The following is a 111564-nucleotide window of genomic DNA, read 5'->3' on the forward strand; positions in this document are numbered from 1 at the left end:
ATAAGACCGGCTTTCAGGCGCAATTCCGGCAGAGCGCGGCGGTCGGAACCGCTTTCAGCCGCTCTTCCGAGATCGCATCACCGCATTTGGCGCAGATGCCATAGGACCCGTCGTCGATCCGACCGAGCGCCGCGTCGATCCGGCGGAGCTCTTCCAGATCCGCAATACCCCGTGCCTCCAGAACCTCGTCCCCCTGACGTTCGGACGCGCGATCCTCCCAGTCCTTGGGCATCGGATCGTCGAGCTTGTCCTCGATCTCGGACAACTCCCCCGTCAGTTCGGCCCGGCGTTTGAGAAGCATCTCTTTGATTGCGTTGAGGTCCATCTTGGGTCTCCCTTCATGTTGCGTGTGATTTTGGGCAAGAAGGCACCCGACCGCTTTGATGTCGCTCAAATGACGCTTTATTCCGTGTCGGGGTCTGCCACGTCGACCACCTGCAACCCGATATCGCCGATCACGGTGTTACGGCCCAGATCCCGGTGCATCAGGACGCCGTCAGCGATATAGAGGTTGCCCACGTCAAAGATGAACGGACCGACTCCGGCCGACGCGATGCGCACCTTGTCTGTGCCCGCGATGGCCGGTCGACCCTTGAGGGTGGTGTATTCCGACCCGTCGGGTATCAGCGCGAAGCGCGTGGGATCAGAGTTGGCGGCAAGGTTGCTGACGATATAGATAATTTCGTCGTAATCGGTGATCCGGTCCGCCCGGAAATAGCAGGCGCCTTCGTAGCCGCCCAAGGCCACCGCCGTCAGCCCGGCGACCGCGATGGTGACCGGTGCCGTGACGATGGCCGTTGCCGTGCTCATCGCCCCTCCGGCCCCCGCCGCGACGCTGCTGCCCGCCGCTGTGGCGCTGCTCACCGCACTGCCGATCATGCTGACCCCGGTGACAGGGTTGTTGAGCGTATAGACCCCGGCTGCGCGCACGCCTTCGGTGGCGACAGTGGCAACGGTTCCAGCGGTGGATTTGGCAGCCTGTCCGGCCTTGCCCGCCAGAATGCTGGGGCGGAAATCGCAGACATCGGCCTGTGCGTGGGACGCTGCCAGCATAAGGGCGGCGATGAGAATCGGGCGCATTTGTTGGTCCTGCTCGGGGTTTTTACACATTCTACCGCAGATAGGCCCTTCGCGCAGGGGGGTGTTCATCACGAAACGGGGATCGGCGGAGGCTTGCGTAGTCTAATTGCCTGCTCGCGCCGATGCAGTCGTTTGGAACCGGGCAGGGGATGGCCGTGGCCCGCCGCACCTTGTTCCGAGGTCGCCATTGTATGTCGGACAGATCCCGACGACCTAGATCCCCGCGCTGGCGTCACCAAAGCGGCTGGCCGGGGGGCGGTCCTCCGCTGCCCGAGGGCGCTCCGCGCTGTTCTTGGGCAGAACGTAGGGTGCGTGTTCACACGCACCGATGTGACGGTTGACGAGGGCATGGTGCGTGAGATCACGCACCCTACGCCGCGTCTCCAGTTGCTGCGCGGCCTTCCAGCAAGGCCGAAACTGAAACATCCTCGTCCAGCGCCTCCCAATGCAGGCCAAAGGCACTGATCTGAACCGCGCCCAATTGTTCGAGCGTTGCGTTGTCCAGTCTTGGAAACCACGCCAAAGGCACACCCAGAGTTCGGCCGTCGGATAGGGAGACCCACATCCTGCTTTCGTCAAATGTTACGTCAGTTGCCGAAATGGTCATACCACGTATCCTCGATCAGATGACGATGCTCGGAAATCATCGCAGCCAGGGCGCGTAAAGTACGGGGATCAAACCCGTCGCTTCGCTCGATGCTGACCGGGTGAAGCCAGAACTTCGCTTCGCCACCGCCTTTCATCACATGGATATGGACCGGTTCACGCGGATCGCCTTCGTTGGAATAGAAGAAGAACCGGAAACCGGAATGACGAAAGACCGTTGGCAAGGGGACGATACCATGAGTTCATTGCGAACTCACGCTAAAGGTAAATGTCCTAAGATTAGGTGAAGTCGAAAAAATGAAAGGCGTTCGATATCACTTAAGCTACCGCGGTCTCACCCATCCATCTTCAACGCCGAGATAAACGCTTCCTGCGGGATATCGACCTTGCCGAACTGGCGCATCTTCTTCTTGCCGGCCTTCTGCTTTTCCAGAAGCTTCTTCTTCCGGGTGGCGTCGCCGCCATAGCATTTGGCGGTCACGTCCTTACGCAACGCAGCTAAGGTCTCGCGCGCGATGACCTTGCCGCCGATGGCCGCTTGGATCGGGATCTTGAACATGTGGCGCGGGATCAGGTCCTTGAGTTTTTCGCACATCGCCCGGCCACGCGTCTCCGCGCGGTCGCGGTGGACCATTGTTGACAAAGCATCCACGGGTTCGTCGTTCACCAGGATCTGCATCTTGACGAGGTTGTCCTCGCGGTAGCCGATCATCTGGTAGTCGAAGCTGGCATAGCCCTTGGTGACGGATTTCAGACGGTCGTAGAAATCGAACACCACCTCGTTCAGCGGCAGGTCATAGACCACCATCGCCCGGTTGCCGACATAGGTCAGATCGAGCTGAAGCCCGCGCCGGTCCTGGCAGAGCTTGAGCACGTCGCCCAGGTATTCGTCCGGCACGAGGATCGACGCCTTGATGCGGGGCTCTTCGATATGGTCGATGGTGGACGGGTCGGGCATGTCGGCGGGGTTGTGCAATTCCAGCATCTCCCCGTCCTTGGTGTAGACGTGGTAGATCACCGACGGCGCCGTGGTGATCAGGTCGATGTCGTATTCGCGCTCCAAACGGTCGCGCACCACTTCGAGGTGCAACAGTCCAAGGAAGCCGCAGCGAAACCCGAAGCCAAGCGCGGCCGAGGTTTCCATCTCGGAAGTGAAGGACGCGTCATTCAGCGACAGCTTCTCAATCGCGCCGCGCATGTCTTCGAAATCGTTGGCATCCACCGGGAACAACCCGCAGAACACCACCGGGATCGACGGTTTGAAGCCGGGCAGGGCAACTTCGCAGCCCTTTTTCTCGGTCGTGATCGTGTCGCCGACACGGGTATCACTGACCTGCTTGATCTGCGCGGTGATATAGCCGATCTCGCCGGGGCCAAGCTCTTTGACCTCCTGCATCGCGGGGCGGTACACGCCGATCCGGTCGATGTCGTAGGTTCCGCCGGTCTTCATCATCTTGATGCGTTGGCCCTTTTTCAGAACCCCGTCGATGACGCGGACGATGACGACGACGCCCAGATACGGGTCGTATTTGCTGTCCACCAGCATCGCCTTGAGTGGCTTCGTCGGGTCGCCCTCGTGCGGCGGCGGCAGGCGCTTGACGATGGCTTCCAGCACCGCCGGAATACCGACGCCTGTCTTGGCCGAAATCTCCAGCGCATCGGACGCGTCAATGCCGATCACATCCTCGATCTGCTCTTTCACGCGCTCGGGTTCCGAGGCGGGCAGGTCGATCTTGTTGAGCACCGGCACGATCTCGTGATCCGCGTCGATGGCGGTATAGACGTTCGCCAGCGTCTGCGCCTCGACGCCTTGGGTGGCGTCGACGACCAGCAGCGACCCTTCAACGGCGCGCATGGAGCGGCTGACTTCGTAGGCGAAGTCCACGTGCCCGGGCGTGTCGATCAGGTTGAGGATATAAACCTCGCCATCCTCGGCCTTGTATTCGATCCGAACCGTGTTGGCCTTGATCGTGATGCCGCGCTCGCGCTCGATATCCATCGAGTCGAGCAGCTGCTCCTTCATCTCCCGTTCCGTCACGGTGTTCGTGGATTGGATCAGCCGGTCGGCCAGGGTGGATTTCCCGTGGTCGATATGGGCAACGATGGAGAAATTGCGGATGTGCGAAAGCTCTGTCATGGGCCGGATATGATGCGGTTTTGGGGTCTGGTCAAGGTGGCGCGAAAGGCGGGCGCGGATTGACAAAAGGTGATTTGAAAACAGCTTTGGTTTCGGGCATCCTGAGGTCAGGCGAAGAACTGCAAAGCCGGGCAGAAGACCCGGCGCGGTATGAGCGGAAGCGAGCAGGCAACATGAGATTTTTGGCGGCACTCCTGATGACGGCACTGGTTGCCGGATGTGGTGGAAACCGGATCGACCGGAGCGACGGTGTCGTCGTGACCCGATTATCGACCGGACCGATCAGCCGGGCGTGCCTGTCGTCGGATCGCCAGGCGCGCAATTCGCAGTTGTGTGGCTGCATCCAGACCGTTGCGAACCAATCGCTGTCTGGTGCGGATCAACGCAAGGCGTCGCGGTTTTTTAAGGACCCGCAGCGCGCCCATGACGTCTGGATGTCGCAAACCCCTTCGGACGATGCGTTCTGGGAACGGTACAAGGTGTTCGCGGCGCGGTCAGAACAATTCTGCCGCGGTTACTGATCCCGGTCCAGAAACGCCCGCACCGACGCTTCGAACTCACGCGGCGTTTCGGCGTGGAGCCAATGACCCGCCTCGGGGATTTTCGCGAAGCGCGCCTTGGGGAACAGGCTCTTGATGGTGGGCCGGTGATCGGCGCTGACATAGTCGGACAACGCACCGGACAGGAAAAGCGTCGGCTTGTCGAATGTTCCGCCGATCTCGGGAAAGCCGAGGATCTTGTCCATCTCAGCGGCAAGAGCGTCGAGATTCAGCTTCCACCGCTTTCCCTTCACATCCAGCGACTGCGTGAAGAACGCCTGCAAGGTCGGGTCTTCCACAATCCGCGCGAGTTGCGCTGCGGCGTCAGACCGTTTTTCGACCTGCGACAGATCAACCGCGCGCATCGCTTCGATGAACTGGATCTGCGAATGTGTGTACGTCACGGGCGCGATATCCGCCACGATCAGGCGGTTCACCAACTCCGGTCGGGTCAGCGCGAGAACCATCGCTGCCTTACCGCCCATCGAATGTCCGACCACATCCATCGGTCCGGCTTGCGCATCGATCACCTTCGCCAGATCTTCGGCCATATCGGGATAGCTGTGACTGTCCGACCAGAAGCTGTCGCCGTGATTGCGCAGGTCCACCGCCGTGACAGGGCCGCGATCCGAGAGCCGTTTGGCGATCACGCCCCAGTTGCGGCCAGAGCCGTAAAGACCGTGTACGATCAACAGGGGCATGGCGGGTCCGGTGGAGTCTGTAAACAGCGTGTTCAGCATTTGCCATGCATACTGCGCCTCATCGTTCTTGAGCAAGGGGGCGCGCGCGCTTAAGTGCAGGTCATGGAACATGTCGAGATGATCAAGAAAAACGCCGATACCCTGCGGTCACTCATGGCCGCGCGTCTGGGGCTGAAGCACGGATCGCTCTCCCGGCGTGTGGCCAAGGCGGGCCGTCGCTTGCCGCCTGGCGTCCGCAACGACATCGCCATCGTGGCCGAGGCGGAGAAAATGGCACGCAATCCCAAGCTGGCGATGCGTCTGGATCGCAACACCACCAAAAGCGCCTATGATCGCGCGTCGGTGCATCTCAAAGCGATCGACGTTGTGGAACGCCGCAAGGGCATTGCCCTGTCGATCCTCGGCAGCATGGCCTTCAACATCTTGGCGGTGGTGTTCCTGCTCATCGTGGTCCTGCGCTGGCGCGGCCTCGTCTGAAGCCGTTGACGCCCTGACGGCTCACCCTAGGTGCGGGGTCATGGAAAACGCACTCATCATCGGATCAAGCGGAGGGATTGGAACCGCTCTGACACAGGCGCTGACCGCGCGCGGCGTGGCCGTCACCGGGCTATCAAGGAGCGGCGATGGTCTCGATGTGACGGATGAGGCCAGTGTCGAAAACGCCCTTGGTGCGCTCAATGGGACGTTTGATCTGGTGTTCGTCGCGACCGGCGCGTTGGAGATCGACGGCGCCGAACCGGAAAAGACCCTGCGCCACGTGACCGCCGACGCGATGATCGACCAGTTCAAACTCAATACGGTGGGGCCGTCGCTCGTGCTCAAGCACGCGATGCGTCTGTTGCCGCGCAAGGGCCGCGCGGTTTTCGCCGCCCTATCGGCGCGCGTGGGCTCGATCGGGGATAATCGTTTGGGCGGCTGGTACAGTTACCGCACGTCCAAAGCCGCGCTGAACCAAATGATCCACGGCGGTGCGATCGAACTGGCCCGGACGCACAAGGATCTCATCTGCGTCTGCCTGCATCCAGGCACGGTGGAGACCCCGTTCACCGAGAAATACGTGGGACATAACCCGTCGGTCCCGGCGAGCGAAGCCGCAGAAAATCTGCTGTCGGTGCTGGACGGCCTGTCGCCCGACGATTCCGGCAAGTTTTTCGACTGGCAGGGAAAAGAGGTACCGTGGTGACGCGGCTTGTTCTGGTTCTGGGCGATCAGCTGACCGACACGCTGTCAGCGCTGGACGCCGCAGACAAGGCATCTGACGTGGTCGTCATGGCCGAGGTGTCGGAAGAGGCGACCTACGTTCAGCACCATCCCAAGAAGATCGCTTTCATTTTCGCCGCCATGCGCAAATTCGCGCAGCGCTTGCGGGATGATGGCTGGGATGTGCGCTATAGTCAGCTCGACGACAGCGACAACGCGGGCTCCATTCCCGGCGAATTGCTGCGCCGTGCCGAGGACACTGGCGCGTCCGAAGTGATCTCCACGCAGCCCGGGGAATGGCGGCTGATCCAGGCGCTGGAAGACATGCCGCTCAAGCTGACGATGAAACCCGACACGCGGTTCATCAGCACGCAGGACGAGTTCGACACTTGGGCGGAAGGGCGCAAGGCGCTGCGCATGGAATATTTTTACCGCGACATGCGGCGCAAGACCGGCCTTCTTATGAATGGCGATGACCCGGAGGGCGGCAAGTGGAACTACGATTCCGAAAACCGCAAACCGGCCCCCGATGATATCGCTTTCAGCGGCCCGATGCAGTTCACGCCGGACGACACCGTGAACGAGGTGCTCGATCTGGTCGAGGCTCGTTTCGGCAATTCCTTCGGGTCGTTGCGCCCGTTCTGGTTCGGTACCGATCAGGAGCAAGCCCGCCGCGCGCTGACGCATTTCATCACCTACGCCTTGCCGCGCTTCGGGGATTTTCAGGACGCGATGATGAACGACAATCGCTTCCTTTATCACGCGATGATCTCGCCCTACCTGAATGTCGGCCTGCTGGACCCGATGGAGGTCTGCAAGGCCGCCGAAGATGCTTACAAAGAAGGCCATGCCCCGCTCAATGCGGTTGAGGGCTTCATCCGCCAGATCATCGGCTGGCGGGAATACGTGCGGCGCATCTATTTCCGCGAAGGTCCGGACTATCCGCGCCGGAACGCGTTGAACCACCAGCGCAAGCTGCCGGATTTCTACTGGACCGGCGACACCGACATGAACTGCCTGTCCAAGGCGATCACTCAGACCGCCGACGAGGCTTACGCGCACCACATCCAGCGGCTGATGGTGACGGGCAATTTCGCGCTGCTGGCGGGCATCAATCCGCACGAGGTGCATGAGTGGTATCTGCGCGTTTATATCGACGCCTTCGAATGGGTTGAGGCGCCCAACGTGGTCGGGATGAGTCAGTTTGCGGATGACGGGATCATCGCGTCCAAGCCCTACGTTTCGTCCGGGGCCTACATCAACCGGATGTCGGATTACTGCAAATCCTGCCGCTACAAGGTGCAGGACAAAACAGGCGAAGACGCCTGTCCGTTCAACCTGCTCTATTGGCATTTTCTGGATCGCCACGCCGAAAAATTCAGCAGCAACAACCGAATGAACCAAATATACGCAAACTGGAAACGGATGGACGAGGATCGCAAGAAAACAATCCTGTCTGAAGCTGAGGCCTTTCTAGACGGCTTGAGTTGAAGTTTTGGGTCTACCCAAAACCGCGATGGGTCAACTCATCGCGCCGCCATGTCAACTCAACCCGAAACTACGATGCATCGTCACCCGTACTGCGCCACCGGCGTTCCCGCGATGGCAGCCATGTTCAGCAAACCGCGCGGCGTGATCCCCGGCGTCACCACATGCGCGCGGTTGCCCATGCCCATGAGGATCGGCCCCACCTCCAGACCGCCGGCGCGCATCTTGAGGATGTTGCGTACGGCAGACGCCGCATCGGCGTGCCCGAAGATCAACACGTTGGCGACGCCCTGCATCCGATTGCCGGGCAACAGACGTTCCCGCAACTCCGGATCAAGCGCCGCATCCACGTTCATCTCGCCCTCGTAGCAGAAGTCGCGTGGCTCTGAATCAAGCAGCGCAATCGCCTCGCGCAACCGTCGGCCCGATCCTTCCGCCTGGTTTCCGAATTGCGACTGCGAACAGAAGGCGATGTTCGGCGTCAGACCAAAGCGCCGCACATGCCGCGCCGCGCCAATCGCCGATTGCGCCAATTCCGCCGCAGTGGGCAACGACCGAACATGCGTATCCGCGATAAACAGTGGCCCGTCTTCGAGGATCATCATGCTTAGCGCGCCATGCGGCGTGTGCTTTTCCGATCCGAGGACCTGCGTGACGTAGTTCAGATGCCAACGGAATTCGCCAAAGGTGCCGCAGATCAGGCTGTCTGCCTCGTCGCGGTGCACCATGACGGCGCCGATGGCCGTGTTGTTCGTCCGCATGATCGCGCGGGCCAGATCCGGGGTCACACCGCGCCGTGCCATGATCTTGTGATAGGTCTCCCAGTAATCGCGGTAACGGGGGTCGTTTTCCGGGTTTACCAACGTGAAATCCCGCTCTGGCCTGATTTCGAGACCAAGCCGTTCACAGCGCAGGGCGATCACCTCCGGGCGACCGATCAGGATCGGCGTTTCCGTGGTTTCCTCCAGGATCGCCTGTGCCGCGCGCAATACGCGTTCATCCTCGCCCTCTGCGAAGACGATCCTCCGCGCGCCGGTTGCGGCGGCATCGAACACCGGACGCATGAGCAGGGCGGACTTGTAAACGCTGGCGTCCAGCTTCGCCTTGTAAGCCTTGAGATCTTCGACCGGCCGCAGCGCGACGCCCGATTCCATCGCGGCCTTGGCAACGGCGGTCGATACGACGCCGGACAGGCGTGGATCAAAAGGTTTGGGAATAAGGTATTCCGGCCCGAAGGTCAGTTGCTCGCCGCGATATGCAGCCGCCGCCTCGGCGCTCGTCGTGGCGCGGGCCAGCTTGGCAATGCCCTCGACGCAGGCGATCTGCATGTCGTCGTTGATCTCGGTCGCGCCGACATCCAGCGCGCCGCGGAAGATGAACGGAAAGCAGAGCACGTTGTTGACCTGGTTCGGAAAGTCGCTGCGCCCCGTCGCCATGATTGCGTTTGGCGCAACCTCACGCACCTCGTCGGGCAGGATTTCCGGTGTCGGATTGGCAAGCGCGAAGATAATCGGGCTGTCAGCCATCTTCGCCACCATAGCTGGGGTGAGCACCTTCGGCCCGCTCAATCCAAGGAACAAATCCGCTCCGTCGATGACGTCGTCCAGCTTGCGCAATTCGCTTTTCTGCGCAAAGGTTGCTTTCTGCGGGTTCATGTCCTCTTCCCGGCCTTCGTAGACCAGGCCGTGAATATCGCAGAGCCAGATGTTTTCGCGCTTCACGCCAAGTTTCACCAGCATGTTCAGACAGGCAATGCCCGCCGCACCCCCGCCGGTGGACACGATCTTTATGTCCTCGAACGACTTTCCCGCGACATGCAGCGCGTTGGTCGCCGCGGCCCCGACGACAATTGCGGTACCGTGCTGATCGTCGTGGAACACGGGAATGTTCATCCGCTCGCGACACAGTTTTTCGACGATGAAACAGTCGGGTGCCTTGATGTCCTCAAGATTGACCGCACCAAACGTCGGCTCCAGCGCGCAGACGATATCGGCAAGCTTTTCGGGATCGCTTTCGTTCACTTCAATGTCGAAGCAGTCGATATTGGCGAATTTCTTGAACAGGACCGCCTTGCCCTCCATCACCGGCTTGGAGGCCAGCGCGCCGATATTGCCCAAGCCCAAAACGGCGGTGCCATTCGTCACCACGGCCACGAGATTGCCTTTCGCCGTGTAGCGTGCGGCGTTCGTCGGATCGGCCTTTATCTCGAGACAGGCTTCGGCCACGCCGGGGCTGTAGGCGCGCGCCAGGTCGCGTCCGTTCGCCAAAGGCTTGGTCGCGCGGATCTCAAGTTTTCCGGGTTTGGGATGTTCGTGGTAGAAAAGCGCTGCCTGGCGCAGCGTCTCATTGGTGTTGTCCGACATGGAAGTCCCCCCGCACATTTTGGTTTAGAGGTAAACGACATAGGTGCGGAGGGAAAGAGCGCGCGGTATCGCGCGCTGCAAGAAGCTTAGTTCAGATATTCCTGAAGATGCGCGATCCGCCGTTCGGCCTGACGGCGTGTCAGGCTCCAATCAAACGGCTCACCCGCGCGCTGCGCGAGTTCCCGCAGTTTGATGGCCTGCTTTTCGGTCATTTCTTCTTCGGGGTCCGGTCCAAGCGTGACCGTCGGATCGAGCACGACGCTGTTGAGCAGTGGCATGATATCCTCCTTTGCTTTGATGGAAAACGCGGTGCTGTCGCGTCAGGTTCCCACGAGCCCTTGCATTCGGCCGCCCGGGCTCGCAATCATGCGGGTCACGGAACAAGGGGGCGGATGCAGATGGACCTGAAAATCGCGGCGCAGGCTGTCCGGGAAAAGGCCTATGCGCCCTATTCCAATTTCAAGGTGGGCGCAGCTCTGCGCGCATCGGACGGCGCGATCTATGTCGGCTGCAATGTCGAAAACGTGGCCTATCCCGAAGGCACCTGCGCCGAGGCTGGCGCCATTGCCGCGATGATCGCGGCAGGGGCGCGGGCCATCACCGAAGCTTACGTGATCGCCGACAGTCCCGACCCGGTGCCGCCTTGTGGCGGATGCCGCCAGAAGCTGGCCGAGTTCGCTGCGGCGGATGTCCCTGTCACGCTGGCCACGACGGACGGACAGGAACGGCAGACCACCGTCGGCAACCTGCTTCCCGGTGCGTTCGGCGCTGGCCATATGGATCGCAGCTGATGGATGCGCGCGCGATCAATGCAACGCTGCGCAAGGGGCAGACGCCGGATGCCGATGCGCTGAGCTGGTTTGCACGAGGCCTTGCCGATGGGACGGTGACAGACGCACAGGCGGGCGCGTTCGCGATGGGCGTGTGCCTTAACGGCCTGACCGATGCGGGCCGCGCCGCCTTCACTGCCGCGATGCGCGACAGTGGGAAGGTTTTGCAATGGAACATGGACGCGCCCGTGCTCGACAAGCATTCCACCGGTGGTGTGGGCGACTGCGTCAGCCTGATCCTTGCCCCCGCGCTGGCCGCGTGCGGCGTGTATGTCCCGATGATCTCGGGCCGCGGTCTAGGCCACACCGGCGGCACGCTCGACAAGCTCGAGGCCATTCCGGGCTTTCGAACCACCCTGTCCGAAGACCAGTTCCGCCATGTCGTCGGCGAAGTCGGCTGCGCCATCGTCAGCGCCAGCGCGGATATCGCGCCCGCTGACAAACGGCTCTACGCGATCCGCGACGTGACGGGGACGGTCGAAAGCCTCGATCTAATCACGGCGTCGATCCTGTCAAAGAAACTTGCGGCGGGGCTCGAAGGGCTTGTGCTGGACGTCAAATGCGGGTCGGGGGCCTTCATGAAATCCGCCGATGATGCCCGCGCACTTGCGCGCGCCCTCGTCGATACGGCAAACGCCACGGGCTGTCAGACCTCGGCGCTCATCACCGATATGTCGCAACCTCTGGCCCCGAGCCTTGGCAACGCACTCGAAGTGATCGACGTGATGCGCGTTCTGACCGGGGCCACGTCAGGCCGCCTGCTGGACCTCACGATTGCGCTGGGCGCAGCTCTATTGGAACAGGCCGGGATCGAAAACGGCACCGACAAGATGAACAAGGCGATCAGCAGCGGCGCGGCGGCGGAAAAATTCGGCGCGATGGTGTACGCGATGGGCGGCCCCGTCCGCTTTGTCGAGGATTGGGCCCGCTTCCTTCCCGAGGCGCCCGTGATCCGCGAAGTTCCCGCGCCGGAAGCGGGAACCGTCACCGCGATCGACGGTGAAGCGCTCGGCCTCACCGTCGTTGAACTTGGCGGAGGCCGCCAGGTCGAGACTGATATCGTCGACCCGGCGGTGGGCCTCAGCGATGTGGTCTCCATCGGCGACACGGTGCGCAAGGGACAACCGCTTGCCCGCATCCACGCGGCCCGTGAAGCACAGGCGGACGCCGCAGAAGAGGCCGTGCGCGCGGCGATCACGCTGGGCAAGGGACCGGCCTCTGTGCCAGATTTGATATTGGAGCATATCGCATGAGCCGCGCCTTTCTGATCGTGATGGACTCCGTCGGTATTGGCGGTGCGCCGGATGCTGACCAATTCTTCAATGCAGGCACTCCTGACACCGGGGCCAACACGGTCTTGCACATCGCCGAAGCCTGCGCCGAGGGCCGTGCCGAAGACGGTCGCAGCGGCCCGTTGCGCGTGCCGACGCTCGATGCGCTGGGCCTTGGCCGTGCGGTCGAACTGGCCTCTGGACACAAAGCCCCCGGCCTTGACGCCGATCCGAGCGGGCGCTGGGGCGCCGCGACGGAGGTCTCCAAGGGCAAGGACACGCCGTCAGGCCATTGGGAACTGGCCGGCCTGCCAGTGCCTTGGGAATGGACCTATCTGCCCGACACAGTGCCATCCTTCCCGGACGATATCACTGCCCGCATCTGCGAATTGGCGGGCACCGACGGGATCCTCGGCAACTGCCACAGCAACGGCATCAAGGTGATCGAGGATTTCGGCGCCGAACATCTGCGCACCGGCAAGCCTATCTGCTACACCTCCGCCGACAGCGTTCTGCAGATCGCGGCGCATGAAGAGGCGTTCGGCCTCGACCGGTTGCTGAAGCTGTGTCAGGACCTCGCGCCGATGTGTCACGACCGCCGCATCGGGCGTGTCATCGCGCGTCCTTTCGTCGGAGAAGAGGGCAATTTCGAACGCACCACCAACCGCCGCGACTATGCCATCGCGCCGCCGGAACCCGTCCTGACGAACTGGGTGCAGGACGCGGGGCAAGCCGTGATCGGCATTGGCAAAATCGGCGACATCTTCTCGATGTCCGGCATCGAGGCGGTCCACAAAGGCTCTGACGCGCAGCTCATGCAGCACTTGGAGCAGCAGGTGAACACCGCGCCCGACGGTGCCCTGATCTTTGCCAATTTCGTCGAATTCGACAGCAAATACGGCCATCGGCGGGACGTGTCGGGCTATGCCCGCGCCCTTGAATGGTTCGACGCGGAACTGGCCAAGCTCCTGCCGAAGCTGAAAGCGGATGACCTGTTGCTCATCACCGCGGATCATGGCAACGACCCGACATGGATCGGAACGGATCACACACGTGAACGCGTGCCGGTTCTGATGGCAGGCGCGGGCACGGGCAGCATTGGCCATGTGGGATTTGTCGATGTCGCGGCCAGCATCGCCACACATCTGGATGTGGCGCCAAGAGGATCGGGGCGGAGTTTCCTGTGATGGATGAAGAACAGCGCGACCGACTGAGCCGCGGCATGGACGAAGAGCAACTTGACCGCATCATGCGCCTGCCCAAGGTCGAACTGCACCTGCACCACGAAGGCGCGGCACCGCCCGCCTTCATCCGGGGCCTTGCCAAAGAAAAATCGGTCAATCTCGGCGGTGTGTTCAAACCCGATGGCAGCTACGCCTTCCGCGATTTCGTACATTTCCTGAGCGTCTACGAGGCGGCGACAAGCGTGCTCAAGACGCCCGAGGATTACGCCCGCCTGACCAAAGCGGTGCTCGAGGAAAGCGCCGCAAATGATGTGATCTACAGCGAAACCTTCCTGTCGCCGGATTTCTGCGGTGGCGGCGATGTCGGCGCGTGGCGCGAATACCTGCATGCGATCATGGACGCCGCCGCTGAGGCCGAGCGCGACCACGGCATCATCTTGCGAGGCATCGTCACCTGCATCCGCCATTTCGGTCCGGACAAGGCCAAGGCCGCTGCGCGCTGTGCGGCCGAAACGGCCGGTGACTGGATCACCGGCTTCGGCATCGCGGGCGACGAAATGAAGGGCAAACCCAAGGACTTCGCCTACGGTTTTGACATGGCGCGCGAAGCCGGACTGCGCCTGACCGCCCATGCGGGCGAATGGGGCGGCGCGCAATCGGTGCGCGATGCGATTGATGACCTCGGGGTCGAACGGATTGGCCACGGCGTCCACGCGATCAACGATCTCCCACTTGTGGACAAGCTTGTGGAGAACGAGATTATCCTCGAAGTTTGCCCCGGTTCCAACGTGAACCTCGATGTCTATCCGAGCCTCGCCGCGCATCCCATTGAAAAGCTGCGCGAACGCGGTGTGAAAGTTACGGTCTCCACCGACGATCCGCCGTTCTTCCACACGACGATGCGTGACGAATACCTCAACCTTGCCCGCACCTTTGGCTGGGATGAGACTGTTTTCTTCGAGATAAACGACACCGCCGCCCGCGCGGCCTTCTGCGACGAGGACACGCGCACGCGTGTCCTCAAACGACTGGAGCGCACATGACCGATCACCTGACCATCGTTGACCACCCGCTTGTGCAGCACAAGCTGAGCCTGATGCGCGAGAAAGACACCTCGACCAAATCGTTCCGTCAATTGCTTCGTGAAATCAGTCACTTGCTGGCCTACGAGGTAACGCGCAACCTGCCGCTCACCACCAAGCGGATCGAAACCCCGCTTTGTGAGATGGACGCGCCGGTGATCGACGGAAAGAAGCTCGCCCTGATCTCGATCCTGCGGGCGGGCAACGGTCTGCTCGACGGCATCCTCGAACTCATCCCGGCGGCGCGGGTGGGCTTTGTCGGCCTTTACCGCGACGAGGAAACTCTCAAGCCGGTGCAATACTATTTCAAGGTGCCCACGCAGCTCGAAGAGCGCGTCACCATCGTCGTCGATCCCATGCTCGCCACCGGCAACAGCTCCGCCGCCGCAATCGACCTCGTGAAAGATGCGGGCGCCAAGAACATCATCTTCCTCTGCCTCCTCGCCGCCCCCGAAGGCGTCGCCCGCATGAAAGAGGCGCATCCCGACGTTCCCATCGTCACAGCCTCGCTGGATTCGCACCTCAACGAGCTGGGCTACATCGTTCCGGGCTTGGGAGACGCGGGCGATCGGATGTTCGGGACGAAATAGGCGCCTTGTGTATCGAACGCACCAACAATCTAGCTGAATTTCGGCCCCGTGTGAATCATCATGCGGGGTATGATTAAGCAGTTGAAAATGCACAGGCACAGCGACGAGACGATCAACACGTCGCTGTATTTCCTACGCGCTCAGATCATCCGTGACGGTGCAGATGGGCTAAAGCATGTCGAAGCCCTGATGAAGCTACGCGGGCTTGCCCTTGACGCCTTACCAGTGCCTGAGAAACGCAACAGGCGGTTTCGCAAGGGTCAGCTACGTCAGGCGATACTTGATGAACTTCGCAAGGGGCCGCGCACGTCACGCCAGATCGCAGAGGCCATAGGGCATGACCGGAGCAACTTTGCTCACACGCTGCAAGCACTCAAAGCGCGTGGTGTGATTAGGCTGGATGGGTGGGTTTGGTCAGTTGGCTAGTAGCTTTTTTGACCCTCTGAAAACGGTAGCACTTGCCGCTTCAAACAGCGGAAGATTGCGCTCCCAACTAGAAGACACACCATCTACCGCTTCTTCCAAAGCCCTCTCTAACTCAATTATTCGCGTATCGGCTTTGTCTAGGATCGCCATCATCGCCTTGAGCGCAGCCATCATGGACTTACGTTCTTGTGCAGCGCGTTCTACCGAAACGCCGGGACGCGGCAGATCAAATCCCTGGGCAGTCTTCATCTCTATCCACTCAGCCATTGCCTGCTGTGTGTTTTCAAGCGCCTCTTCACGAGTATCACCGTCAGACATGCAGCCTTGAAGGTCTGGTACAAAACCCACAAATCCGCCGCCGTCTTCCTCAGAAAGAGGAAGGATTACAATAACATAGTCAGCCATCGCCTTTATCCTCCTCAGCATCTTGGTGCGCTGATACATAACCTACCAGCTTCTTTATGTATATCGGTTTAATTGGGCGATTTGATGGAATCGTCAAGATGCCCTCCAAGTGTTCGCTACTCACTTTCCAGTGCGATCCACCCCCGCTAGGGGGCGCGCATTCTAAATTGTAGTATTCGCAAACTTTTTGAACTTCTTTGATTGTCCAATCATCTCTGGGGTTTATCCCCATCTTTTCCAATATCTTTTTAGCTTTGGCCACACACCACTCCGACTCAATCTATAGTTTAGTGTGGCAAAATGACATTTATCGTCAAGCCGCCCGTTGCCAGTAGCCCTTCCAGTTGCGCGACACACTTGCGTCCATTGCATTACTAACCAGCGCGTGTGCCAGTGCACCGTTGTCGGTGCGGCGATTGTCTTCCAGCCATGCGGCGTGGTTCGCGTACTGGTAAAGGTACTGCGGGCCAACACAATGGTGCTGACACATGATCATGCCGAATAGACCTTTACACTCAATACCCTGACGGGCAGTCTTGGCTCACATCTGTGGGGACAGAGACATGATCAGACTATCGCTGGCCGCCTTGGCCGTTGCGGGCCTTGTGGCTTTTTCGACGAGTGGGGCGGTTGCCCAGGGGTTGCAGGTCACGCCACCGGCCGAACTTCCTCCGGCGGGTTTCGAGGAGCGGCAATATGTCGACAGCCGGGGCTGCGTTTACGTGCGCGCGGGGGTGGACGGGGCCGTAAACTGGGTGCCGCGGGTCGCACGGGATCGTCAGCCGATCTGTGGCCAGCAGCCGACGCTCGTCCGCCAGCAGCCCGTCACCGTGGCTGAGGCCGGGCCTGTCATCATCACACCGCAACGCGTGGTGCCGTCGGTTCCCAAGCGGACCGTGACCTTGCAGAAATACGTTCCCGCCCAGCCGCGTGTGCGCGAGGAACGGATCGTGCCGAAACACGTGTACGACGCGCAGGGAGATACCTTGCCCGCCGTGCCGAAGGGATATCAGCCCGCTTGGGAGGACGACCGCCTGAACCCGCACCGCGCCCACATGACCCGTCAGGGCTACCGTGCGACCCAGCAGGTCTGGAGCAACACGGTGCCGCGCACGCTTCTGCGCGAGGGTCAGAGGATCAAGGAGCCGGTAATCGTCGGACGCGGCAAGGGCCTCGGCCACTAGATCATTCGCCGCAAATTCCCTGCAAGCGCAGCCAGTCCGCATCGCTGAGCACCGGGCGCGGGTCCTTGCCCGCCATCGGGTCGGCTTCGATCAGGGGCAGGGTGCTTTCCCCGGTGATATCGACGGCATAGGCATAGGGCGTCGTACGCAGTTCCGCCATCTCGAACCCGGCGATGATGACATCGTTGGAAAGCGCGATCGGCTCTCGATTGAGCAGGTATTCACTGTAACGTTGCAGATCGTCATCGGCCATCTCGCCGGTGGTCAAAAGCCGCAGGCTCGACCAGAGCCCGGTCTCGATCAGCATTTCCTCCAGCGGATCCTGGCTCAGCGCACGCAGGCGTTCGGTCAAGACATAGCCTGCGGTGACATCCGGTTCCTCGGGGTCTTCGATCAAAGCACGGTTCAACAGGATGCGCCCGCCCGGCAAATGCGCCGTTTGCGCTACGCCTCCCGGGAGCACGACCAATGCCCCGCGCTGCGCCGGGCCAAGAACGCGCGACGCCAGTCGCCGCAGCGGTTCGCGCGCATCGCGTGTCATGCAGGCTTGACCCGAAATCCGCATGATCCGCGCCAACAGGGCATCGCCGATCTCGACCCGCTTTACCGCCGGAACCACCTGCACCGTGTGCCGCAAGAGCGCATCGGGCAACCAAAACACGATCCCGGCCACAACCGTCGCCGCGATGGCACCGGTGATCCAGAAGCGCAGCTTGCCGGGTTTCGGGCGGCTTTTGTCGATGGCCGCGCGGATCCGTTCGATCGCGTCGATCATCTGCGCGCTGTTTTCGCCGAACTCGAGCGTTTCGCCGGGATCGCCGTCGGGATGGTAAATGGCCGGGCGCTGCCCTTTGTTGGCGCGGGCGACGGCAGCGATGGACCAATGCGCTAGCACGTTTTCGCGAAGATCGAGGATCGTCAGAGAGGCATCACCCAAGGACACGATGACATCCTTGCGCTGGTCGGCGGGCGTTGCACGCCAGACACCTTCGGCCTCAAGCCGTTGAAATTCCTTCAGCGCGGTCATGCGGGCTGCTCTGCCTCGTTGATTGGGTTCAGACTACACCCGCAACAGCTTGTGCGCAATGCGGCACAGCCTACAAGGCCTTGGCGCGTTCGCGCAGCTGGAATTTCTGGATCTTGCCCGTTGATGTCTTGGGGAGTTCCTCGAACACCACTTTCTTGGGGGTCTTGAAGCCCGCAAGCCGTGACCGAGCGAAGGCGATCAGTTCTTCTTCGGTTGCGCTGTGGTTGCCCTTGAGTTCGACAAAAGCGCAGGGCACCTCGCCCCATGTTTCGTCGGGCTTGGCGACCACGGCACAGAGCAGCACCGCGTCATGCGCCATGAGACAGCCTTCAACCTCGACCGAGGAAATATTCTCACCACCCGAGATGATGATGTCCTTCGCACGGTCGGCGATCTGGCAGTAATTGTCCGGGTGCATCACGGCGATGTCGCCGGAATGGAAATGCCCGCCTTCGAACGCCTCTTCGGTGGCTTTCGGATTCTTCAGATAGCCCTTCATGACCGCGTTGCCCCGAATGACGATCTCGCCCTGGGTCTTGCCATCGCGCGGTACGGGTGTGCCGGTGTCGTCCAGAACGTCGATCTTTTCCATCATCGGGAAGGCCACACCCTGACGGGCCTTGATCGCGGATTTGGCATCTTGATCCAGACCGTCCCACGCGTCGCCATTCCAGACACATTCGGTGACGTGGCCATAGGTTTCGGTCAGCCCGTAAACTTGCATGACGTGGAAGCCCAAGTCTCCGATCTTGGCCAGCGTCGCCGGGGCAGGGGGCGCGCCTGCGGTGTAAACTTTTACCAGATGGTCAAATTCCCGACGCTCGCTTGGATCGGAGTTCACGATCATGTTCAGAACGATGGGGGCACCGCCGAAATGGGTCACACCTTCGTCGGCAATCGCGTCATAGATCGCGCGGGCCGAAATATCGCGACAGCACACCACGGTGCCGCCCAGAAGCGGCATCATCCATGTGTGGTTCCAGCCATTGCAGTGAAACAGCGGAACGATGGTCAGGTACTTGGGCCGCAGCGCCATCTCCCAGCTCACCGCGGTGCCCATCGTCATGAGATACGCCCCACGATGATGGTAGACCACGCCCTTGGGCCGTCCGGTCGTGCCCGAGGTATAATTGAGCGCGAGGCTCTCCCATTCGTCCTCGGGCATGATCCACTGGAAATTCGGGTCGGCGGCGGCAAGCACATCTTCGTATTCGGGATACGCGCTCGTTGCGTTCACGCCCTCGTGCGGGTCGGCCACTTCGATGACCTTGGGTGCAGGTCCCTCCATCTGTTCGATGGCTTCGGCCAAACCCGGCATGAATTGCGGATCGCACAGCACCACCTTCGCCTCGCCGTGGTCGAGGATGTAGGCGATGGTATCGACGTCGAGCCGCGTGTTGATCGTGTTGAGCACCGCACCACAGGCGGGCACGCCGAAATGCGCCTCGGCCTGTGCAGGGATGTTGGGCAGAATGGTTGCCACCACATCGCCGGGCCTGATCCCCATGTCGACCAGCGCCGACGCCAGCCGCGTAACGCGGTCATGGTACTCCCGATAGGTCTTGCGGTGTGGGCCATGCACGACAGCCACGACATCGGGAAACACCTCGGCGGCGCGGTGCAGATGCGACAGCGGCGTCAGCGGCACATGGTTCGCCGCCCGCTTTTCAAGCCCGGTTTCGTCCCGCATCCAACCCATGCCGCATCCTCCCCAACGTATCCGCGTCCTTCGACATAGCGCAGAGCCCGTGCGTTGGAAAAGCAAATCCTTGCCTTGGGGCAGGGGCGATGGCACCTCTGACGCATGATCATCTCGCCCGCCCGCAAATTCATCTTCGTGCACATTCCCAAAACCGGGGGCACGTCGCTTGCGCTGGCCCTCGAGGCGCGGGCGCATCGCGATGACATCCTGATCGGCGACACTCCGAAGGCGATCAAGCGCAGGGGGCGTGTAAAGAAACTGTCGGCCAAAAGCCGTCTGTGGAAACACAGCACGCTGGCGGACCTGGATGGCGTGCTAAGCCCATCAGATCTGGATGGGATGTTCATCTTCACGCTGGTGCGCAATCCGTGGGACCGCGTCGTCAGCTATTACCACTGGCTGCGCGCGCAGAATTTCGATCATGCCGCTGTCGAATTGGCCAAGACGCATGATTTTAGCGGCTTCGTGCTTCACCCCGACACGCAAGCAAGCCTGCGGGCTAACCCGTATGCTCGCTACGTCACAGACGCGGCTGGGGCCGAGCGGGCGTCGGCTTTCGTGAGGCTGGAAGATCTGGCAGAAGACCTCGCACCGGTCGAGGCGCATTTGGGGTTTCGACTGGACATGCCCCATGCCAACGCCTCGGATCGCCCCAAGGAATACCGCACAGCCTATGACGATCGCACGGCCGAGGCGGTTGCCGAGATGTGCGCCGAAGATATCGCGCGTTTCAGCTACCATTTTTCTGCCTGATTCTTGGGCTATTACAAAAGATGTGCCGCAGATGTCGGCGAATGACAGGCTTGTGCTGCAATGCAGCAATTCGTCGATGCACAACAAATCGTCTCGCGGCACGGTATCTTTGACCGTCCGCAAGAGACGGCGTCACGCAAGGGAGGACACTTGAAAAAGGAGTTATCCCATGTGTCTGACTGTCGAAGCTTTCGCCCTGTTCCTCAACATGATCGCGGTGCCCGAGATCACATCCGAACCCGGCAGGATCGTCGTGCATGCCACGACACGCGACGCCCATTGGGTCGCGGTCGAGGATGAATGGTGCACGATGGCGCCGCAGATCGACCGCATGGCCCGACTGGCCGTGCTGCGCGCCGAATAGGGGGTACGCCGGGCATTGGCCCGGCATACCTGCAAGATCAGGCGGCTTTCGCGTCCGGCGCGAACCGTCCGTAGAAGGTCTGTCCCTTCGCCGCCATCTCGCGCAGCAACTCGGGACAGGCAAAGCGGTCGCCGAAGGTCTCGGTCAGCTCGTCACAGCGCGCGGCCGCATATTCCGCGCCCAGCATGTCGAGCCAAGACAGAGGCCCACCGGACCACGGCGCAAAGCCCCAGCCGAGGATTGCGCCGACATCGCCCTCGCGGATGTCCATGAGAACACCGTCCTCAAGCGCCCGCACTGCCTCCAGTGATTGGGCGAAGAGCAGACGGTGCTGCACGTCGATCAATTCGGGCTGGTCATCCGATTGCGGATACTGCGCCTTCACGACCTCGGACAGGCCCTGACGCTTGCCCGCCTCGTCGTAGTCATAGAACCCCGCCTTGGTCTTGCGACCCAGACGCCCTTGCTCTTCCATCCAGAAGATCACCTCGTCGACTTCACCATCCGGGTAGGCATCGCCCATCGCAGCTTTGGTCGCGCGGGCGATCTTGGCTCCCAGGTCGATGGAGGTCTCATCGACCAGTTGCAGCGGACCCAGCGGCATCCCGACCATCTTGGCCGCGTTCTCGATCAGGGCAGGGGCCACGCCTTCCTTCACCATCCGGATACCTTCGTTGATGTAGGGGATGATGCAGCGGTTGGCGTAGAAGAACCGCGCGTCGTTGACCACGATGGGCGTCTTGCGGATCTGGCGCACGAAATCGAGCGCCTTGGCCACGGCGCGATCGCCCGTCTGTTTGCCCTTGATGATCTCGACCAGCATCATCTTTTCCACCGGGCTGAAAAAGTGGATGCCGATGAACTGCTCGGGCCGCTTGCTGGCCTTCGCCAATTCGCTGATCGGCAGGGTCGAGGTGTTGGTGGCAAAGATGCACTCCTCACCGATGACCTTCTCGACCTCGGCAGTGACATCCGCCTTGATCTTCGGATCCTCGAACACCGCTTCGACGATCAGGTCACAGCCTGCAAGATCGTTGTAATCCGTCGTCGCGGTAATCCGCGCCAGCATGGCGTCGGCCTTGTCCTGCGTGATCTTCTTGCGGGATACGCCCTTCGCCGCGTAATCGGCGCTGTAGGCCTTGCCCTTGTCCGCTGCCGCCTGATCGCGATCGAGCAGCACAACTTCGATCCCCGCCTGCGCCGAAACCAGAGCGATGCCCGCACCCATCATGCCGGCACCCAGAACGCCGACCTTCTTGACGGACTGGTCGTCGACACCTTCGGGACGAACGGCGCCCTTTTCGAGCGCCTGCTTGTTGATGAACAGCGACCGGATCATCGCCGAAGACGACGGGTTCATCAGTACATTCGTGAACCACCGCGCCTCGATCTGAAGCGCCGTGTCGAACGGCACCAACGCGCCTTCGTAGACCGCGCTCAGCAGCGCCTTGGCCGCAGGATAGACGCCCTTGGTCTTCCCGTTGACCATCGCGGAGGCGCCGACGAACGTCATGAAGCCCGCCGGGTGATAGGGTGCCCCACCGGGCATCTTGTAGCCCTTCTGGTCCCATGGCTTTACGATGTCGGCGTCTTTCGCGTTCAGCACCCACTCCCGTGCTGCGGCAACCGGATCGTCGACAACCTCGTCGATCAGACCGGCCGCCTTGGCTTTCTTCGGGTCAGACAGCTTGCCTTCCAGAAGGAACGGCGACGCCGCCATGGCCCCCATCTTGCGCACCAGCCGCGTTGTGCCGCCCGCACCGGGGAAGATCCCGACCAGAATTTCGGGCAGGCCGATCTTGGCCTTCGGGTTGTCGGCGCAGAAGATGCGGTGACAGGCCAGCGGAATCTCGAGCCCGATCCCCAGAGCCGTGCCCGGCAAGGCCGCGGCAATCGGCTTGCCGCCCTTGAGCGTCTTCGGGTCCATGCCCGCGCGCTCGATCTTGCGCAGCATCTTGTGGCCGTTCATCGTGAAATCGAACAGCGCCTGCGCCGGGGTGTCACCGGCCTCGGCCCGGATCGACGCCAGAACATTGAGATCCATGCCTGCGGCAAAATCGGGCTTGCCCGACGTGATCACGATGCCCTTGACGGCTTCATCGGTCAGTGCGTCTTCCACGAGGTCGTGCAGTTCGACCTGCGCCGCCTTGCTCATCACGTTCATGGATTTACCCGGAACGTCCCAGGTGATGATGGCAACGCCGTCGGCGTCTTTCTTCATTGTGAAATCGGTCATGTCTCGTCTCCCAGGGGCATCTCGCCCGGATAGTTATTTCGGTCGGTCGATGGGCCAGCTCGCGGCGGCCCTGAAACCACTCGTCACGCTGAAACAGCGCCAGAGCCCGTCGTCGCCGCACCGTAGTTGCATCGACGAGGCGAAGGGTTCGACAACCCGTGTGGCGCCGCGCAGAAGCTCGGTCTCGTAGCGCCCCACGATCAGGGCCGCGCCCAACTGCTCCACGTCGCGCGCGATGCGGATCATGCTGTCGATCTCGAGCCCCTTCATCATGTCCACCCAAGCGGTGAATCCCTGAAGAAGGCCCGCGTCGTCATCCACGATATGCGTCGCGTTCGGGGTCGCGACGGTCAAAGGCAACAGGATGGAGTCCCGGTAGGTGTCGAAATCCCCGTCGAACAGGGACGTGCCCACCCGGTCCAGCCACTGCTGAAAGTTGACCGCCGGCATCGGATCAGACCCGCTCGATGATGGTGGCGGCGCCCATGCCGGAGGCGATGCACAGCGTGGCAAGCCCCGTACCTTTCCCGGTGCGCTCCAGCTCGTCCAGAAGGGTGCCGATGATGATCGCGCCCGTCGCACCCAGCGGGTGGCCCATGGCGATGGAGCCACCGTTCACGTTCACCTTGTCCGCATCGACATCGAATGCCTGCATGAAGCGCAGCACGACCGAGGCGAAAGCTTCGTTGACCTCGAAAAGGTCGATGTCCGAGATGCTCATGCCATTGTCGGCAAGGATCTTCTCGGTGACCGGAACCGGCCCGGTGAGCATGATGGTCGGGTCGGTGCCGATCTTGGCGGTCGCCTTGATCCGCGCGCGGGGTTTGAGACCCCATTTCTCGCCGAATTCTTTGTTCCCGATCAGCACGCCTGCGGCCCCATCCACGATACCCGAGGAGTTGCCCGCGTGGTGAATGTGGTTGATCCGCTCCAGATGCGGGTACTTCATCAGCGCGATCGCGTCGAAGCCCGGCATCACCTCACCCATCTGCTGGAACGACGGATTGAGCGCGCCAAGGCTCTGCATGTCGGTGCCCGGGCGCATGTACTCGTCGTGATCGAGGATGCTGAGCCCGTTCTGGTCCTTCACCTCAATGATCGAGCGCGCGAAGCGCTTGTCGTCCCATGCCGCCTTGGCCCGGCGCTGGCTTTCGACGGCAAGGCTGTCGGCGTCATCGCGGGAAAATCCGTATTCCGTTGCGATGATATCGGCCGAGATGCCCTGCGGCACGAAATAGCTCTCCATCGCGACAGTAGGATCGACGGCGATGGCAGCACCGTCGCTGCCCATGGCAACGCGGCCCATCATCTCGACCCCGCCCGCGATATAGGCCTCGCCTGCGCCGCCGCGCACCTGGTTTGCAGCCAGGTTCACCGCTTCCATGCCGGATGCACAGAACCGGTTGATCGCAAGTCCCGGGATCGACTCGTCGAGTTCCGATGCCAACACGGCGGTCCGCGCAAGGCAACCGCCCTGTTCACCGACTTGGGTGACGTTGCCCCAGATCACGTCCTCAACGGCATGTCCGTCCAGCCCGTTGCGGTTCTTCACGGCGTCCAGCACCTGCGCGGACAGGCGCACCGAGGTCACCTCGTGCAGACTGCCATCCTTGCGGCCCTTGCCGCGGGGGGTCCGTACGGCGTCGTAGATATAAGCTTCGGTCATTGTCGTCTCCGTTTCAGGCCCGATCCGCAGGGGATCCGGGCATCAAATCGTAGGGGTGTTTCCAGCCGGGTGTCGCTTCGATCTTGGACAGCCAGCGGTCGATATTGGGCCACTCCGCCCGGTCGAAACCGAACGGCTCGGGATAGAAGAGGTATCCGCAGCAGGAAATGTCGGCGTTGGTGATCCCGCCACCGACGATCCACTCACGGCCTTCGAGGTGAGAGTTGAGCACCTGGTAGGCGGCTTTCAACCGCCCCTGCATGAAAGAGATCACCTCGGCGGGTCGCTTGTCCTCGGGCAGGAAGTTCATGAGGAACCGGGTCATGCCGGCCTGGCTCGACAGTTTGTGGTTGTCCCAAAACACCCATCGCATCACCTCGCGCGCCTCTTCGGGTGTGGCACCGCCGAACTGGCCGGATTTCTCGGAGACATACATCTGGATCACACCAGATTGCGTCAGCCGTATATCGCCATCCACCAGAACCGGCACCTCGCCCATCGGATTGATCTTCGTGCGATAATCTTCGCCGCGCGTTTCGCCATTGAAGAAATCGACCTTCACAGGCTCCCAGTCGAGCCCGCTGAGCTCCAGCGCCAATGCGGCCTTGTAGGAATTGCCGGATTCGCCGAAGCAATAAAGTTGGATGGTCATCTGATCTGTTCCTCGACTGTCGGAGTGTGCCGGATGGTTCGGGATGCCTCCGGCGGGAGTTTATTTGGCAAGATGAAGCTGAAAGCGGTTCTCTCTTCAGGCTTCATTAAGGTTAACCGACCCATACTGCACGTGCATGGCAGGCTGGAGAGCTGAGCCATGTGCAAGGTGAAGCCCCGCCGACAGTGCCTGACACCGCGTGGTAAAGAGGCCGACCGGCGGGGTGGAGCTTGCCTTGCTCCTTCATCTTGCGGGATAAACTCCCGCCGGAGGCTTCCCGCATGTGCCGTATGCGCAAACGCAGGGCGCATCAAAGCGCCCTCGCAATCAAATCTTTCATGATCTCGTTGGTGCCGCCGTAAATCCGCTGCACGCGCGCGTCTGCCCACATCTCGGCCACGGCGTATTCCTGCATGTAGCCATAGCCGCCATGCAACTGGACACATTCGTCCAGCACCTCGCCTTGCGTATCGGACAGCCAGTATTTCGCCATCGCGGCCTTTTTGACCGACAATTCGCCGCGCAGGTGTTCGACCATACACGCATCCAGAAACGCGCGCGCGACGGTGGTCTTGGTCTGGCATTCCGCCAGCTTGAAACGGGTGTTCTGGAACTGAGTGAGCGGGCCGCCGAAGGCTTCGCGCTCCTTGCAATAGGCGATGGTGCGCGCGACCGCGCCCTCCATCGCACCGACCGCGCCACAACCGATGATGAGCCGTTCCTGCGGCAGCTGTTTCATCATCTGGTAGAAGCCCTGGCCTTCCTCGCCGCCCAGCAGGTTCTCCGGCGCGATCTCGACATTGTCGAAGAACAGCTCCGACGTATCCGCCGCGTGGCAACCGACTTTCTCCAGATTGCGACCGCGCTGGAAGCCGTCCGCGCCGTCGGTTTCCACGACGACCAAAGACGTTCCTTTTGATCCGAGCGACGGGTCGGTCTTGGCCGCCACGATGATCAGGTTGGCGTGCTGTCCATTGGTGATGAACGTCTTTTGCCCCGACAGGCGATAGGCGTTGCCGTCCTTCACCGCGCGGGTCTTGATGCCCTGCACGTCCGACCCGCCCGAGGGTTCGGTCATCGCCAGCGCACCGACCAGTTCGCCCGTGACCATCTTGGGCAACCAGCGCTTTTTCTGCTCTTCGGTGCCGTAGGCTAGGATGTAATGCGCAACGATGCCGGAATGGATGCCGTGGCCCCAGCTTGCCAGGTTGGCGCGGCCCGCTTCCATCAGGATCACCGCTTCGTGGCCGAAATCCCCGCCGGCGCCGCCGTATTCCTCGGGCACTGACGGGCAGAGCAGACCCAATTCACCGGCCTGTTGCCACGTCTCGCGGTCCATCTGACCCTGCTTGCGCCATTTGTCATACAAAGGCTGCCATTCGGTCTCGATGAATTTTGCGGTCATCTCGGCGAGCATTTCGTGCTCGTCGGTCATCCAACTTGATCGCATGGCTCCCCCCAAGTCGCGGCTTATCGTTTTCTTGCGTCTAATTCGGCGTTGAACAGCCTAAGCCTATGGCCCAGCGCCTCGCTCTCGGTGACGCTGTCGAAATTCTCGAAGAGGAAGGACAGCGCCTCTCCTTCGTCCAGACCCGCCTCCGCGGCGAAGGACCGAAGGCGGCGGTAGCCATCCTCGGTCATCGCTGCCGGAAAGCGGCGGGTCAGGCGAAAGCGTTTCGGCATCTGTCCTCCCGGACGTTAGAAGTTGGCCGCCTCCAGCGCCATCACGGGCTCGGCACCGGTTTCGATGCGCGCGAGGTGCATCTTGGTGGCGGGCAATTGACGTGCCATGTAGTAGCGCCCGGTGGCCAGCTTTGTCTCGTAGAACGCCACGTCGGACGCACCGTCCTTCAAAGCCTTCGAGGCCGCAAGCCCCATGCGCGCCCACATGTAGCCAAGGCAGACATGACCAAACATGTGCATGAAGTCGTACGACCCGGCCAGCGCGTTGTTCGGGTTCTTGACGCCGTTCTGCATGAAGTACATGGCCGCTGCCTGCAAATCCTTCGACGCCGCTTTCAGAGGTTCGAGGAAATCGCGGTCGAATGCCTCGTCCTGGCCTTTGTTTTCCGACGCGAAGGTCTTGATCATGTCGAAGAACGCCATGACATGCTTGCCGCCATCCTGCGCCAGTTTGCGGCCCACGAGGTCGAGCGCCTGAATGCCGTTGGCACCTTCGTAGATCATGGCGATCCGGGCGTCGCGGGCAAACTGGGACATGCCCCATTCCTCAATATAGCCGTGCCCGCCATAGACCTGCTGGGCGTTGACGGCCATCTCGAAGCCCTTGTCGGTCTGGAAGCCCTTGATGATCGGGGTCAGCAGGGAAATCAGGCCGTCGGCATCCTTGTCGGAATTCTTGTGCGCCCGGTCGATGAGATACGCGCCCCAATAGGTAAAGGCCCGCGCGCCTTCGGTGAAGGATTTCTGATCCATCAGGTTGCGGCGGATATCGGGGTGCACGATGATCGGGTCGGCCGATTTCTCGGGTGCCTTGGCACCGGTCACGTCGCGGCCTTGAAGCCGGTCATTCGCATAGGCGACGGCGTTCTGATAGGCCACCTCGGCCTGTGCGTAGCCCTGAAGGCCCACGCCAAGTCGCGCTTCGTTCATCATCGTGAACATGGCGCGCATGCCCTTGTGTGCCTCGCCGACCAGATAGCCCGTCGCCTCGTCGTAGTTCATGACGCAGGTGGCGTTGCCGTGGATGCCCATCTTCTCTTCGAGCTTGCCGCAGGTCACGCCGTTGCGGTCGCCCAGAGAGCCATCTTCCTTGACGAGGAACTTCGGCACGATGAAGAGCGACACGCCTTTGATGCCCTCGGGACCGTCGGGGATCTTGGCCAGCACGAGGTGGATGATGTTCTCGGCCATGTCGTGGTCGCCGGCGGAGATGAAGATTTTCTGGCCGGTGATCTTGTAGCTGCCATCCTCCTGCGGCACCGCCTTGGTGCGCATCAGACCCAGATCCGTGCCGCAATGCGGTTCGGTCAGGTTCATCGTGCCGGTCCACTCGCAGGTCGTCATCTTCGGCAGATAGGTCTGCTTCTGCTCATCCGAGCCGTGGAAATAGATCGCCGAATAGGCCCCGTGCGTCAGGCCCTGATACATGTTGAAGGCCATATTGGCCGACACAAACGGTTCCTGGGCCGCGGTATGCATCAGGTAGGGCAGGCCCTGACCGCCATATTCCGGATCGCAGTCAAGCGCGGTCCAACCGCCTTCCTTCATCTGCTCGAAGGCTTCCTTGAAGCCGGTCGGCGTGCGCACGACACCGTTTTCCAGCACGCAGCCTTCGGTATCGCCAACGGAGTTCAACGGCATCAGCACTTCGGAGGCCAGCTTGCCGGCTTCCTCGATCACCGCGCCGGTGAAATCGCGGTCAAGCTCGTCGTAACCGGGGATGTCCTGCTCGGAGGCGTTCAGAACGTCGTGCAGGATGAACTGCATGTCTTTCAGAGGTGCGATATAGCTTGGCATGGCGGGTCTCCCTAACTGCGAAACGGCTTATTCAGCCGCCTTTTTCGATTGATCCATCGACGCGAGCATTTTCTCGCCCCAACGCATCTGTTCCTTGAGTTCGTCAATCGCCTGGGTAAGCTCGTCGCGCTGCGCTTCCATGTCGGACAGGCGCTGCTTGGCGATCTCGTAGGTCTTTGCGATCTGTGTCTGCTGCTGGTCGCCCATGTGATAGAGGTCCAGAAGCTGACGGATTTCTTCGAGGCTGAAGCCGAAGCGCTTGCCGCGCAGAATCAGCTTGAGGCGCGCGCGGTCGCGCTTCGTGAACAGCCGTTTCTGGCCTTCGCGGATCGGGAACAGCAGTTCCTTGGCTTCGTAGAACCGCAAGGTGCGCGGCGTCACGTCGAACGCGTCGCACATCTCCCTGATCGTCATGATACGGTCGTCGGTCATTTCATCATCCCTTTTCGATGCCGTCATGACACCGAAATGCGAAGGCTGGACCCTTCTTACAATGGGAATTTACGTTGACGTAACTCAGACGCCACGTCACTTTTTCGTTGACGTAAGATCAGGCAACGTCAGCCGCGCGGGAGGGAAACATTCTTTCGGAGCGATGTGAGGCGGTTGATCTTGAATGGCCGGAAAAAGTGGATCTCAAGGTGAGATCGTGTCCTCGACTCGGGCTCCGGCGTCCTTCACCGGCCTGTTCATCCGTCGAGGGTCGCCGCCGTCTTGTCGCGCAGCGTTTTCAGCTCGGTGATCGCTTCGTCCAGTTGCTTGCGCTGTTCATCGAGTTCGTCAAGCTGCCGGTCCGCCAACTCGATCCACGCCCGCATCTGCGCATCGGTGCCTTCCTGTTCGTAGATCAAAAGCCACTGGCGGATGTCTTCGAGCTGAAACCCGAACTTCCGACCGCGCAGGATGAGTGTCATCCGCGCGACTTCCTTTGGCCCGTACCAACGGGACCGACCGTCGCGCTCTGGTTGAAGAAGCTCGATATACTCGTAATACCGGAGTGTGCGCGGCGTCACCTCGAACTTTGCACACATCTCTTTGAAGCTGAGTTTTTTCTCGCCCATGAAATTGACTCCTCACCCTGAGGCAAACCATAGATTCAGAGGTCCGGATCGGCAATAGAGCCTCAGACCGCGTGCTTGACGCCGTCGAGCAGGTCGTCGGACAACGCCTTGCCGTGCAGGACGGAGATATCACCCGTGGTCTCAAGCACCACCGCGCGTACATCGTCGAAACGCAGCACATTCGCCTCGCGCAGTTTCGCCAGCAGATCGCCCCGGGTGACGCGCGTCGCAGTCAGCGCGTCCTCGTCGATCTGGCCGTCCCGCATCAGCAGAACCGGCTCGTTCTCGATGGCCTCGCTCCCGGCGCTCGCGCTTTGGCGGATTTTCTGGAACACCACTTGCGCGCCCATCAACCCGGAAATCGCGACACTCGCCTGAAGAAAGCCGGATGTCGATGCGGCCTGTCCGGCCCCGGCAAGCAGCGAGCCGATGGCGACGGTGACGACGAAATCGAACGATGTCATCTTGGAAAAGGACCGCAACCCGACCCAGCGCACCATCGCAATGACCCAGAACAAGCCGAGCGCCGAGAGCGTCGCACCCCGGATCACGGACAGTAAAAGATCATCGGGCATGGCTGGTTTCCTGTCGCTCGTGAAAAGGGGGTCGCACAGGGTCAACCCCACGCTCTGGCCATGGTTCCTTTTCCCGGGCGCGTCCTCTGGCCCTTGGCGCGTGACAGGCGTATGGCTAGGGCAACGACCAAGGAAGAGCCATGAGCGCTGACAAGTCCAATATCGCCCGCCAGTTCATCGAATTGATTCCTCATTCCAAGGCGCTGGGGATGCAGATTGTCTCGATCGGTGACGGATTGGCCGAGATCATGATGCCCTACGACGAACGGTTCATCGGGGATCCCAAGACCCGGGTCATTCACGGCGGAGCGGTTTCGGCGCTGATGGACACCTGCGGCGGCGCGGCGGTGATGTGCCACCCGGACGCGCCTGCGGGCACGGCGACCATTGACCTGCGGATCGACTACATGCGCGCTGCAACGCCCGGTCAGGCGATCACCGCGCGGGCCGAGGTCTACCACATCACACGCTCTGTCGCCTTTGTGCGGGCCACCGCCTGCGATGACGATACCGACCGTCCCGTCGCCACCGCGACCGGCGCCTTCACCGTGGAGGGCCGCTGAGATGCCGCGCAAAGCCCCCGAACCCGTCCAGATCGTCAAGCAACGCCGGGATGCCGCGCTCAATGCGCTGGTCAGTGGCGTGCCCTATATCACCTTCATGGGGATCAGCTTCGACCGCCGTGGCGACGAGGTGACAGGCGTTCTGTCCTTCGACGACAAACTGATCGGCAACCCGATGCTGCCCGCGATTCACGGCGGTGTGACCGCGGCCTTCCTCGAAGTGACCGCGGTGATCTCGCTGAGCTGGGCCTATATCTGGGAAGACTTTGAAAGCGGCGCTTTGGACGTCGAAAAAATGGCGGCCGGGGATTTGCCGCGCCTGCCGAAGACCATCGACTTCACCGTCGATTACCTGCGCTCGGGCCTGCCGCGCGACGCCTACGCGCGGGCGACCATCACGCGCGCCGGGCGGCGCTACGCCTCGGTTCAGGCCGAAGCCTGGCAGGACAACCGGGATCGTCCCTTCGCCCAAGCGACGGCGCATTTCCTGATGCCGAGGCCCGATTAAAGCGGTGACTGACGCAACGCTTGCGCCGCGCGAGGTGACGCACGCGCGCGTTCTGAAAATCGCATTTCCCATCGTGCTGTCCAATGTCACGATCCCGATCCTCGGAGCGGTCGATACCGGTGTCGTGGGGCAAATGGGCGAAGCCGCCCCGATCGGCGCGGTGGGGCTGGGCGCGATCGTGCTTTCGGCAGTTTACTGGATATTCGGTTTCCTGCGCATGGGCACAACCGGGCTTGCCGCGCAGGCGCAGGGACAGGGCAACCGTGCCGAGGTTGCAGCGATCCTGACGCGCGTCCTGATGATTGGCTTCGTCGCGGGCGGCGCGATCATCCTGGTGCAAACCCCGCTAATCTGGGCCGCGTTCCGGCTGGCACCGGCGAGTGACGAGGTGGAAACGCTCGCCAGTGGCTACATGGCGATCCGCATCTGGTCCGCGCCCGCAGCCATCGCGATCTTCGGCATCACCGGCTGGCTCATCGCCCAGGAACGCACCCGCGGGGTCCTCGTGCTCCAACTCTGGATGAACGGGGTCAATGTCGCGCTGAACTTTCTCTTCGTGCTCGGCTTTGGATGGGGCGTCAACGGCGTCGCCTTTGCCACCTTCCTCGCCGAATGGAGCGGGCTGGCGATGGGGCTCTACCTGTGCCGCGCCGCGTTCCGGGTGCCGGACTGGCGCAACTGGGCGCGGGTGTTCGAACGCGCCAGGCTGGTGCGCATGGCGCAGGTTAATTCGGACATTTTGATCCGGTCCTTGCTTCTGCAAATGATCTTCTTGTCCTTCATGTTCCTCGGCGCCGATTTCGGCGACGTGACGCTGGCGGCAAACCAGGTCCTGCTGCAATTCCTCTACATCACCGCCTACGCGCTCGACGGTTTTGCCTTTTCCGCCGAAGCGCTGGTGGGGCAGGCGGTCGGCGCGCGGGCGGTACCGACGCTCCGCCGCGCTGCAATTGTGTCAAGCGCTTGGGGGCTTGGGTCGGCGCTCGTTCTGGCGTTTGGTTTCTGGCTCTTCGGAAACGACATCGTTGCCGTCATGGCCAAGAACATCGAGGTGCAAGAGGCGGCAGCGGCCTACCTGCCGTGGATGGTCTGCGCGCCCGTTCTTGCGCTGGCGTCGTTCATGTTCGATGGCATCTTCATCGGTGCCACCCGCACCGCCGACATGCGCAACATGATGGCGCTGTCGGCGGTAATTTATGCTGCGGCCGTTCTGGTGCTGGTGCCGGTCTACGGCAATCACGGGCTTTGGATGGCGCTGCTGGTCTCGTTCGCGGCGCGGGGGGCGACACTGGCAGCGCGCTATCCGGCGCTGGAACGGGCGGTCTAGCGCGTTAATCGAGCATGAACCGTGTCGTGTCAGGACTCACGCCATAACACGGCTTCCCGATCACCTGACCCCCGAGATTTGGCTGACCCAGATGTTGTCCACGACCGAGGCGCGGTGTCCAAGCGCCTTCGAAGGCGCTTGCCCTTGCTCATCGCGCATCGCACCGCTACCTGTGTCCCGACCGACAAGAGAGGCGCGCAATGAACGATCTTTTCAACAGCTTCATGAAAGGCCCCGACGAAAAGGGCCGCTTTGGCATCTTTGGCGGACGCTTCGTGTCCGAGACGCTCATGCCGTTGATCCTCGAACTCGAGGAACAATACGAACGCGCCAAGACCGATGAAAGCTTCTGGTCCGAGATGGATTTCCTCTGGAAGCACTACGTTGGCCGCCCGTCGCCGCTGTACCACGCCGAACGCCTGACCGAGCGTCTGGGCGGCGCCAAGGTCTACATGAAGCGCGACGAGCTGAACCACACCGGCGCACACAAGATCAACAACGTGCTTGGCCAGATCATCCTGGCCCGCCGCATGGGAAAAACCCGCATCATCGCGGAAACCGGTGCCGGGCAGCACGGTGTCGCCACAGCCACCGTCTGCGCCAAGTTCGGCCTGAAATGCGTGGTCTACATGGGCGCGCATGATGTCGAGCGTCAGCAGCCCAACGTGTTCCGCATGAAACTGCTCGGGGCCGAGGTGATCCCGGTGACCTCGGGTCGCGGAACGCTGAAGGACGCGATGAATGACGCGCTGCGCGACTGGGTGACGAATGTGCGCGATACGTTCTACTGCATCGGCACTGTCGCGGGCCCGCACCCGTACCCGGCGATGGTGCGCGATTTTCAGGCGATCATCGGCAAGGAAGCGAAAGAGCAGATGCACGAGGCCGAGGGCCGTCTGCCGGACACGATCATCGCCGCCATCGGTGGCGGCTCGAACGCGATGGGCCTGTTCTACCCGTTCCTCGACGACAAGGAGGTCAACATCATCGGCGTCGAAGCAGGCGGCAAGGGCGTGAACGAGAAGATGGAGCATTGCGCCTCTCTCACCGGCGGACGCCCCGGCGTCCTGCATGGCAACCGCACCTACCTGTTGCAGGACGAGGACGGCCAGATCCTCGAAGGGTTCAGCATTTCCGCAGGCCTCGACTATCCCGGTATCGGACCCGAACACGCTTGGCTGCACGACATCGGCCGTGCGCAATACGTGTCGATCACCGACAAGGAGGCGCTCGAGGCGTTCCAGCTGTGTTGCGAGATGGAGGGCATCATCCCCGCACTGGAGCCATCACACGCGTTGGCGCATGTGATGAAGATCGCGCCCGATCTGCCGAAGGATCACATCATCTGCATGAACATGTGCGGACGGGGTGACAAGGACATCTTCACCGTCGCCAAACACCTTGGCTTCGACATGGGCTAAACCCCTGCACCATAAACTTCCGGTCTAAACAGGCCCTCAGACCCCTCGTGCCCCAGGCCCGAGGGGTTTTCTTTGACCGCAAACGATCAAGGGTCCCAATAAACCAAGGTTTAGGCGCATGTAGTCGTGGTTTATAGACCTAGGCTTAAACCGCTGGCAAATGTCCCTTTCACATTCTGGCGGTCAGTCTTCCGAGTGTCTGTAGACAGCAGGCGCATGGGACTCGAAAGGACATTTCAGTGAAAAAGACAGCGATAACGGCCGTATTCGCCACGCTCACCAGCAGCATGGTGTTCGCGCAATCTGCGACCGATCAGATCATCAACGATCTGACCGGACAGGGCTTCCAACGCATCGAGATAGACAATGGCATCGGCCAGATCAAGGTCGAGGCGATCCGTGGCACGCAAAAGCTCGAAGTCATTTACGACCGCGCCTCCGGCAACATCCTCAAGCAGGAAGTCGAACGGGTGCGCGCGGGGGAAGATACCAGTCCCGGTGTCGAGATCCGCAACCGCGACCGCGACTTTGTGGATGCCGACAGCGTGTCCGATGGCAGCCGCATAACATCATCGAACAGCCCCGCCAGCACCGGGAGCCTGTCCACGGACCAGATTGTGAGCGATCTTCAGGCGCAGGGGTTCACCCGGATCGAGATAAAGAACGGCCTTACCCAGACCAAGGTCGAGGCGATCCGTGGCACCGAAAAAGTCGAAACGGTCTTTGATCGCGCCACCGGTGACGTGATTGAGCGAGAGGTTGAACGGGTCGATAGCGACGACGACACCCGCCCCGGTGTCGAAGTGCAGACCCGTGACCGCGACTTTGCTGACGGCGATCGATCCGACGACGACGATGACGACCGCAGCGGCCGGGGCGAAGATGACGATGACGACAACCGCGATGGTCGTGATCGCAACGATGATCGTGATCAGGACGATGATTCCCGCGATGACGACGATCAGGATGACGACCGCGATGATGATCGTGATGACCGGGACGATGATCACGAAGACGACAGTGATGACGATGACGACGATGATGACGACGATTGAAGCGTCTGATAGCTGAAGATTCGAGGCTCCCGTTTTCCGGCGGGAGCCTCTTGGAGGTAGGGAATGAAACGAAGACAGCTCTTGGCAGGTCTCCTGGCCGGCGTCGCCTTGCCGGGCTCCGTTCTCGCACAGACGGCCGAGGACCAGGTGGTCGATCAGCTCAAGCGTCAGGGCTATCGCAGGATCAGCATTGCGCGGACGCTATTGGGTCGCTCGCGGATAGTCGCGACCGGGCCGCGCGGGCGTCGTGAGATCATTCTCAACCCATCCACCGGCGCGATCCTCAGGGATTACGTGGACCGTTCCGTCGATGACGACCGCGATGACAGCAGCGATGATGATGACGATCGCGACAATGATCGCGATGACGATGATGATCGTGACGATGATGATCGTAGCGACAACAGCGGACGCGGGAGCGCAAATAGCGGCCGCGACGACGATGATGATAATGACGACGACGATGACGACAGTGGCGGCGGTGACGATGACGACGACGACGATGATGACGACTGAGCAGGCAGCGACCGGAGCTTTGATGGACCGGTGAAGGTTTGGGCTGTTCTGTTTCCACTACTTGCGTTGCAGCTTTGCAGCGGCCTTTTCTTGTTGTGGGACATCTTGGGCAGCGTTCTTGGTATCAATTCGTCGCCAATAGCATGGGTCTATTACGAACTTGCGCAGATCGGCGCGGTGATCGGCCTGATCCTCGGCGTGGTGGTTAGCGCGACTTTATTGCTGCGTTCGATCCGCAAACAGCGCGCGGCAGAAGAAAGCCTGCGCCTGGCTTCGGGCGCGTTCATGGACGTGTTGCATGAACGCTTTGCCGAATGGGAACTGACACCTGCGGAAAAAGACGTGGCTCTGTTTTCAATCAAGGGGCTCAGCACGGCCGACATCGCGTCGTTGCGCAACACGTCCGAAGGCACGGTCAAGGCGCAGACCAACGCGATCTACCGAAAGGCGGGTGTATCGGGCAGACCGCAACTGCTCAGCCTGTTCATTGACGAATTGATGAGCGACCCCATCGGTGAGGTGGCGCCGAAAGCCGGGCCAGAGGTGATCGAAAAGGCCTCGTGACCCAATCAGGCGTCGACCTTATGTTCCTCCAGCACACGCATCGGCACGATATCCAAAGCCCGTTTGTGCGTTGCGGCCAGATTGACCTTGGGCGCGCAACCTTCGTCATGGGCTTGCAAAAACCGTGACGCGCAGAGGCACCAGTGATCGCCGGGCTTCAGCCCCGGAAACCGGAATTGCGGAACGGGCGTGCTCAGATCGTTGCCCACGTATTTCGAATAGGCAAGGAACTCTGCCGTCATCACGGCGCAGACGGTGTGGCTGCCCTGATCGGCGGCGCAGGTGTTGCAGTGGCCGTCGCGGAAAAAGCCGGTCATCGGGTCGGTCGAGCATCCCTCCAACGGGCCGCCCAATACGTTGATCGCGTCTTCTGGTTCCATCGAGGGCCTCCTGTTCATGGGGTGGTCATATCAAAACCTAGGCGCGTTCGTATTCCCAATCCACCCAGCGGCCATGAAAATCTGCACGCCCCAGTTGGATCAGGTGATCCCCGGGCCAAAGCCGTGCCGTGACCGACGCCCCGCGTGTTGCCGCATCGGCCTCCATGCGCAGCCATGCGAGCGGGCGGTCCGGCGTGGCGCGCGCGCCCGCAGCTGCGATCAGCGCCTCACCCTTGGCCCGTTGCGACGGTGGGAAATATTGCCAGGCAATGGTGTGGAAGATCAGGTGCATCCGGCCCTCGGGCTGCTCGGTCAAACGCTGTTCCAGCCAGTCCACGGCGTCGTTTCGATCAACGGTCGCGGTGTTCACCCTGATCGCGGCATCGGTCAACGCCCGACGATGCGCCTGATCCGGCCAGAGATAGGCGCGCAGGCGCAACGCGTGATCGGGGTCATGCGGGTCGAGCGGGTTGAGATCGACGCCCCGGCGGTCGGTCACGGTAAACGACGCGTTGAAGGGTTCGGGACCGGCCCAATCGGGCGTCAGCGTCAGCGCTGCGTCCTTCGGCCCGAGCCGTGTCGCGCCCGCAACCAATGCAAATTGGTCGAACATCAGGTTCAGTCCGGCGCTTGCGCCAAGTTCGGAAAGCTGCACGTTGGCGATCCCCGTCCGATCCACCAGCGCATGTGTTCCGGCGATCAGCACCGCCGCGCGTCGCACCTCGTTGGTTTGCGGGGGCGATGTGATCCAGTCGAGCAGGAACGCCTCATGCACGTTAAGCGCCTTGGCAAGCGCGGTTTTCAAGGCGGTGTCGGACACGCTGTGCGGCGGGTAGGCGGCGATCAGGTCCGCGTCGCGCCCCGTCAGCACCAGCGCGTGCAGGCCCGAAGCCAGACGCAGCGGCAGGGAATGACCCTTGGGACCGATGTCGCCCTCGAACCTCGCCACCGCCGCGTCGAGCTTTGAATTCGCGGGCCAGACCTCGGCCAAAAGCGGCAACATGCGCGCCATGAAGGGCGATCCCAGCGCCGCGCAATGTTCGGCCTGATCCTCCAGCGCCGAGGACAGGCTCATCGAAAGCGGTCCACCAGCTTTTGCAGCGGGTTGCGGGTGTCCGCTTCCGGCTTGGCGTCCGAGACGGGTTTCTGCGCTTCTGTTTTCTCGCTTTTGTCAGGCGTTTTCGACGACCGGGGCGGTGCCACGCGCAGGGCGACGGCATTCATGAATTTCCCCGTATCGCCATCCGCCAGATGCGGCGCGCCATCCGCGATGCCGCGCAGCAGATCATCGAGCCACGCCTCATCGGCCTTGGCGAAGTCATGCAGCACATAGCCCGAGACCTTATCCTTGTGGCCCGGATGTCCGATCCCAAGCCGCACACGCCCGTAGGCGTCGCCGATATGCCCGTGGATCGACCGCAACCCGTTATGCCCGGCATGGCCGCCCCCCTGTTTGACGCGGCATTTGCCCGGGGCGAGGTCCAACTCGTCGTGGAACACGGTCACGTCGCCGGGCTCCAGCTTGTAGAACTGCATCGCCGCCTGCACCGATTGGCCGGACCGGTTCATGAAGGTGCCCGGCTTGAGAAGCAGCACCTTCTCGGACCCAAGGCGGCCCTCGGTCACGTCTCCCTGGAACTTGGATTTCCAAGGGCCAAAGCCGTGATCCGCCGCGATCTGGTCGATCGCCATGAAGCCGATATTGTGGCGGTGTTTCGCATAGGTTCCGCCCGGATTTCCAAGACCCACAAAGAGTTTCATCGCTGCCTGTGCCTCCATGCGCAAAGCGGTTGTCCCTCTCTAGGCGAAAGTGGCGACAAGGGCAAAACCCGCATGATCAGATCTGCGCCAAAGCAAGCGCAGCCGAAGCAGAGATCGCCAGCACCCAACCGATGGCCAGATGCAACCGAAGCAGCAGAACCGCCGACAGGGCGATCAGCGTCAGCGCCGAAAGGTTGAGCGTTGCCACATCCGGCACCCAGAGGCGGAGCAGCCCGGTCCGCACATCCGTCACCGTTCCGAAGACGACGTGCAACGCGAACCAGAGCGACAGGTTCAGGATCACTCCGACCACCGCCGCCGTGATCGCGCGGAGCGCGCCGTTCAGACGCGGCTGAGCGGATATCCAGTCGATGTAGGGAGCGCCCACGAAGATCCAGAGAAAGCACGGCACGAATGTGACCCAGAGCGTCATCATCCCCCCAGCGACGGCAAGTGCGTATCCACCATCGCGAAAGGCCGCGAGCGTTCCGACAAATTGCGTGACCAGGATCAGTGGGCCTGGCGTGGTCTCGGCCAGTCCAAGCCCGTCCATCATCTCGGTCGGGGTCAGCCATCCGTACTGCACCACCACGTCCTGTGCCATGTAGGCCAGAACGGCATAGGCCCCGCCGAACGTGACCACGGCCAGCTTGGAAAAGAACAACCCGAGTTCCGTCAGGATCGTGCCGCCGAACAGCACGTCCACGGCAAGCACCGGAAGGCCCCAGAGAGCCAGACCGATGAGCAGCGTAATCATGCTGCGACCGATCGATACCGCGATGGGCGACGGTGCGGTGTCGTCCCCGGTCGTCGCGGCCACTGCGCCATATGCGCCTGCGGCAAGCACGATCACGGGAAATGGCACGGCGAAAAAGAAGATGGCGGCAAAGGCCAAGCCCGCCAGCGCCCAATGGGCCGCACCATGAAGCGCGCGTTTGGACATTTTCAATAGCGCCTCGACCACGATCACCACGGCAACCGCCTGCACGCCGAGAAAGAGCATGCTGACCACGGGCAGGTCGCCATAGGTCACATAAAGAAGCGCCAACGCAAAGATCACGGCAGCGCCCGGCAGAACGAAGAGAAGCCCCGCGATCAGGCCACCGATCACGCCATGGAGCCGCCAGCCCGAATAGGTGGCCAGCTGCATGGCTTCGGGTCCTGGAAGCAACATGCAGAAGCTCAGTGCATTGAGGAACTCGCGTTCGCTCAGCCACGCCCGTTCGTCCACCAGCATCCGGTGCATGAGCGCGATCTGCGCCGCCGGTCCGCCGAAGGACAAGAGACCGATTTTCAGAAAGACCTGAAAGAGGTCGCGTAACGAAACCGTCACGAAAGACCTCCGGGCACCGGCCAGTCGTGACTCTCTGTGGTCGCATCCCGCGCCCAGCGGTAGAACGCATCGTAAAGGACCAGGCCCGCCTCGAGCTGGTCAAGGTCGTCGCGATACATGCGCGACAAGCCCAGCGACGCCGCCAGCAAGCCCGCCGCCTCGGGGGCGAGGTCATGCCGGTTGGTGTCCGCACCTCGGACGATGCTGGCCAGACGGTCCAGCGCCTCTGTCCTGATGCCGAATTCGTCGAGCATCGTATCGAAGGTGCAGCTGTCGCCGCGATGGCTCCAGAAGACATCTTCGATATCGAACGGCGTCGCGTCGAAATTCTCGGCCACGTTCAGAACCTGTCTTGGGTCGACGAAGAGAAACCGCGCCCGCGGGTCGATGAACCTTCGGATGAGCCAGGGACAGGCGATCCTGTCGATCTTGGGCCGGTGCCGGGTCACCCAAAGGGTGCAACCGGACGCATCGGGATCGGGCAGCTTTTGCGCGGTGACAAGTGGCAGAGCAAGATCCCGCCAGGCGAAGTGCCCGCCTAGCAGGGTTTCCGCCGCGTTCCCCGAGGCCCGGAGCATCGCCGCCGCGCCCTGGCTGATCTTGAACCCCTTTTGGCAGTAGACCACCACGGCGTTGCCCGAGAGTTCCGGCACCAGCGTTTCGATGTCGCGAAACGCGTGCCGCCGCGCACCTGGGATCAGGCGTGGGTCATCGGTAAAATCCTCGTCGATCCGCACGTCGATCAGGATCGGCGCGTTCGGGGTTCCGATCAGGCGTGCGAGTTGTGCAGGGGTGATTTCCGTTGGTGAGGCCATGGCGACATCCTTCCCGTGATACAGGTTTTCAGGATGCGGGTCTTGGGCTGACGCCTCACGAGGCGTCCGCGGCCCCATGTAACATGGGTGCCAGACGACAGGTTCAGGTGTCAAGCGATACGGTCGCGCCATGCCGGACCATCAAACGAAAACGGCCCCGCCGTTGGGCGGGGCCGCTGAATCTCGCGTCGCGAAGATTTACTCTTCGGTCTGCTCTGTTGCCGGAACTTCATCCGCTTCCGGTTCATCGGCTTCGTCTTCATCGTCAGCGGCGCGCAGGCCGGACGGTGCCGAGATGTTGGCGATCACGAAGTCACGGTCGATGGTCGGCTTGGAGCCTTCCGGCAGCGTGATGTCCGAGATGGTCACGGTGTCGCCGATCTCCAGACCGGTCAGATCGACGGTCAGCTTCTCGGGAATGTCACCCGCCGTCACGACCAGTTCGACTTCCGGACGGATCGCCGTCAGAACGCCACCCTTCTTGAGACCAGGGGCCGCTTCCTCGTTGATGAACTCAACGGGGATGAAGAGGTTGATCTTGGTCGTGCGGCGCAGGCGCAGGAAATCGACATGTGTCGGCAGGTCCTTGACCACGTCGCGCTGCACGTCGCGGCAGATCACGCGGACGTCGTCGTGACCGTCAACCTTGAGGTTGAACAGCGTCGACTTGAAACGGCCCTTCTTCAGGCGCGCCAGCAGGACGTTGAAAGGAAGGTTGATCGGCAGCGGGTCTTTGTCGCCACCAAATACAATGCCCGGAACCATGCCGTCGCGGCGTGCCTGACGAGCGGCGCCCTTGCCTGTCCCCGTCCGTTCCAGAGCTTCGAGATCAGGAATCTCTCCAGCCATGATATATCTCCAAATTGTAAGGGCAGGGTGCCTCCAAGGCTGTCACCCCGCATGAAGCCCGCGCGATAGACCGGATTGTTCGGACTGACAAGAGACTTCGCAGCGAAAACCGTCGGAAATCTGTCGAATGTGGACTGGACCCTGTGCATGTGGCGTGGCAATCGCAGGCCATGAGCATGTTGCGCGATCTTTACGTCAGCCGGGGACCGGCTGCGGGCTTTGCGGCGGTGGGGGCCTTCTGGGGCAGTTTCGCGGCACTCGTGCCCGTGCTCAAGCCACAGGTCGGCCTGTCGGACGGCGCCTTCGGGCTTGCCCTGCTGATCACCTCGGTTGGTGCGGTGATGGCGATGTGGCTGGCCCCACTGGCCGAACGCGCCCTGGGCGCGCGGGCGCTGGGCGTGCTGACCGCGCTTGTCGCCTTGGCGACCCTGCTGCCCGGCCACACCATGACCGGCGTGACCTTCACGCTGGCGATGCTGGGCGTCACCATGACCTCCGGCACGCTCGACGTGGCGATGAACGCGCGGGTCAGCGCGCTCGAGGCGCGGGTGAAACGCAGCCTGATGAACCTCAATCACGCGGTCTTTTCCGTCTCTTATGCGGCCTGCGCCCTGTGCACCGGTCTGGCCCGCGAAGCCGGAATCGGCCCGGCGACCATCCTCACCGTGGCAGGTCTGTTCATCGCCCTACTGGCACTTCAGGCCTTTGCCGCGCCGGTGCCCGACGCCGACCACGAGGCCGAGGGTGTCGAAGGCGCGCCGTTGGCCTGGAGCCTCTTGTTGCCGGGCGGCGCGATCATTCTCATCGCGTTCATGTCGGAGCAGGCGACCGAGGGTTGGTCGGCGCTGCATCTGGAGCGCAATCTCGGTGCCGGGGCGGCGCAAGGTTCGCTGGGTCCGGCGCTTTTGGGGATCACCATGGCGGTCGGCAGGCTTGCCGGGCAGGTCGTCGCCAACCGCGTCTCCGAGCGCCGGGTCATCCGCTGGGCCGCGATCACCGCCGGCATCGGCGCCTGCATCGCGGCGCTGGCACCGACATTGGCCGTGGCCTATGCCGGGTTCTCGATCCTTGGTCTGGGCGTGTCGGTGGTGGCGCCCATGGCCTACGCCTGGATCGGGCGCATGGTGCCCAACCGCTACCGCAGCCACGCGATCTCGCGCATCTCTGTGGTGGGCTATGCCGGTTTCTTCATCGGCCCGCCGCTGATGGGCTTTTTGTCCGAAGGTTTTGGCCTCTGGGCGTCTTTTGTGATGATCGGAGGAATTCTGTTCATCGTACCGCTCGTGCTCGTTCCGATGCTCTCGCGCCGCTCGGCATTGGGCATCACCGGATGATCTGGCGAAACGTAGGTCCACAGCATGTAAGCGGCGCGCGAATGCGTCATTTCGTTTAACGGAACACGGTGTTCATGGTGAAGCGGCTGGTGTCAGCTCAAGTCACCAGCTTACTACATTGTAACAGCCAGGTGAAACTGACAAATGACGCAGCTATGAAGAAGATCGTTTTCGGAATGCTCCTGCTGGCAGCGTTGGTTTGCGTTTACCGTGTGTATGATGCGCATAACTTCACCTACCGTGAGAAGCTGACAGTGACCTTTGAGACACCTGAAGGGGTGGTGGAAGCCAGCAGTGTGATTGAACGTAGAGCTTGGGAAAGCTACGTGAATATCGCTCAGACAGGTGGGCGTTACTGGGACAAAACAGGGGAAGCAGTTGTCGTGAACCTTGCGCCAGAGCGTTACCTGTTTGTATTGCGCGGAAGGCCAAAGTTGATCGATGTGATGGCAACTCTGAAAATCGTCAGCGGCGGCGTAGAGCTTGAAAATCAATCTGAAATCCGAAACCAGCTGAGTCCAATTCGCGTGCCGCGGGATTGGATGCCCAAAATGGTGATGTTTGGTGACATTGATGATCCAACAAGCCTAGCTGTGGTAGAGCCTGAGGAGCTGACGACCACGTTCGGTGAGGGCTACGCCCTGAAAAGTGTTACGATGCAAGCGACTGACGAGCCTGTAACCGAAGGTCTTGTGATGGAGCTTCTTCCTTGGCTGGAAGCGCGCGGTCGGGAACATGCCAGTGTTAAAGGCCGGCCTCAAGGCGGTCAGATGTCTGAACATCCTGACGCTGAAGTCTACCAAATATCCCCATCCGATTTCACGACAGAGCTGTACAAGTGACGATGCGGACTGCTGCTGAATGCCGTTAAGCTGCAAAACGGTTTTTGATCGGGGCCGGAAACAGTTGAATTGGCTTGAAACTCGTGTTCACCGCTATGGGCCAGCCGGTTCTGAAATCGGCGCTCGAAAAAACCCTGTCCGGCACCTTGGACATACATGAGCGATCCGAGCCAATAGGTGTTCCCGCGATCCTTGGTGGCTGCGAACGCTCTTTTACCCACCCATTAACCACCCATCAGCGATACCGTCGCCTACGGTGCGCACCGAGCGGGAAGGGTCACTCCCACGCCGCGACACATGAACTGACACTTCTCTCACAGGCCGCAAGGCTGACCATGAGAGACCGGTCTGAACAGGCCCCGAAACCGGGCTACAGGTCACGGGGTGACGCCCGGACGTCGAGAGAACCGTCAGGCCCATAAGGGCGGCGCCGCTTCTTTCCGAAACAGCAGAACATCCTCGGGCGAGACCCAGGGACATCAGGATCAAGAGATCACTGGGTCAATCCCGGTGATGACGATCAACTGTGCCAGAAGAACAAACGGGTCTTTGCCCGGTGACGATCGACTGTGCGCAGCAGATCTTCGCATCTCCCGCGAGGGACGACACATCGTCGTGCCTATTCTACCCAATCGCCCGAAAACCCTTTCGGCACCATCAGGATATCGCGATCCAATTTGGTGATATCCGTCCGCCCGCAGAGCCCCATCGACATCTCGAGCTCCTTGTGAATCACGTTGAGCGCGTCGGTCACACCCTGCTGGCCCTTGGCGCCCAGACCGTACACATAGGCCCGTCCGATATAGGTGCCCTTGGCCCCCATGGCCAAAGCCTTGAGCACGTCCTGACCGGACCGGATGCCGCTGTCGAGATGCACCTCGATCTTGTCCCCCACCGCGTCGAGGATCGGCTCCAGCGCGCGAATGGAACTGAGCGCGCCGTCAAGCTGCCGTCCTCCGTGGTTCGACACGACGATGGCATCGGCGCCGACATTCAGCGCCTCGAGCGCATCGCGCGGATCCATGATCCCCTTGATGATCAGCGGCCCGTCCCACATCTTGCGAAACTCGCGGATGCGGTCCCAGTTGAGCGACTGGTCAAAGGCCTGCGCCGTCCATGACGCAAGCGAGGACGGATCGCCCACACCCTTGGCGTGGCCCACGATATTGCCGAAGAACCTGCGCTTGGTCGACAGCATCCCCATGCCCCACTGCACCTTCGTCATCATGTTGGCGATGGAGGCGGGCGTCAGTTTGGGCGGGGCGGAGAGGCCGTTCTTCACGTCCTTATGCCGCTGGCCCAGCAATTGCAGGTCGACCGTAATGATCGCGGCCGAACACTCGGCCTCCTTGGCGCGGTCGAACAGGCGCTGCATGAAGTCGTCGTCCTTGAGCGTGTAGACCTGCATCCAGAACGGCTTGGAGGTGTTGGCGGCCACATCTTCGATCGAACAGATCGACATGGTAGAGAGCGAATAGGGAACGCCGAATTTCTCGGCGGCCCGGGCCGCTTTGATCTCACCGTCGAAATGCTGCATCCCCGTCAGCCCGACCGGCGCCAGGGCCACCGGCATGGCCACGTCCTGTCCGATCATTTTGGTCGCGGTGGTGCGGCCCTCCATGTCGATCGCGACGCGCTGCTTGAGGTAAATCCTGTCGAAATCCGAGGAATTCTCGCGGAAGGTCTGTTCGCTCCAGCTGCCGGATTCCGTGTAGTCGAAGAACATCTTGGGCACGCGGCGTTTGTAGATGCGGCGGAGGTCTTCGATTTCGGTGATCACGGGCATGGTGCGGCCTTTCCGGGATTTTGGTTACTTTTTCTTACCGATGCCGGGAAAGCCACGCAACGCGTCATTAGGTGCACACTGCCGACGACCGCGCAGGCCACATCCGGTCATTCCGACGCGACGGTCACTTCCAGGCCAGTCAGCAACGGCGTGTCGAAGTCGCTGCGCCATGTCTGGCCTTCCGAGATGGGCCTTGCATCGGTCAGCGTCCCTGTGGTGACGGCCTCTCCGGGCTGGATCGGTCCCGCGCCGGGCATGCGGTCGATCTGGCGCACCAGGTAGTGCAACGCCATCAGCGGGCCGCCCAGCACATCGACCCCGTGACCGATCACCTGCTCGTCGGGACCGGTCAGGGTGATGCCGCAAGTGGTCAGCGCTTCCAGCCGTTCGGGCGTCGGATCAAGGCGCGGGCCGATCCAGAGCGCGCCGTGCATCGCCATCGCCGCCACCGCATCGGGCGCGGTGAATCTCCAGCCGGGATAGAGCGACATGACGATCTCGAACCCGTGCGCCACCCAGTCGACACAGTCCGCCAGCGCGGTCAGGTCCATGTCGCGATGCGGCGTGGCTTTGAACCCGAACACGATTTCCGGCTCGATCCGGGGCTCGGGCAGCGGTGGCAAAGATATCGCGCCGCCTTTCGGGAGTTCGCGGACACCGTCTTCGTACATCCAGCCCCAGACCGGGGCGTCGACGTTGTAAATCGGCCAGATGCTGCGATTGGTGAACCCGATCTTGCGGCCTGCGACCTGCTCTCCGCGTGCGATGCGCATGTCACCCACAGACCCGGCAACGGCGTAGCCGTCGTCCAGCGTGAGATCGGGCAGCGCGTTGGTCAGGGGCGCGATCTGCGTGTTCGTGTCGAACGCCCGCAGGATCTGCGCAGGCAGGTCAGGCACGATGCGCGCCGTCCGCCAGCGATTTGACGAAGGCCAACACGTCGCTCACTTTCTTGCCCTCGGCCAGTTCGGCCACGATGGCCGAGCCGACGACACAGCCATCCGCAACCCCGGCGATGGCCTGTGCCGCGTCGGGTGACTTGATGCCGAAGCCCACGATCACCGGCAGATCGGTCTGCGACTTGATCCGCGCCACTTCGGGACCGACATCCGCCGCCTGTGCCTCAGCCGCGCCGGTGATACCGGTGATGGAGACGTAGTAGACAAAACCGGACGTGTTCTGGAGCACCTTGGGAAGGCGCTTGTCGTCGGTTGTCGGTGTGGCCAGTCGGATGAAGTTCAGACCTGCCGCCTGCGCCGGGATGCAGAGTTCCTCGTCTTCCTCGGGGGGCAGATCGACGATGATCAGACCGTCGATGCCAGCCTCCTTGGCTTGTTCGAGAAACCGGTCCACGCCACGCGAATAGATCGGATTGTAATAACCCATCATGACGATGGGCGTCGTGTCGTCGGTTTCGCGAAAGCGTCGCGCCAGTTCCAGCGTCCGGTCCAGCGTCATACCGCCTTCAAGCGCGCGCTGTCCGGCAAGCTGGATCGTGGCACCATCGGCCATCGGATCGGTAAAGGGCAGGCCCAGTTCGATGATGTCCACCCCCGCACCCGGCAGTCCCTTGACCAGTTCGAGCGAGGTGTCGAAGTCGGGATCGCCCGCCATGACGTAGGACACGAAGGCCTTTTTGCCTGCGCTGCGCAGCTCTGCGAATTTGGCGTCGATACGGGTCATGGTGGTCTCCCTTGCGTGGTCGAACCCGATTGCCGGAGTTGGCGGAGAAAATCAATGGGGCAGCGGCCGGTGTTTTTGATGCGTGTCAAGGAGACCTTTTTGAAACCCCGCTAGAATTCCGGTCAACCGCCATTTACCCGGGAGCACCGCATGACCACGACAATCCTTGCCACATCCAAAACGACGCGCAAAGCCAACGGCGCTCTGGACGACCTACCGCCGCCCTCGGCTGCGGCCACCACCGCCGAAGACGTCCGCCGTGCCTTTGAGACGGGGGAATATCCCTACAAGGACAAGATGGGCCGGTCTGAATACGAGGCCGAAAAGGCCGCCCTTCAGGCAGAGTTGCTGAAAGTCCAGTTGTGGGCGCAGGACACCGGCCAGAAATTCGTCATGCTTTTCGAAGGCCGGGATGCGGCGGGCAAGGGCGGCACGATCAAGCGGTTCACCGAACACCTCAACCCGCGGACCGCGCGCGTTGTGGCGCTCAACAAACCCACGGATGTGGAACGCGGCCAGTGGTATTACCAGCGTTACATCGAACACCTGCCCACCTCGGGCGAGATCGTTCTCTATGACCGGTCGTGGTACAACCGCGCGGGCGTCGAACGGGTCATGGGATTCTGCGAGCCGGGGGAATACCTCGAATTCATGCGCCAGACGCCGGATTTGGAGCGGATGCTGACGCGGTCGGGGATCCGGCTTTACAAATACTGGTTCTCGGTCACGCAGGACGAACAGAAACGCCGCTTTGCCAGCCGCGAGACCGATCCGCTGAAGCAGTGGAAGCTGTCCCCCATCGACAAGGCCAGCCTCGACAAGTGGGGCGACTATACCGAGGCGAAGGAGGCGATGTTCTTCTATACCGACACCGCCGACGCCCCCTGGACCATCGTGAAATCGAACGACAAGAAGCGCGCGCGCCTCAATTGCATGAAGCATTTCCTGTCCACGCTGGATTATCCGGGCAAGGATCATGCCATCGCCACACCTCCCGATCCGCTGATCGTGGGCGGGGCAGGGCATGTCATCCATCGCTCCGATCACATCCTTGGCACCTCGCTGCACCCGGAGACCCGCAAGGCACACGGCTGAGGCTGCGCAAATCCTTGCCGCCGGGCAACGGTTGATCTTGCGTTACCTGTCGGAGGGCCGTACCTCCGGCAGATATGAAAAACGCCTTTTTCGCTCTCGCTCTCGCTTTGGTGGCCGCGCCTCTTGGCGCGCATCCCCATATCTTCGTGGAAACCGCCCTGCGGTTCGAGGTGAACGACCGGTCCGAAGTGACCGGCGTCACCGTGACCTGGACCTACGACGATTTCTTCACTCTGCTGATTTTCGAGGACATGGGCCTTGATCCCGATGGCGACGGAGAGCTGACACAGGCCGAGCTTGATCAGCTTTTGGGCTTCGACCTGGTCGAATGGCCCGAAGGCTTCGAAGGCGATCTTTACGTCTATTCCAACGGTGAGAAGATCGAGATGCCCCTCCCACGCCCCATCGGCATCGCGGTCGAAAACGGGTTCATCACGGCGACCCATTTCCGCGAGATCCCGGCGGTCCCGACCGACGGGATCGAGATCCTGCAATACGATCCGACATATTACGTCGCCTACGATGTGTCCCAGGGCGTGACCCTGACCGATCCCGACTGCACAGCAAACGTGACCGATCCGAACGAGGACGAAGCCTTGGCGGCGGTCGAAGAAGAGGCGGGCAGCCTGGAGGACGTGTTCGACGAAATGCTCATCGGCGTTCATTTCTCCGACACGATCACGATCTCATGCGCACAGCCCTCCAACTAGCGGCGGGTGCCGTTGTCGCCCTGGCCGTCTGGCTATGGGGCTTTGACGGCGCGCAGATGCTCGAACGTTGGGCCGCCGACGGCCAGCGCGCTGCACAAAGCGGCATGGCGCAAGGCCTGCGGGCATTGCGCGCGGGTGAACCGGGCGCGATCCTCACCCTGGTGGCGGTCTGTTTCGGGTACGGGTTTTTCCACGCGGTCGGGCCGGGCCACGGCAAGATCCTGATCGCGGGCTATGGCGTCGCACAGCGCGTTGCCTTGACGCGCCTGTCTCTGCTTGCGGTCCTGTCGAGCCTCGCGCAGGCGCTGACTGCGATCGTCGTGGTCTATACGGGCGTCTGGATTCTCGACCTGGGTCGCGTCGCGATGGTGGATGCCGCCGAAGACCTGTTCGCTCCCGTCAGCTATGCTGCCATCGGGATAATCGGTCTTTGGCTGGCCCTTCGCGGTGCAGCGCGGCTTTGGAAAGACCGCGCACCGAAACACCCACACGCCCACGCACACGATGCGGACGGGGTTTGCAGTTCCTGCGGCCACGCGCATGGACCGACGCCCGAGCAGGCCGGTAACGTGCGGTCGCTGCGCGATGCGCTGGTTCTGATCGGGGCCATCGCCATTCGGCCCTGTACCGGTGCGCTGTTCCTCCTGATCCTCGCGGTCAACATGGATATCGATCGTGCCGGCATCCTCGGCACGCTCGCGATGGGGCTTGGCACCGCCAGCGTGACCCTTGCCGCCGCAATCGGCTCCGTCACCTTCCGAGAAGGGGCGCTGGCGCGCTTCGCGGGAGGGCCGTACACGGCCCGGATCGCCGGCGTGATCGAAACCGGGGCCGGGCTGATTATCGCCATTCTCGCCGCCCAGTTCCTCCTGCGCGCGCTGTGATCGACAAAAGGCTTGCCGGTGGCGCAGGTCAGCGCTAACGCAGGCCCATGCAATCCCCGCTCATGTCATATCCCGCCCATGTCAGGGCCATCCTCGTGCTCGGCTTGCCTTTGGTGGGCGGCCACATGGCACAGATGGCGATCGGTCTGACCGACACGATCATGGTCGGCTGGTACGGGGCCGAGGCGCTAGCCACGGTGACGCTCGCCAACACGCTCTTCTTCACGCTGTTCCTGTTCGGCTGCGGCTTTGCCTGGGCGGTGATGCCCATGGTAGCGTCCTTCGCGGCCGAGGGCGACGACCAGAAGGTGCGCCGCGCAACCCGCATGGGACTATGGCTGTCGGCGCTGTTCTGCGTCTGCATGTTCCCGCTCTTGTGGTGGTCGGAGGCGCTGTTGCTGCGTCTGGGCCAGACCCCGGTGATCGCCGCCGATGCGCAAACCTATCTGCGAGTTCTGGCGTTCGGTCTCTTGCCCGCGCTGGTGACGATGACGCTCAAAAGCTACCTTGCGGCGTTGGAGAAGACACAGGTGGTGTTCTGGGTCACAGTGGTGGCCGTGCCCTACAACGCGCTGGCCAATTATGCGCTGATCTTCGGCAATTTCGGCTTCCCGGAACTCGGTCTGCAAGGGGCCGCGATTGCGTCGCTCAGCACACACGTGTTCTCGATGCTGGTGGTGGTGGCGTACATCTTGGTTCTTGTGCCGGAACACAGCCTGTTCCAGCGCCTGTGGAAATCGGATGCCGATATGTTCGCGCAGGTGTTTCGGCTGGGCTGGCCCATCGGACTGACGTCCCTATCCGAAACCGGGCTGTTCGCGGCCTCGGCCATCATGATGGGCTGGCTGGGGACCATTCCGCTGGCGGCCCATGGGATCGCGCTGCAACTGGCGTCGATCACCTTCATGCTGCATCTGGGCCTGTCCAACGCCGCCACGGTACGGGCCGGCAACGCGTTCGGGCGACGCGACGGGCCGCATATGGCGCGCGGCGGGATCGTGGCGCTGGGCCTGTCGGCGGTGTGCGCGGTGTCGACGATCTTCGTGTTCGTGGTATTCCCAGAGCCGCTTATTTCGGTCTTCCTCGACCCGGATGATCCGGCCCGAGCCGATATCATCGCAGCAGGGGTCATCCTGCTGTTCCTCGCGGCGATCTTCCAACTGGTCGACGGCGCACAAGTGGTGGCACTGGGCCTCTTGCGCGGTGTGCAGGACGCCAAGGTGCCAATGGTGCTCGCCGCTTTGTCCTATTTCGGGGTTGGGCTTCCTGCCGCCTACATCCTGGGCTTCCCCTTCGGGCTGGGAGGGGCGGGCATCTGGCTGGGTCTCGCGTTCGGCCTGTCGGTCGCGGCGGTGCTTTTGAACCACCGCTTCTGGTTCCGCATGATGCCCGGTCTCAGCCGCCTTGCAGCGCCTGCGGCCAGCGCATAGAAGCGGCGCAAATTCGCAGGATCAGGAGAGACCGAGATGGGCTTCAAGGTGGGAATCGTGGGTTTGCCGAACGTGGGCAAATCGACCCTTTTCAACGCGCTCACCAAGACGGCTGCGGCGCAGGCGGCGAACTTTCCGTTCTGCACGATCGAGCCCAATGTCGGCGATGTGACCGTGCCTGACGACCGGCTCGACACGCTGGCGGCGATCGCCAAGTCCAAGCAGATCATCCCCACCCGCATCACCTTCGTGGATATCGCGGGCCTCGTGAAGGGTGCCTCCAAGGGCGAAGGTTTGGGCAACCAGTTCCTCGCCAATATTCGTGAGGTGGACGCCATCGCCCATGTGCTGCGCTGTTTCGAGGACGGCGACGTGGTGCATGTGGATGGCCGGGTCGATCCGGTCGCCGACGCCGAAACCATCGAGACCGAGCTGATGCTCGCCGATATCGAAAGCCTCGAAAAGCGGCTTCAGAACATCGTCCGCAAAGTGCGCGGCGGCGACAAGGACGCGGTGCAGCAGGAACGCCTGATGCGCGCGGCGCTGGCGGCACTTGAAGAGGGCCGTCCCGCCCGGACCGTGCCGGTCGACGCCGAGGACGCCAAGGCCTGGGACATGCTGCAACTGCTGACCACGAAGCCGGTGCTCTACGTCTGCAACGTATCCGAAGAGGACGCGGCCAACGGCAACGCCTTATCGAACGCCGTAGGCGAAATGGCCGCCGCCCAAGGCAACAGCCACGTCGTGATCTCGGCCCGGATCGAGGAAGAGATCAGCCAACTGGACGCAGAAGAGGCGCAGGAATTCCTGTCGGAGATGGGTCTGGAAGAGCCGGGATTGGACCGTGTGATCAAGGCAGGCTACGCGCTCTTGCAACTCGAGACCTACTTCACCGTCGGCCCCAAAGAGGCCCGCGCCTGGACCATCACCAAGGGCACGGCAGCACCGCAAGCCGCAGGCGTCATTCACGGCGATTTCGAAAAGGGCTTCATTCGCGCCGAAACCATTGCCTATGACGATTACGTGTCCCTGGGCGGCGAAAACCCGGCCAAGGAGGCCGGCAAGATGCGCGCCGAGGGCAAAAGCTATGTCGTCAAGGACGGCGACGTGCTGCACTTCCTCTTCAACACCTGAGCACCGAAAAAACTTGCGGAAAGGGTGGTTTCCACCCTTGTCCCCGCCCGCACAGGTCACTAAACGGGTCGGCGGAGACGTGGCCGAGTGGTCGAAGGCGCTCCCCTGCTAAGGGAGTAGGCGGGAAACCGTCTCGAGGGTTCGAATCCCTTCGTCTCCGCCATCAACCATCATCAAAATTATGTTTTCGCTGCGCATTACTTGGTGTGTGAGGGATGTAGATCCATTTCTGGATACACGTCGTTTCGCTCGTATTTGTTTGTCAGCCGCTTTGTCGTCGCTCTCGAACGGAGGGTGGCTTAATCAAGTACTTGGGGTCGCACGAAACCTCGAGAGGGCGTGTCTCCTGCTGCTTCCTTGATCGCGCCGGTCAGTTTGGTCACCAATTCGTCGATCTGCGCGTCCTCGATGATGAAGGGTGGGGCGATCAGGATGTGGTCGCCGTGAAGCCCGTCGATGGTGCCGCCCATTGGATAGCACATCAGGCCCGCTTCCATCGCCTTGGCTTTGACCTTGGCGTGGATTTTGCGGGCCGGATCGAAGGTCGCCTTGGTTTCGCGGTTCTCGACCAGTTCGACGCCGCGGAAGAGCCCGCGTCCGCGGATGTCGCCGACATGGGGGTGTTGCTCCAATGCCGAGCGCAGCGCGGCGTCGAGTTTCGCACCCTGTTCGCGCACGCGATGCAGCAAATCATGGGTCTTGATCTCGTCCAGCACCGCGTTTGCGGCAGCCGCCGCCATCGCGTGCCCGAGATAGGTGTGGCCGTGCTGGAAAAACCCCGAACCTGACGCGATGGCGTCGTAGATGTGGCCTTGTACCAAAAGCGCGCCGATCGGCTGATAGCCCGCGCCCAGCCCCTTTGCGATCGTCACCATGTCGGGGGACACGCCATCTTCCTGGCAGGCGAAAAGATGTCCGGTTCGGCCCATGCCGCACATCACCTCATCGAGGATCAGCAGGACGCCATGGGCATCGCAGATCTCCCGGATGCGTTTGAGGTATCCGGGCACCGCAGGCACCGCGCCAGATGTGGCGCCGACGACAGGTTCCGCGACGAAGGCCATGACTGTTTCCGGCCCGAGGCGCTGGATTTCGGTCTCCAGCTCTTCGGCCACGCGCAGGCCGTAGGCCTCGGCGCTTTCGTCGTCACGGCGGCCACGGTATTCGTAGCAGGGCGAGATATGGGTGGTGTCGACCAGCATCGGGGCGAATTGTGCCCGACGCCATTCATTCCCCCCGGCGGCAAGCGCGCCCAGCGTGTTGCCGTGATAGCTTTGCTTGCGGGCAATCACCCGGTGGCGGTCCGGCTGGCCAATCTCCATGAAATACTGCCGCGCGAGCTTCAGCGCGGCTTCCACAGCCTCAGACCCGCCCGACACCAGATAGACCCTGTCGATCCCTTTGGGTGCAGCGGCGACAAGCCTGTCAGCAAGTCGTTCTGCGGGTTCTGACGTGAAGAAGCCGGTATGCGCGAAGGCCATCTTGTCGAGTTGGTCGTGCAACGCCGCCCGGACATGGGCGTTGGAATGGCCGAGGCAGGACACCGCAGCCCCGCCGCACCCGTCGAGGTAACGCTTGCCGTTGGCGTCGATCAGGTAGCAGCCATCCCCGGCCACGGCCTCTGGCAGATGTCCCTTGGTGGAGCGACCGAAGACATGGCTGGACATGGATCAGTTCCTGACGACGTAGACCGATTGCTTGGCGTGGCGCACGACACGGGCGGCGTTCGGACCCAGGAGGTAGTCGCGCAGTTCCGGGCGATGCGACCCCATGACGATCAGGTCCACTTTCAACTTGTCTGCGGCCCGCAGGATCTCGTCGTAGATCGTGCCGTGCAGGATGTGCGGGTGCACCTCCACGTTGTCCGGGACAGTCTCGTTGACCCATGTCTTGAGCGCTGTTCCGAACGACTTGATCGCGGTCGCCTCGAAATCCTTTTTGAAAAAGCCGGACACTTGCGGAAGCCCGAAATCCGGCAGGACCGAAACGACATGCAGCACGCCGTTCTCTCCGACAAGGGCGAGCGCCTCGTGCAGGGGCGTCTTGCTTGCCTCCGGATCGTTCAGATCGACGGGCAGGAGGATGGTTTTCGACATGATCTGTCTCCTCAGAAGGCCGGTTTGGTCTGGCGACGACGCTGCATCGCGATCACGGCCCCAAGGAGCAACAGCGCTGGAATGTAGAGCCAGTATTTCGAGGGTCGGTCAGCCGGTGACAGCAGGCTGACGACCTCGACCCGGGGTTCGGTGTAGAAGTCGAACCCTTGCAGCTTTTCCTGATAGTCGGTGCCGAACATCGGTTCATCCATGAACATCCGGTCGCCTTCGGGCAACAGGAACAGCCCCGCCGCATCGGCGCGACCCGTTTCGGGATCGGAGTCCTCGATGGTGTGGATGAGGGTCGTTTGGGTCATCTCTCCTGTGGTGAAGGATGGCCCGGCCACCACGAAGCGCACGGTATCGCCGGGCGATGCCTCGTCAAAGGCGGCGGCGAGCTGCGTCGCCGGGCGTTCGTCGAATTTCGGCACGATGCGGTCGAGCCAGAACCCGGGCACGAAGAGCGTGAACGCCACGAGCAGCAGCGCAACGCTTTCCCAGATGCGCGAGCGGGCCAGGAAATAGCCCTGCGTCGCAGCCGCGAAGAGGAGCATCGCGAAGGTCGCCACAACGAAGATGAAGACCGCTTGCAGGATCCCAGTCGTCGTTCCCAGGTCGACGCCATAGAGGATCAGCGTCGGGTTATAGATGAACAGGAACGGCAGGGCGACGGTGCGCAACGAGTAGAAGAACGCGGTAAAGCCGGTGCGGATCGGATCACCCCCGGACACCGCCGCCGCGGCGAAACTGGCAAGCCCCACCGGTGGCGTTACGTCCGCCATGATGCCGAAGTAGAAGACGAACAGGTGTGCTGCGATGAGCGGCACGATCAGCCCTTCCTGCGCCCCGAGCGTCACCACGACGGACGCCATGAGCGACGACACGACGATATAGTTCGCCGTCGTCGGCAGACCCATCCCGAGGATCAGCGAAAACACCCCGACCAGCAGCAGCATGATCATCAGGTTGCCGCCCGAGAGCGTTTCGACCAGCCCGGCGAGTTCGGTGCCGATGGGCGTCTTCGTTACGGTGGCCACGATGATGCCGGCGGCAGCGGTCGCGACGCCGATGCCGATCATGTTGCGCGCGCCTGCGATCATGCCTTCGATGAAATCTACGCCACCGGCGCGCAGCGCATCGCTCATGCTTTCGCCTCTGAACAGGGCCTTGAGCGGCCTCTGGGTGACGATGATGAGCAACATTGCCGCCACCGCGTAGAACGCCGATTTGGCGGGCGACTGCATTTCCACCATGAGGAACCAGATCAGCACGAGGATTGGCAGAAGGTAATGCAGACCTGTCGGGAACACCTGCGCCACGGTGGGCAGGGTGAAGTTCGGGTTGTTCGGATCGTCGAGCGTCAGGTCCGGGTTCTTGGCCGACACGCGCACCATCCAGACATAGACGAGCGCGATGATCACGAGAACCGTCCAATCGCCGAACGAACCGGCCACCTCTCGCAGGCCCTGAATGCCGTAGATCAGCGCGGTGAAAAGCACGCCTGTCACGACGAACCCGATGGCGATCTTGACGAACATCCGGCCGAGGCTGGTTGCGGTGCCAAGGGCGGGCATGTCGGTTTTCAGCGCTTCGAGATGCACGATATAGACAAGCGCGATGTAGGAAATCACGGCCGGAATGAAGGCGTGCTTGATGACCTCGACATAGGAAATCCCGACGAACTCGACCATCAGGAAGGCCGCGGCCCCCATGACGGGCGGCATGATCTGACCATTCACGGAAGACGCCACCTCGACCGCGCCCGCCTTTTCGGACGAGAAGCCGACCTTTTTCATCAGCGGGATGGTGAAGGTGCCCGTCGTCACCACGTTGGCGATGGAGGAGCCAGAGATCAGCCCGGTCATGGCCGAGCCGACCACGGCCGCTTTGGCCGGGCCGCCGCGAAGCGCGCCAAGACCTGCAAATGCCAGCTGGATGAAATAGTTGCCCGCCCCGGCCTTGTCGAGGATCGCGCCGAAGAGCACGAACAGGAACACGAAGGCGGTGGATACGCCGAGCGGAATACCGAAGACCCCCGTCGTGTCGAGCCACTGGGCATTGACGATAGAGCTGAACGACAGGCCCTGGTGTTCGATGATGTCGGGGATCAGAAACCCTTGCCCGGTATAGGCATAGAGCAGGAAGATCGACCCGACTACGGTCAGCGCCGGACCAAGCGCGCGACGCGACGCCTCCAGCAAAAGAACGATCCCGACCGTACCGATGGCGATCTGCGTCTCGGTCGGAAGACCGGACCGCGCGGTCGTCGCCAATTCGCGGGAAAAGAGAAACACGTAAAAGGCGCAACCGCCGCCGACAATGGCCAGCACCCAGTCATAAAGCGGCACCCGGTCGCGCGGGGAGCCTTTGAAGGCGGGATAGGCAAGGAAGGCCAGCACCATGGCAAAGGCGAGGTGCACAGGCCGTGTCTGAGAGGAATTGAGAGCCGGTATGTACTGCGCGAACCAAAGCTGCGGTTGCGCGATCCATATCTGGAACACGGACCACGCAAAGGCCAGCCCGGCGATAAAGAGCGCGACATTTCGGTTTTTCGGGGCACGCCCGCCGCTGTCCGTGGAGGCAACGAGATCCTGAAGTTCCTCGTCACTGAATTCGCGGCCCTTGCGGGCGTCTGTTGGTTCGCTCATGCGGTTTCCCCCGTTCTTCGCAAAACGGGCCGCCGCCGGAAACCGGGGCGGCCCGTCCGAGTCTTTTCAGCCGTGGCCGATCATTCGATCAGACCGGCCTCGCGGAAATACTGTTCCGCACCGGGGTGAAGCGGGGCAGACAGGCCGTCATTGGCCATCTCCGCCGGATCGAGATTCGCGAAGGCGGGGTGCAGGCCGCGGAACTGGTCGATATCCTCGAACACGGCCTTGACGAGCGCGTAGACCACCTCGTCGGCCACATCGGTGGATGTCACCAGCGTGGCACCCACACCGAAGGTCTGCACGTCCTCGTCATTGCCGCGATACATGCCGCCTGGAATGGTGGCGGTGCGGTAGAACGGGTTTTCCTCGACCAGCGTGTCCACGGCGTCACCCGTCACGTTGACGAGAACCGCGTCGCAGGCGGTCGTGGCTTCCTGGATGGAGCCCGACGGGTGACCGACGGTATAGACCATCGCGTCGATATTGTTGTCGCACAGCGCCTGGGATTGTTCGCCGGCCTGAAGCTCGGACGCGACGGTGAAATCGTCCATCGTCCAGCCAAGAGCGTCCATCAGAACTTCCATCGTGCCGCGCTGGCCGGAGCCGGGGTTGCCGACATTCACGCGCTTGCCCTGAAGGTCCTCGAAGTTGGTGATCCCGGCATCGGCGCGCGCAACCACGGTGAACGGCTCGGGGTGGATCGAGAAGACGGCCCGCAGACCTTCGAACGCGCCCTGCTCTTCGAACTGGGAGGTGCCGTTGAAGGCGTGGTACTGCCAGTCGGACTGGGCGACGCCGAAGTCGAGCTCGCCGGAGCGGATGGCGTTGATGTTGAACACGGAGCCACCGGTCGATTCCACGCCGCAGCGGATCCCGTGTTCGGCCCGTGTGCGCGACATCATGCGACAGATCGCGCCACCGGTCGGATAGTAGACGCCCGTGACGCCGCCGGTACCGATGGTGATGAACGTGTCCTGGGCCAATGTCGGCGTGGCGACCAGGGTCGCGCCAACAAAGGCCATCGCAGTGGTGAGTTTCATGTAGGTGTCCTCCTTATTGGATGGGCAAAGCCCTCGCCACAGGTTTGCATTTTCAAAAATGGGACACAACACAAATGCCTTTTTTGCCGGGCTTAGAGGAGGCCATATCGAGTCGCTGAAAAAAAAGGGAAAAGATTGACCGTTTGTGGAGAACATATCCGGGCCTTCGATCTGCGGTGATGCATCGCCAATCTACCAACCATTTCAATGAAGGTGCGCAACCTGTGGTTTGCGATTCATCTCGTCACCAAAAGCCGTGCTACCGCCGATGATAAGCTTAGAACTCATAGCCTGTAGATGACGGTCGCGGAAAAGAGCTCTATCCTAGGGTTTGGGAACATGCCGCAAGCGATTTGTGACCAACTCAACGCCACCAAAAAAAATGTCTTGGATGGCGAACAGCAATTGGTGGGTTCATTACAAACATTTGCAACCACCAAAAAAAAAGGACGTCCCCATGCCGCACGATGCGCCAAGCGCGTTTACGACCGATATTGCCTGGCCGATCTCACTGGAGGCGAGCGTTCATGCGCCGGGCGCGATGTCGGATGATCCGGTGCCCTACGCTGGTCCCGACAGCTTCACATTCGTGCGTCTGCGGGTGCGGGACGCGGACGGGGTGGTTGGCGATGGGTTTACGGGGCGTTTCCTGGCACCCGAAGTTGCGGCGTTTCTGAACCGGCTTTCGGACACGATTAACGATCTGGGCGACGATACGATCGATAAGGCGATGCGCCAGTTCAACCCGAGGGGCATGACCGGCGTCGTCGTCTCTGCGCTGAGCGCGTTGGAGGTGGCGCTCACCGATCTTGCGGCGCGGCGGCAGGGGCTGCCGGTGTGGCGCATGCTTGGTGGCAAGCGGGATGCAGCGCCTGTGCACGTGACCTGCGGGTTTCCCTCGCTCGATGATGACGCTCTGGTCGATGCTTGTGGGGCGGAAATCGCGCGTGGGGCTGCGGGGGTGAAGGTTCTGGTCGGAGCGCGCGGGCGCAGCGTCGCCGAAGATGCGGCGCGTGTGACGCGCGTACGCGATGCGATCGGGCCGGAGGCGGAGTTGATCGCGGATGCCAACTGTGCCTGGAGCTTGGAGTCGGCGCGCGAGATGGTGCAGGCGGTCGCGCGCGTGAACCTCGCCTGGCTGGAAGAGCCGGTGCGCGGCAACGATCCCAAAGAACTGGCGGCGTTGGTCGGCATGGGGCAGGTGCCCATCGGGGCGGGCCAGATGGAGCAAAGCGACAACCGCTTCGCGCAGCTGATAGATGCCGGTGTGTCGGTCATTCAGCCGAACGCGGTTTTCGCTGGTGGCTTCGGTGCGGCGATCCGGGCGGCTCAAGGCGCGCGCGCCGCAGGATGCCAGGTGTCCCCGGCTGCCGGTTGGGACGCGATCAATCTGCACTGGATGTGTGGGGCAATGGAACATGGCACGGTCGAGCTACACCGTGCGCAATCGCGGATCAGCCGATTGCTGCGGCCGTCTCATGTCGAAGACAACGGAATGCTGCGCCTGTCCGACGTTCCGGGCCTCGGATTGGACCCGGATGAAGAGGCGCTGGCGGAGTGCCGCGTCGGCTGATCGACCTCATGCCTTGGGCGGCTTCTTTGGAAGCCCCGCGCCGAACAGACGGGCCGCGATGGGGGCGCCGGTCACGACGAGGAAAACGCGCGTCAGATGATGCACCACGACATAGCCAAGATCGGCCCCGACCACGATTGCCAGAACCGTCATCTCGGCCTGTCCCGCCGGGGCGAAGGCGAGGAACGCATCGACTGGGGGCGCGAGAGCGATCAGGACGGCGAGCTCGGTGAAGATCACGGTCAGCACCGACAGGATCATGACGAAGAACACTCCGGCCGCCACATCCCGGCGGATATCGGCGAGCGTGACGCCGACATAGCCCGCGCCAAGGGTGATACCGATGAAGAACTGCGCCGCGAGGATCGCTTCGGCAGGCGGGCGATAGTGAATGACATCGGTCAACGACAGCGCACCAGCAAGAATCATCGGGCCGATCATCGGCGCGCCGAAAATCCCGATCCGCGCCGCGATCTTCCATCCGACGACGGCGGTGATGGCCATGATAATGAGCTCGTGCACCGGTATCTCGGATGCGGGATCACCGATCGGGGCGTTCAATTCGGCCTCGAACACCTGGGTCAGAATGATCGGTGCGATGGCGATGATGATCAGCAGGCGGGTCGCGTGGATCAGCGACAGCGCGCGGACATTGCCGCCTGCTTCCTGACCGAAGAGCACCATGTCCTGCAACCCGCCGGGCATGGCGGCATACCAAGACGTCACCGCGTCGAACCGGTAGACGTATCGGAAGTAGGGCACGCCCAGCAAGGCGATGCACAGAACGAAGACAGGGATCAGAGACAGTGACGCAACCATCTGCGGCAGTTCCGAAACCACCTGCGGCGTCAGGGAGGCCCCAATGGCAACACCCAGGATGGTGCGCATCCACTGGCTAACGTTTTTGGAGGCCGAGAGGGGCAGGCCGACCAAGGCTCCCGTCACACAGGCCGCCAATGGACCGAAGAGGAACGGCAACGGGAAGTCGAACCACCAGAACACCAATGTGCCCGCCGCCGCGAGGGCGAGGGTCAGACCACGGTTGCGCAGGGTTCTGTTCGCGAACCAACGGGTCTTTGGCGGTCGCATGGGTCTGTCCTTGCTGTCGCGCATCTTGCGGCGATCAGGTGGTTTCGCCACCGTTTACCGCGATCATCTGGCCGGTGACGAAGCGCGCCTCGGGTGAGGCGAGAAACCCGACCATCGCGGCGATGTCGCGGGACTGCCCCATGAACCCGGCCGGGATACGCGCGGCGCGCGCCGGATCGTCTTCGGATGCCGAATCCTTGCGGATTTGACCGGGCGACACCGTGTTGATGGTGATTCCCTTTGACGCGAACTCTGTCGACAACGCCTTGGTCAGACCCCAAATGCCATGTTTCGCAGCCGAGATCGGCGCGCCTTCGTTGTAGCCCTTGATGGCTTTCATACCGGCGAAGTTGATGATCCGTCCCCAGCCCGCATCGACCATGCCGGGCAGAAAGGCCTGGCTGGTTCGGAACACAGCCGTTAGGGCGACATCCACGACGCTGTGCCAATCGTCTTCTTCCATATCGAGAAAGGGTTTGTGAGGGCGGCGAGCTGCGTTGTTGACCACCACATCGACGCGACCGAACCGGGTCAGGGCCGCGTCGGCGATCTTGAGGATCTCATCGTGATTTCCCATGTCGCCCATGGCGATCAGGCATTTTACGCCTTCCGCTTCGACCGCGGCGGCGGTTTCCTCGGCCGCGTCGATGTTGGACGAGCCATTCACCACGACGTTGCAGCCCATCTCTGCCAGCCGGATCGCAACCGCGCGGCCAATATTCTGTCCAGAGCCAGAAACGAAGGCTGTTTTGCCTTCCAATGTACGGTCTGTCATGGCCGATTCTCCTCTTTCCCGCGCTGTTCAGGGTGGAAATGGTGTATGCTTGGATGCACGCGCGTGGCGATCTTGCCCGGGTGGCGCCAAGATTGACGGGTCTAATGCATATGTCAATCAGTAGAAAAATGTTGACAATTGTCAGTTAACAGCCTTTTCCTTTGTGCATGTCGAGCGTCGTCAACAGACTGTACGGGTCGCTGAACTGCACCAAGCAGTCAGCCGAGGGTGCACGTAGGAACGTGCTTCAAGGCCCGGAGACAAGTATTTGCCATCGCGGTTCCCGATCGAAACGAGAAAGTGACTGAGCCGCAAACGGCACCTTTATAAAGAACGACGTGTCGCAAAACGACCTTAGGGAGGACTTCACCATGACCAAACACATCAAAGCAGTCGACTGGCTGCCACAGGCTACGATGGGCGCTCTTGCCGCCTGTTCGATTTCGTTGGCCGCGCCCGCGATGGCCCAAGAGGTTTATCCGTCGGCGGACGAAACACTGGACTGGACCATTGCGTTCGGGCCCGGTGGCGGCAACGACATCATGGCGCGGACAATCATCGACATCCTGACCAAGTACGAGCTTTACCCGGGCGACATCTCTGCCGAGAACCGGGCAGGCGGATCCGGCGCCGTGGGCTGGGGCTACCTCTACGGGCAGGACGGAGACCCTTACGGCATCTCCACCACGTCGGGCAGCTTTGTCACGACGCCATTGCAGGCCGACACACCCTGGCAGCCCGAGGATTTCACACCCGTTGCGCTTCTTGCGACCGATGACCTTGTGCTGGTCGTCAATGGGGACTCGGAAATTCAGAACATCGAGCAGTTCATCGAGATGGCGAAGGCCAACCCGATGAATATCGGCGGCACGGGCACCGTGAACGTGGACTTCATCGTGCCGACCCTGTTCGCACAGGCCGCGGGCTTCGAATTCGACTACGTGTCGTTCAATTCGATGGCAGATCAGACCACCGCGCTTCTGTCCGGCGCGCTCGACTCAATGGTCGGCAATCCCGGTGAAATCCTGGGTCTTATCGAATCCGGTGAGTTGCGCCCGCTCGTCTATTCCGGCCAGAGCACACCTGCTGCCTTGGGCGACGTGCCGACGATGGGCGAGGTCGGGTATGACATCGGCGTGTCGATGCCGCGCGGTCTGATCCTTCCCCCCAATGCGCCGGAAGCCGCGCAGCAGTGGTGGATCGGAACCATGGAGAAGGTGGTCGAGACCCCGGAATGGGCGGAATACATCGCATCCAACACCCTGACGCCGACGGTCATCTACGGAGAGGAATTCCGCGACTTCCTGGTCCGCACGAAAAACAATTTCGAGCAGGTGCTGAAATCGGTCGGGGCAATCGACTGATCCGATGTACGAGCCGATGTGATCGGTAACATCACCACCAAATCCGGCCGCACATGTTGCGGCCGGTACCCTTGCATACCGGAGGCACTGACGTGAGGCTCACGTTCCTGCTGGTCGTTTTGGCCGGCGCCATTTTCTACACCTATATCGCGTTCGTGGACCTGTCCTTCATGACGCGGTCGGGGCGCCTGGGGCCAGGCTTCTTTCCACGCATCGTCGGCGTGATCGCGGTCATCTTCATCGCCTGGTCGGTCTTCGATGCCATGCGGGACCGCTCTGCGCGCGGGTTGGGAGGAACGGGGTCGAACTGGTCCGACGTCTTCGTCCTGATCTCGCTTGCGATCGGATACGCCGTCTTGTTGCGGCTCTTCGGCGGGTTCATCGCCACGGTACTCTACCTTGCCATAGCCCTGTCGATCCTGAACCGCGGGCGACATGTGCAAAACGGCATCCTCGCACTCACCATTCCCGGCGGCGTCTATCTTCTTTTCGATAAACTGCTCAACGCGAATATGCCGCCGGCTGTCTTCGATCTGCCTTTCTGACACCTCGCGCCCTGCGCAACGCCGACTGGAGCGAAACTAATGGACATTTTTAGCGACCTGATCATGGGGTTGTCGATCGCCATCACGCCGATCAACCTGCTTTATCTTCTGATCGGCGCGGCAATCGGCATGATCGTCGGGGTGATCCCCGGATTTGGTCCCTCGGCGGGGCTGGCGATCCTGCTCCCGATGACCTTCGGCATGGATCCCATCGGCGCCATCATGATGCTGGCGGCGATCTATTACGGCGCGATGTATGGCGGCACGATCACGTCGATCCTGCTGAACACGCCCGGGGAAAGTGCCACGGTCGCAAGTACGTTCGACGGCTTTCCGCTTGCCAAGAACGGGCGCGCGGGACCGGCCTTGGTCATGCAGGCGGTCGCGTCATTCGTCGGCGGAACGGTGGGCGTTATCCTGATCACGCTGCTGGCCCCCATGTTCGCGCAGGTCTCGCGCAGTTTCGGCCCACCCGAATATTTCCTGCTGGCGCTCATGGGGATGCTGACGCTGATCGTCATGATCGGAGAGAATTGGCGGCTTGGCATCGTGTCCGCGTTGATCGGCTTCGCCCTGGGCACGGTCGGGGTGGATCTCGAGACGGGGCAGGGGCGCTACACGTTCGGATCCGCCGAACTGATCGGCGGCATTTACTTCATTCCCATCGCCATCGGTCTCTTCGGTCTGGGCGAGCTGTTCTATGCCTTCTACCAGGGCCTGCACCGCACCGGGACCGGCGGGATCGTCAATTACGACAACGAAGAACGGTTCTGGCCGACCCGGCTTGATTGGATGTCGACCCGGATGACCATGGCCCGACAGTCGGTCCTCGGTTTCGTCGTCGGCGTCATACCCGGCGCGGGCGCCACCATCGCGTCGCTCATGGCCTATTCCACCGAGCGGTCGCTTTCCAAAAATCCCGAGAACTTCGGCAAGGGCGAGATGGCCGGGCTGGTCGCCCCCGAAACGGCCAACAACGCCGCGTCGTCCGGCGCGATGATCCCGCTTTTGACATTGGGCATCCCCGGTTCGGCCTCGACCGCCGTTCTTCTTGCCGCCTTCCTTCTTTGGGGGCTGCGGCCGGGGCCGCTCTTCATGGAGCAGAACCCGGAGCTTGCCTGGGGTCTCATCGCGTCGATGTATCTGGGGAACATGGCGCTTCTGGCGATCAGCATTTTTGCGATCCCGCTCTTCGTGCAGATCATCAAGGTGCCCTATCGCATTCTCGGGCCGACCGTCGTTGTGGTCTGCGCGCTTGGCACGTTCAGCGTGAACGCGTCTTTCGTGGAGCTTTACATCATGTTCGCCGCGGGTATCGCGGGGTTCTTCATGCGGCTCTACGGGTTTTCCGCGGCTGCGCTGGTTCTGGCGCTTGTCCTCGGGCCGTTGGCCGAGGAAGCCTTGCGCCAGACGCTCGCCATCTCGCGCGGGTCCTTCGCGATCTTCGTGGAGCGTCCCGCATCGCTCTGGATCATCGCGGTTACGGTTGTGCTGGTGGTGTGTCTGCCCTTGCTCAACCGGTTCGGCGCCAAGGCGCAGGCGGCACGGAAGTCCGGGGTGTAGGATGCAGATATCTGTCGAGGCGGCGCGCGATCTTGCCGTAGCTGCATTTTGCCGCCTTGGTGTGAGGCATGACGATGCGGTGACTGCGGCGGACCCGCTCGTCCTGACCGAGATGATGGGTCTTCCCACCCATGGTCTGAGCCGTGTCATCACTTATTGCGACCGCATCAAGGCAGGGGGCATTGACCCTGACGCGGTGATCGAGGTGCGCGCCCCGACACTCGCGCTGCGTCATGTCGACGGGCACGACGGGCTGGGGCCCGTCACCGCGATGCGCTGCGTGACCGAGGCGCAGGCGGCGGCGCGTGCGGCCGGGGTCGGCGCGGTGTTCGTGCGTGGCGCGACCCATGTGGGTGCGCTTGTCCCCTATCTCTGGCACGCGACGCAATCGGGCTGTGCCGCTGTCATCACCACCGCAACCGCCCCGATGATCGCACCCGCCGGTGGGCGGGAGGCGTTGATCGGCAACAATCCCATCGGGATCGGTGTGCCGATCGAGGGGCGGGACCCCGTGCTTCTGGACATGGCGCTGTCGATGGTGTCGCGGTCGCGCGTCCGTGCTGCGCGCGATGCGGGCCGGGAAATCCCGAGCGACTGGGCGCTCGATGCGAGCGGCCATCCGACGACAGATCCGAAAGCCGCGCTGGAGGGCGTGTTGCAGGCCATCGGCGGCCCGAAGGGTGCGAACCTGTCCCTTTGTCTTGACCTTTTTGCGGCAAGCCTTGGAGGCGGCAAACTGCTGGGCCGGATCGCGGACCAGCATAAGGACCCGTCGCGTCGTCAGGGGTTCAGCATGATGTTCCTGCTGGTCGATCAAACCGCGCTGCGCGACATCGCCGAACCGGATGCAAATGTCAGGGACGCCTTGGATCAGGTCGAACAGAGCGCCCCCGCCGACCCGGACAAACCAGTGCGTTTGCCCGGAGCGCGTGCTGTGGCGGCGATGCGAGAGGCAGAGCAGCGCGGGCTTTCCGTGCCCGCGCCGCTGTTGGATCAACTGAAAAGCCTGGCAGGCGCTTAGGGCATCTTCCACGTCGCGGTGGCGACAGCGGCCAGTTTGCCCTGATCGTCCCACATGCGGCTTTCCATGAACGAGATCGACCGCCCGCGTTTCAGGAAGCGGCCTTCACAGGTCACGCGGCCCTGCATGATGGGGCGCATGAATTGCAGCTTCATCTCGATGGTGGCACCGGGGCCCTGGATCTTGTTGACCAGATGCCCCATCGAAATATCCATCGCCGCGGCCATCGCGCCACCGTGCAGCGATCCTTGCGGGTTACGCAGCATGTCGGTCATCTCGAAGCTGACGCGGCAGGTTTCCTTGTCGGCATCCGCAGCATCCGCCGGCAGGTATTCGAATTCCAGCCCGAGAAACCGGGCCAGAAAGAACTTTTCGAACGCCTGTTCGTGGTCGCTCAGGGCGGTGTCGAAATGCGCGCGCGCCTGATCCGCGTCGATCTTCTTTGGAGAAGCACTGGACATCACGCGCCCACGAAGTTGGGCTTGCGCTTTTCCATGAACGCCTTGCGGCCTTCTTTGTAATCCTCGCTTTCAAAGCAGGCCTGCACCCGGCGCGCGCACTCATCGAGATCGGTTTCGCTTTCGGGGGCGACGATCTGGCTGACGATGTATTTCACCGAATTCACCGTCATAGGCGCATTGGCGGCGATCATCTGCGCGGTTTCCTCGGCGACCTGTCCGACCTGATCGTCCGGCACGACGCGGTTGACCAACCCCATGTCTTTCGCCTCGGCCGATGTGAACCGACGGGCGGTGAAGAAGATTTCCTTCGCAAAAGCCGGGCCGACGACGTTTACCAACCGGTTGATGCCCTGATAACCATATCCCAACCCGAGCTTTGCCGCCGGGACCGCGAATTGCGAGCTTTCGCCGCAAATCCGCAGATCGCAACTCAGCGAAAGAGCGACACCGCCGCCGATGCAGAAACCGTCGATCTGGGCGATGGTGGGTTTCGGGAAATCCTCGATGATGTCGTAGACCCGCTTGGTCGTCGCGTTGTAATGCGCCACCGCTTCGGTGCTGGCACGTTCGGTTTCGAATTTCGAGATATCCGCGCCGGACACGAAGGCTTTGCCGCCCGCGCCAGAAAGGATCAGGATGCGCACGCTGTCATCCTCGGCAAATCGTTTGGCGGCGGCTTCCACCGCCTCCCACATCTCGAGCGACACGGCGTTGCGCTTTTCCGGCTGGTTGAAGATGATCCGGGCGATATCGCCGGATTGCTCTGTGATGATCTTGTCGGTCATGGGATATGCTTTCTTCGTTGTCGTCAGATGGCGCCGGAGGCTTTCATCTCGGCGATCTCGGTGTCCGAGAACCCGATTTCGGCAAGTATTTCGCTGTTGTGCTGGCCCGCTGTCGGGGGCGGCGTGGCAATGTGGCTGGGTGTGCGGCTCATCAGAATGGGCTGACCGACCAGTTCGGTGGCACCGCGTTCCTGGCTGACGACGGGCTGGGCCAGGCCGAGGTGACGCACCTGTGGTTCGGCAAAGACCTGTCCGATGTCGTTGATCTCGCCTGCGGGCACGCCCGCCTTGGTCAGCCGTTCGATCCAATGCGCCGTGGTTTCATGTTGCAGGATGTCTTCGATCTCTGCGCCAAGCGCGTCGCGGTTTTCCGAGCGCGCCGGTGGCGTCGCGTAGCGATCGTCGGTGAGCCAGTCCTCGCGGCCAAGGGTCTTGGCGAAATTCGTCCAGATGTTGTTTCCGGTGACGGCGATGTTCATGAACCCGTCGGAGGTGCGGAACACGCCTGTGGGAATCGAGGTCGGGTGGTTGTTGCCCGCCTGTTTTGGAACCTCGCCATCCATCAGGTAACGCGCCGCCTGGAAATCGAGCATGAAGACCTGCGCCTGCAACAAAGAGGTCTGGATCCATTGGCCTTTGCCCGATTTCGCCCGCTCGAACAGGGCGATCAGGATGCCCTGCGCGGCAAACAGACCGGCGCAGAGATCGGCGATGGGAATGCCGACACGCATCGGGCCTTCGCCGGGTTTGCCAGTGATCGACATGAGTCCACCCATGCCTTGTGCGATCTGGTCGAAACCGGGACGGTCGGCCAGTGGCCCGTCCTGACCAAACCCCGAGATGGACGCATAGATCAGACCAGGGTTGGTTTTGGACAGGGTATCATAGTCGATGCCAAGGCGCTTTTTCACGCCGGGGCGGAAGTTCTCGACGATGATGTCGGCGGTATCCGCCAGCTTCCGAAACGCGGCGATCCCGGCCTCGCTTTTGAGGTCCAGCGTCAGGCTGCGCTTGTTGCGGTGCAGGTTCTGGAAATCGGGGCCTGAACGGGGGCCGCCGAATTGCGCGGTGTCGACTGGCGCTTCGATCTTGATGACATCGGCCCCCCAATCGGCGAACTGGCGTACGCAGGTCGGGCCGGATCGCACGCGTGTCAGGTCCAGAACGCGCAGCCCTTGCAATGCGGTGCTGGGAGGCGCGTCGACTTCAGATTCGAAAGAGCGGTCCGACTGTTCCATTTTACTTCCTGCAATGGTTGTAAATCTGATATTGGATAAGACAGTTCTCATCAAATGACAACCATATGTTGATTGTTGACAAAATAAACCGGGTCGCAGAAAAAAGGCACATGAACATGAAGGCAAGACTGATCGGAGTAGGGCGGGCGACACTGGCCCAGGAGGCGCGTGCCGAGATCGAACGCATGATCACCGAGGGCGAGCTGAAGGCCGGAGAAAAGCTGAACGAGCTCGACCTCTCCATCGTCATGGGGGTCAGCCGCGGCACCGTGCGCGAGGCGATCCGATCGCTTGCCGGGTCAGGGCTGGTCGATCTGATCGCAAACCGCGGCGCGTTCGTTCACGAGACCACGCTCGCCGAGGTGCAGAACCTCTATGAGCTGCGCGGCGCGATCTTCGCGATGGCCTGCGGCGCGGCCGCCAGACGCTTTGCCGCCGGTGAAGAGCGCGGGTTGGCCGAAGCACTGTCCCGGAACATCGAGAAGATGGACGCGGCGCGCGAGACCGATGATCAATCGACCTATTACGCGCTGAACATCGAATTTCATGACTTGCTGATGGCGGCGGCGGACAATCCGAAGGCGAAGGCCGTCTACGACAACATCAAGCGCGAAATGCACCTGTTCCGCCGCAAGGGCCTTTCGCTCGCCTCGAACATCGCGCGTTCCCTCGACGAACACCGCGTCATTGCCGATGCCGTGACCGCCGGAGATGAAGCCGCGGCAAGGGATGCCGCCAATGAGCACATCCGCCGGGGCTTCGACCGCTACATGACGATCGCCGCGCGCGATCGGCAAACCGGATAGGAGACTTCCGCTTTGAGCAATCCGCTTTACGACGCCTTGATCGGCCCCCATCGCGGGCAGGGTACACCCTTTCTCTACATGCAGGACGGCACGGTTCAGACCCATGCCGAATTCGTCGATCTGGCCGGCCGCTATGCCAGCGCGTTGGACCAGCTTGCGGTTGCCGCAGGGGACCGGGTCGCTGTTCACATCCAGAAATCCGCCGATGCGCTAGCGCTTTATGCGGGCTGCCTGCAAATCGGGGCCATCTATCTGCCGCTGAACACTGCCTATACCCCGACAGAACTGTCCTATTTCATCGCCGACAGCGACGCGTCGGTCTTTGTCTGCGATCCCGGCGAAAAGGACGCGGTCTCCAAGATCGCGCAGGACACCGGTGCGACGCTGATGACGATGGGCGCTTCGGGGGAGGGAACGCTCAAGGATTTGGCGCTGGATCAGCCGGTGCGCGAGGCCGTCGCGGCACGGGACTCGGACGACATCGCGGCGCTGCTCTACACCTCCGGCACAACCGGTCGGTCGAAGGGGGCCATGCTGACCCATCGCAACCTCTTGTCCAATGCAGAGGCGCTCGTCGACATCTGGCGGTTCACGGACAAAGACGTGCTGCTTCACGCCCTGCCGATCTTCCACAGCCACGGGCTGTTCGTTGCATCGAATGTCACGCTCCTCGCCGGTGGGTCGATGATCTGGCTGCCGAAATTCGATGCCGACACGGTGATCGCGCGCCTGCCAGAGGCGACCGCGATGATGGGCGTGCCGACCTTCTACACGCGGCTTCTGGACGACCCCCGCTTCGACCGGGCGCTGACCGAGCATATGCGCGTGTTCATCTCGGGCTCGGCTCCGCTTCTGGCGGAAACCCATGACCGGTTTGCGGCGCGCACCGGGCATCGCATCCTCGAGCGGTACGGAATGACGGAGACCAGCATGAATACCTCCAACCCCTATGACGGCGACCGTCGTGCGGGAACGGTGGGCTTTCCCTTACCGGGCGTCGAGGCGAAAGTCTGCGATCCGAAGACGGGCGAAACCCTGCCCACGGGTGAGATCGGCGTTCTCGAAGTGCGCGGTCCAAATGTGTTCAAGGGCTATTGGAAGATGCCCGAGAAAACCGCCGAGGAATTGCGCGACGACGGGTTCTTCATCACCGGTGACCTCGCGAAGATCGACGCGGACGGCTACATTTCGATCGTTGGACGCGGCAAGGACCTCATCATTTCCGGCGGCTACAACATCTATCCCAAAGAGATCGAGATGTTTCTCGACGATCTGCCCGGCGTGCTTGAAAGCGCGGTTGTCGGCGCGCCGCATCCCGATTTCGGCGAGAGCGTCGTGGCGGTTCTCGTGCCCGAGGCCGGGGCCACGCTCGACATCGCCGCGATCGAAGCCGAGGTGAAAGACAAGCTCGCCGGGTTCAAGCGGCCGCGGCATTTCGAGGTCATGGAGGCCTTGCCGCGCAACACGATGGGCAAGGTCCAGAAGAATGAACTGCGCACGCGGTTCGACACAGTCTTCCAACCCTCACCGGCGTAACCTCTCGACATCTCAAAAGGACAGACAATGCAGAACCTGTTTTCGGGCGTCCTGACGCCAGTGGTCACCCCGTTCACCGACGACCTGACACCATCGTCCGAGCGGCTCGTTGCTCAGTGCCGTTGGCTGCTTGAGCAGAAGGTCGGCCTCGCGATTTTCGGCACCAACAGTGAGGCGAACTCCCTCTCGGTGGAGGAAAAGATCGACCTGATGGAGGCGCTTGTCGACGCCGGGATAGACCCTGCGCGCATGATGCCAGGCACCGGATGCTGCGCGTTGACCGATTCCGTGCGTCTGACCAAACGCGCGGTGGAGCTTGGGGCGGGCGGGGTGCTCATGCTGCCGCCGTTCTATTACAAGGGCGTTCCCGATGACGGGCTTTACCGCAATTATGCCGAGGTCATCGAACGAGTCGGCTCATCCGATCTGCGCATTTACCTTTACCACATCCCGCCGGTCGCGCAGGTGGGTCTGTCTCATGACCTGATCGAGCGCCTCGTGACGGCCTATCCGGGCACTGTCGTTGGCATCAAGGACAGCAGCGGCGACTGGGAGAACACCAAGGGCATGCTCGACCGGCAATGGGACGATTTCCAGGTCTTCGCGGGCAGCGAAACATTCCTTCTGCAAACGATGCAGGCGGGCGGTGCGGGCTGTATCTCGGCCACGGCCAACGTGAACCCGGGGGCGATCCACGAGCTTTATGCGAATTGGCAATCGGACAAGGCCCCCGCGATGCAGGACGCGCTGGATGCGACGCGCGCCATATTCCAATCCTACCCGATGATCCCCGCGCTCAAGGCCGCCGTGGCGCATTGGTCCGGCGACGACACCTGGCGCATGACCCGCCCGCCGCTCGAGCCTTTAAGCGACGAAGCGCGGGATGCCCTGATCTCGGAATTGGACGCGTCTGGGTTCAAGATCGAGGGTTTGGCAAAGACACCTGTCGCCTAGCGGTTGATCGTGCGGCGAGACGTGGGTTCCGCTGCGGGTCGTGAAACGCGATAGCCTACAGCGCCGAAACGCCGATCACGTAGGGGTGGGCCCATATCAGCAGGACAAAGGCGAGGACGCCCGCGCCGATGCGGAAGGACACGTCGCGGACCGATGCGGGTTTGTGAAACATCGGAGCGGCGCGGCGCGCGCTGTCGAGCGCGTGCCAGCGTTCCTGTCCCAACTCGCGGCGTTTGCGGCGGTCGATCAGGCGTTGTCCGGCCAGGGCGAAACCGCCCAGCACGCCGAACAGGATGACATGCGCGAGGTCTCCGTTCGGGAGAAGGTGTAGGCCCGCCCAGAGGCCCAGACCAAGCAGGATCGGGTGGCGGTGCCAGCGGACGATGCCGGGGTAATCGGGGTCGAAGCGGTCGTTCCGGCGGCCTCCGAACGAAAACGGGTTGGGGCGCCCGATGCTGAGTGCGAGAAGCAGGCACACGGCGAGCATACCCAGATGAACGGCGTGACGCTGCCACGGGTATTGTGGCCAGAGCTGAACATAGGGCGCTTCGCTCGCCGCCCAGATCAGGAGCGACAACATCGCCAGGGACAGGATGGAGTAGCCGATCCCAAACCCGCGCGCGCCGACAAGGGCGGTGACGCGCGCCTTGACCGGCGGGCGCACCGGGATCGAGTGCGTGAGGAAGAACGCCACGAAGATCGCGGCGAAACCTGTCCAACTCATGGCGCGCGCTCCGGTTTGGGACGCAGGAGCAGGGGGCCGTAGGCGATCACGAACCCACCGAACGCGGCCAGCCACAAAAGGCCCGAGAGCTGGGTCAGGACCGGGCTGATGCCGACGAGCAGCCGTGTCAGGACCGCTCCGAAGAGGCAGAGATAGACCGCAACGGTCATACGGTTCGCGGCAAGCTCTTGCCCGGTATGTCCCAGGGTCGCGCGGGTCATGACGGCAAGGGTCATGGCGCCGATCGCTCCAGCCATCCAGAGATGCTGTGCCGCCGCCGTTCCCATGATGCCGAACGCGCTGTCGATCCCGATGGCCAAAGCACCGAGGGGAATGAAGGCGTAAGAGACATGCAGCACCCAGACCAGAGGCTCCGATCCGGTCCTGTGACCGCTCCAACGCGCCAGCCGTATGGCGTGCAGTACGCCGGTTACGATCAGAAGAAGACCGCCGATGGCCGCTTCGGGGAACGCGACCCAGAGCACAAGGGCGACGAGGCTGACGAGCAGGACCGCCTTGTCGAACTGTTGCATCGGCGGGGCGGGGCGGGCCGGATCGCCCTGCTTGACCAGCCAGTTGCGGGTGAAGGACGGGATGATCCGCCCGCCGATCACGGCAATCATCATCACCGCCGTGGCAAGGCCCATCCGGAGCCCGTAGCCCTGCGCGGCATAGCCGCTGGTCATCGCCTCGATGTGGAACACGACATTGGCAAGGGTGAAGACCGCCAGAAGGGCCAAAACGATCAGGTTGCGCCAGTTCTTGCCCGCGACGATTTCTTGCAGGATCAACGCGCCCAGAACGAGGGGAAAGGCGACGTCGATCCCTGCGGCGGCCCATCCCGGCATCAGCGTCGAGGTCGCGATCGCCATGCGTCCCGCGACCCAGAGCGCGAAGAGCGCGGCAAGCTTCCAGCCCACCATCGGCAGTCGCCCGGTCCAGTTCGGCACGGCGGTCAGCAGGAAGCCCGCAAGCACCGCGCCAAGATAACCGAACAGGAATTCATGCGCGTGCCAGGACACCGGGTCGAACCGGGTGGGCAGGGTGATCGCGCCCGACAGCGTCAGCAGCCAGAGCACCATTGCGCAGGCCACCCAGACCGCGCCAAACAAAAAAAAGGGTCTGAACCCGAAGCTGAACAGCGCAGGCCCCTGCCATGCGCGTATCTGTTCCGCAGAGGTAAGTGCCATCATCGGTCTCCGATATCTGTCCTGATCGTGCTCAGGACCGTGCCATCCGTGTCGCAGGTCAGGCGCACGCGCTTGCCTGCGTGATAAAAGGTCAGCCGGAAGCGTCCGGCGTCTTCGTCTTGTCCGGTCTCGTAGGTGCTGGTGATCTGGCCCGCGCGCATCTTGTCCTGCACCTCTGCCGGATCGAGGCCCAGCAGCGGCCCGAGGTCATGTGCGTCAATCACCGGCTGTCCATTGTCGATCTCGACCTTCATTCGCGGTCTCCTGCGTCTGCCACATCCATCAGATGTCGGATATGGCGCGCGAAATACCATGTGGCGGGGAGGCCGATCAAACAGCCAATCGCGATGGACAAGCCGGTGGACAGGACCGGCCCGCCGACCCAACTGAAGATCAGCGCGGCAAAGAACACGTTGACCGCCGCCGCCCCCGCCCCGAACGGGTAAAGAGCGAGGGTGATCTGCGTCACGGACCAGCCCTGCCGTGTCATCGCCGTGACACCAGCCATTGCACGAGCGCCATCGACGCCAGAAGCGCGAGGCACGCCAGCGCGTACCAGAATTCCGCAGTGGCGGATTGCGCCTGCGGGATCGGTCGATCGAATGCCTCGGCCAGAACGGGGTTTGCGGCCAGGGTGGCGAGGGCAAAGAAGAATGAAATACGCATGTCAGCTCTCCTGTGTGAGGGTGCGATAGATGTCGGGAAGGGCGCGGGACAGGCGCTCTGGATTGGGCAGAAGGGTGAACCCGCCGCGCCCAAAGATGCGGGCGAACCAGTCCTGCCCGTCCTCGTCGATGATGATGCCATGCAGGCTCTGGTTTACGGCGCGGGCCTCGCGGACGGCCATGTGGCTGTCCTCGATTCCGTGCTGGCCTTCGTAATGGTCCAGATCGTTCGGTTTGCCATCGGTCAACACGATCAAGAGCTTGCGGGCGCTGGGTTCCTTGGCCAGTTGCGCGCTGACATGCCGGATGGCTGCACCAAGGCGGGTGTAATGTCCGGGCTTGAGCGCGCCGATATTGGACGTGATCTCGGGCGACATCGGGTCGTCGAACCCCTTGCACCGGGTCAGGAACACACGGTCCCGCCGGAGCGAGGAAAAGCCCCAGATGCCCAGCCGGTCGCCCGCCGCGTCGATCCCGCCTGCCAGCGCCGCCATCGTTTCGCGTGCCACTTCGATCACCGACGTGTCGCCGATGGCCGCTTCGGTGGACCGGGATGTGTCGATGAGAAACGCCACCGACACGTCGCGGTCGGTCTGGCGCGCGGATTGCCAGATGCGGTCGCTGCCGCGTCCGGTGGCCTTCAGATCGGCCTGCGCGGTGAGCAGCGCATCGAGGTCAAGCTCGGTGCCATCGACCTGACGCGGTTGAAGAACGCGGCGGGGGCGCAGCGCTTCGAACTGGCGGCGCACCTCGCGCATCCGGCGTTCGTTGGGCACGAAAGGCGGGCCGTCCGGCGTTGCAGGCGCGTCAAGCACGCGGCAATGCGCGTCCATGTAGCTGCGGCTGCGGTGGTTCCATTCGGGATAGGTGTGTTCCCCGGCAAGCGCTTCGTGATCGGCATCGGAGGGCGACAGATCGAGGTGCAGGCGCAGGCGCGTGGCCGCCTTGCGATCCTGTTTCGACAGGGTGATCTCGTCCTGATCGTCGGCGGCCTTCTGGGCGTTTTCGTCATCTTCATCATCGACGCTGCGGTTGATGTTCATCGACTCGACCCAGGACAGGATCGATTCGAAGCGGTGGATGATAAAGCTGTCCTTGCGGTTGTGCTGGTCCTGATCCTTGCGCTGGCCCAGCTTGCGCGTCGTGTGCGCGGCAGTGGGTGGAGGCGCGGCGGGATCGGCCTGTTCGTGCTGGGCCGCGGCACCCGAACCGGGTGCGCTGAACCGCAGCCAGATGGGAACGGGGGCAAACGGCAGGTGACCACTGGCGGGCGCGTCGTCGCTCAACGCGATGCTATTGCCGCCAAGCTGATCGCGGATCGCCTTTTCGAACATCGCTTCCGGGCGGGGCCGCAGAATATCGGTCCGCGCAACGAGGCACAGCTGGGCGAGCGTGACATAGACGTCCCGCAGACCCGGACAGGCGGCATAGACGGCATCCGCCGTCGCCGCATTGGCGCGGATCTGCGCGCAGTCGCATTCTGGTCCGGCGTCAGGGATTTCATTCAGATCATGCGGCGCCTTCGCGGCCATCGCGGTGAGCCAGAAATACGCGGCACGGTTCAGTTCGGGTTTCGGAAACGCGGCCATGAAGGGGGGCAGGGTCAGGCGTTCGCCATCGAACCCGGCCACCCATTCGCGGTCCCGTTCCGCCCCCAGCTTGCGCTTCAGCGGGCGGCGATGCCGTGCCAGGGTCGGCGCCGCCTCGGCCAGTTCGACACCGGCGGCCCCCCCAAGCGCGCGGAACAGCACCGCAAGGCTGGGGCGCACCGAGGCCAGTGAAACGGCGGCCTCGGGATAGCTCACCTCGGCCCCAATTCCGCTGGCCATGTCGTGCCAGAGGTTGCCGACCGTTTCTTCGGGTTCCATGAGATCGAGAAGGTGCATCGCTCTTATCCGTAGATGGTGGAGATCAGATCGCGCAGGGCGAGCTGCACGTCCGGCTCGTCGCTGAGAGGTTCGATGACGGCGGCTTCAAGCGCCTGATCGACGCCCATGCCCCCGGCCATCAATGTCGCCGCATAGATCAGGAGGCGGGTCGAAACACCCTCTTCGAGATCCATCCCCGACAGCCGGCGGATATGTCCCGCCAGCCGCACCAGAGGTGCCACCCGGCCCGGTTCAAGCCGGCTTTCCTTTGCCACGACCGCGATCTCGGTCTCGGCGTCCGGGAAGTCGAAACTGATCGACAGAAACCGTTGCCGGGTCGAGGGCTTCAGCCGCTTGAGCACATTCTGGTAGCCGGGGTTGTAGGACGCCACCAGCATGAAGCCTTTGGGCGCCACCAGTTCCTCACCGGTGCGGTCGATCATCAGCGTGCGCCGCGTGTCGGTGAGCGGGTGCAGCACCACGGTCACGTCCTTACGCGCCTCCACCACTTCGTCGAGATAGCAGATGCCGCCTTCGCGCACGGCCCGTGTCAAGGGCCCATCGACCCAGACGGTTTCCCCACCCTTGAGCAGGTAGCGCCCGATCAGGTCTGCCGCCGACAGGTCGTCATGGCAGGCCACCGTGTAGAGCGGTTTGCCCAGTTTCGCCGCCATGTGTTCGACGAACCGGGTTTTGCCGCAGCCGGTGGGCCCCTTCAGAAGAAGGGGCAGACCGTTGTCATAAGCCGTCTCGAACAGGTCGCATTCGCGGCCGGTTGCCTGGTAGAACGGCAGGGTTGGAGTGACTTGCATGTTCATCGCTTATTCTCCGGGAACGGGGTTGGCGGGACCGGGGGCAATCACCTCGGCCTTGCGGACAACGAGCAGCGAATAGATGAACAGGAGCGCACCGATCACCACCGCGAGGCCGGAACCCCAGCGCATCAGGTAGAAGATCGAAAGACTTTCCTGCACATCCATGTAGTAGTCGCCCACCACACGTTGCATGTGCGTCTGGATGGTGCCCGCGAAGGTCAGCACGAAGGTCATGAACGCCATGCCGCCGGTCATCAGCCAGAACGAGGCCATGTTGAGCACCTGGTTATAGGGCGCGCGTTCCCGCAGCATCGGCATCGCGTAGGTGAAGACCGCGAGGTTCAGGGCCACATAGGCGCCGTAGAAGGCAAGGTGGCCGTGGGCGGCGGTGATCTGCGTGCCGTGGCTATAGAAATTCACCCCGTGCAGCGTGTGCAGGAAGCCCCAGACACCCGCGCCGAAGAAAGCGACGGTGGAGGACCCGAGCGACCACAGAAGGGCGGCCTTGTTCGGGTGGTTCTTGCGGCCTTTCCACACCATCACGAAGGCAAAGGACATCATGAGGAAGAATGGGATCACCTCGAAGGTTGAGAAGATGGAGCCGACCCACTGCCAGTAGCCCGGCAGACCGATCCAGTAGAAGTGGTGCCCGGTGCCGAGGATGCCCGAGAAGAGCGCGGTGGCGACGATGACATAGAGCCACTTTTCCACCACTTCGCGGTCAACGCCGGTCAGTTTGAGCAAGAGGAACGCCAGGATCGCCGCCATCACCAGTTCCCAGGTCGCCTCGACCCAGAGGTGCACGACAAACCACCAGTACATTTTATCAAGCGACAGGTTGTCGGGGTTGATGAAGGCAAAGACCCAGAGCAGCGACAAAAGCCACAGCCCCATGAGCAGCACGTTGGTGATCGCCGTCTTCTTGCCCGCCAGAACGGTCATCGACACGTTGAAGAGGAAGATCAGCGCGGCGACAAGAATGCCGAACTTGACCCAAAGCGGTTGCTCGAGGAATTCGCGCCCGCCGTGGATGCCGACGAGGTAGGACCCGACCGCACCGAGCGTTCCGACCAAGAGGATAATCAACTGGAGATAGGCCAGCTTGACCGAATAGATCTCGCGTTCTGATTCCTCGGGGATGAGGAAGTAGGCTGCGCCGAAGAAGCCCAGCAACAGCCAGACGATCAGGGCGTTGGTGTGGATCATCCGAATGACGTTGAAGGGCAGCAATTCGGACAGGAAATTGGGCGACACATAGATCCAGCCCGCCAAAAGCCCGCCCAGCACCTGAATGCCGAAGAGAGCAAGCGCGGCGAGGATGTACCAGTACGCCACCTTTTGTGATTCATATTTCATGGTGAATGCCTCCTTAACCGGCGTCATTGGGCGGCCAGCCCTGAGTGTCTGTCTGATCGGCCCAGCGCAGGAATTCCGCGAGACCGCGAATGTCCTCGTCGGTCAATTCGTAGCGCGGCATCTGCCTGCGGCCCTCGACGCCACTGGGTTGGCTTTCGATCCAGCTCTTGAGGATTTCAAACGCATCCTCGGGGCTGTCCTGCACGCCCCAGCGGGTCATGACGTTGCCGACCTCGGGAGCGAAATAGGCGCCTTCGCCGTGCAGGCTGTGGCAGTTGATGCAGGAGTTTTCCTCCCACACGTGCTTGCCGTGAATCACCTCTTCGCTCAGCGGCATGCCGGCCGTCGAGGTGTTCACGACATATCTATGGGAGTGGACGGTCATCCCCACGAAGACCACGACAAAGAATATCGAGCCTCCGTAGAAGATGTTGCGCGCCCGCGATTTTGTAAGAATTTCAGCCATTGATCGGCCTCCTGCGGTTCGGGATGTCATCGGTCCTAGCCCGACCCGCAGCCGCGGAGTTTGCGCTGGCGCAACGTTTAGGAACATTTGGCGCGTAGGTTTGCAGACACAGGAGGTGCGACATGCGCAAACCACGACTCGACGACCCGGACCTGCCGCTTGCCGATCTCATGACCCAGTGGCCGCAGACCATCCCGGTCTTTGTCCGTCACAAGATGCTCTGCGTCGGATGCCTGATCAGCCCGTTCCACACGGTTACGGATGCCTGCGAGGAATACGGGCTGGATGAAGCGGCGTTTCTAACCGAGCTGATGCGGGCGGCTGGGTTGGGGTGATATAGCCGCGCTTCGCTGTGGCGATCAAGGCAAGGTCGAACGACGCCGCAAGCGTCGAATGTCGGCTGCGAGCCCTAACCGACCACGGACCAATGCTGCGACCGAATTGATCACGTCGACAGGGACAGATCTCGCTGTGCTTCCGACATCCAAAGCCACGGACGCGGAGATACGCTCATAGGCACCATTCTGCCGAGGCTCCTATCGGAGGGCAACTCTTTGGAGTAGCAATCGTTGTCTGAAGCACACAGCAAGAAGAAACGGAGGTCATCATGAGACGGTTATGGGTTCTTATCGCGGCGGCGGCGACCTTTCTCGGGGTGGCTGCAGAGGCGGGAAATCACAAAGCCGAAAAAGGAATTTCAGGCAGGGCGTACAAAACAATTGATTGCCCACCCGGTCTGGCCAAGAAGAACCCGCCATGCGTGCCGCCCGGCCAAGCCCGCAAGTACGACCGTGGAGATGTGATCTATGGAGATTACAGGATCATCGGCGATCCGGGGCGGTACGGACTTGATCGCGACCAGACCTACTATCGCGTGGGTGACTATGTCTATCGCGTGGACCGCGACACACGCGAGGTACTGGACTTGATCGGAGCGGTCGCGCGCGTCCTGAACTAGTGCGCGCCTGCACGGCTTCGTCTTCGAGACTTCCGAACCCGGGGCAGACCAACGCGCGACCCGGATCGGGTAACGTGTGATGCGGAGACCGAGGCGTGGTCTGGCGGCCGCGAAGCTGTCAATATGAACCTCGTCTCCCGCAGTGCCGACCCTTGCCACGCCGCTTGGCCACGGTCCGAAACGTCCGCTGAGTTGCCCTTACCGGAGGCACCATTCAAAGAATGTCGTAGCCAGTCCCGCTACCCTTGGCTCAATACCACCAGCGCATGCGGGTCGCAGACCTTGATCCGCTTGCGCTTGCTTTCCACCAAGCCCTGCTTTTCCCATCCGCTCAGCAATCGGCTGACGGTGTGCAAGGTCGTCGCCGTCAACTCCGACAGGTCCTGGCGGGTGATCGGGAAGTTGATCTCGATCCCGCCGTCGACCTTGCGCCCGGTCTGGTTGATGAGGCGGAGCAGGGCGTTCGCGACGCGTTGCTCGACCTGCTGTGTTGCCAGTTCGACGATGCGGGTGTTCATCTCTCCGACGCGGTGGCCCAGTGTCTTGTAGGTTTCGGTCGCAAAGCCGTCATACTCGGTCACGAACGTGTCCCAGAGTCGCATCGGCCAGCTGAGCGCGATGGACTCGGTCGCCGTCATCGCCGTGGCCGGATAGGTGTCGCGCCCGATGGCCTTGGCGATGCCAAGAAGCTGCCCGGCGGGAATATGCAGCGCCGTGACCTGTTCGCCGGTGGGCGTGATGCGCACGACCCGGACGTAGCCGTCAAGCAGCATGTAGAACCTGTCCGCGTCGTGCCCTTCCTCGAACACCGCGACACCGGCGTCGTAGCGACGCGAGGTTGCCTGGTCGAGAATCGTGCGAATCTGCCGTTTCTCCAGCCGGGAAAACGGCGGCAGATGCGTCAGCAGGCTTTCATCGAGCCGCGGAAGGGTCTTGCGGGGGGCTATCTCGTTCACAGGTTCCGATCTGCCACATCCATGACGACATTGCCAACGTTCTTATCGCAAAACGTGCGCCTCACATGCAATTTTTCAACTCTTTGACCTAGCACAAAGTCCGCCCCGCCGAATTGTCTAAATTAAGGATCAACACGAAACGCGATCTGAAAGGAAAAACGATGATCCGCAAACTGGCAACCGGCCTCGCGCTCGCCGCCCTCATGGGCAGCGCAGCCTTTGCCGAAACAATCGAAGTGCAGATGCTCAATAAGGGCAGCGACGGCGAACGCATGGTGTTCGAGCCAGCCTTCGTGCAGGCGCAGCCGGGCGACACGATCAAGTTTATCGCGACCGATCGGGGCCACAACGCCGAAACCAACGATGGCATGATCCCCGACGGAGCCGAAGGCTTTGGCGGCAAGATCAACGAAGAGATCGAGGTCACTTTGACCGAAGAGGGCGTCTATGGCGTCATCTGCAAGCCGCATTTCGCCATGGGCATGGTGATGACCATCGCCGTGGGCGACGTGGATGTTCCCGAAGACTTCTTCGAAGGCCGCGTGCCTCCGAAAGCCAAGGAACGCTTTGAGGCGCAGCTCGACAATCTCTGACCAATTTCGGCGCGCGGGCATGAGGCCCGCCGCCACATTAACCTCATGGAGGGAACCATGACCAAATTCTTTAACCCTGGACTCATGAAGACCAGCCGTCGCAACGTTCTGCGTGGCTCTGTTCTTGCCGGCGCGGCCGCAATGGCCGGTGCGGGTGCCATGGCGACACCGCGCGCGCCCAAACTGGCGCAGGCCAACGCGACGTCCGCAAAGCTCTACAAGACTGCGGGCCAACAGGCCGCAGAGTCGACTGCGGTACCGGCGGACCTGAGCGGCTATACCCGCGTGAAGCAGGAACTCGTCGCGCCGCCCTTCGCGCCGGTGCACGAACAGGTGGCGACCGGTGGTCCGAAGATCGTCGAGATCACAATGGAGACCACCGAAAAGCTGATGACCGTTGACGAGGATACTGGTGCCGAGATCTGGGCGCTGACCTTCAACGGCTCTGTTCCCGGTCCGCTCATCATCGTGCATGAAGGCGACATGGTCGAATTGACCCTGCGCAACCCTGCCGACAGCAAGATGGAGCACAATATCGACTTCCACGCCGCCACCGGTGCGCTGGGCGGCGGTGGTCTGACCCACGTCTACCCGGGAGAGGAAACCGTGCTGCGCTGGAAAGCGACAAAGCCGGGCTGCTTTACCTATCACTGCGCCCCCGGTGGAGCGATGATCCCCTATCACGTCGGACACGGCATGAACGGGGCCATCATGGTCCTGCCGCGCGACGGTCTCAAGGATGCGCAGGGCAATCCGCTGCGTTATGACAGCATCGCCTATATCGGAGAGCAGGACTACTACCTGCCCAAAGACGAAAACGGCGACTTCAAGGTCTATGCCGAGGCCGGAGACGATTACAACGACAGCCTTGATGCCATGCGCACGCTTGTTCCGACCCATCAGGTCTTCAACGGCGCTGTCGGTGCCCTAACCGGAGAGAACGCGCTGAAGGCCAAGGTCGGCGAGACCGTCCTGATGGTGCACAATTCGTGCATGGTCGACAGTCGACCGCACCTGATCGGCGGACACGGCGATTTCGTTTGGGAAAGCTCTTTCTCCGATGTGCCGCTGACCGGCATGGAAACCTGGTTCGTGCGGGGCGGCAGTGCCGCGGCGGCGATGTATACTTTCGAACAGCCGGGCGTGTACGCTTATGTGAACCACAACCTGATCATCGGGGCGATGCTGGGCGGAACGGCACACTTCGTGGTCGAGGGCGAATGGGACAACAACCTGATGGAACAGGTCGTCGCTCCCCGCGTCTTCGCAGGGTAATTTTTCTAAGGAGACCCGTATCATGACCGCCGTCAGAATGGACCGGATTTGGCCAGAACTGTCCCTTCGTCTTGTCGGAGCTGCCCTTGTGGCGGTGGTCCTTGCAGGGGTCGCGCTCACACAGCGCGGCCCCGCCGCCGATCTGAAGCGTCTGCCGGTGATGGCGGAACGTCCGATCGTCCTTCCCGACGGGCACCGGCTTTATGTTCAGCGTCACGAAGTGACCGTTGCGGAATGGAACGCCTGCGTCGCCGACCGCGCCTGTTCGCTTGAACTGCGCACCCGGCCGGACCAGGACCCGGCCACGACCCCGGCCACCGGCCTGAGCTATGTCGACGTGCAGGAATACATCCGCTGGATCAACGTCGAGACCCGACAGAACTTTCGCCTGCCCACCGCGACCGAGTGGAACACGATGGCCGCGTCGGTGCTTCCGGAAAAGCCCGACCCCATCTTCACCGACCCGTCGCTGACCTGGGCATCGACCTATCTGACCGAGGGCATCGCCCCACGCGCGCTGAAAGCGCAGGGCAGTTTCTCGACCTCGCCCGAGGGCATCGCCGATCTTGACGGCAGTGTCTGGGAGTGGACGCAGGAATGCTATGCCAGCGCATCCGAGGGCATCGACCCGGCGCGCTGTCCCGCCTTCTTCGTTGGGGGCGAGCATGTGGCCGCCATGTCCTACCTCGTCCGCGATCCGGCGCGGGGCGGCTGCGCCGTGGGCACGCCTCCCGCTCATCTGGGGATGCGACTGGTGAGCGACAAGGCTGTCTGAGCCTTAGAGTTGGCGAACCGGTTGTCGTGCGTCATCGTTCCCCGCGTCGGTACGGTGTCATCAGCGCCTCGGGCACTTCGGCGCGGCGGGCGACGAGGATCAGCGCGACGATGGACAGCACGTAGGGCGCCATCAGGAACAACTGGTAAGGAACGCCGTCGATAACGTTCTGCAAGCGCAGTTGATAAGCGTCGAAGAACGCAAACAGCAATGCGCCGATCAGGGCCTTGCCGGGCCGCCAGGACGCGAACACCACCAGCGCGATGCAGATCCAGCCGCGGCCCTGTACCATCTCGGGGAAGAAAGAATTGAACGCCGCCGTGGTCAGGAACGCGCCTCCCAGACCCATCAGCGCAGACCCTGCCACGATGGCCCCGATGCGCAGGACGTTGGGGTTCAGGCCCTGCGCCTCGACCGCGTGAGGGTTTTCGCCGGTCATGCGGATGGCAAGGCCCAAAGGCGTACGGGTCAGGACATAGGCCAGCACCGCGACCGAGATCAGCGCCAGATAGGTCGGTGCAGTCTGGCTGAACAGGATCGGGCCAAGCACCGGGATATCCGAAAGGACCGGAATGTCGAGCGGGCGGAACGGTATGATCGTCGGTGGGGTTTCGCCAACTTCGACGATCAGGCGGTAGAGGTAGTATGACAGCGCCGAGGCAAAGAGTGTGATGCCCAGCCCCGACACGTGCTGTGACAGCCCCAGCGGCACGGTCAGACCCGCGTGCAGAAATCCCATCAGCCCACCTGATGCGGCCGCGATGGCCAGCCCCATCCACAGATCTCCGCCAAGGTACACGGTCAGCCAACCGGCCATCGCGCCCATCGTCATGATCCCCTCGATCCCGAGGTTCAGCACGCCCGCGCGTTCGCACAAAAGCGCACCCAGCACGCCAAAGATCAGCGGCGTTGCAATCCGCAGCACGGCGGCCCAAAGGCTTGTGTTCGTCAAAAGCTCCAAAGCTTCGATCATCGGCGCAGCCTGTAGGTTGTGAACAAAAGCGCGACCAGCATGGTCAGCAGCGACAGCGCGACGATGACATCTGCGATGAAGCTCGGCACGCCGGTCGCGCGGCTCATGGCGTCGGCCCCGACGAAAACGGTCGCCACGAAAATCGCCGCCGCGACCACACCCGCAGGATGCAGCGCGGCGAGCATCGCGACGACGATCCCGGCATAGCCGAAGCCCGGCGACATGGTGGTGGTCACGCCTCCGGTAACGCCCATCACCTCGACCGCGCCCGCAAGCCCGGCCAGCGCGCCGGATACGAGCGCCACGCCCATAATGGTTTTCGGCAGCGAAATCCCGGCAAAGGCCGCCGCGCGGGCATTCAACCCGGCAGCGCGCGTTTCGACGCCAAAGACGGTGCGCGTCAGGACCAGCCAGATCACCCCCGCCGCCGCGATGGCGACCAAGAGGCCGATATGCAGGCGTGTGCGCGGCACAAGGTCGGGCAGGCGGTACGCGCCATCCACCGGCACGGACTGCGGCCAGCCAAAGGCAAGCGGGTCGCGCAGGGGGCCTTCGATCATCAGGCCGACGAACAGGATCACGATGAAGTTCAGAAGCAGTGTCGTGACCACTTCATCGACGCCAAACCGCAGTCGCAGGAACGCCGGACCGGCCAGCAACAAGGCTCCTGCCGCCATGCCGCACACCATCAGCACCGCCATGCCGATCGGCCCGGGCAGGGCTAGCGAATGACCGATCCACGCGGTGGTCAGCGCGCCGACATAGAACTGCCCTTCGCCCCCGATATTCCAGAGCCTTGCGCGAAAGGCGACCGCCGCCGCAAGCCCGGTCAGGATCAGCGGTGTTGCGCGGGTCAGCATTTCGGTGATCGACAGGCGCGATCCCAGCGCGCCGCGCAGCATCTCGCCATAGGCGGTCAACGGGTTCACCCCCGCCGCGCCGATCAGACCCGCCGCCAGGACCAAGGCTGCCAAAATGGCGGCCAAAGGGGCCATCGCGACCGTGGACAGCGGGACGTTCTCGCGTCGTTCAAGCCGCATCCGTGCTCTCCCAGACGCCGGCCATCATGAGGCCCAAGCGGCGCGGATCGGCCTCGTCCGCTGTGACGGGCTGTGACAGGCGGCCCTTGACGATGGCCTGGATGCGGTCCGACAATTGCACCGCCTCTTCCAGCTCTTCCGAGATCAGCAGGATCGCGGCCCCTTCGGCGCGGGCGGCGAGCAATTCTGCATGAACCGCGGCAATCGCCCCTTCATCCAGTCCCCGCGTCGGCTGATTTGCCAACAGAAAGCGCGGGCCGGTGGCAAGGCAGCGCCCCAGGATCAGCTTTTGCATATTGCCGCCCGACAGAAGCCGGATGCGGGTGTCGGGCGTCGCGCCGCGCACGTCGAAGCGTTTGATCAAGTCAGCGGCATGGGCGCGGGCGGCGGCCTGCCGGACAAAGCCGAGTTTCGAAAACTCTGTGCTGCGCACCCGTTCGAGCACTGCGTTCTCCCAGACCGTCATCTCGCCTACCGCGCCTTCGGCGTGGCGGTCCTCAGGCACCCGCGCGGCCCCGGCATTGATCAGCCCGCGCGGGCCAAGGTGGCCTGCATCAGCGCCGTTCAGCGTCAGGCTGCCTTGGCTTGGGTGCATCAACCCCGAGAGCAGCGCGCCAAGCGCGCCCTGGCCGTTGCCAGAGACCCCCACGATGCCGAGAATTTCGCCCGCGTGCACGGTGAAGGAGATATCGTCGAGCTTGGTCTCGCCCTCATCGGCCACGGTGATCCGATCCGCTAGCAGAACCGGCGCGCCGATCCTGTGGTCCTCACGCACCGGGCGCTCGACCTTGCGCCCGACCATCAGCTCGGCCAATTCGGCGGGCGATGTTTCGGACGTCCTGCGTTCGGCGACCATCCGGCCACCGCGCAGCACCGCCACGCGGTCTGACGCGGCCATCACCTCGTGCAGTTTGTGGCTGATGAAGATGAGCGACAGCCCGTCTTTCGTCATTCCGCGCAAGGTTTCGAACAGGCGTTCGGCCTCGGGACGGGCCAGCACGGCGGTGGGTTCATCCAGGATCAGGATGCGCGCATCGCGGTAAAGCGCCTTGAGAATTTCGATCCGCTGCCGTTCCCCGACCGACAGGCGCGAGACCTTGCTGTCGGGATCGACGGGCAGACCGAAGCGGTCGGAGATCGCCATCAGCTTCTTGCGCGCCGCTGCCCGGTTTGACCGCAACCGGCCCAGCGGTTCCGAGCCGAGCATGACGTTTTCCAGAACGGTGAGGTTGCCAGCAAGCGTGAAATGCTGGTGCACCATGCCGACCCCCGCCGCAATCGCCGCACGCGGTTTGCCGGGGGGCAGCGTGTCACCGAACACACGCACCTCGCCTGCGTCGGCGGTGTAATGACCGAAGAGGATGTTCATGAGCGTCGTCTTGCCCGCGCCGTTTTCGCCCAGCAGGGCCAGGATCTCGCCTTGGGCGAGGGACAGCGACACATCCTCGTTCGCTGTCAACGCGCCGAATCGCTTGGTGATGTTCGAGAGTTCAAGAACGTCAGTCATGCGGGCAGTCCAGCGATCGGGTGTGGAAATGGGATGTCGATCAAATGCGCCAATGGCTCTGCGAACTCCAGTAGTGCGGTGTCGCTGTTGGGCCGGCCGATAAGCTGCGCGCCGACGGGCAAGCCGTTTTCAAACCCTGCGGGGAAGGCGAGCGCGGGAAGGCCTGCGACATTGGCCCAGGTGGCGTTCGGGGCCATAGCCTCCATCTTGAGGAAATGCGCCTCAAGATCGGTGTGGTCCATGGAAAACGCACCGAGCTTTGGCTGCGGGCCGGACAAAACCGGCATCAAGAGGGCGTCCGCACCGCCGAAAACTTCAAGGATGATACCGGTCATCTCCATGATGTCGCGGGATATGGCAAATATCTCGGCCCCGGTCAGTGCCGCGCCCTCGGCACGCGCGGTGCGCAACAGCGGCGGGATTTCGGCGTCAGGCACGCCAGTCGCAGTCAGTCCCTCGTGTAAGCTTACGCACAGAATGCTTTTGATGAGCGCCATGGGCCGCGACAGAGCTTTAGGTAAAGGTGCGGATGGCGGGCCGTCCGTGATGGTATACCCAGCAGCCTCAAATGCCTTGGCAGCCAATAGGGTCGCGTTGCGCTGCGTGTCGTCGCAGGTGTCGGGCAGGATCATGGCAACGCGAGGCGCAAGCCGGGTGTCGGTAGTCGCAACGCAGGCCAGCGCGGTTTTCACATCGCGCAGCGACCGGGCCAGAACCAGCTCGGAGGCGATGCCCATGAGCCAATTGTTGTAGTCCGGCCCCATTGGACTGACACCGCGCGACGGCTTCAATCCCCACAGACCGCAGCAGGCGGCAGGCACTCGAATCGACCCGGCAGCGTCGGTCGCGTGGGCGATGGCAACGACCCCGCTGGCCACTGCGGCAGCGGCACCACCTGACGACCCGCCAGGCGTGCGGGTAGGATCGAACGGGTTGGTCGCTGGCGGTCGCCCCTGTGGTTCGGTGGAAAGGGCCAGTCCGACCTCCGGCACCGCAGACAACCCGAACGGCACCAATCCGGCGGCGCGGAACAGGGTGAAGAGCGCGCTGTCCTTCGTGGGAGCCTCGAGACTGCTGGCAATCGCTGCGCTGCCTGCACCCTGTTTGAGCCCGCGTACCAATGCGCCCAAATCCTTGCCCAGAAAAGGGACGCCGGAAAATGGACCTGCCGAAGCTGTATCGGCCAAAGCCAAAGCCTCGTCATCGGGAAGCAGTCGGGCAATTGCGCTTGGTGCTTCCTTTGCACGAGCAAGGCTCGCCGCCATCGCGTCACGGGCGGTGATCCGCCCGTCGGCGATGGCGGCGGCAAGGGCCGTTGCGTCCGTCACGGCGCGATCAGGCAGGCTCGTTCGCGTCGATGGGCACCTCGAATTCACCGGCCTGGATGGCCGCGCGTTTTTCTTCCATCGCGGGGATCGCATCGGCAGGCACCATGCTGTCAACGTAGATCAACTCGTTGCCGCCATGCTCCATGAAGGAAAACTCGGTGTAATCTTTGCCCACCGGGTTTCCTGCGGTGATATCGGAGACAATGGCTTCGATCGTCGGGCCGTAGTTCCAGATCGCGTTGGCAAACACCGTTTCGGGGTAGCGCGGCGTGTAGTCGATGAGCGACCCGATGGCCTTGACGCCCTTGCTTTCCGCCGCGTCCGCCGTGCCGATGCGTTCACCAAAGAGGATATCCGCGCCCGAGTCGATCTGCGCAATCGCGGCTTCCTGCGCACGGGCCGGATCGAACCATGCGCCGATAAAGCCGTTGAGGAAGGTGGCGTCGGGATTCACTTCGCTCACACCCATGCGGAACGCGTTGATGAGCAGATTGACCTCGGGGATGGGGTAGCCACCCACCGATCCGAAGACGTTGCTTTCAGACATCCGCCCCGCGAGCATCCCGGCCAGATACGCCGCTTCGTGGTTGCGGGTGCCGAAAACGCCGAAATTGTCGCCCTCGGGTCCGCCGGACGATCCCATCAGGAAGGCGGTATCGGCATAGTCCGCCGCCACTTCACGCGCTTCGCGTTCGACGGCGTAGGATTCGCCCCAAACCAGTTGCACACCGCTTTCCGCGTATTCGCGCATCGCGCGGGGGTAGTCGGTGGCGGCCACGCCTTCGGAAAATTCGTATTCGATCAGCCCGGCTTCGGCGGCTTGCTGCATGGCAAGGTGAATGCGGCTGTTCCATGCGTTCTCGACCGGAGAGGCGTGGACGCCCGCGACCTTCACGACGGTCTGCGCATTCACGCGGCGGATATAGGCGGGCAGGGCCAGCGTTGCGGCAGCGCCGACAAGCAGGCTTCGACGGGTTGTGTTCAGGGTCATGGCAGCATCCTCTGTGTTGGGTTTGGTTTATGTGTTTTGCGGCGGGGCATAGTCCGCCGGGTTCACGCTGTCGGGGCGCCCCGGCAGCGAAAGCTGTGCAACGCGCGGTGCGGTGCGGGACAGGACCTTGCCACCCTTGATCACCGCCAGTCGCGTCGCTTTGAGGCGAACCGCTTCGATGGGATCGCGGGCTTGCAGCAAGACCATGTTCGCAGGACCGCCCTCGCGCAGCGTCGGGTCCGGCAGGCCCATCGCCGCCGCGCCGCCCATTGTGACCGAGTGGAACGCCCATTCCATCGCCTCGCGCGAAGTCATGGGGACGGCGTGCACCCCCATATGCGCCACTTCCAGCATGTCCGCCGATCCCAGCGGATACCACGGGTCCATCGTGCAATCCTGGCCGAAGGCCACGTTCACACCGGCCGCGCGCAGTTCCTGAACGCGGGTCAGGCCCCGGCGGCGCGGATAGGTGTCGGACCGTCCCTGTAGCGTGATGTTGATGAGCGGGTTCGGAACAACGTGCATCCCGGACTCTGCGATCAACGGGATCAGTTTCGACGCGTAGTAATTGTCGTAAGAATGCATCGCGGTCACATGGCTTGCGACCACGCGCCCGCCAAGGCCAAGCCGCGTGGTTTCCGCCGCCAGCGTTTCCACGTGTCGGGACATCGGATCGTCGCTTTCGTCACAATGCAGATCAACCGGAAGCCCGCGATCCGCTGCGATCTCGCAGAGCCGTTTCACTGACCGCGCGCCGTCTTCCATCGTGCGTTCGAAATGCGGGATGCCGCCCACAACATCGACACCCATGTCGAGCGCGCGCAGAAGGTTCTCTTCGGCGCCTTCGGCGCGGAAAAGACCATCCTGCGGAAAAGCCACGAGTTGCAGGTCGATATAGGGCGCGACGATATTGCGGACTTCGAGCAGCGCCTCGACTCCTGTCAGGGGTGCGGTGCTCACATCCACATGGCTGCGGATCGACAGCAAACCCTGCGCCACCGCCAGGTCGCAATAGCGCAGCGCCCGTTCGATCACGGCGTCCACCGTCAGCATCGGCTTCAACTCTCCCCAGAGCGCAATACCCTCAAGCAGCGTGCCGGACTGGTTCAGGCGCGGCAAGCCAAGGCTGAGCGTGGCATCCATGTGGAAATGCGGATCGACGAAGGGCGGCGACACAAGCTGTCCCTCGGCCTCGATCACCTCGGCGGCGTCGCCATCTACCGCGGGGCCCATCGCGACGATCTTGCCGTCCTTTACCGCGATTGCCACGGGGCCGCGCCCATCGGCCAAACGTGCCTCTTTGATCAGCAGATCGAACATGGTCCCATCCTTTGGATTCTCCGCACGATACGCGCTGGAGACATTTTTCCCAAACGTTTAGAAAAACTTGGCGGATAAAAAGTGGCATCGGCGAAATACCGACCGCGCCTCTTGTTTGACTCTCAGGTGTGCCCAAAACCTGTGCAACAGGATTTACCCACTCGCCTTTTCGATGTGTCGACGAAACAATCCGAAGGCATCACACGGCGAAAGGATCGTCCGGAACTCCGACCACTTGGAGAATGAACTCTCCGCCATCCTCGGCCATCGCGATCTTGTCACTAAGATACTGCCGGTCCGCAAATTATCAGCCGATGAAGTCTAGGCTGGCGTCGCTGGGGGATCAGCCTTGGCTCCTCCCAGAATGATCCCGATGCCCGAAATTGAGCATTATTCTAGGTAACTCTATGGGATAATGACCTGTCAACGTTTTATGGACCGGCGGAGATGCCGCGCTTTACCGGTTTTCTGCGCGTCAGACTTGATCCGCGTCGATGGCGTGGTGCAAATGGGCGAGGTTTGGTACGGGCAGTTTGGTCAGCATCCCGGACAGGTGCGCACGACATGCCGCGCCGTGCCAGCCGCCCGAAAAAAGCGCTTCGGGAAAAGTAGGGACACGCAGGATCAGGCGGCGCCATTCGTGCACGACCAGCATCCGAAGCGCCGTTGCCTGAAGCAAGGTAAGCCGCGCGAAATCGGTGTCTTCGCAAAGCATCGTGAAACGCCGGTTCAGCGTTTGCGATGCCGCCTGCACCTCTGGCGGGCAAAGCTTTTCGGAGACCCAGCGCGGGACAGGCGACGCCACTGGCAAGGGTATCGCCCAGTGCGATGACGCCCTGGGCGAACTGTCCGACATCCAAAGGCGCGGCGACAGGGAGACCGCAGTTTTGGTGGGCGCATTCGCAGTCGCGGCGGGGTCTTCTGTGACGAGAAATACCTGGGTGTCCGCCGGATCGGGACCGTAGACCCGACACCAGGCCGCGTTCGTCTCCGCACGGCCTTTGCCGGTCAGTCCATAACGCGATTGGCGTCCGATGCGATGACTGTCGATCCACTCTTCCTTGCGCAGACGATGCAAGGCGACACGCGTGGCCTCTGGTTTGATCCCGATGGTCGCGGTCAGCGCGTTCACCGTGGTGCCGCTCAACCTTGCTTCGGGGGCGACCGCGAGATCGCCGAACATCGTCACCAGCAGGGACCACACCCGGGGTGGGGTTCCGTCCAGCAGGTCGTTCACGATCTGATCGAATTCGGCGTCTTGCATGCATCACCGATACGCCGCGTTCCACGCAAGGCCAAGTCTCAGGCTGTCGAGGCGTAGGCATTCATGGTCAGGAGTTCGTATTCTGCAACAGGCTCGTCATTCTGGTTTCGCAGAATGACATGCCAGCGCACCTCGCCATAGCTGTCGGTACGGCGCGTCTTGGCCTTGACTGTCAATTGCACCTTGATGCGATCGCCCGCGCTGACCGGTTTTTGAAAGCGCAGGCTGTCGAGACCGGTATTGGCAAGCACCGGCCCCTCGTCCGGATCGACGAAAAGCCCGGCGGCAAAGCTGAGCAAGAGATAGCCATGCGCGACACGGCCCGGAAAGAACGGGTTTCGCTGTGCGGCGGCGTCGTCCATGTGCGCGTAAAACGTGTCGCCGGTGAACTCGGCGAAGTGTTCGATGTCCTGAAGTGTCACTTCGCGCTCTGCGGTGTGGAGCGTCTCTCCGATGCGCAATTCCTCGAAGCTGCGCCGGAAAGGATGTGCGGGGCCGGGCGCGGTTGCGGCTCCGGGCACCCATTGGCCGGTGATTGCCGTAAGGATGTCGGGGCTGCCCTGCACCGCAGTGCGCTGCATGTAATGCAAGACGCCTCGGACCCCGCCCAGTTCCTCACCGCCCCCGGCGCGGCCCGGGCCGCCATGCACCATGTGGGGCAGGGGGCTTCCGTGGCCAGTCGCCTCTGCCATGCTGTCGCGATTGTTGAAATAGACCCGTCCGTGACATGCTCCGGCGCCTATCACCACCTCGCGCGCCACATCCGCATCGTGGGTGATGACCGACGCCACAAGGCTGCCCGCGCCCCGGTTCGCCAGCGAAATCGCATGTGGCAGGTCGCGGTAGCCCATAATCGTGGCCACGGGGCCAAAGGCCTCGGTGTCATGAACCCGCGCCGCGCGGTCCGGGTCGGAGCAATGGAACAGCATCGGAGGCAGGAACGCGCCTTTGGCTTTGTCAGCACCGTGTACCGTGAAGCTGCCGGGGTCGCCAAAGACGCGCTCTGCCTCGGCGGCCAGCGTTTCGCATTTCGTCAGAACATCCTCCCGCTGCGCGGTCGAGACCAGCGCGCCCATGTGTGTTGCCGGATCGCGCGGGTCGCCGATCACCGTGTCGCGCAAACGCGCCGATATCGCTGTGATCACCGCGTCCACCTGTGCCTCCGGCGCGATGATCCGGCGGATGGCAGTACATTTCTGTCCCGCCTTGATGGTCATTTCGCGGTGGACTTCCTTGATGAAAAGATCGAACTCGGGCGTTCCCGGCCTCGCGTCCGGTCCGAGGATCGACGCGTTGAGGCTGTCCTGTTCAGCCACGAAGCGGACCGAATTGCGCAGCAGGTTCGGCGTGCTCCGCAGGCGGAGCGCGGTGTCGGCCGAGCCTGTGAAACTCACCACATCCTGCGGGCCGAGGTGGTCGAGCAGATCGCCCAACCCGCCTGTCACCAACTGAAGTGTACCATTTGGTAAAATTCCGCTTTCCTGCATCAACCGCACACAGGCTTCGGTCACATAACAGGTCGTCGTTGCGGGTTTGACGATGGCTGGAACCCCGGCGAGCAAGGTTGGCGCCAATTTTTCCAACATGCCCCAAACCGGGAAGTTGAAGGCGTTGATGTGAACCGCCATGCCCTGCAATGGCGTGCAGACATGCTGGCCCAGAAAGCTGCCCTTGCGGGAAAGTTGTTCGATTTCGCCGTCGAGATAAACATGCCCGTCCGGCATCTCGCGCCGCCCCTTCGAGGCAATCACCAGCATCGTGCCGATCCCGCCATCAACGTCGATCAGGTGGTCCTTCTGCGTGGCACCGGTGGAAAAGCTCAGGTCATAGAGACGCTGTTTGCGCTCTTGCAGATAGAGCGCCAGCGCCTTGAGCATGCGTGCGCGGTCGTGAAACGTCATGGCGCGCAGCGCGGGGGCGCCGACATGCAGCGCATGATCCGTCAAAGCACCGGCATCCACCTGCGCCCGACCCGCCCGGGCGATCACGCGGCCTGTGACCGCATCACGGATGTCGCGCGCACTGCTGTCCGGCGCGAGCCACGCGCCTGCGATGAAACTCTGGACATCCTGAACGGTCATGGCGGCTCTCCTCTGGCACCTCTAAGTATTTGACCGGGCGTAAACTTCATGCAAGCGTCGCGTCCATGACACCAGAAGACCGCGCCGAAAAAGCCGCACAGACGATGTGGGACCAGGATCATGCCTCGCAATGGCTTGGCATGGAGTTGATCGCTGCCTCCGAGGGGCGGGCCGTTCTTGAACTGACGGTCGCGCAGCACCATTGCAACGGTCATGGGATGTGCCACGGGGGCGTGATTTTCGCCCTTGCCGACAGCGCCTTTGCCTTTGCCTGCAACAGCCGCAACCAGGCGACCGTCGCACAGCATAACGTCATCAGCTACATCGCCTCGGGCCGCTTGGGCGACCGTCTGAGGGCCGAGGCGACCGAGATTTCGCTCAGGGGGCGCAGCGGCATCACGGACGTGACCGTCACCAACCAGACGGGCACCGTGATCGCGGAGTTTCGCGGTATGTCGCGCGCCATCAAGGGAACCGTGTTCGACGAGGCGTAGGGGAGGCGCCGCGTATGAAGGATTTGTCACCAAACCCGTCCGACCTCGACCCGATCGAGATCGCGTCCGTCGATGAAATCCGGGCATTGCAACTGGATCGCCTGCGCTGGTCGTTGCGCCATGCCTATGACAACGTGCCGATGTATCGCCAGAAATTCGAGGCGGCGGGCGTGCATCCCGATGATCTGAAGGACCTGTCGGATCTCGCGAAATTCCCCTTCACCCTGAAATCCGACCTGCGCGAAAATTACCCCTTCGGCCTTTTCGCCGTCCCGCGTGAAAAGATCGTTCGCATCCATGCGTCCTCGGGAACGACCGGCAAGGCGACGGTGGTGGGCTATACGAAAAACGACATCGATATGTGGGCCGATGTGGTGGCCAGATCGCTGCGGGCCTCGGGGCTGCGGGCGGGCGACATGGTGCATGTGGCTTATGGCTACGGTCTCTTCACAGGCGGTCTGGGCGCGCATTACGGGGTGGAAAAGCTGGGCGGCACCGTCGTTCCGATGGGCGGTGGCCAGACCGAAAAGCAGGTCGGTCTCATCACCGATTTCCGACCCAAGGGCATCATGGTGACGCCGTCCTACATCCTCAATATCCTTGAGGCGTTCCACAAGGCGGGGCTCGATCCGCGCGCCTCATCGCTCGAAGTGGGCGTGTTCGGGGCCGAACCATGGACCAACGCGATGCGACAGGAGATCGAAGCGGCGTTCGATATGCACGCCGTTGATATCTACGGTCTTTCCGAAGTGATCGGGCCCGGTGTCGCCAATGAATGCGTGGAGTCGAAAGACGGGCTGCACATCTGGGAAGACCATTTCTATCCCGAGATCATCGATCCCGAGACCGGTGACGTCCTGCCCGAGGGCGAAAAAGGCGAACTCGTTTTCACCACGCTGACGAAAGAGGGCATGCCCGTCATCCGCTACCGCACGCGGGATCTGACACGGCTGTTGCCCGGAACGGCCCGCACGATGCGGCGGATGGAAAAGGTCACGGGGCGCAGTGACGACATGATGATCCTGCGGGGCGTCAATGTCTTTCCGACCCAGATCGAGGAAGAAGTCATGGCGACCGGCGGCCTTGCCCCGTATTTCCAGATCGAGCTTTATTCGGCCGGGCGCATGGACGCGATGCGGGTTCTGGTCGAAGCACTGCCGGAGGCTGCCAACGACCTGTCCCGTCAGGCTGCGGCAACGATGCTGACCGAACGGATCAAGGACCATGTGGGCATATCCGTCACCGTCGATGTGGGAGACCCCGGATCGGTCGCACGGTCGCAGGGCAAGGCCGTGCGCGTCGTGGACAGGCGAACCTGAACCGTTCTCTGGACGACAGAGAAAAGATTGCATTTTAGCTGCTAAGCCGCGCTTAAGGTTTTCGCGTCAGAACCCCACTCAGTTGCTGGTGGGAGTTTACGATGCACATGCCTTTTCTTGTCTGGTTGGACATTATCGCGGCGATGGCGCTGATCCTCGCTTTGGGGTCGGCCTACGCGCGGTTGCGACGATGGACCGGGATGTCCCTGCTCAGCCAATTGGCGCTGGGGGCGTGTTTCGGATGTGTGGCCGGTCTCGAAATGTACCAACCGCTCGAACCTTTCGATGGTGTCATCGTGGACCTCCGCAATATCCCGATCGCCCTGGCCGGTGCGTTTTTGCGCAAGCCTGGCGCAATTTTGACGCTGGCAATCGCCGTGAGCGTGCGTGCCGGGATCGGCGGTGCCGGGATGTGGTCCGGCATCGCGGGCATGATGATCGCGGTAACCGCTGGATGTGTCTGGCAGGCCTGGCACGATCCCCAGGCCCGACGGAGCATTGCTTCCTTGATCCTGCTGGCTCTGATGACGTCCCTACATCTTGTGGCAGCCGTGCTCTTGCCGAAAGAGGTCTTCATCTGGTTCGTGTCAGAGGCCGCTCTGACGATCTTTGCACTGAACATGCTCACGATACCGCTTGTCGCCGCCTTTATCGAGGCTGAGCGACGCGGCTTGATGACCGAACAGCGACTGCGCGAATCCGTGCAGGTCGATCCGGAAACCGGCCTTTTGCCCCTCGCAGCGTTGCAACGTGAATGCACGATCCGCGAAACCGCGATGGCGGACGGATCTTTTTCGCATGCGGCTGTGCTGCATTTGCGGGCGACGCATATCATGTCTTGCTGGAGCCGTCCGGGCAGTCAGAAACTTCTGATGGCCGCGATGCGCCTCCGGTTGCAACAGGCCTTTCCGAAATGCGATTTGGCAAGTCTGCACGGCGCATCAACACTGGTCCTGCCGCTCACGCAGTCCGAGCTTGTCGATTTCGATGCAACAAGAATGGCCATCCTGCGGACGGTGACCGAAGACCCATACACGCTGAACGGCGGTGCCGGTCATCGCATCTCGGTTGATTTGGACGTGGTCCGAATTCCCGCCACTCTGGAAGACAAAGACAAAGCCTCCGATCGACACCTGCTCAAGCGGCGTCACCTTCTGGCGCGCTGGAAAAGGTCGACGCGACAGGCGTCGATCCCGCAGTTGCGATCTTTTGCGAGACCCTACCAATCCGAACCTCTGGTCGAGACGCTGTTCGACAAGGCGAATATCCTGATGTCCCAGCAATCGTCCGGGTTTTGGAGCTGTTAACCTAATGCAGCACCAGAGCCCCCGCGCAGAAGGTTGAACTCAGCTGCGCTTGATGGGTCAGGCGTCGAACGTGACCGTGATGCTGTCGCTCAGAACGATCGACTGACAGGACAGGACAAACCCGTCGCGGACCTCGTGATCTTCGAGCGCGTGATTGGCGAGCATCTCGACCTCGCCTGACAAGATCTTGCACTTGCAAGTTGAACAGACACCGGCGCGGCAGGCATGGGGCGCATCGAGATCATTGTCCAAAGCAGCCTCGAGAAGCGTCAATGAACGGTCCATGTCGAATGTGCGGGCCATACCATCCAGGGTCACGCTGGCGTGGACACCGGTCGATTGCGCGGCTTGCACGACATCGCGCTGACGCGCCACGCGACCGGTCTGGGCGCTGGCGAAGAGTTCGAATTTGATCTGCTCCTTGGTCAGCCCGTGGTCCTTGAGCGATTGTGCAATGGCTTTCATCATCGGCTCCGGCCCGCAGATGAAGGCGGTGTCGACGCTATGGATGTCGATCCAACGGTCGAAAAGCGCGGCGCATTTATCGGTGTCAACGCGCCCCTGGAAGAGGTCGATCTCCTGACCATCGGTTTCGAGAATATGGATGATGTTGACGCGACCCATGTAGAGGTTCTTCAGGTCCTCAAGCTCTTCGCGAAACATGATCGTGCCGACGCTGCGGTTGGCATAGACCAGCGTGACCTCGGATTTTGGCTCTGCCGCAAGCACGGTTTTCAGGATTGACAGAACCGGCGTGATGCCCGAGCCGCCCGCGAAAGCCAGATAGGACTTGGCCTTCTCCGGCTCAATGGGGGTGTGAAACTTGCCCATCGGCTCCATCGCCTCGATCACCATGCCGGGTTTGAGGGCGTCATTGGCCCAGACGGAAAACGCGCCATCGGCGACTTTCTTGATCCCGACGCGCAGCACGCCTTCGTTTGCGCCCGAACAGATCGAATAGGAGCGGCGGATTTCGGTGCCGTCGAAGTCACGCTTTAAGGTCAGGTACTGGCCCTGCGTGAAACGGAAATCACCGCCATCGCGCGCCTCGAGCGTGATTGCGACGGCGTCGCGGGTCGTCTTTTGGACATCGGTGACAGTCAGAGAATAAAAGCGCGCCATATCAAGGTCTTGCCGTCAGATACATTTGAAATAATCGAAGGGTTCAAGGCAGGTGTTGCACCGCCAGTGCGCCTTGCACGGGGTAGAGCCGAACTGGCTGACGCGCGAAAGGTCAGTACTTCCGCAACGTGGGCAGGCATCGGGGCCGCCGGCGGGTGAGGGTGGGGCGATGCCATAGTCGCGAAGCTTGGCACGGCCCTTGTCTGACAGCCAATCGGTCGTCCAGGGCGGGGCGATTTGGGTCTTGATCCGTACGTTTCGGACGCCCCGATCGTACAATGCGGTTTCGATATCCATCGCAATGACCGATGTCGCCGGGCAGCCCGAATAGGTGGGCGTCACGGCGATTTCGAGCGTCTCATCGCGCCAGGACACATCGCGGACGATGCCCAGATCGACGACCGAGATGACCGGGATTTCGGGGTCCGGCACCTCGTCGAGCCAGGTCCAGATCAAGGCCACGTCCGGTGTCATGTCACCACGCAGCGCCGGGATAGGCGCGTTGCAACCACTGCATCTGGGTCAGCAGGTGACCCAGGTGTTCGGAGTGGCGAACCCCGGTCTTGCCGCCGGAGTGCGCGTAGGCATTGTCCGGCCTGACCAGCGTGGCTTGCCTGAGAATTTCATCGATCCGGGTGTCAAAGCTTGCCCGCAGCGCAGGCAGATCAGGTGCGATCCCGGCCTCGTGCAGAGCCGTATCAACCGCGTCCGGCATGAACATCTCGCCGACATAGGGCCAGAGCAGGTCGAGCGCGGCCTGCATTCTGCGGTGGCTTTCCTCGGTGCCGTCCCCGAGCCCGATCACCGTTTCCGAGGACCGGTCGACGTGATAGGTCACCTCTTTCAAGGCCTTGGCGGCGATGGCCGCGATGCGGTCATCGGTCGATCCGGCCAAGCCGGACAAAAGGTCGAAATGGAACGCGTCGAACAGGCACTGGCGCATCATGGTCTGGCCGAAATCCCCGTTCGGCTGTTCCACCAGCAACAGGTTGCGGAAATCCCAGACGTCCCGCAGCATCGCGAAATCATCGGCGCTGCGTCCCTCACCTTCGACGTCGCCCGCCAATCCAAGCCACATCTGCGTCTGACCGATCAGGTCGAGCGCGGTATTGGCCAGCGCGATGTCTTCTTCCAGAACGGGCGCGTGGCCGCACCATTCGCTGACGCGATGGCCCAGCACCAGGGTGTTGTCGCCCAGTCGAAGCAGGTATTCGAACAGCGCGTCGCGGTCGGTCATCACATATGGCCCGCTTCGTCCGGGATGTCGAAGAAGGTGGGATGGCGATACACCTTGCTCTCGGACGGCTCGTAGAGCGGGCCTTTATCCGAAGGCGAGGACGCCGAGATATGTGCCGCCTCGACCACCCAGATGCTCACCCCTTCGTTGCGGCGGGTGTAGACATCGCGGGCGTTCTTGATCGCCATCTCCGCGTCAGGCGCGTGCAAGCTGCCCACGTGACGGTGGTTCAGACCGTGCTGACCGCGGATGAAGACTTCCCAGAGAGGCCATTCGGTTTTCATTTCGGTTCTCCGATCGCTTATCGGGCCTTGCGGCATTCTTCGCGCAGATGCCCGTCAGGGCTGATGAGCTATTCGGCTGCCAACTTTGCCGCGCGCCGCTTTTCCGCATGGGCTATCAGGCCCTCGCGCACCCACGCGCCATCATCCCAAGCCTTGTTGCGCGCGGCGAGGCGTTCGGTGTTGCATGGGCCGTTGCCTTTGATCACATCGAAAAATTCCGACCAATCGGGTTCGGCGAAATCGTATCCGCCCTTTTCCTCGTTCCACCGCAGCGTTTCATCCGGAACGGTCAGGCCAAGGTATTCGGCCTGCGGTACGGTCTGATCGACGAATTTCTGGCGCAATTCGTCGTTGGTGTTCATCTTGATCTTCCACTTCATGGACTGCGCGGAATGCACGCTGTCCTTGTCGGACGGGCCGAACATCATCAGCGACGGATACCAGAAGCGGTTGAGCGCATCCTGCGCCATTTTTTTCTGTGCCGGCGTGCCCTGGGCCATCTTCATCATGATGTGGTAGCCCTGCCGTTGGTGGAACGACTCTTCCTTACAGATGCGGATCATCGCGCGGGAATAGGGACCGTAAGAGGTGCGCTGGAGCGGCACCTGATTCATGATCGCCGCGCCATCGACCAGCCAACCGACCGCGCCCATATCGGCCCAGGTCAGCGTGGGATAGTTGAAGATGGAGCTGTATTTCATGCGCCCATCGAGCAGCATTTCGGTCAATTCATCCCGGCTCACGCCGAGCGTTTCAGCCGCGCCATAGAGGTAAAGCCCGTGCCCGGCCTCGTCCTGAACCTTCGCGAGCAGAATGGCCTTTCGTTCGAGCGTTGGAGCGCGGGTGATCCAGTTGCCTTCGGGCAATTGACCGACGATTTCGGAATGGGCGTGTTGGCCGATCTGGCGGATCAGCGTCTTGCGGTAGCCTTCGGGCATCCAGTCCTTGGGTTCGATCTTTTCGCCAGCGTCGATGCGCGCCTGGAAAGCCGCCAATTTTTGCGGGTCTTCTTGTGTCGCTTCGGACGTGACCATTTGCGCGTACATTTCGGATGGCCTCTCGGGGATATGCGATGACAGATCGCGTGTTTTCTTGGCTCAAGGATATAGCCGAAATGCACCTTTTGGGCAATCACCTCGTTACGACGTGTGCACTGGTGGCGGAAATCTGTAACATATTGTGGTCAAAGCCGTCGCAACGCGCTTTGCTCTGACGATTGAGAGGGAAAAGTGGTGGCGTGGGGGGGACTCGAACCCCCGACCTAACGATTATGAGTCGTTCGCTCTAACCAACTGAGCTACCGCGCCGGACCGTCGCGTGATTACGGGTGGGGTGGCGTGCCGTCAAGGGCAAATCTCGGGTTTTTTGCCGGGTGCCTGATGCCTTAAAGGCAGGCATAGGACACGCCGTTTCGCGCGGGTGCGGACGCGAAGACGCGTCCGTGATTTTCAGTCGAGTGAAAATTCGCCCGTGGCTGTTACTTGACGATCTTTTCGTCCTTCACGAACATATTGGCCCAGGCGCGATCAATCAGTTCCGGCGTCATTTTGTAGGGCCAACCCTCGAAATCGCAGACCGCGATCATCTGGTCGATCAGGAAGACCGGTTGATAGTTCGCGTACACGTTCCCTATTGTCGGGTACTTCGTCTTGAGAAGATGGATCAGCGATTTCTCGCAGAGCTGCATCTTTTTCTTCTTCGCCACCATCGAGAAGATCTTGAGGAAGTTCTGCTGGTCTGGACCGTCAATCTTGATCTTGAAGAAGATACGACGCAAGGCGGCTTGGTCGAAGATCTCGTTCGGGTGGAAGTTGGTCGAGAAGATCACCAGCGTGTCGAAGGGCACTTCGAATTTTTCACCGGACTGCAATGCGAGAATATCGCGCGATTCCTCTAGCGGAACGATCCAGCGGTTGACGAGCTTCTGCGGAGGTTCGGCCTGGCGACCAAGGTCGTCGACGATGAAGATGCCACCGGTCGATTTGAGCTGAAGCGGGGCTTGGTAGGTGCGCGCCGTCGGGTTGTAGACAAGGTCGAGCATGTCCAGCGACAGTTCACCGCCCGTGATCACGGTCGGGCGCGCGCACATGACGTAGCGCGTGTCGAAGCGGTTGGTCAGTCGAAGCCCCGTTGCACTTGAGGCACCTTCGGCGGCGCTGTGCACGATGGGGTCATAGACCGTGATGACCTGGCCCGCGTATTCGATGGCGTGCGGGATGTAGATCTTGTCCCCCATCGCATCGCGGATCCCGTTGGAGATCGACGATTTCCCGTTGCCCGGAGGCCCGTACATCAGGATCGACCGCCCGGCCCCGACAGCGGGGCCGAGGTTGCCCAGCAGGTCGGGCGGCAGGATCAGGTGCCCCATCGCATCGGTGAGTTGCTGACGCGAGATGTGGATGTTGCGGATGGATTGGCGTTTGATCTGCTCGGAATAGACCTCGAGCGGGACCGGCATCGCGCCGTAATATTCGGACTGCGCCAGAGCATCGAGCGCGCGGGCCTTGCCGGCGTCGGTCAGCTGGTAGCCCATTTCAGAGCCATTGTTCGCATTGAGCGTACCGGTCGCTTCAAGAAGCAGCTGGCCGCGCGCGTAGTCGATGAGTTCTTGCGTGATCGGCACCGGCAGGCAGACGGCCGCGGCGATTGCTGTCGCGGTCGAGACGTTCTTTCGGAAGATCGTCTTGAGAATGATATCGCGCATCATCACCGGCTGAAGCTTCATGTCTTCCATGCGCTTGGGCGGTGGGGGCGCCATGACGGCGCTGGTTTGCATGTTCATCGGTAGCCCCGGTTCTGTTCAGCCAAATATCCTTGGGCTGACCCTGACAGGCCATTGTGGCAACAGAAGGGCTAGGACTGGACGGGTTGTTGGCAGATCACCTGCCGAACCAGACCCCGAGTGCGAGGTAAATGGCGAGTGTGCCACCAAGGGCGAGGCCCATCGGAAACTTTGGATTTGTCCAGCTTTTCCAATGCGGTGCGATCTTGCGCAGGCCGGAATGCTTGCCGATACGATGTGCCACAAAAGCGGCGAGGATATTGGCCGCAAAGAGAGCCATCAGGAAACGCAGGTCGCCCACATGAATGAACGGGGCAGCAGCTGCCGCGAATTTCGCATCTCCCGCTCCCAGGGCGCCACCGGCGTTGAGAGCGATCCCGGCGACCAGAACCACGATCAGGTGCACATAGCGCCACAGGTAGGCATCGAAGGGCAGGGCGATCAGGCCGACGATGGCGAACACCAAGAACAGCAGCACGACCATCTGGTTCGGTATGCGCATGTCGCGCATGTCCGAAAACGCCACGTAGACGCAGATCGGAAGGACGAATGGCAAAAATACCAGCGCCGAGAAAGCCGAGATATCCATCCGGCCGCTCAGTTCACGACGCTGGATTCAAGTGCCTTGAGGCTGCGGGAAGCGGCTTCGAAATGTTGTGGATGGGTTTCAATAGCTTCGCGCATCAAACCGCGTCCTGTCACGACATCACCGCTCTTGACCGCCGCAAGGCCCATCGAGTGCAAAAGCTCCGCACGTTCGATCTGGGTCATGGGCACGACGGGCAGAACGTAGTTTCCTTGCGCGCCGCGGGCGAGAACGAGGTTGTTCTTGGCGGTAAACAGCGAATTGTCGTTCTGGATCGCCTGCGTAAACAGCCGCTCAGCACCGGAATAATCGCCGCGCGTGAGCTTGGAAAAGCCCCAGTTGTTCATCACCGAGGCCGGCGTCGTCGTCAGCCCAACTGCGGTTTCGTAAAAGCTGTCGGCCTTGTCCCACTGTTTGTTGCTGTCGGCGATCATCGCCTCGAGCCGGTATCGCTTGTAGGTTTCATGCGTCGGGGGAATGGCGTTGAGCACGGTTTCAGCGCGCTCCCATTCATTGTTGCGGATCAGCGCATCGGCAAATTCGACACGGTCGGTGTTGTTGGATGCGTCGTTGTCCACGACCCTGGCCCATGCGGCGACGCCTTCTGCGCTGCGCTTTGCGCGAACGAGCGAAATGGCCAGACCGCGCAACAGATCGATACGGTCGGGCTCCGCACTGCTGGCGCGTTGGAAATAAGAGACGGCTTCATTCGGATCCGATACCGTCAGCATCACTTCGTTCAGATTGGTTCCGTCGATGACATTGACGCCCTGAAATTCACGATCCACGGCTTCCGTGTCGATACCTTGCTCACAACCGGAAAGCGCGAATGCCCCGGTTACACATAGGGTCACGATAAAGGGATGGCGCATTTTTGCGTCCTTTACTGCTCTGCCTCATTACTGTGTCGGGCGGATAAGGAAATCACTGCTGCCGCGCCGCACAAGTTTGTATTCTTGTTCTATTTCCGCATCGTAACGCGAATTTTCCATTTTTGCGAGAGCCAAGCGCAGATTGTCGCGAATTGCAACACTTTCGCCATTGTCGAGGGCAAAGGCGCGTCGGAATACCTGAGCGGCCTCGGCAGTTTTGTCACGCTCGATCAAAACGACGCCCAGGTTGTTCCAGGCATCCGGGCTTTCCGGATCGTCAGTCGTCGCGCGGCGCAGCAACGCCTCGGCTTGATTGAGCCGACCGAGCGCGAGGTTTACGGACCCAAGCGAGGTGACCACTTCAGGGGTGAGACCCTGTTCCGCCGCGGCGAGCTGAAAGGAACTGAGCGCAAGCTCGTATTCCCCTGCGGCCATCAGTCGGTGCCCGACCGTCAGTTGATCGACGGACGCGCCCCGGGGATCGACGCTTGGTGCGAAAACCGTGTCGTCAGACGTGGAAAAACCGCCCGGTCCACAGGCGGCCAATCCGATAACCAGTAGAGTGGGCCAAAACCGCCCTAAACTCATTGACCCATTGTTCCTCCAATTTCGCCGAGCTGCGTGATGCCGAGGACCGAGGGTCCGACAAGGATGATCAACAGTGGCGGCACAGTGAACATCATTGTGGTCAAAGTCATTTTGGTTGGCAACTTGTTTGCCTTCTCTTCCGCGCGCATGACGCGTTTGTCACGCATTTCTGCCGCATAGACCCGGAGGGCGTCGGAGATCGGCGTGCCGAAGCTTTGGCTTTGATTGAGAACGGTCACGAAGGACATCACGTCCTGAACGCCGCAACGCTCGCCCATGCCGTTCAAAACAATGGTCTTGTCCTTGCCCGCTTTCATCTCATGACTGACAAGCTCGAACTCGTCGGCGAGGCTTGGATAGGAAGCCCGCAATTCCTTGCTGACACGGACGATCGCCTGATCCATCGATTGACCTGCTTCGACGCAGACCAGCATCATGTCGAGACTGTCCGGGAAGCCGCTTTCGATCTCTTCTTGACGGGTCTGTACGCGTTTGGTGATCCAATATTTCGGGAAGTAGTATCCGGCGGCCCCTGGGCCGAGCGTGTACATGACAGTTTGCTGCGTCGTCGCCTGTGACGGGTCCAGTACCAGCATGAAATATCCGACGCCGAGGATCAATCCGCCGATGCCCATGACGAATTGCGCAAAGTAGTAAAGTTGAACCGCGTCCTTTGTCCGGTAGCCTGCCTGAAGCAGCTTCATCCGGATGTCGGACAGCTCTTTGGCATCCTGAGGTTCGAGAAACTGGGCGTATTTATTGAGTTTGTCGTTCTTTTTCTTGTCGCGCAGAACCGCACGGGTCTCTGCGTCAAGTTGCTTACGGCCCGATTGCGTGTCGAGGCGATCCATCGGGTTGGAGCGCGACATGAAAAACATCGGGATCGCAAGGACGAGAAGTAGCAACCCGAGCCCCGCGATGAGGATCAGTGGCCCGGCGGGGCCGAGGATGTTGACGGCGAATTGATTGATGGCTTGCATGGTCCTGACCTCAGACTTTGATGTTCACGAGTGCTCGCATGACGATCAGATTGACGAGCAGGAACGATCCGACAACAAAACAGGCCGGGATGAACCATGGGTGGTCAATGACCTCGTCGTAATAGTTGGGATCCAACAACTGAATGACGATCAATGCGCCGATGGGGAAGCCGGACAGGAACTTGCCGGACCATTGTGCTTCGGCAGTGATGGCCTTGACGCGCCGGAACAGGCGAAAGCGCGCGCGGATCACTTTTGCCAGACCTTCCAGGATCTCGGCGAGGTTACCGCCCGACTGCTGCTGGATCGAAACGGCGACCGCGAGGAAGCGCAAATCCTGCATGTCCAGACGCTCGGCCATGGCCTTGAGCGCTTCACCGATATCGCGGCCGTAACTGGACTCGTCCGCGATGATGCCGAACTCGGTCGCGAGTGGATCCTTGATTTCCTTGGAGACGATGGAAATCGCGGACGAGAAGGGATGCCCTACGCGCAACGAGCGGACCATCAATTCAACGGCATCCGGCAATTGTTCTTCGATCAATGAAAGGCGTTTGTTTGCCTTGCTCGTCACCCAGAAAAAGACACCACCGACACCCATGGCGATGCCCATGACGATCCGAACCGCAAGCCCGGCTTCGGTGCCGAAGGTAAGCCCCAGGAAGGCCATGACACTCACACCGAGCATGACCAGAATGAGCTGCTGGGGTGTAAAGGCGATGGCCGCTTTCTGGGCGCGGTCGGCCAGGATCGAATAGAGCGGCAGGCCGCGGGAATTCATGTGCTGGTCCATCTCCTTTCGGAGTTTGGCCAGCACTTCGTCGCGCTTGGAGCCCTTGTCGAGCATTTCCAGGCGTCGGTTGACCCGTTTGTTCAGGCTGATGGATTTGCCGAAGGCAACGAGATAGACGCCCTCGACAAGCACCAGCACGGCGATAAAGATCAGGCCGTAGACGATCGGTTCTGCGCTTAGTGTCATGATCAGTGGTTCCCGTTGAAGGGTTCATAAATCGACGGCGGCAAATCATATCCCCACATCTTGAAGCGCTCCGCGTAGTTCGAGCGAACGCCGGTGGCGGTGAAATGGCCGATGATCTTGTTCTCGGGGGTCAAGCCGACCCGCTGGAAGCGGAAGATTTCCTGCATCGAGATCACATCGCCTTCCATGCCGGTGATTTCGGTGATCGACGTCATGCGGCGCGAGCCGTCTTGCAAGCGGGAGGCCTGTACGATCAGGTTCACAGCGGACGAGATCTGGCTTCGCATCGCCTTGAGCGGCATTTCGATCCCGGCCATGGCGATCATGTTTTCCAGACGGCTGACACCGTCGCGGGCGCTGTTGGCGTGGATCGTGGTCATGGAGCCGTCGTGGCCGGTGTTCATGGCCTGAAGCATGTCGATCACTTCCTCGCCGCGCGTTTCGCCGACGATGATCCGGTCAGGACGCATCCGCAGCGCGTTCTTGAGACAGTCTCGTGGGGTTACGGCGCCTTTGCCTTCGACGTTCGCGGGGCGGCTTTCCATCCGTCCCACATGCGTCTGTTGCAACTGAAGTTCCGCCGTATCCTCGATCGTCAGGATACGTTCGCTGTCGTCGATAAAGGACGAGAGCGCGTTGAGCGTCGTCGTTTTACCCGAACCGGTACCGCCGGACACGATCACGTTGAGCCGTGTCGCGACGGCGGCTTGCAAATAAACCGCCATCTCTTCGGTGAAGGCCCCGAAGTTCACGAGGTCATCGATGCTCAGCTTGTCGGTCTTGAACTTACGAATGGAGACAAGGCTGCCATCGACCGCGATTGGTGGCACCATGGCGTTGAAACGCGACCCGTCCTGCAAACGGGCGTCAACATACGGGTTCGATTCATCGACGCGACGACCGACGGCGGACACGATCTTGTCGATGATCCGCATCAAGTGTCTTTCGTCCTTGAAGGTCACATCGCTGAGTTGCAGCTTGCCCTCGCGTTCGACGAAGATCTGGTGCGGACCGTTCACGAGAATATCGCTGACGGTCTCGTCTTTCAGGAGTGTTTCCAGAGGTCCGAGACCTTTGACCTCGTCGTAAAGCTCCTGGCCCAGCGTGATCCGTTCCTCACGGTTCAGCACCATGCCTTTTTCCTGGAGGCTCTCTGTCGTGATCGCGTTGATCTCGGCCTTGAGCTCGGCCTCCGTGGCCTGATCCAGCGCGGCGAGGTTCAGGTTGTCGAGAAGCGCGCGGTGCAGTTCCAGCTTGATTTCGCTGAGACGTTCCTTGCGCTTCTTGTCCCGATCTGCGGATTCCGCAACGGCGGCCTTGGTCGGCAGCACTTTACGCAACGCCTTGGCCGGGCCGGGCGAATTTGCCGGGGCCTCGACCTTGGGCGGGGGCGCGGCAGGGGCCTGAATGTCAGCCGTTTTTTTGTAACGCGAAAACATGTCTATGCTCCTTAAGCCGCTTCGGCATCGGACCGGCCGACTTCGTAGAGGGACCGGGCCAGCTTCGCGATTTCCTTGCGAAGCGGGTTTTTAGGCTGTTGCAGGCCCAGCGGCTGACCGTGGTCACCGGCTTCGGTCACGGCGCGACCACCGTCCGGGAATTGCAGATCGACAGAGATATCGAGGCTTTCCTGCATTCGCTTGAGTCTGCTTTTTCCTTGCAGATCGGTGAATTTCGGTGCCCGGTTCAGCACGAACCGGATCTTGTCGAAGGGCAGGTCTTCGGACTGCAAGGCGCGTTTGAGCCGGAAGGTGTTTTGCGCCGAGCGCATGTCGAGTTCGATGACGCCGAAGTAAACCTGAGCGGCGTAAAGTACGGTTTCCGACCACTGAACGAGGCTGGGCGGCATGTCGACCACGACGAAATCGAAATGACGTGCTGCCGTGTCCAGAAGCGCCTGAACTTCGGTTTGACCAATGATGTCGAGCGGCGGTAGATCGGCGGGGGAGGTGAAAACCTGCAACTTGTCTTCGAATGTCACCAATGCCTGTCCGAACGTGTCGTCGTCCAGTGTGTCGATGTCCGACAACAGTTCGAGCACGGCTTCCCGGCGCTGTACGTCGAGATAGGTGGACACGGCTCCGAATTGTAGACCAAGGTCCATGATGCAGACGCGGGGCGGTTTGTCCTTACTGACCGTTGCCAGCTCCCAGGCGAGGTTGGTGGCAAAGGTGCTGGCCCCGCAACCGCCTGCCATGCCCTGAACCGCAATGATCACGCCATCGCCATCGTGGGAAAGTTTCACGCCGGTTTTGTCTGTTCCGGCAACGACATGGGGTGTCTCGGGTGTCCGCATCCGCTCGATCGCGGCGGCAAGCTCGCCCTCGGGAAGCGGGTAGGGGACGAATTCGTCGGCACCCTGGCGCAACAGATGGTGCAACGCTGAAGGCGTGACGTCATGCGCAATCAGGACCACCTTGATCTGCCGCGATTTCGCGGCGGCGATGATGGAAGCCAGGTGATCGACATTTGCTTCGTCGTCAGCGTCAATGGCAAGTGCGACAAACTCAAGGTCCTCGCCTTCTTCCTGCAAGAAGAAATGCATGGCCTCGTCAAAACCGAGGTCGCCCCAGGCTTCGCCCAGAGCGGCTTCCATGTCTTCGATCAGGAGGTCGAATTCCTGTACATCCCGGCTGATGGTGCACGCGATCAACGGCGCCGGCTGCGGGGTGCTGGGAAGGATACTCGTCATTGGCCTCATTTCCTCTAACTTCGCGACGAACGTGCGCTGCGTTGTGCATGCGTCACGCTCGTCAATCCCGAGTCGTTCGGGAAGGACTGCTACAGTCCGAAGTTCGGTGGAAAACTTGGCAACATTGGGGCCGAATTACCGAAATTGTACGGTATTTCAGGCCGATGGCATGGCCCCTCGCGGGGCCGTGCCTTTATTGCGTCGCTTGGAATTCGCTGCCCTGGATGCCTCTCAGCCCCGTCGGCGCAGTCGCGCTGTTCACGTATTCGCGGTAGATGATTTCGGCATATTTGCCATCCATCACAGTGGGATGCGAGCTGACGAAGCCCGAAACCTCGGTCACGGTACGCCGGTTGCGACGCTCGCGGCCTTCGGTCACGATGAGGGGCTGGGTTTCGCCGAATGAGACAACCGCCTCAAGGCGTGACTTGCTGATGCCCTGCGACGCCAGGAAGTTCACGACCGCAATGGCCCGGTTCAGGCCAAGGCGCTTGTTATACGCTTCGCTTCCAACGGCATCCGTGTGTCCGTAGACCCGGAAATGGATCTCCGGGAACTGACGGATCCAGTTCGCCTGTTCCCGCAAGGTGTCGCGTGCACCGCTGTCCAAAACCGAACTATTGAACGCGAAGTTCACGGTTGTCATGACTTCGCTCGCAAAGCGTTGCGACAAATCGTAAGTGTAACGCTTTTCGCCGTTCATGAGCTGGATATTGTTCATGGTGGCGTTGCCGAAGTTGCCGGTGTCCACCAGCGCACCCGCTTCGCGGTGAAATGCGCTGTAGACCGGATCGCTGCTTGCGCAGGCGGCCAAAAGAGCCAGTCCGGTCAAGGCTGCGGGGATGCGGAGGTTTTTTTGAAGTGCCATCGCTTTAATCCATCACATAGCCATAAGAACCGTTGAAGTCCTGTTTTGCAACTTCACCGGCGGCACCCTGCAAATTGCGGGAATCGCTGGCGACGCGTCCGAAGAGGAACAGGTCTTTTTCGGTCGGGGGGCGCACACGGTCTGTCGGCAGCGCGAGCGCTTCACCGCGTGTGGGCGAAACAAGGTGCGGCGTGATGATGATGACCAGTTCGGACTGCTCTCGCTGGTACTCCGCGCTGCGAAACAGGGCACCTAGGACAGGAATATCGCCCAACCACGGGACCTGGCTGTTCAGGTCGCGAAAATCATCCTGCAAAAGTCCCGCAATTGCGAAGCTTTCGCCGTCGCGCAGTTCCACCGTGGTGGTCGTTTCCCGTCGGGTGAACCCGTCGATCCGGATCGCGCCGATATCAATGCCGCTGCTTGGGTCGATCGACGACACGGCCGCTTCAAGCTCGAGATTGATCAGATTGTCGTCTAGAACACGCGGGATGAAGTTCAACTCGACGCCGAATGGCTTGAATTCAACGGTGATGGCACCGTCTTCCTGCGAAACAGGGACAGGGTATTCGCCACCGGCAAGGAATGTTGCTTCCTGACCTGACAAAGAGGTCAGGTTGGGTTCGGCAAGGGTTCGGACGACGCCCTTGGATTCAAGGGCTTCAAGAAGGATGCCCACTTCGAGCCCGCCCGCATTGAACCCGAAGAGGATGGCACCTTGGGACCCCGCTCCAGGTCCAAGCTTATCCGCGACGGAATCGACGGCTGCCAAAGGTGCAGCATTGCCGGTGCCCAGCTCAAGTCCAAGGTCTCCGTCGAGCACGGAGCCCCCGGTTGCCAGCGAAGCCTGAAGCGACTTCGACACGGACCGCTGCATTTCTGCGAAGCGAACTTTGAGCATGACCTGCTGCACACCGCCGACGGACATCAGGTTCGACACGCGTTCGGGTGCGTAACGTTGTGCAAGGTCCAGCGCGCGTTGCATGCGCGGAGTGCTGGATACCGTCCCGGAAAGGACGATGCCGTCATTCGCGCTGCGAACTTCGATCTTTTCGTTTGGAAGGACCTGACGCAGGCGCTCTTTGAATTCCGTGAGATCAGGTGCCACTTTGACATCGACATTGGTGATCAGTTGACCATTCGCGTCGAGGATTGTCAGGGTCGTCGTGCCCGGCGTTTTTCCGAGAACATAGATTGTGCGCTCCGAAAGCGACGAAATA

At 61.8% G+C, this 111564-nt stretch carries 116 protein-coding genes, 2 tRNA genes and 1 pseudogene (1 of these 119 running past the window's edge); 44 read left to right on the forward strand and 75 right to left on the reverse strand.

All coding sequences use genetic code 11. From position 1 onward, the window contains the following. Positions 1-13: 13 nt before the first annotated feature. From Q1B16_RS03075 to lepA, 5 genes are all read right to left on the reverse strand, one after another. Positions 14-325 carry a TraR/DksA family transcriptional regulator gene (locus tag Q1B16_RS03075; protein WP_299784746.1) on the reverse strand — a complete coding sequence of 104 codons (312 nt, stop codon included), beginning with the start codon at positions 323-325 and terminating at the stop codon, positions 14-16. 77 nt (positions 326-402) lie between these two features. Beyond that, positions 403-1080 carry a hypothetical protein gene (locus Q1B16_RS03080; RefSeq protein ID WP_299784747.1) on the reverse strand — a complete coding sequence of 226 codons (678 nt, stop codon included), beginning with the start codon at positions 1078-1080 and terminating at the stop codon, positions 403-405. A gap of 370 nt (positions 1081-1450) precedes the next feature. Next, on the reverse strand, positions 1451-1687 hold the full coding sequence (locus Q1B16_RS03085; RefSeq protein WP_299784748.1) for a DUF2442 domain-containing protein: 237 nt from the start codon (positions 1685-1687) through the stop codon (positions 1451-1453). Further along, entirely contained in the window at positions 1668-1910 is a 243-nt protein-coding gene (locus tag Q1B16_RS03090) for a DUF4160 domain-containing protein (protein ID WP_299784749.1), read from the reverse strand. The genes Q1B16_RS03085 and Q1B16_RS03090 overlap by 20 nt, the downstream gene beginning before the upstream one ends. Positions 1911-2020: 110 nt before the next feature. Continuing rightward, positions 2021-3823, reverse strand: a complete 1803-nt coding sequence (lepA, locus tag Q1B16_RS03095; protein ID WP_299784750.1) for a translation elongation factor 4 — start codon at positions 3821-3823, stop codon at positions 2021-2023. A gap of 173 nt (positions 3824-3996) precedes the next feature. Here lepA and Q1B16_RS03100 point away from each other — a divergent pair, with 173 nt between their 5' ends. Beyond that, positions 3997-4344: a hypothetical protein gene (locus Q1B16_RS03100; protein WP_299784751.1), complete on the forward strand. Its 348-nt coding sequence runs from the start codon at positions 3997-3999 to the stop codon at positions 4342-4344. On the opposite strand, the gene Q1B16_RS03105 is transcribed toward Q1B16_RS03100, so the two are convergent. Continuing rightward, entirely contained in the window at positions 4338-5102 is a 765-nt protein-coding gene (locus Q1B16_RS03105; protein ID WP_299785974.1) for an alpha/beta fold hydrolase, read from the reverse strand. The genes Q1B16_RS03100 and Q1B16_RS03105 overlap by 7 nt on opposite strands. Before the next feature lie 63 nt (positions 5103-5165). Here Q1B16_RS03105 and Q1B16_RS03110 point away from each other — a divergent pair, with 63 nt between their 5' ends. The 3 genes from Q1B16_RS03110 to Q1B16_RS03120 are packed head-to-tail and all read left to right on the forward strand — an operon-like array spanning position 5166 to position 7754. Next, the gene (locus tag Q1B16_RS03110) at positions 5166-5540 is read left to right on the forward strand and encodes a hypothetical protein (protein WP_299784752.1); all 375 of its coding nucleotides are present in this window, start codon (positions 5166-5168) and stop codon (positions 5538-5540) included. Between the two features lie 40 nt (positions 5541-5580). Next, positions 5581-6246, forward strand: coding sequence for an SDR family NAD(P)-dependent oxidoreductase (locus tag Q1B16_RS03115; RefSeq protein WP_299784753.1), 666 nt, complete (start codon positions 5581-5583; stop codon positions 6244-6246). Continuing rightward, positions 6243-7754: a cryptochrome/photolyase family protein gene (locus Q1B16_RS03120; RefSeq protein ID WP_299784754.1), complete on the forward strand. Its 1512-nt coding sequence runs from the start codon at positions 6243-6245 to the stop codon at positions 7752-7754. Before Q1B16_RS03115 ends, Q1B16_RS03120 begins: the two co-directional genes overlap by 4 nt. Positions 7755-7834: 80 nt before the next feature. Here Q1B16_RS03120 and Q1B16_RS03125 read toward each other — a convergent pair whose 3' ends face one another. After that, positions 7835-10114 (reverse strand): NADP-dependent malic enzyme, encoded by a 2280-nt coding sequence (locus Q1B16_RS03125; RefSeq protein WP_299784755.1) that lies wholly within the window; start codon positions 10112-10114, stop codon positions 7835-7837. 86 nt (positions 10115-10200) lie between these two features. Continuing rightward, on the reverse strand, positions 10201-10392 hold the full coding sequence (locus Q1B16_RS03130) for a DUF3072 domain-containing protein (protein ID WP_299784756.1): 192 nt from the start codon (positions 10390-10392) through the stop codon (positions 10201-10203). 114 nt (positions 10393-10506) lie between these two features. Here Q1B16_RS03130 and Q1B16_RS03135 point away from each other — a divergent pair, with 114 nt between their 5' ends. The 6 genes from Q1B16_RS03135 (at position 10507) to Q1B16_RS03160 (ending at position 15497) form a co-directional block, all read left to right on the forward strand. Next, positions 10507-10905 carry a cytidine deaminase gene (locus Q1B16_RS03135; RefSeq protein WP_299784757.1) on the forward strand — a complete coding sequence of 133 codons (399 nt, stop codon included), beginning with the start codon at positions 10507-10509 and terminating at the stop codon, positions 10903-10905. Continuing rightward, positions 10905-12197 carry a thymidine phosphorylase gene (locus Q1B16_RS03140; RefSeq protein WP_299784758.1) on the forward strand — a complete coding sequence of 431 codons (1293 nt, stop codon included), beginning with the start codon at positions 10905-10907 and terminating at the stop codon, positions 12195-12197. Before Q1B16_RS03135 ends, Q1B16_RS03140 begins: the two co-directional genes overlap by 1 nt. Beyond that, positions 12194-13402: a phosphopentomutase gene (locus tag Q1B16_RS03145; RefSeq protein WP_299784759.1), complete on the forward strand. Its 1209-nt coding sequence runs from the start codon at positions 12194-12196 to the stop codon at positions 13400-13402. Before Q1B16_RS03140 ends, Q1B16_RS03145 begins: the two co-directional genes overlap by 4 nt. A gap of 62 nt (positions 13403-13464) precedes the next feature. Next, positions 13465-14442: an adenosine deaminase gene (locus Q1B16_RS03150; protein WP_299785976.1), complete on the forward strand. Its 978-nt coding sequence runs from the start codon at positions 13465-13467 to the stop codon at positions 14440-14442. Further along, a complete protein-coding gene (gene upp / locus Q1B16_RS03155; RefSeq protein WP_299784760.1) occupies positions 14439-15071 on the forward strand; it encodes a uracil phosphoribosyltransferase in 633 nt (210 codons plus the stop codon). The genes Q1B16_RS03150 and upp overlap by 4 nt, the downstream gene beginning before the upstream one ends. Positions 15072-15158: 87 nt before the next feature. Beyond that, on the forward strand, positions 15159-15497 hold the full coding sequence (locus Q1B16_RS03160) for a hypothetical protein (RefSeq protein ID WP_299784761.1): 339 nt from the start codon (positions 15159-15161) through the stop codon (positions 15495-15497). Here the strand turns inward: Q1B16_RS03160 and Q1B16_RS03165 are convergent. The 3 genes and pseudogenes from Q1B16_RS03165 to Q1B16_RS03175 form a co-directional block, all read right to left on the reverse strand. Next, positions 15486-15902, reverse strand: coding sequence for a type II toxin-antitoxin system HicB family antitoxin (locus tag Q1B16_RS03165; protein ID WP_299784762.1), 417 nt, complete (start codon positions 15900-15902; stop codon positions 15486-15488). The genes Q1B16_RS03160 and Q1B16_RS03165 overlap by 12 nt on opposite strands. Beyond that, positions 15895-16164, reverse strand: a complete 270-nt coding sequence (locus tag Q1B16_RS03170) for a hypothetical protein (RefSeq protein WP_299784763.1) — start codon at positions 16162-16164, stop codon at positions 15895-15897. The genes Q1B16_RS03165 and Q1B16_RS03170 overlap by 8 nt, the downstream gene beginning before the upstream one ends. 51 nt (positions 16165-16215) lie before the next feature. After that, positions 16216-16398: pseudogene (locus Q1B16_RS03175) on the reverse strand (IS1595 family transposase); the annotation flags it as partial. Positions 16399-16465: 67 nt separating this feature from the next. Between Q1B16_RS03175 and Q1B16_RS03180 the strand changes: the two are divergent. Then, the gene (locus Q1B16_RS03180) at positions 16466-17086 is read left to right on the forward strand and encodes a hypothetical protein (RefSeq protein ID WP_299784764.1); all 621 of its coding nucleotides are present in this window, start codon (positions 16466-16468) and stop codon (positions 17084-17086) included. A 1-nt stretch (position 17087) separates the two neighbouring features. On the opposite strand, the gene Q1B16_RS03185 is transcribed toward Q1B16_RS03180, so the two are convergent. Further along, complete coding sequence (locus tag Q1B16_RS03185; protein WP_299784765.1) at positions 17088-18113, reverse strand: hypothetical protein; 1026 nt, start codon at positions 18111-18113, stop codon at positions 17088-17090. Between the two features lie 70 nt (positions 18114-18183). Next, complete coding sequence (locus Q1B16_RS03190) at positions 18184-19812, reverse strand: AMP-binding protein (RefSeq protein WP_299784766.1); 1629 nt, start codon at positions 19810-19812, stop codon at positions 18184-18186. 105 nt (positions 19813-19917) lie between these two features. Between Q1B16_RS03190 and Q1B16_RS03195 the strand changes: the two genes are divergently transcribed. After that, complete coding sequence (locus Q1B16_RS03195; protein WP_299784767.1) at positions 19918-20568, forward strand: sulfotransferase family 2 domain-containing protein; 651 nt, start codon at positions 19918-19920, stop codon at positions 20566-20568. A gap of 169 nt (positions 20569-20737) precedes the next feature. Then, positions 20738-20932, forward strand: coding sequence for a hypothetical protein (locus tag Q1B16_RS03200; protein WP_299784768.1), 195 nt, complete (start codon positions 20738-20740; stop codon positions 20930-20932). A 37-nt stretch (positions 20933-20969) separates the two neighbouring features. Here the strand turns inward: Q1B16_RS03200 and Q1B16_RS03205 are convergent, their stop codons facing one another. From Q1B16_RS03205 to Q1B16_RS03250, 10 genes are all read right to left on the reverse strand, one after another. Next, on the reverse strand, positions 20970-23168 hold the full coding sequence (locus Q1B16_RS03205) for a 3-hydroxyacyl-CoA dehydrogenase NAD-binding domain-containing protein (protein WP_299784769.1): 2199 nt from the start codon (positions 23166-23168) through the stop codon (positions 20970-20972). Between the two features lie 33 nt (positions 23169-23201). Further along, positions 23202-23618 carry a hypothetical protein gene (locus Q1B16_RS03210; protein ID WP_299784770.1) on the reverse strand — a complete coding sequence of 139 codons (417 nt, stop codon included), beginning with the start codon at positions 23616-23618 and terminating at the stop codon, positions 23202-23204. A 4-nt stretch (positions 23619-23622) separates the two neighbouring features. Further along, positions 23623-24834, reverse strand: a complete 1212-nt coding sequence (locus Q1B16_RS03215) for an acetyl-CoA C-acetyltransferase (RefSeq protein WP_299784771.1) — start codon at positions 24832-24834, stop codon at positions 23623-23625. 13 nt (positions 24835-24847) lie between these two features. Next, the gene (locus Q1B16_RS03220) at positions 24848-25486 is read right to left on the reverse strand and encodes a glutathione S-transferase (RefSeq protein WP_299784772.1); all 639 of its coding nucleotides are present in this window, start codon (positions 25484-25486) and stop codon (positions 24848-24850) included. Positions 25487-25796: 310 nt separating this feature from the next. Beyond that, the gene (locus Q1B16_RS03225; RefSeq protein WP_299784773.1) at positions 25797-26936 is read right to left on the reverse strand and encodes an acyl-CoA dehydrogenase family protein; all 1140 of its coding nucleotides are present in this window, start codon (positions 26934-26936) and stop codon (positions 25797-25799) included. Between the two features lie 20 nt (positions 26937-26956). After that, positions 26957-27169, reverse strand: a complete 213-nt coding sequence (locus Q1B16_RS03230; protein ID WP_299784774.1) for a hypothetical protein — start codon at positions 27167-27169, stop codon at positions 26957-26959. A gap of 15 nt (positions 27170-27184) precedes the next feature. After that, the gene (locus Q1B16_RS03235; RefSeq protein WP_299784775.1) at positions 27185-28966 is read right to left on the reverse strand and encodes an acyl-CoA dehydrogenase C-terminal domain-containing protein; all 1782 of its coding nucleotides are present in this window, start codon (positions 28964-28966) and stop codon (positions 27185-27187) included. A gap of 27 nt (positions 28967-28993) precedes the next feature. Then, positions 28994-29398 (reverse strand): MerR family DNA-binding transcriptional regulator, encoded by a 405-nt coding sequence (locus Q1B16_RS03240; RefSeq protein ID WP_299784776.1) that lies wholly within the window; start codon positions 29396-29398, stop codon positions 28994-28996. A gap of 257 nt (positions 29399-29655) precedes the next feature. Continuing rightward, positions 29656-30027 carry a MerR family DNA-binding transcriptional regulator gene (locus tag Q1B16_RS03245; protein WP_299784777.1) on the reverse strand — a complete coding sequence of 124 codons (372 nt, stop codon included), beginning with the start codon at positions 30025-30027 and terminating at the stop codon, positions 29656-29658. 62 nt (positions 30028-30089) lie between these two features. Next, complete coding sequence (locus tag Q1B16_RS03250; protein ID WP_299784778.1) at positions 30090-30602, reverse strand: YetF domain-containing protein; 513 nt, start codon at positions 30600-30602, stop codon at positions 30090-30092. A 140-nt stretch (positions 30603-30742) separates the two neighbouring features. Between Q1B16_RS03250 and Q1B16_RS03255 the strand changes: the two genes are divergently transcribed. From Q1B16_RS03255 to Q1B16_RS03285, 7 genes are all read left to right on the forward strand, one after another. After that, entirely contained in the window at positions 30743-31165 is a 423-nt protein-coding gene (locus Q1B16_RS03255; RefSeq protein WP_299784779.1) for a PaaI family thioesterase, read from the forward strand. 1 nt (position 31166) lies between these two features. Next, a complete protein-coding gene (locus Q1B16_RS03260; RefSeq protein ID WP_299784780.1) occupies positions 31167-31673 on the forward strand; it encodes a PaaI family thioesterase in 507 nt (168 codons plus the stop codon). A 4-nt stretch (positions 31674-31677) separates the two neighbouring features. Next, entirely contained in the window at positions 31678-33000 is a 1323-nt protein-coding gene (locus Q1B16_RS03265; protein WP_299784782.1) for an MATE family efflux transporter, read from the forward strand. Positions 33001-33200: 200 nt separating this feature from the next. Further along, positions 33201-34421, forward strand: a complete 1221-nt coding sequence (trpB, locus tag Q1B16_RS03270) for a tryptophan synthase subunit beta (RefSeq protein WP_299784783.1) — start codon at positions 33201-33203, stop codon at positions 34419-34421. 239 nt (positions 34422-34660) lie between these two features. After that, positions 34661-35476: a hypothetical protein gene (locus tag Q1B16_RS03275; protein ID WP_299784784.1), complete on the forward strand. Its 816-nt coding sequence runs from the start codon at positions 34661-34663 to the stop codon at positions 35474-35476. A 63-nt stretch (positions 35477-35539) separates the two neighbouring features. Then, positions 35540-35992: a hypothetical protein gene (locus tag Q1B16_RS03280; RefSeq protein WP_299784786.1), complete on the forward strand. Its 453-nt coding sequence runs from the start codon at positions 35540-35542 to the stop codon at positions 35990-35992. 90 nt (positions 35993-36082) lie between these two features. Next, entirely contained in the window at positions 36083-36556 is a 474-nt protein-coding gene (locus Q1B16_RS03285; protein ID WP_299784787.1) for a helix-turn-helix transcriptional regulator, read from the forward strand. Between the two features lie 5 nt (positions 36557-36561). Here Q1B16_RS03285 and Q1B16_RS03290 read toward each other — a convergent pair whose 3' ends face one another. The 6 genes from Q1B16_RS03290 to Q1B16_RS03315 all read right to left on the reverse strand — a co-directional run bounded on the left by Q1B16_RS03290 (position 36562) and on the right by Q1B16_RS03315 (position 41694). Then, on the reverse strand, positions 36562-36936 hold the full coding sequence (locus Q1B16_RS03290; RefSeq protein WP_299784788.1) for a DUF2237 domain-containing protein: 375 nt from the start codon (positions 36934-36936) through the stop codon (positions 36562-36564). A gap of 37 nt (positions 36937-36973) precedes the next feature. Further along, positions 36974-38011, reverse strand: coding sequence for a DUF2332 family protein (locus Q1B16_RS03295; RefSeq protein WP_299784789.1), 1038 nt, complete (start codon positions 38009-38011; stop codon positions 36974-36976). Continuing rightward, positions 38008-38697, reverse strand: a complete 690-nt coding sequence (pth, locus tag Q1B16_RS03300; protein ID WP_299784790.1) for an aminoacyl-tRNA hydrolase — start codon at positions 38695-38697, stop codon at positions 38008-38010. The genes Q1B16_RS03295 and pth overlap by 4 nt, the downstream gene beginning before the upstream one ends. A gap of 76 nt (positions 38698-38773) precedes the next feature. Further along, complete coding sequence (gene chrA, locus Q1B16_RS03305) at positions 38774-40030, reverse strand: chromate efflux transporter (RefSeq protein WP_299784791.1); 1257 nt, start codon at positions 40028-40030, stop codon at positions 38774-38776. Beyond that, positions 40027-40845, reverse strand: a complete 819-nt coding sequence (locus Q1B16_RS03310; RefSeq protein ID WP_299784793.1) for a sulfurtransferase/chromate resistance protein — start codon at positions 40843-40845, stop codon at positions 40027-40029. Before Q1B16_RS03310 ends, chrA begins: the two co-directional genes overlap by 4 nt. A gap of 198 nt (positions 40846-41043) precedes the next feature. Continuing rightward, positions 41044-41694 (reverse strand): 50S ribosomal protein L25/general stress protein Ctc, encoded by a 651-nt coding sequence (locus Q1B16_RS03315; protein WP_299784794.1) that lies wholly within the window; start codon positions 41692-41694, stop codon positions 41044-41046. A gap of 176 nt (positions 41695-41870) precedes the next feature. On the opposite strand from Q1B16_RS03315, the gene Q1B16_RS03320 reads away from it, so the two are divergent. Together Q1B16_RS03320 and Q1B16_RS03325 are read left to right on the forward strand one after the other, a co-directional pair. Then, the gene (locus Q1B16_RS03320; protein ID WP_366140129.1) at positions 41871-43028 is read left to right on the forward strand and encodes an MFS transporter; all 1158 of its coding nucleotides are present in this window, start codon (positions 41871-41873) and stop codon (positions 43026-43028) included. Positions 43029-43183: 155 nt separating this feature from the next. Further along, entirely contained in the window at positions 43184-43870 is a 687-nt protein-coding gene (locus tag Q1B16_RS03325; RefSeq protein WP_299784796.1) for a hypothetical protein, read from the forward strand. Between the two features lie 619 nt (positions 43871-44489). Here Q1B16_RS03325 and Q1B16_RS03330 read toward each other — a convergent pair. The 3 genes from Q1B16_RS03330 to trpA all read right to left on the reverse strand — a co-directional run bounded on the left by Q1B16_RS03330 (position 44490) and on the right by trpA (position 47339). After that, positions 44490-45656: an alpha-hydroxy acid oxidase gene (locus tag Q1B16_RS03330; RefSeq protein ID WP_299784797.1), complete on the reverse strand. Its 1167-nt coding sequence runs from the start codon at positions 45654-45656 to the stop codon at positions 44490-44492. A 107-nt stretch (positions 45657-45763) separates the two neighbouring features. Then, a complete protein-coding gene (locus tag Q1B16_RS03335) occupies positions 45764-46555 on the reverse strand; it encodes a hypothetical protein (RefSeq protein WP_299784798.1) in 792 nt (263 codons plus the stop codon). Next, positions 46548-47339: a tryptophan synthase subunit alpha gene (gene trpA / locus Q1B16_RS03340; RefSeq protein ID WP_299784799.1), complete on the reverse strand. Its 792-nt coding sequence runs from the start codon at positions 47337-47339 to the stop codon at positions 46548-46550. The genes Q1B16_RS03335 and trpA overlap by 8 nt, the downstream gene beginning before the upstream one ends. Before the next feature lie 150 nt (positions 47340-47489). On the opposite strand from trpA, the gene ppk2 reads away from it, so the two are divergent. The 6 genes from ppk2 (at position 47490) to Q1B16_RS03370 (ending at position 52755) form a co-directional block, all read left to right on the forward strand. After that, the gene (ppk2, locus tag Q1B16_RS03345) at positions 47490-48434 is read left to right on the forward strand and encodes a polyphosphate kinase 2 (RefSeq protein ID WP_299784800.1); all 945 of its coding nucleotides are present in this window, start codon (positions 47490-47492) and stop codon (positions 48432-48434) included. Positions 48435-48508: 74 nt separating this feature from the next. Further along, a complete protein-coding gene (locus tag Q1B16_RS03350; RefSeq protein WP_299784801.1) occupies positions 48509-49144 on the forward strand; it encodes a DUF1007 family protein in 636 nt (211 codons plus the stop codon). Next, positions 49123-50028: a hypothetical protein gene (locus Q1B16_RS03355; protein WP_299784802.1), complete on the forward strand. Its 906-nt coding sequence runs from the start codon at positions 49123-49125 to the stop codon at positions 50026-50028. Before Q1B16_RS03350 ends, Q1B16_RS03355 begins: the two co-directional genes overlap by 22 nt. 62 nt (positions 50029-50090) lie before the next feature. Further along, positions 50091-51458 (forward strand): MATE family efflux transporter, encoded by a 1368-nt coding sequence (locus Q1B16_RS03360; protein ID WP_299784803.1) that lies wholly within the window; start codon positions 50091-50093, stop codon positions 51456-51458. Between the two features lie 36 nt (positions 51459-51494). Continuing rightward, positions 51495-52592, forward strand: coding sequence for a redox-regulated ATPase YchF (gene ychF, locus Q1B16_RS03365; RefSeq protein ID WP_299784804.1), 1098 nt, complete (start codon positions 51495-51497; stop codon positions 52590-52592). A gap of 73 nt (positions 52593-52665) precedes the next feature. Then, positions 52666-52755, forward strand: a tRNA-Ser gene (locus tag Q1B16_RS03370). 136 nt (positions 52756-52891) lie between these two features. Here Q1B16_RS03370 and Q1B16_RS03375 read toward each other — a convergent pair. The 4 genes from Q1B16_RS03375 to Q1B16_RS03390 all read right to left on the reverse strand — a co-directional run bounded on the left by Q1B16_RS03375 (position 52892) and on the right by Q1B16_RS03390 (position 58379). Next, complete coding sequence (locus tag Q1B16_RS03375) at positions 52892-54259, reverse strand: aspartate aminotransferase family protein (protein ID WP_299784805.1); 1368 nt, start codon at positions 54257-54259, stop codon at positions 52892-52894. A 3-nt stretch (positions 54260-54262) separates the two neighbouring features. Further along, the gene (locus Q1B16_RS03380) at positions 54263-54688 is read right to left on the reverse strand and encodes a universal stress protein (protein ID WP_299784806.1); all 426 of its coding nucleotides are present in this window, start codon (positions 54686-54688) and stop codon (positions 54263-54265) included. 11 nt (positions 54689-54699) lie between these two features. Further along, positions 54700-57336: a TRAP transporter permease gene (locus Q1B16_RS03385; RefSeq protein WP_299784807.1), complete on the reverse strand. Its 2637-nt coding sequence runs from the start codon at positions 57334-57336 to the stop codon at positions 54700-54702. Between the two features lie 80 nt (positions 57337-57416). Next, positions 57417-58379, reverse strand: a complete 963-nt coding sequence (locus tag Q1B16_RS03390) for a TAXI family TRAP transporter solute-binding subunit (protein WP_299784808.1) — start codon at positions 58377-58379, stop codon at positions 57417-57419. Positions 58380-58836: 457 nt separating this feature from the next. On the opposite strand from Q1B16_RS03390, the gene Q1B16_RS03395 reads away from it, so the two are divergent. Then, positions 58837-59952 (forward strand): mandelate racemase/muconate lactonizing enzyme family protein, encoded by a 1116-nt coding sequence (locus Q1B16_RS03395; protein WP_299784809.1) that lies wholly within the window; start codon positions 58837-58839, stop codon positions 59950-59952. A gap of 6 nt (positions 59953-59958) precedes the next feature. Here Q1B16_RS03395 and Q1B16_RS03400 read toward each other — a convergent pair whose 3' ends face one another. Both Q1B16_RS03400 and Q1B16_RS03405 read right to left on the reverse strand, forming a co-directional pair. After that, a complete protein-coding gene (locus Q1B16_RS03400; protein ID WP_299784810.1) occupies positions 59959-61041 on the reverse strand; it encodes an AbrB family transcriptional regulator in 1083 nt (360 codons plus the stop codon). A 34-nt stretch (positions 61042-61075) separates the two neighbouring features. Beyond that, positions 61076-61816, reverse strand: coding sequence for an SDR family oxidoreductase (locus Q1B16_RS03405; protein WP_299784811.1), 741 nt, complete (start codon positions 61814-61816; stop codon positions 61076-61078). Between the two features lie 371 nt (positions 61817-62187). Between Q1B16_RS03405 and Q1B16_RS03410 the strand changes: the two genes are divergently transcribed. The 4 genes from Q1B16_RS03410 to Q1B16_RS03425 all read left to right on the forward strand — a co-directional run bounded on the left by Q1B16_RS03410 (position 62188) and on the right by Q1B16_RS03425 (position 66309). Beyond that, complete coding sequence (locus Q1B16_RS03410) at positions 62188-63180, forward strand: tripartite tricarboxylate transporter substrate binding protein (protein ID WP_299784812.1); 993 nt, start codon at positions 62188-62190, stop codon at positions 63178-63180. Positions 63181-63272: 92 nt separating this feature from the next. Beyond that, positions 63273-63725, forward strand: coding sequence for a tripartite tricarboxylate transporter TctB family protein (locus tag Q1B16_RS03415; protein ID WP_299784813.1), 453 nt, complete (start codon positions 63273-63275; stop codon positions 63723-63725). Positions 63726-63764: 39 nt separating this feature from the next. Beyond that, the gene (locus tag Q1B16_RS03420) at positions 63765-65288 is read left to right on the forward strand and encodes a tripartite tricarboxylate transporter permease (RefSeq protein ID WP_299784814.1); all 1524 of its coding nucleotides are present in this window, start codon (positions 63765-63767) and stop codon (positions 65286-65288) included. 1 nt (position 65289) lies between these two features. Further along, on the forward strand, positions 65290-66309 hold the full coding sequence (locus Q1B16_RS03425; protein ID WP_299784815.1) for an Ldh family oxidoreductase: 1020 nt from the start codon (positions 65290-65292) through the stop codon (positions 66307-66309). Here Q1B16_RS03425 and Q1B16_RS03430 read toward each other — a convergent pair. The 3 genes from Q1B16_RS03430 to Q1B16_RS03440 are packed head-to-tail and all read right to left on the reverse strand — an operon-like array spanning position 66306 to position 68793. Then, positions 66306-66770 carry a PaaI family thioesterase gene (locus tag Q1B16_RS03430; RefSeq protein WP_299784816.1) on the reverse strand — a complete coding sequence of 155 codons (465 nt, stop codon included), beginning with the start codon at positions 66768-66770 and terminating at the stop codon, positions 66306-66308. The genes Q1B16_RS03425 and Q1B16_RS03430 overlap by 4 nt on opposite strands. Next, positions 66770-67555, reverse strand: coding sequence for an enoyl-CoA hydratase (locus tag Q1B16_RS03435; protein WP_299784817.1), 786 nt, complete (start codon positions 67553-67555; stop codon positions 66770-66772). Before Q1B16_RS03435 ends, Q1B16_RS03430 begins: the two co-directional genes overlap by 1 nt. Positions 67556-67578: 23 nt before the next feature. Continuing rightward, positions 67579-68793, reverse strand: a complete 1215-nt coding sequence (locus Q1B16_RS03440) for a CaiB/BaiF CoA-transferase family protein (RefSeq protein WP_299784818.1) — start codon at positions 68791-68793, stop codon at positions 67579-67581. Between the two features lie 116 nt (positions 68794-68909). On the opposite strand from Q1B16_RS03440, the gene Q1B16_RS03445 reads away from it, so the two are divergent. The 3 genes from Q1B16_RS03445 to Q1B16_RS03455 are packed head-to-tail and all read left to right on the forward strand — an operon-like array spanning position 68910 to position 72089. Beyond that, entirely contained in the window at positions 68910-69599 is a 690-nt protein-coding gene (locus Q1B16_RS03445; protein WP_299784819.1) for a GntR family transcriptional regulator, read from the forward strand. A gap of 12 nt (positions 69600-69611) precedes the next feature. Further along, positions 69612-71135 carry a malonyl-CoA synthase gene (locus Q1B16_RS03450; protein ID WP_299784820.1) on the forward strand — a complete coding sequence of 508 codons (1524 nt, stop codon included), beginning with the start codon at positions 69612-69614 and terminating at the stop codon, positions 71133-71135. Positions 71136-71162: 27 nt separating this feature from the next. Then, complete coding sequence (locus tag Q1B16_RS03455) at positions 71163-72089, forward strand: dihydrodipicolinate synthase family protein (protein WP_299784821.1); 927 nt, start codon at positions 71163-71165, stop codon at positions 72087-72089. Between the two features lie 55 nt (positions 72090-72144). Here the strand turns inward: Q1B16_RS03455 and Q1B16_RS03460 are convergent, their stop codons facing one another. The 9 genes from Q1B16_RS03460 to Q1B16_RS03500 are packed head-to-tail and all read right to left on the reverse strand — an operon-like array spanning position 72145 to position 79173. After that, positions 72145-72813 (reverse strand): NnrU family protein, encoded by a 669-nt coding sequence (locus Q1B16_RS03460; protein ID WP_299784822.1) that lies wholly within the window; start codon positions 72811-72813, stop codon positions 72145-72147. Next, on the reverse strand, positions 72810-74003 hold the full coding sequence (locus tag Q1B16_RS03465) for an NnrS family protein (protein WP_299784823.1): 1194 nt from the start codon (positions 74001-74003) through the stop codon (positions 72810-72812). The genes Q1B16_RS03460 and Q1B16_RS03465 overlap by 4 nt, the downstream gene beginning before the upstream one ends. Further along, positions 74003-74257, reverse strand: a complete 255-nt coding sequence (locus Q1B16_RS03470) for a DUF6522 family protein (protein ID WP_299784824.1) — start codon at positions 74255-74257, stop codon at positions 74003-74005. The genes Q1B16_RS03465 and Q1B16_RS03470 overlap by 1 nt, the downstream gene beginning before the upstream one ends. Further along, complete coding sequence (locus tag Q1B16_RS03475) at positions 74254-74493, reverse strand: NnrT protein (protein ID WP_299785978.1); 240 nt, start codon at positions 74491-74493, stop codon at positions 74254-74256. Before Q1B16_RS03475 ends, Q1B16_RS03470 begins: the two co-directional genes overlap by 4 nt. Then, positions 74490-74669 carry a protein NnrT gene (locus Q1B16_RS03480; protein WP_299784825.1) on the reverse strand — a complete coding sequence of 60 codons (180 nt, stop codon included), beginning with the start codon at positions 74667-74669 and terminating at the stop codon, positions 74490-74492. Before Q1B16_RS03480 ends, Q1B16_RS03475 begins: the two co-directional genes overlap by 4 nt. Before the next feature lies 1 nt (position 74670). Next, positions 74671-76554, reverse strand: a complete 1884-nt coding sequence (locus Q1B16_RS03485; protein ID WP_299784826.1) for a VWA domain-containing protein — start codon at positions 76552-76554, stop codon at positions 74671-74673. A gap of 5 nt (positions 76555-76559) precedes the next feature. Then, on the reverse strand, positions 76560-77354 hold the full coding sequence (locus Q1B16_RS03490; protein WP_299784827.1) for a CbbQ/NirQ/NorQ/GpvN family protein: 795 nt from the start codon (positions 77352-77354) through the stop codon (positions 76560-76562). A 3-nt stretch (positions 77355-77357) separates the two neighbouring features. Then, the gene (locus tag Q1B16_RS03495; RefSeq protein WP_299784828.1) at positions 77358-78707 is read right to left on the reverse strand and encodes a cbb3-type cytochrome c oxidase subunit I; all 1350 of its coding nucleotides are present in this window, start codon (positions 78705-78707) and stop codon (positions 77358-77360) included. Positions 78708-78720: 13 nt separating this feature from the next. Beyond that, on the reverse strand, positions 78721-79173 hold the full coding sequence (locus tag Q1B16_RS03500) for a cytochrome c (RefSeq protein ID WP_299784829.1): 453 nt from the start codon (positions 79171-79173) through the stop codon (positions 78721-78723). A 122-nt stretch (positions 79174-79295) separates the two neighbouring features. Here Q1B16_RS03500 and Q1B16_RS03505 point away from each other — a divergent pair, with 122 nt between their 5' ends. Both Q1B16_RS03505 and Q1B16_RS03510 read left to right on the forward strand, forming a co-directional pair. Further along, positions 79296-79508, forward strand: a complete 213-nt coding sequence (locus Q1B16_RS03505; RefSeq protein ID WP_299784830.1) for a DUF1858 domain-containing protein — start codon at positions 79296-79298, stop codon at positions 79506-79508. 272 nt (positions 79509-79780) lie between these two features. Next, entirely contained in the window at positions 79781-80131 is a 351-nt protein-coding gene (locus tag Q1B16_RS03510) for an excinuclease ABC subunit A (RefSeq protein WP_299784831.1), read from the forward strand. A gap of 239 nt (positions 80132-80370) precedes the next feature. Here Q1B16_RS03510 and Q1B16_RS03515 read toward each other — a convergent pair whose 3' ends face one another. Next, positions 80371-81087 (reverse strand): Crp/Fnr family transcriptional regulator, encoded by a 717-nt coding sequence (locus tag Q1B16_RS03515; protein ID WP_299784832.1) that lies wholly within the window; start codon positions 81085-81087, stop codon positions 80371-80373. A 161-nt stretch (positions 81088-81248) separates the two neighbouring features. Here Q1B16_RS03515 and Q1B16_RS03520 point away from each other — a divergent pair, with 161 nt between their 5' ends. Genes Q1B16_RS03520 through Q1B16_RS03530 form a run of 3 tightly spaced genes read left to right on the forward strand, consistent with a single transcriptional unit; the run spans position 81249 to position 83730 of the window. Further along, complete coding sequence (locus Q1B16_RS03520) at positions 81249-81680, forward strand: pseudoazurin (RefSeq protein ID WP_299784833.1); 432 nt, start codon at positions 81249-81251, stop codon at positions 81678-81680. Between the two features lie 57 nt (positions 81681-81737). Then, positions 81738-82955 carry a copper-containing nitrite reductase gene (gene nirK / locus Q1B16_RS03525; protein ID WP_299784834.1) on the forward strand — a complete coding sequence of 406 codons (1218 nt, stop codon included), beginning with the start codon at positions 81738-81740 and terminating at the stop codon, positions 82953-82955. 22 nt (positions 82956-82977) lie between these two features. Further along, on the forward strand, positions 82978-83730 hold the full coding sequence (locus tag Q1B16_RS03530) for an SUMF1/EgtB/PvdO family nonheme iron enzyme (RefSeq protein WP_299784835.1): 753 nt from the start codon (positions 82978-82980) through the stop codon (positions 83728-83730). 31 nt (positions 83731-83761) lie between these two features. Here the strand turns inward: Q1B16_RS03530 and Q1B16_RS03535 are convergent, their stop codons facing one another. The 8 genes from Q1B16_RS03535 to paaZ form a co-directional block, all read right to left on the reverse strand. After that, positions 83762-84703 carry an ABC transporter permease gene (locus Q1B16_RS03535; RefSeq protein ID WP_299784836.1) on the reverse strand — a complete coding sequence of 314 codons (942 nt, stop codon included), beginning with the start codon at positions 84701-84703 and terminating at the stop codon, positions 83762-83764. Next, positions 84700-85743: an ABC transporter permease gene (locus Q1B16_RS03540; protein ID WP_299784837.1), complete on the reverse strand. Its 1044-nt coding sequence runs from the start codon at positions 85741-85743 to the stop codon at positions 84700-84702. The genes Q1B16_RS03535 and Q1B16_RS03540 overlap by 4 nt, the downstream gene beginning before the upstream one ends. Next, the gene (locus tag Q1B16_RS03545; RefSeq protein WP_299784838.1) at positions 85733-87250 is read right to left on the reverse strand and encodes an ABC transporter ATP-binding protein; all 1518 of its coding nucleotides are present in this window, start codon (positions 87248-87250) and stop codon (positions 85733-85735) included. The genes Q1B16_RS03540 and Q1B16_RS03545 overlap by 11 nt, the downstream gene beginning before the upstream one ends. Next, complete coding sequence (locus Q1B16_RS03550) at positions 87247-88578, reverse strand: amidase (RefSeq protein WP_299784839.1); 1332 nt, start codon at positions 88576-88578, stop codon at positions 87247-87249. The genes Q1B16_RS03545 and Q1B16_RS03550 overlap by 4 nt, the downstream gene beginning before the upstream one ends. 7 nt (positions 88579-88585) lie before the next feature. After that, positions 88586-89569, reverse strand: a complete 984-nt coding sequence (locus Q1B16_RS03555; protein ID WP_299784840.1) for a BMP family protein — start codon at positions 89567-89569, stop codon at positions 88586-88588. Positions 89570-89596: 27 nt separating this feature from the next. Then, positions 89597-90889, reverse strand: coding sequence for an amidohydrolase family protein (locus tag Q1B16_RS03560; protein WP_299784841.1), 1293 nt, complete (start codon positions 90887-90889; stop codon positions 89597-89599). A 475-nt stretch (positions 90890-91364) separates the two neighbouring features. Then, on the reverse strand, positions 91365-92153 hold the full coding sequence (locus tag Q1B16_RS03565; RefSeq protein WP_299784842.1) for a PaaX family transcriptional regulator C-terminal domain-containing protein: 789 nt from the start codon (positions 92151-92153) through the stop codon (positions 91365-91367). 38 nt (positions 92154-92191) lie between these two features. Beyond that, positions 92192-94234, reverse strand: coding sequence for a phenylacetic acid degradation bifunctional protein PaaZ (gene paaZ / locus Q1B16_RS03570; protein ID WP_299784843.1), 2043 nt, complete (start codon positions 94232-94234; stop codon positions 92192-92194). Between the two features lie 65 nt (positions 94235-94299). On the opposite strand from paaZ, the gene paaI reads away from it, so the two are divergent. From paaI to Q1B16_RS03585, 3 genes are all read left to right on the forward strand, one after another. Then, entirely contained in the window at positions 94300-94728 is a 429-nt protein-coding gene (gene paaI / locus Q1B16_RS03575; RefSeq protein WP_299784844.1) for a hydroxyphenylacetyl-CoA thioesterase PaaI, read from the forward strand. Between the two features lie 14 nt (positions 94729-94742). After that, on the forward strand, positions 94743-96047 hold the full coding sequence (paaK, locus tag Q1B16_RS03580) for a phenylacetate--CoA ligase PaaK (RefSeq protein WP_299784845.1): 1305 nt from the start codon (positions 94743-94745) through the stop codon (positions 96045-96047). 101 nt (positions 96048-96148) lie between these two features. Continuing rightward, the gene (locus tag Q1B16_RS03585) at positions 96149-97354 is read left to right on the forward strand and encodes a LytS/YhcK type 5TM receptor domain-containing protein (RefSeq protein ID WP_299784846.1); all 1206 of its coding nucleotides are present in this window, start codon (positions 96149-96151) and stop codon (positions 97352-97354) included. Positions 97355-97411: 57 nt separating this feature from the next. Here Q1B16_RS03585 and Q1B16_RS03590 read toward each other — a convergent pair whose 3' ends face one another. The 16 genes from Q1B16_RS03590 to Q1B16_RS03665 form a co-directional block, all read right to left on the reverse strand. Then, on the reverse strand, positions 97412-98476 hold the full coding sequence (locus tag Q1B16_RS03590) for a 2Fe-2S iron-sulfur cluster-binding protein (RefSeq protein ID WP_299784847.1): 1065 nt from the start codon (positions 98474-98476) through the stop codon (positions 97412-97414). Between the two features lie 15 nt (positions 98477-98491). Further along, positions 98492-98950, reverse strand: coding sequence for a 1,2-phenylacetyl-CoA epoxidase subunit PaaD (gene paaD / locus Q1B16_RS03595; protein WP_299784848.1), 459 nt, complete (start codon positions 98948-98950; stop codon positions 98492-98494). A 1-nt stretch (position 98951) separates the two neighbouring features. Beyond that, a complete protein-coding gene (paaC, locus tag Q1B16_RS03600; protein ID WP_299784849.1) occupies positions 98952-99713 on the reverse strand; it encodes a 1,2-phenylacetyl-CoA epoxidase subunit PaaC in 762 nt (253 codons plus the stop codon). After that, positions 99713-99997 carry a 1,2-phenylacetyl-CoA epoxidase subunit PaaB gene (gene paaB, locus Q1B16_RS03605; RefSeq protein ID WP_299784850.1) on the reverse strand — a complete coding sequence of 95 codons (285 nt, stop codon included), beginning with the start codon at positions 99995-99997 and terminating at the stop codon, positions 99713-99715. Before paaB ends, paaC begins: the two co-directional genes overlap by 1 nt. Before the next feature lie 68 nt (positions 99998-100065). Further along, positions 100066-101043, reverse strand: a complete 978-nt coding sequence (gene paaA / locus Q1B16_RS03610; protein ID WP_299784851.1) for a 1,2-phenylacetyl-CoA epoxidase subunit PaaA — start codon at positions 101041-101043, stop codon at positions 100066-100068. Between the two features lie 184 nt (positions 101044-101227). After that, a tRNA-Met gene (locus tag Q1B16_RS03615) sits at positions 101228-101304 on the reverse strand. 170 nt (positions 101305-101474) lie between these two features. After that, positions 101475-102779 carry an ATPase gene (locus tag Q1B16_RS03620; protein ID WP_299784852.1) on the reverse strand — a complete coding sequence of 435 codons (1305 nt, stop codon included), beginning with the start codon at positions 102777-102779 and terminating at the stop codon, positions 101475-101477. Positions 102780-102876: 97 nt separating this feature from the next. After that, positions 102877-103368 carry a prepilin peptidase gene (locus Q1B16_RS03625; protein WP_299784853.1) on the reverse strand — a complete coding sequence of 164 codons (492 nt, stop codon included), beginning with the start codon at positions 103366-103368 and terminating at the stop codon, positions 102877-102879. 8 nt (positions 103369-103376) lie between these two features. Further along, positions 103377-104237, reverse strand: a complete 861-nt coding sequence (locus tag Q1B16_RS03630; protein ID WP_299784855.1) for a tetratricopeptide repeat protein — start codon at positions 104235-104237, stop codon at positions 103377-103379. A 27-nt stretch (positions 104238-104264) separates the two neighbouring features. Further along, on the reverse strand, positions 104265-104672 hold the full coding sequence (locus Q1B16_RS03635) for a tetratricopeptide repeat protein (RefSeq protein WP_366140131.1): 408 nt from the start codon (positions 104670-104672) through the stop codon (positions 104265-104267). Between the two features lie 149 nt (positions 104673-104821). Continuing rightward, entirely contained in the window at positions 104822-105805 is a 984-nt protein-coding gene (locus Q1B16_RS03640; RefSeq protein ID WP_299784857.1) for a type II secretion system F family protein, read from the reverse strand. A 10-nt stretch (positions 105806-105815) separates the two neighbouring features. After that, the gene (locus Q1B16_RS03645; protein WP_299784858.1) at positions 105816-106784 is read right to left on the reverse strand and encodes a type II secretion system F family protein; all 969 of its coding nucleotides are present in this window, start codon (positions 106782-106784) and stop codon (positions 105816-105818) included. Positions 106785-106786: 2 nt separating this feature from the next. After that, positions 106787-108223, reverse strand: a complete 1437-nt coding sequence (locus tag Q1B16_RS03650) for a CpaF family protein (protein ID WP_299784859.1) — start codon at positions 108221-108223, stop codon at positions 106787-106789. Positions 108224-108234: 11 nt separating this feature from the next. Continuing rightward, complete coding sequence (locus Q1B16_RS03655; protein WP_299784860.1) at positions 108235-109476, reverse strand: AAA family ATPase; 1242 nt, start codon at positions 109474-109476, stop codon at positions 108235-108237. 193 nt (positions 109477-109669) lie between these two features. Further along, positions 109670-110344: an OmpA family protein gene (locus Q1B16_RS03660; RefSeq protein ID WP_299784861.1), complete on the reverse strand. Its 675-nt coding sequence runs from the start codon at positions 110342-110344 to the stop codon at positions 109670-109672. A 4-nt stretch (positions 110345-110348) separates the two neighbouring features. Next, on the reverse strand, positions 110349-111564 hold the 3' portion of the coding sequence (locus tag Q1B16_RS03665) for a type II and III secretion system protein family protein (RefSeq protein ID WP_299784862.1). The gene runs 206 nt beyond the window's last position; the window shows 1216 of its 1422 coding nt (coding positions 207-1422); its start codon lies off the right edge, out of view — the gene reads right to left on this strand; the stop codon is at positions 110349-110351.

The organism is uncultured Marivita sp., assembly GCF_947488135.1.
Classification (GTDB): Bacteria; Pseudomonadota; Alphaproteobacteria; order Rhodobacterales; family Rhodobacteraceae; genus Marivita.

Bases quoted from the DNA above. Each gene is read 5' to 3' on its own strand.
- paaA (WP_299784851.1), bottom strand. From the start codon at position 101,043: ATGTACGCGCAAATGGTCACGTCCGAAGCGACACAAGAAGACCCGCAA.
- Q1B16_RS03440 (WP_299784818.1), bottom strand. From the start codon at position 68,793: ATGGAACAGTCGGACCGCTCTTTCGAATCTGAAGTCGACGCGCCTCCC.
- paaB (WP_299784850.1), bottom strand. From the start codon at position 99,997: ATGAAAACCGAATGGCCTCTCTGGGAAGTCTTCATCCGCGGTCAGCAC.
- Q1B16_RS03490 (WP_299784827.1), bottom strand. From the start codon at position 77,354: ATGAACATGCAAGTCACTCCAACCCTGCCGTTCTACCAGGCAACCGGC.
- Q1B16_RS03650 (WP_299784859.1), bottom strand. From the start codon at position 108,223: ATGTTTTCGCGTTACAAAAAAACGGCTGACATTCAGGCCCCTGCCGCG.
- Q1B16_RS03455 (WP_299784821.1), top strand. From the start codon at position 71,163: ATGCAGAACCTGTTTTCGGGCGTCCTGACGCCAGTGGTCACCCCGTTC.
- Q1B16_RS03255 (WP_299784779.1), top strand. From the start codon at position 30,743: ATGAGCGCTGACAAGTCCAATATCGCCCGCCAGTTCATCGAATTGATT.
- Q1B16_RS03330 (WP_299784797.1), bottom strand. From the start codon at position 45,656: ATGCCCGTGATCACCGAAATCGAAGACCTCCGCCGCATCTACAAACGC.
- Q1B16_RS03635 (WP_366140131.1), bottom strand. From the start codon at position 104,672: ATGGCCGCAGGGGAATACGAGCTTGCGCTCAGTTCCTTTCAGCTCGCC.
- Q1B16_RS03320 (WP_366140129.1), top strand. From the start codon at position 41,871: ATGTTGCGCGATCTTTACGTCAGCCGGGGACCGGCTGCGGGCTTTGCG.
- Q1B16_RS03460 (WP_299784822.1), bottom strand. From the start codon at position 72,813: ATGAGTTGGACAGGTTTCGCCGCGATCTTCGTGGCGTTCTTCCTCACG.
- Q1B16_RS03630 (WP_299784855.1), bottom strand. From the start codon at position 104,237: ATGCGCCATCCCTTTATCGTGACCCTATGTGTAACCGGGGCATTCGCG.
- Q1B16_RS03290 (WP_299784788.1), bottom strand. From the start codon at position 36,936: ATGGAACCAGAAGACGCGATCAACGTATTGGGCGGCCCGTTGGAGGGA.
- Q1B16_RS03245 (WP_299784777.1), bottom strand. From the start codon at position 30,027: ATGGGCGAGAAAAAACTCAGCTTCAAAGAGATGTGTGCAAAGTTCGAG.
- Q1B16_RS03540 (WP_299784837.1), bottom strand. From the start codon at position 85,743: ATGCGGCTTGAACGACGCGAGAACGTCCCGCTGTCCACGGTCGCGATG.
- Q1B16_RS03395 (WP_299784809.1), top strand. From the start codon at position 58,837: ATGCCGCACGATGCGCCAAGCGCGTTTACGACCGATATTGCCTGGCCG.
- paaD (WP_299784848.1), bottom strand. From the start codon at position 98,950: ATGACACCGGACGTGGCCTTGATCTGGACCTGGCTCGACGAGGTGCCG.
- Q1B16_RS03435 (WP_299784817.1), bottom strand. From the start codon at position 67,555: ATGACCGACAAGATCATCACAGAGCAATCCGGCGATATCGCCCGGATC.
- Q1B16_RS03590 (WP_299784847.1), bottom strand. From the start codon at position 98,476: ATGGCGCGCTTTTATTCTCTGACTGTCACCGATGTCCAAAAGACGACC.
- Q1B16_RS03200 (WP_299784768.1), top strand. From the start codon at position 20,738: ATGTGTCTGACTGTCGAAGCTTTCGCCCTGTTCCTCAACATGATCGCG.
- Q1B16_RS03530 (WP_299784835.1), top strand. From the start codon at position 82,978: ATGACCGCCGTCAGAATGGACCGGATTTGGCCAGAACTGTCCCTTCGT.
- Q1B16_RS03325 (WP_299784796.1), top strand. From the start codon at position 43,184: ATGAAGAAGATCGTTTTCGGAATGCTCCTGCTGGCAGCGTTGGTTTGC.
- paaI (WP_299784844.1), top strand. From the start codon at position 94,300: ATGACACCAGAAGACCGCGCCGAAAAAGCCGCACAGACGATGTGGGAC.
- trpB (WP_299784783.1), top strand. From the start codon at position 33,201: ATGAACGATCTTTTCAACAGCTTCATGAAAGGCCCCGACGAAAAGGGC.
- Q1B16_RS03250 (WP_299784778.1), bottom strand. From the start codon at position 30,602: ATGCCCGATGATCTTTTACTGTCCGTGATCCGGGGTGCGACGCTCTCG.
- Q1B16_RS03195 (WP_299784767.1), top strand. From the start codon at position 19,918: ATGATCATCTCGCCCGCCCGCAAATTCATCTTCGTGCACATTCCCAAA.
- Q1B16_RS03405 (WP_299784811.1), bottom strand. From the start codon at position 61,816: ATGACAGACCGTACATTGGAAGGCAAAACAGCCTTCGTTTCTGGCTCT.
- Q1B16_RS03465 (WP_299784823.1), bottom strand. From the start codon at position 74,003: ATGGCACTTACCTCTGCGGAACAGATACGCGCATGGCAGGGGCCTGCG.
- Q1B16_RS03295 (WP_299784789.1), bottom strand. From the start codon at position 38,011: ATGAGCCTGTCCTCGGCGCTGGAGGATCAGGCCGAACATTGCGCGGCG.
- Q1B16_RS03430 (WP_299784816.1), bottom strand. From the start codon at position 66,770: ATGTCCAGTGCTTCTCCAAAGAAGATCGACGCGGATCAGGCGCGCGCG.
- Q1B16_RS03500 (WP_299784829.1), bottom strand. From the start codon at position 79,173: ATGGCTGAAATTCTTACAAAATCGCGGGCGCGCAACATCTTCTACGGA.
- Q1B16_RS03140 (WP_299784758.1), top strand. From the start codon at position 10,905: ATGGATGCGCGCGCGATCAATGCAACGCTGCGCAAGGGGCAGACGCCG.
- pth (WP_299784790.1), bottom strand. From the start codon at position 38,697: ATGAAACTCTTTGTGGGTCTTGGAAATCCGGGCGGAACCTATGCGAAA.
- Q1B16_RS03315 (WP_299784794.1), bottom strand. From the start codon at position 41,694: ATGGCTGGAGAGATTCCTGATCTCGAAGCTCTGGAACGGACGGGGACA.
- Q1B16_RS03355 (WP_299784802.1), top strand. From the start codon at position 49,123: ATGCGCACAGCCCTCCAACTAGCGGCGGGTGCCGTTGTCGCCCTGGCC.
- Q1B16_RS03505 (WP_299784830.1), top strand. From the start codon at position 79,296: ATGCGCAAACCACGACTCGACGACCCGGACCTGCCGCTTGCCGATCTC.
- Q1B16_RS03640 (WP_299784857.1), bottom strand. From the start codon at position 105,805: ATGCAAGCCATCAATCAATTCGCCGTCAACATCCTCGGCCCCGCCGGG.
- Q1B16_RS03375 (WP_299784805.1), bottom strand. From the start codon at position 54,259: ATGTCCAGCCATGTCTTCGGTCGCTCCACCAAGGGACATCTGCCAGAG.
- Q1B16_RS03215 (WP_299784771.1), bottom strand. From the start codon at position 24,834: ATGACCGAAGCTTATATCTACGACGCCGTACGGACCCCCCGCGGCAAG.
- Q1B16_RS03240 (WP_299784776.1), bottom strand. From the start codon at position 29,398: ATGACCGACGACCGTATCATGACGATCAGGGAGATGTGCGACGCGTTC.
- Q1B16_RS03160 (WP_299784761.1), top strand. From the start codon at position 15,159: ATGCACAGGCACAGCGACGAGACGATCAACACGTCGCTGTATTTCCTA.
- Q1B16_RS03645 (WP_299784858.1), bottom strand. From the start codon at position 106,784: ATGACACTAAGCGCAGAACCGATCGTCTACGGCCTGATCTTTATCGCC.
- Q1B16_RS03425 (WP_299784815.1), top strand. From the start codon at position 65,290: ATGCAGATATCTGTCGAGGCGGCGCGCGATCTTGCCGTAGCTGCATTT.
- Q1B16_RS03085 (WP_299784748.1), bottom strand. From the start codon at position 1,687: ATGACCATTTCGGCAACTGACGTAACATTTGACGAAAGCAGGATGTGG.
- Q1B16_RS03100 (WP_299784751.1), top strand. From the start codon at position 3,997: ATGAGATTTTTGGCGGCACTCCTGATGACGGCACTGGTTGCCGGATGT.
- Q1B16_RS03410 (WP_299784812.1), top strand. From the start codon at position 62,188: ATGACCAAACACATCAAAGCAGTCGACTGGCTGCCACAGGCTACGATG.
- ppk2 (WP_299784800.1), top strand. From the start codon at position 47,490: ATGACCACGACAATCCTTGCCACATCCAAAACGACGCGCAAAGCCAAC.
- Q1B16_RS03400 (WP_299784810.1), bottom strand. From the start codon at position 61,041: ATGCGACCGCCAAAGACCCGTTGGTTCGCGAACAGAACCCTGCGCAAC.
- Q1B16_RS03535 (WP_299784836.1), bottom strand. From the start codon at position 84,703: ATGATCGAAGCTTTGGAGCTTTTGACGAACACAAGCCTTTGGGCCGCC.
- Q1B16_RS03165 (WP_299784762.1), bottom strand. From the start codon at position 15,902: ATGGCTGACTATGTTATTGTAATCCTTCCTCTTTCTGAGGAAGACGGC.
- Q1B16_RS03130 (WP_299784756.1), bottom strand. From the start codon at position 10,392: ATGCCACTGCTCAACAGCGTCGTGCTCGATCCGACGGTCACGCTTGGA.
- Q1B16_RS03115 (WP_299784753.1), top strand. From the start codon at position 5,581: ATGGAAAACGCACTCATCATCGGATCAAGCGGAGGGATTGGAACCGCT.
- Q1B16_RS03545 (WP_299784838.1), bottom strand. From the start codon at position 87,250: ATGACTGACGTTCTTGAACTCTCGAACATCACCAAGCGATTCGGCGCG.
- Q1B16_RS03225 (WP_299784773.1), bottom strand. From the start codon at position 26,936: ATGCGATCAAGTTGGATGACCGACGAGCACGAAATGCTCGCCGAGATG.
- Q1B16_RS03205 (WP_299784769.1), bottom strand. From the start codon at position 23,168: ATGACCGATTTCACAATGAAGAAAGACGCCGACGGCGTTGCCATCATC.
- paaK (WP_299784845.1), top strand. From the start codon at position 94,743: ATGAAGGATTTGTCACCAAACCCGTCCGACCTCGACCCGATCGAGATC.
- Q1B16_RS03585 (WP_299784846.1), top strand. From the start codon at position 96,149: ATGCACATGCCTTTTCTTGTCTGGTTGGACATTATCGCGGCGATGGCG.
- Q1B16_RS03380 (WP_299784806.1), bottom strand. From the start codon at position 54,688: ATGTCGAAAACCATCCTCCTGCCCGTCGATCTGAACGATCCGGAGGCA.
- Q1B16_RS03655 (WP_299784860.1), bottom strand. From the start codon at position 109,476: ATGACGAGTATCCTTCCCAGCACCCCGCAGCCGGCGCCGTTGATCGCG.
- Q1B16_RS03620 (WP_299784852.1), bottom strand. From the start codon at position 102,779: ATGAACATGCAAACCAGCGCCGTCATGGCGCCCCCACCGCCCAAGCGC.
- paaC (WP_299784849.1), bottom strand. From the start codon at position 99,713: ATGACCGACCGCGACGCGCTGTTCGAATACCTGCTTCGACTGGGCGAC.
- Q1B16_RS03445 (WP_299784819.1), top strand. From the start codon at position 68,910: ATGAAGGCAAGACTGATCGGAGTAGGGCGGGCGACACTGGCCCAGGAG.
- Q1B16_RS03510 (WP_299784831.1), top strand. From the start codon at position 79,781: ATGAGACGGTTATGGGTTCTTATCGCGGCGGCGGCGACCTTTCTCGGG.
- Q1B16_RS03110 (WP_299784752.1), top strand. From the start codon at position 5,166: ATGGAACATGTCGAGATGATCAAGAAAAACGCCGATACCCTGCGGTCA.
- Q1B16_RS03145 (WP_299784759.1), top strand. From the start codon at position 12,194: ATGAGCCGCGCCTTTCTGATCGTGATGGACTCCGTCGGTATTGGCGGT.
- Q1B16_RS03560 (WP_299784841.1), bottom strand. From the start codon at position 90,889: ATGTTCGATCTGCTGATCAAAGAGGCACGTTTGGCCGATGGGCGCGGC.
- Q1B16_RS03220 (WP_299784772.1), bottom strand. From the start codon at position 25,486: ATGACCATCCAACTTTATTGCTTCGGCGAATCCGGCAATTCCTACAAG.
- Q1B16_RS03105 (WP_299785974.1), bottom strand. From the start codon at position 5,102: ATGCTGAACACGCTGTTTACAGACTCCACCGGACCCGCCATGCCCCTG.
- Q1B16_RS03565 (WP_299784842.1), bottom strand. From the start codon at position 92,153: ATGCAAGACGCCGAATTCGATCAGATCGTGAACGACCTGCTGGACGGA.
- Q1B16_RS03520 (WP_299784833.1), top strand. From the start codon at position 81,249: ATGATCCGCAAACTGGCAACCGGCCTCGCGCTCGCCGCCCTCATGGGC.
- Q1B16_RS03420 (WP_299784814.1), top strand. From the start codon at position 63,765: ATGGACATTTTTAGCGACCTGATCATGGGGTTGTCGATCGCCATCACG.
- Q1B16_RS03190 (WP_299784766.1), bottom strand. From the start codon at position 19,812: ATGGGTTGGATGCGGGACGAAACCGGGCTTGAAAAGCGGGCGGCGAAC.
- trpA (WP_299784799.1), bottom strand. From the start codon at position 47,339: ATGACCCGTATCGACGCCAAATTCGCAGAGCTGCGCAGCGCAGGCAAA.
- Q1B16_RS03150 (WP_299785976.1), top strand. From the start codon at position 13,465: ATGCGCCTGCCCAAGGTCGAACTGCACCTGCACCACGAAGGCGCGGCA.
- Q1B16_RS03310 (WP_299784793.1), bottom strand. From the start codon at position 40,845: ATGGCCTCACCAACGGAAATCACCCCTGCACAACTCGCACGCCTGATC.
- paaZ (WP_299784843.1), bottom strand. From the start codon at position 94,234: ATGACCGTTCAGGATGTCCAGAGTTTCATCGCAGGCGCGTGGCTCGCG.
- Q1B16_RS03080 (WP_299784747.1), bottom strand. From the start codon at position 1,080: ATGCGCCCGATTCTCATCGCCGCCCTTATGCTGGCAGCGTCCCACGCA.
- Q1B16_RS03260 (WP_299784780.1), top strand. From the start codon at position 31,167: ATGCCGCGCAAAGCCCCCGAACCCGTCCAGATCGTCAAGCAACGCCGG.
- Q1B16_RS03360 (WP_299784803.1), top strand. From the start codon at position 50,091: ATGTCATATCCCGCCCATGTCAGGGCCATCCTCGTGCTCGGCTTGCCT.
- nirK (WP_299784834.1), top strand. From the start codon at position 81,738: ATGACCAAATTCTTTAACCCTGGACTCATGAAGACCAGCCGTCGCAAC.
- Q1B16_RS03180 (WP_299784764.1), top strand. From the start codon at position 16,466: ATGATCAGACTATCGCTGGCCGCCTTGGCCGTTGCGGGCCTTGTGGCT.
- Q1B16_RS03660 (WP_299784861.1), bottom strand. From the start codon at position 110,344: ATGGCACTTCAAAAAAACCTCCGCATCCCCGCAGCCTTGACCGGACTG.
- upp (WP_299784760.1), top strand. From the start codon at position 14,439: ATGACCGATCACCTGACCATCGTTGACCACCCGCTTGTGCAGCACAAG.
- Q1B16_RS03185 (WP_299784765.1), bottom strand. From the start codon at position 18,113: ATGACCGCGCTGAAGGAATTTCAACGGCTTGAGGCCGAAGGTGTCTGG.
- lepA (WP_299784750.1), bottom strand. From the start codon at position 3,823: ATGACAGAGCTTTCGCACATCCGCAATTTCTCCATCGTTGCCCATATC.
- Q1B16_RS03135 (WP_299784757.1), top strand. From the start codon at position 10,507: ATGCAGATGGACCTGAAAATCGCGGCGCAGGCTGTCCGGGAAAAGGCC.
- Q1B16_RS03235 (WP_299784775.1), bottom strand. From the start codon at position 28,966: ATGCCAAGCTATATCGCACCTCTGAAAGACATGCAGTTCATCCTGCAC.
- Q1B16_RS03280 (WP_299784786.1), top strand. From the start codon at position 35,540: ATGAAACGAAGACAGCTCTTGGCAGGTCTCCTGGCCGGCGTCGCCTTG.
- Q1B16_RS03210 (WP_299784770.1), bottom strand. From the start codon at position 23,618: ATGCCGGCGGTCAACTTTCAGCAGTGGCTGGACCGGGTGGGCACGTCC.
- Q1B16_RS03480 (WP_299784825.1), bottom strand. From the start codon at position 74,669: ATGCGTATTTCATTCTTCTTTGCCCTCGCCACCCTGGCCGCAAACCCC.
- Q1B16_RS03485 (WP_299784826.1), bottom strand. From the start codon at position 76,554: ATGCACCTTCTCGATCTCATGGAACCCGAAGAAACGGTCGGCAACCTC.
- Q1B16_RS03555 (WP_299784840.1), bottom strand. From the start codon at position 89,569: ATGACCCTGAACACAACCCGTCGAAGCCTGCTTGTCGGCGCTGCCGCA.
- Q1B16_RS03390 (WP_299784808.1), bottom strand. From the start codon at position 58,379: ATGAAACTCACCACTGCGATGGCCTTTGTTGGCGCGACCCTGGTCGCC.
- ychF (WP_299784804.1), top strand. From the start codon at position 51,495: ATGGGCTTCAAGGTGGGAATCGTGGGTTTGCCGAACGTGGGCAAATCG.
- Q1B16_RS03625 (WP_299784853.1), bottom strand. From the start codon at position 103,368: ATGGATATCTCGGCTTTCTCGGCGCTGGTATTTTTGCCATTCGTCCTT.
- Q1B16_RS03350 (WP_299784801.1), top strand. From the start codon at position 48,509: ATGAAAAACGCCTTTTTCGCTCTCGCTCTCGCTTTGGTGGCCGCGCCT.
- Q1B16_RS03475 (WP_299785978.1), bottom strand. From the start codon at position 74,493: ATGACACGGCAGGGCTGGTCCGTGACGCAGATCACCCTCGCTCTTTAC.
- Q1B16_RS03470 (WP_299784824.1), bottom strand. From the start codon at position 74,257: ATGAAGGTCGAGATCGACAATGGACAGCCGGTGATTGACGCACATGAC.
- Q1B16_RS03495 (WP_299784828.1), bottom strand. From the start codon at position 78,707: ATGAAATATGAATCACAAAAGGTGGCGTACTGGTACATCCTCGCCGCG.
- Q1B16_RS03230 (WP_299784774.1), bottom strand. From the start codon at position 27,169: ATGCCGAAACGCTTTCGCCTGACCCGCCGCTTTCCGGCAGCGATGACC.
- Q1B16_RS03075 (WP_299784746.1), bottom strand. From the start codon at position 325: ATGGACCTCAACGCAATCAAAGAGATGCTTCTCAAACGCCGGGCCGAA.
- Q1B16_RS03125 (WP_299784755.1), bottom strand. From the start codon at position 10,114: ATGTCGGACAACACCAATGAGACGCTGCGCCAGGCAGCGCTTTTCTAC.
- Q1B16_RS03385 (WP_299784807.1), bottom strand. From the start codon at position 57,336: ATGAGCGAACCAACAGACGCCCGCAAGGGCCGCGAATTCAGTGACGAG.